The sequence below is a fragment of the Cryobacterium cryoconiti genome (genome assembly GCF_004403065.1).
GTDB lineage: Bacteria > Actinomycetota > Actinomycetes > Actinomycetales > Microbacteriaceae > Cryobacterium > Cryobacterium cryoconiti.
Map to the genome: position 1 here is coordinate 56,571 of NZ_SOHA01000041.1, position 113,789 is coordinate 170,359.

A 113,789-nucleotide genomic window follows, 5' to 3' on the forward strand; every position below is an offset into this window, starting at 1 on the left:
GGCAGCTCCTCCACGGGGAGTCCGCCCTCGGCCTCCAGCCGCCGCACGAGTCGCTCGGAGTTCCGGCCGAATCGGAGTTCGGCGACCAGAGCCCACACTCCGATCAGTGGCAGCACGAGCAGCGCCACACCGATGAGGATGCCCGCGGCTTCCCCGCTCTGCAGGAACAACACCGCCCGCCACCCCACGAGAACCAGGTAGAAGACGAGGAGCAGCGCCATCAGGCCGGCGGCGACGCGGCCCTTCATTTGGAAGCCTCACTCGTCTGGGACGTGCGCAGGCTGAGGTCGACGATCTGATCGAGCCCGACCGTGACGCCGACCGCGGTGCGAGCGGCGGCCAGGGCGAGCAGGATGCCCCGCTCGTAGGACGCCGCCGACAGGGTGTTGTGGCTGATGGTGAGGGTCTCCCCCGCTCCGCCGAAGATCACGTCCTGGCGTGCCAGCAGGCCGTCGAGGCGCAGGCTGTGCACCGGGATGCTCGACACCTGCTGCCCGCGGGCGCGCTGGTCGATGTGCGGCGCCGACACCGGCCCGATCTCGGCCCTGGCCCGCCCGATCAGTTCGGCGGTGCGCACGGCAGTGCCCGACGGGGAGTCGACCTTGCCGGCCTGGTGCGCCTCGACGATCTCGATGGAGTCGAAGAAGCGGGCCACCTGCACCGCGAGGCCGGTCGCGATGACCGACCCGATCGAGAAGTTGGGGATGATGACGACGCCCAGGTCGTCCCGGCCGGCAAGACGGCTTGCGAGGGCGTCGATGCGGACCTGCGACCAGCCGGAGGTGCCCACCAGCACCCGCAGTCCGTGATCGACCGCGAAATCGACCACACTCTGGCTGACCCCGGGCAGGGTCAGGTCGATGACGACCTCCGCGCCGAGCATCTCGGACAGCTCGCTCCGCGAGTTCAAACCGGCAACGAGGTCGTAGTCGCCGGACTCCTCGACCAGCCGCGAGACCAGGCGACCCATCGTTCCCGTAACGCCGACGATGGCCACCCGTGTTTTCATGAGTCCAATCTACCAATCACGGCCGGGACTCTGCAGCGGCCGGTCATCGAGTTAGCCTTGGGCCATGTCTGACTCTCCCACCCTGGCCTTCAGCGACGTGTCGGTGACGGATGCCGGTTCCATCGCGCTCCTCACGCAGTACTTCAGCGACCGGGAGTCGAGCTTCCCCGCCGCCCAGGGTGAGTACCGCACCACCTTCCCGACGCCGGAACACTTCCTGCCGCCGCGCGGCGTTTTTCTCTTGGTCAGCGATCATAAGGGTCCAGCCGAGCGCGCCTTCGTGGGGTGTGGGGGCATCCGTCGGCTGGAGGATTCCCCGACCGGCGACGTTCGATTCGAGATCAAGCACCTCTGGCTGCAGCCGCAGGTGCGGGGGCGGGGCTGGGGCCGCGCCCTGCTCGGCGAGCTCGAGCGACGCGCCCGGGCGTTCGGTGCCGGCGTGGTGGTGCTCGACACGAACGCGAGCCTCACCGCCGCCGGCGCGCTCTACGCGCAATCGGGCTACGAGCCGTGCGCGCCGTACAACGACAACCCGAACGCCACGAACTGGTACCGCAAGCGCCTGGGCTAGTCACCGTGCCGAGAGCGGTGGAGCGCACCGAGGAACGCGGCTAGAACAGGAGCGGATCAGGCAGTCCGGTGCGCAGTTCGACCGGAAGGTGGCCGGTGTCGTTGTGGGTGAGCAGGGTCCACGGGCGCCCCGGCTTCTGGTGCAGCACGGTGAGGCCGCAGTTGGCCTGATTGATGCTGATCCAACGCCAGTCGGGAGCGCCGAGCACCTCGCGCACGAACCAGGCGATGACGAAGTTATGGGTGATCAGCAGATCGTGGCGTTCGCCTCGGCGCGGCTGCAGGAACTCGGCGACGGCGTCGCCCATCTGTGCGCTGCCGGCCTCGATGTCAGCCTCCGTCACTCCGCCGAAGAACGGCGCGTACGCGGACGGCGTCTCCGGCGCCTTGCCGGACGGAATGCAGTCGAAGAGCAGGGGGCTGGGCACCGGGGTCAGCGCGGGCAGGCGCTGAGCGATGATCTTCGCCGTTTCGGCGGCGCGCTGCAGCGGGGAATGCCAGGCGTCCGTGAACGGGACACCACCGAGACGCTCGGCGATCAGCTGCGCCTGCCGGGTGCCGCGGGCGGACAGCGGACCGTCGGGCAGACCGTGTTCGGCATCCTGCTGCTCACCGTGGCGAACGAGGTAAATGTAGTGGTGCAACGTTGTCTCTCTCATTCGGGCTCGGCACACCATCGTGCGGCCCGGCTCGTCTCGGTGGAAAGGTCAGGAAGGGACGGCGGCCGGCAGGATGGCATCGAAGACGTCGTCGTCGAGGGCGCCGACCGCGGAAATGGACAGCGGCCCGGCCGCCAGTTCGGCGGCGAGGCTTTGCACGTCGTCGGCGGTGACGAGCGCGAGCCGACCGAGTGCCTCGTCGAGGTCGATGAACTCGCCCAGGGTGATCTCGGACCGGCCGAGCCGGGACATCCGGGTGTCGGAGTCTTCGAGAGCGAGGGCGGATGCGCCGGACAGCTGCCCCGCAGCCCGCTTCATCTCGTCGGGCGTGACCCCGTGCTCGGCGAGGCGGTGCAGCTCGCCGAGCATCAGCTCGGCCACCTGGCCGGCCTTCGCGGGCGTGCAACCCGCATACATGCCGAACAGGCCCGCATCGGAGTAGCCGGGAGCGAAGGAGTAGACCGAGTAGGCCAGGCCGCGCTTCTCGCGCACCTCCTGGAACAGCCTCGAGGACATTCCGCCGCCGAAGACCGAATTGAGCACACTCATGGTCACCCGGCGGTCGTCGGTGGCCAGCAGGCCGGGGAAGCCCATCAGGATGTTCGCCTGCTCCAGCGGGCGGCGCACGATGCTGACCGGAGCACCCTGGGCCAGCGTGGCCGGCACCCCGGAACGGCGACCGACCGGCGGGGCCAAGACGCTGAGGTCCCACCCGGAGAGCGCCAGCGACCGGGTGACGGCCGCGACGAGCACGTCGTGGTCGACCGCGCCGGCAACCGTGACGACGAGGTCCTGCGGGCGGTAGTTCGCTCGGTAGTGCTCCTGAACGGCCACGTGGGTGGCCGCCCGGATGGTGTCGGGACTGCCGCCGATCGGCCGCCCAAGCGGGTGGTGGCCCATGACCGCTTCGAAGAACCGTTCGTTGGCCACGTCGGACGGGTCATCGTCGGCCATCGCCAGCTCTTCGAGGATGACGCCGCGCTCGTTCTCGAACTCGTCCGGGTCGAGCAGGGACGAGGTGAGCATGTCGGTGAGTACCTCGACCGCCATCGGCAGGTCCCGGTCCTGCACCTTGGCGTAGTAGCAGGTGTATTCCTTGGCGGTCATCGCGTTGTGCTCGCCGCCGACGGAGTCGAAGGCGATCGCGATGTCGAGGGCGGTGCGCTTGGCGGTGCCCTTGAACAGAAGGTGTTCCAGAAAGTGGGTGGAGCCGAAGTGGCCGGGCTCCTCATCGCGGGACCCGACGGCGACCCAATAACCGATGGTCAGACTGCGACTGCCGGGGACGTGTTCCGACACGATGCGCACGCCGCTCGGCAGCACGCTGCGGCGCACAAGGGAGTCACCCGCCGCTCGGAACGAGAGCTCGGGCAAATCCAGGGGAAATTCGACAGCACCGTTCATGACACCCCCACCTTACGGCACCGCCCGGTGAAGGCCAGGTGGCGCAGGGCCAGGTCGCGGCCGGTTCAGGGCCGGTTCACGGCGGGCCGTTTCGTCAGGCCGACACGCGGTCGAGGTCCACCATGTCGCCGCGGGTCAGACGGATGCCGGCGGCCGCGACGAGGGCGTCCACGTGCTCGGGGCGGCTGGCGCCGGCCACCGGGGCCACGACCGGGCCGCGGGCCAGCAGCCACGCGATCGCGATCGCGGCCGGAGCGGCCTCGTGTTCCTCCCCGATCCGGTCCAGAACGCTGAGCACGCGCAGCCCGTTGCGGTTGAGGTATTTGGCGCCGCGGGAGCTGCGGGTGGTCTTCTCCAGATCAGCTTTGGACCGGTACCGGCCGGCCAGAAAGCCGTGCGCGAGTGCGAAGTACGGCAGCACCCCCATGCCCTGAGCCCGGGTGACGACGCCGAGGGAGGATTCGAAGGCGGTGCGGTGCAGGAGGCTGTACTGCGTTTGCAGGGCCACGAAGCGCGGCAGCCCGTTGGCCGCGAGCACCCGCGCCTCCATCAGTCGTTCGGCGGAGAAGTTGGACGCGGCGAGATAGCGCACGAGCCCACCGCGCATGAGCACGTCGACGGCGCCGAGGCTCTCTTCCAGTGGCACGGTCGGGTCGTCGAAGTGGAAGTGCAGCAGGTCGATGTAATCGGTTCCGAGCCGGTCCAGGGACGCGTGCACGGCGCCGATGATGCTGCGGGAGGAGAGCCCGGGGTTGTCGAGGTTCTTGCCGATCTTGGTGGCGATCACGGTGCTGTCACGGGTTCGGCGCGAGCGCAGCCAGGAACCGATGATCACCTCGCTGCGGCCCGAGGTGTAGCTGTCCGCCGTGTCGAGGAAGTTGCCGGCGAGGTCGCGGTGGCGGTCCAGGATGCGGTGGCTCGTGGCATTGTCGGCGGTCCACCCGAACACGCTCGTGCCCAGGGCCAGCGGGTGCACCGTGAGTTCGGTGTCCGCGATGGTGCGGCGGAGGGCGAGCGGGGCGGACAGGTGCGGAAGCGTGGGGTCCGGGAGCGGCAGGGGCCCCGCCGCCGGGGCCGTGGGGATGGGCTGGGACAGAGGGGACGGGCCCTGTTCGATCGGCTGGGTGGTCTGGGTGGAGGTGCGGGTGGTCGCGCGGTGGGCACCGTGCATGCTCGAACGCGGCATCCGTTGTCTCCCTCCGACTGAGCCGAGAGTAACCCCGGTGCCGAACGATGCAAAGGACATGCCCGGACCGTTACCAAACCGTGCGCCTGGGCGCCCGAAACCCCGTTGATAGCCTTGCGCCATGCCCTTTCTGAGCCCTCTGACCCTGACGGGGAACCTCGTCACCCTGGAGCCGCTGACCGCTCTGCACCACGACGACCTGGTGGCCGCCAGCCGCGACGGCGAGCTCTGGAACCTCTGGTACACCTCGGTTCCCCGGCCCGAGGAGATGCGCGCCGAGATCGAGCGCCGGCTTCGGCTGCAGACCGAGCAGAGCATGCTTCCGTTCACGGTGCGCCGCTCCGCCACGGGCGTGATCTGCGGCATGACCACGTTCATGGCAGCGGATGCCGTCAATCGCCGCGTCGAGATCGGCTCCACGTGGACCGCTGCCGGCGTGCACCGGACGGGCATCAACACCGAAAGCAAGCTGCTGCTCCTCACTCATGCCTTTGAATCGCTGAACTGCATCGCCGTGGAATTCCGCACCCACTGGATGAACCGGCAGTCCCGGGCCGCCATCGCCGGCCTCGGCGCCAAACAGGACGGTGTGCTGCGGAACCACGCGCAGTCCGCGGACGGGGCACTGCGGGACACCGTCGTGTTCTCGGTGATCCAATCGGAATGGCCGACCGTGAGGAAGGACCTCCGGCACAAGCTGGAGCAGGGGCTGCGCCACCGGACGGACGCGAACCGCGCTCCCAGCGTCTGAAGTTACAATTGAGGCGAAACGATTCTTGTGTAGCGGTCGCCCAGGCTTTTCCCCGCGCCTGCCCGAATCATCCGCGAAAGAAGGATCCATGACGCAGCTCGCCGGCGTGTCCACGCCCGAGGTACTGACCGAAGCCCTCCGGCGGCGCACGTTCGCCGTGATCTCGCACCCCGACGCGGGCAAGTCGACGCTCACCGAAGCACTGCTGCTGCACGCCCGCGCCATCACCACGGCCGGTGCGACGCACGGCAAGGCCGGCCGGCGTGGCACCGTGTCCGACTGGATGGCGATGGAGCAGGCTCGCGGGATCTCCGTGACCAGCGCGGCGATCCAGTTCGAGTACCGCGACGCCGTGATCAACCTGGTGGACACCCCCGGTCACGCCGACTTCTCCGAGGACACCTTCCGCGTGCTCTCCGCCGTCGACGCCGCGGTGATGCTCGTGGACGCCAGCAAGGGTCTCGAAGTGCAGACCATGAAGCTCTTCGAAGTCTGCAAGCAGCGTGGCCTCCCCGTGATCACCGTGATCAACAAGTGGGACCGTCCGGGCGCCGAGGCACTGGACCTGATGGACGAGATCCGGGAGCGCACCGGCCTCCTGCCCACCCCCCTGACCTGGCCCGTCGGGATCGCCGGCGACTTCCGTGGTGTGATCGACCGTGCCTCGCACGAATTCATCCGTTTCCACCGCACCGCCGGCGGGGCGAAGACCGCGGAGCCCGAGCGCCTGAGCGCGGCCGTCAAGGCCGCCGAAGAGGGTGCCGCCTGGGTCACCGCCACCGAGGAATCGGAACTGCTGGCGGAGGAGAGCCAGGACCACGACGAGGCCCGTTTCCTCGCGAACGAGACCACCCCGGTGCTCTTCGCCGCCGCCGTGCTCAACTTCGGTGTGCAGCACATTCTGGACACCCTCGTGGACTTCGCGCCGGCCGCGGAGGCCCGGGAGGACGCATCCGGTGGTCACCGCCCCGTGGACAGCGCCTTCTCCGGCTTCGTGTTCAAGGTGCAGTCCGGGATGAACGCCTCGCACCGCGACCATGTCGCCTTCGTGCGGGTCTGCTCGGGCCAGTTCAAACGGGGCATGATCGTCACCCACGCGGCCAGTGGCCGCCCGTTCGCCACCAAGTACGCCCAGCATCTGTTCGGGCGCGAGCGCGAGGTGGCCGACGAGGCCTGGCCCGGCGACATCGTCGGACTGGTCAACGCCTCCGCCCTCCGCGTGGGTGACACCATCTTCGAGACCGAAGCGGTCGAGTACCCGCCGCTGCCGATGTTCGCCCCGGAGCATTTCCGGGTGGTGCGTTCAGCGGACTCCAGCAAGCACAAGCAGTTCCGGCGCGGAATCGACCAGCTCGACCACGAGGGTGTCATCCAGGTGCTGCGCTCGGAGCTGCGCGGCGACCAGGCACCGGTGCTCGGCGCCGTCGGACCGATGCAGTTCGAGGTCGTGGAGGAACGAATGACGCACGACTTCGGCGCGGCCATCCGCACCGAGGCGCTGCCCTACCAGCTGGCGCGCCGCACCGACCGGGCCAGCGCCGAGATCCTCGGGCACGACCGCCAGGTCGAGGTGCTGATGCGCTCGGACGGCACGTTGCTCGCCCTGTTCAGCACCCCGTGGCGACTGCGGAACACCGTGCGCGACCACCCCGAGCTGATGCTCGAAGACCTGGCCACGGGCAGCAACGCGGTTCCGGCCGCGTACTAGGTGTACCGAGCCCGGTAACTGTTGCCCATCCGGACAACTGTCACCGGTGTGCGGGCAACAGTTGTCCGGTTCGGCAACATATGCGGGTAGCCGGACGTGCGGGGGGCCGGGAGGCTGCGGCCGGTCAGCGGACCAGGTCGCGGGGCGGCTCGGTGAACTCGTCGCCGCCGAATTTGGCGTTGGCGACGCTCATCATGTCGGGCCACATCCGGTGCCGGGCTTTGGCTGCCTGCCCACTCTCGAAGTACGTCTCCCGCTGGTCCTCACCGGCCCCGGACACGTTCACGACCCCCGCGATGGTGGCGACCTTGGTGCTGGCGCCGGCCATCCAGGTGTCCTTGTTCTCGTCGGTGGTGCCGGTCTTGCCGATCATCGGCACCTCCGGCTCGGTGTCGTAGTAGGAGGGAGTCCCGGATCCGCGGGTCATCACGCGCTGCATCGCGTAGGTCATCGCCGCCGCAACCTCCGAGGAGACGGACTGCGCGCACGTGGACTGCGGGGCCGGGAGCTCGGCTCCGCCGGGGCCGGTGATGCGGTCGATCACGATCGGCGAGCAGGTGACGCCGTTGTTGGCGATCCCCGCGTAGGCGGCCGCCATCGTCAGGGGCGCGATCTCGTTGGTGCCCAGAACCGCGGACGCGCCCTGCTCCAGCGCGGCACCGTCGGCCCGGTGCACCCCGAAGGCCTCGGCCGTCTTCCGGATGTTGCACAGGTCCAGTTCCTTGGCCATGCCGATGTAACCCGTGTTGATCGAGTCGATGGTCGATTCCAGCGCGGAGTAGTAGGAGTCATCGTCGGAGGATGAGTCGTTGCTGGGTGCGAAGTCGGTGCCGTAGTCCTGGGGTCCGTTGCAGCTGTCCTCGAACTCGCCCCAGTCCGAGCGTTCCCAGGAACTGGCCGTGTCGCCCAGGGAATTGCCCTGGTTCAGCCATTCGGCGAGGGTGAAGACCTTGTAGGTCGACCCGGTCTGGAACCCGTTGGAGCCGCCCTGGCCCAGATCGGTGTTGTAGTTGATCCCGGTGTAGTTCGCCCCGGTGGCCTGCACGGCCGGATCCTGGCTGTAATCCTTGTTCTGCGCCATGGCCAGCACCCGCCCGCTGCCCACGCCCACACTCGTGACGACTCCGCCGACGTCCCAGTCGTCATACGTTGTGGGAACGTTCTCGGCGAGGGTGTCCAGGGCCGCCGTCTGCAGGTCCAGGTCGAGGGTCGTGTACACGTTGTAACCGCCGAGACGGAAGTTCGCCAGCCGGGTGTCGGCGTCCGCGCCGAACGCCGGGTCGTTGCGGAGCGTCTGCAGGACCAGGTCGCAGAAGAAGGCGCTGCCGCCCGCGGTCTGGCAGCCCGTGCTCGGTTCGGTGATCGTGGGCTCGATCGGCGCGGCGATCGCGGCCTCGTGATCGGCCGCGCTGATCTTCTTCAGCCTCAGCATCTCGTCGAGGATGTAGTCGCGGCGGTCCTTGTTGGCCGCGTACCCGTTGGCGGCCCCGTTCTCCGGGTTCTCCGGCACGTCGAGCTGGAACTTGACCGGGTTGTTGACGATGGCGACGAGGCTCGCTGCCTGCGGCAGGGTGAGGGCCGCCGCCGTGGTGTTGTAGTAGTAGTTGGCGGCCGCTTCGATGCCGTAAACAGACCCGCCGAAACCGGTGATGTTCAGGTACTGGCGCAGAATGTCGTCTTTGGAGTATTTCTTCTCCAGGCCGACCGCGAGGCTCATCTCCTTGAGTTTGCGATCGGGACTGGTCTCGGTGGCCGTGTCGTAGCAGCTCATCCGTTCGTCGTCGTCGGAGAGCGCCTCACACTCCTGCACGAGCACGTTCTTCACGTACTGCTGCGTGATGGAGGAGCCGCCGCGCACCTCCCCCGTGAACAGCGTGGTCGCGGCGCCGGTGAGGGTGCCCATGATGTTGATGCCGCCGTGGTCGTAGAAGCCGGGGTCCTCGCCGGAGGTCGCGGCATCCTTCACGTACTGGCTGATCGCATCCGAGCTCACTTCGACCCGGTTCTGGTCGTAGAACGAGGCCAGCAGGGTGGGCGTGCCGTCGCCGGCGGTGGCGTAGATGTTGCTCTTCTGCGACAGGCGGCCGATCGTGAGATCGTCCGGCAGACTCACGACGACGACGACGACCGCCGTCGCCAGCAGGGCGATGACGATTCCGAGCGCGATCAGAACCCGTGACCGACGACGGGAACGACGAGCGGTCTTTCTACCGGACAATTCTTGGGTCATGGGCGCGCCGAGTCGTTTCTGGTTGCGGGGAAAGCGGGAGGGCCGCCGGGCCGGGATGGCCCGGCGGCCCGGCGGCATTCGATCAGGCGTCGACGACGACCGAGGTGATCACCGGGATGCGACGGTACTTGCGCTGCATCCAGCGGGTCAGGCTCTGGGTGAAGATGTCTTCGAGCTCTGCGCCGTTGACGATCTTGACCTTGTTCGCGGCGCGCAGGGCGTCATCGATGGACTTCGTCGCACCCTGGATCCACTCGTTGTCCTGCACGAAGCCGCGGGCGATGAACTCGACCGGCTCGGTGAGCAGGCCGGTGCGGGTGTCGAGGATGCCGAGGATGGTGACGGCACCGTCGTTGGAGAGCTGCACGCGGTCGGCGAGAGCCTCTTCCGAGCCGCCGCCGCCCACGGTCATGCCGTGCACGAACACGAGCTCGGCAGCGACTCGGCCGGTGACCTTCGCGACGCCGTCGACGAGGTCGACGACCACGCCGTCCTCGACGACGAGAACCTGCTCCTCGGGGACACCCGTGCGGATGGCGAGGTCGGCGTTCGACTTGAGGTGGCGCCATTCACCGTGGTACGGCAGGACGTTCTTGGGCTTGACGATGTTGTAGACGTAGACGAGCTCGCCGGCCGACGCGTGGCCGGAGACGTGCACCTTGGCGTTGCCCTTGTGCACGACGTTGGCACCCCAGCGGGTGAGGCCGTTGATGACCCGGTAGATCGAGTTCTCGTTGCCGGGGATCAGCGAGCTGGCCAGCAGCACGGTGTCGCCCTCGCCGATCTTGATGGTGTGCTCGCGGTTGGCCATCCGGGCCAGCGCCGCCATCGGCTCACCCTGCGAACCGGTGCAGATGAGCACGACCTTGTCGTCCTTCATGCGATCGAAGGCCTTGACGTCGACCAGGAGGCCCTTGGGCACCTGGAGGAAGCCAAGCTTCTCGGCGATGCCCATGTTGCGCACCATCGACCGGCCGACGAAGGCGACCTTGCGGTTGTGGCGGGCGGCAGCGTCGATGACCTGCTGGATGCGGTGCACGTGGCTCGCGAAGCTGGAGACGATGATGCGGCGCGGCGCGGTGCGGAAGACGGCGTCGATGGCCGGGCGGATGTCCTCTTCGGTCACCGTGAATCCGGGCACCTCGGCGTTGGTGGAGTCGGTCAGGAAGAGGTCGACACCCTCTTCGCCGAGCCGGGCGAAGCCGGGGAGGTCGGTGAGGCGCTTGTCGAGGGGGAACTGGTCCATCTTGAAGTCGCCGGTGACGAGGACCAGGCCGGCCTCGGTGCGAATCGCGACGGCAACCCCGTCGGGGATCGAGTGGTTCACGGCGAGGAACTCCAGGTCGAACGGGCCGGCCTTGCGGCGCTGGCCTTCCTCGATCTCGATCAGGCGGGGCGTGATGCGGTGCTCTTCGAGCTTGGCGCTGATGAAGGCCAGGGTCAGTTCCGTCCCGATGATCGGGATGTCCTTGCGCTCGCGCAGCAGGTACGGAACCCCGCCGATGTGGTCCTCGTGGCCGTGGGTGAGCACGATGGCCTCGATGTCCTGGAGGCGGTCGCGAATGGAAGAGAAGTCGGGCAGGATCACGTTGATGCCGGGCTGGGTCTCTTCCGGGAAGAGAACGCCGCAGTCCACGATCAGGAGCTTGCCCTTGTGTTCGAAGACGGTCATGTTGCGGCCGATTTCGCCGAGACCGCCGAGCGGGGTGACGCGGAGGCCGCGGCTGGGCAGTTTCGGCGGTGTGGACAGGTCGAGCGGGTGCTTGGTCAAAGAAACTCATTTCTCAATGTGAAACCGCGCGCGTCGCGGGCGTGTCTCGCGTAGTGGACCGTTGTCTGGTCCGGGTGAACGGATGTCTGGTGATCAGATCGTGCAAAGTTTGGTTTCGGGCTTCCTCGCCCGCAGCGAACACGAGTGTCCGATCGGGTCGGAGTCGAGGCTGAGTCCGAAGGCGATGGCGTCAGGACCGTGGAGTCGTCGACACGGTGGTCGAGAGGGCACGGATGATGCTCATGACTCCCCATTCTACCGCAGGCCGGTCGGCCGCTGGGCCGCATCCGCTGCCCAGCCTTCTTGAAGCCGGTTCCGCTACTCTCAACCCCATGTCAGCCTCAGTGCTCCCCTCAACCCCGCTCACCCTCATCGACGGCACGGAAACGACCTTCGACCACTTCGCCGGCAAGGCGGTCCTGGTCGTGAACGTCGCCTCCAAATGCGGGTTCACCCCGCAGTACGCCGGCCTCGAAGCCCTGTACGCGAAGTACAAGGACGAGGGCCTCGTGGTGCTCGGTCTGCCCTGCAACCAGTTCATGGGCCAGGAGCCGGGCGCCGAGGCGGACATCGAGTCGTTCTGCCAGATGAACTACGGCGTCACCTTCCCGCTGACCGTGAAGGCCGACGTGCGCGGCAAGCACCAGCACCCCCTGTACGCCCAGCTGACCAAGTTCAAGAGCGGACTGCTGCCGGGCCTGGTGAAATGGAACTTCGAGAAGTTCCTGGTGAATCCGCAGGGCGAGATCGTCGACCGTTTCGCGTCGACCGTCGAACCGGAATCCGACGAGATCGTGCGCGCGATCGAAAAGACCCTCGCGGCCGACGCCGCTTAGTAGTCGACCGCGTCGGTCGGAGCCGGGCCGGGGGCAGCCCCGGGTTCCGGACGGCTCGCCTCCGCGCGCCGCAGCACGGCCTCGGCATGGCGGAGCAGGGGCGCGTCGATCATGCGTCCCTGATAGGCGAACACACCCTCCTCCCCCGCGGCCGCCTCCAGGATCTGCCACGCCGCCGAAACCTCGGCCGGCGCGGGCCGGAAGGCCGCCCGGATGACGGGCACCTGGCTGGGGTGGATGCAGGCGGTGGCGCGGAACCCGCTCGCGACGGCATCCGTCACCTCGGCATCGAGCCCCTCGAGGTCGGGGATGGCCAGAAACACGCCGTCCACGGCCGCCTTGCCGTGGGCACCGGCCGCCAGCAGCACCGCGGACCGGGCGTGGCGGGCGATGGCCCGGTAGCTGCCGTCGGGGAACCGGCTCGAGCTGCCGCCGAGCGACGCCACCAGATCATCGGCCCCCCACATCAGTGCGATCACGTTGGGTTCGGCCGCGATCGACGGGGCGGCGAGCACGCCCGCGGCGGTCTCGCAGAGCGCGATCACCTCGAACCGGCCCAGGGACGCGAGGTGCGCGGCGTTCACGGCCTTCGGCAGCATCACGTAGCGGTACAGGGTGTCGTCGAGGGCGGCGAGGTCGAGCTCGAAGTCGGGCGTGCCGACCGGGTTGACCCGCACGATGGTGCGTTCGGGGTCGAGCGGATGGCTGACCAGCATGCCGCGCGCCCGGGCCCGGTTGCCGGGCAGGAGCGCGTCTTCCAGGTCGAGGATCACCGCGTCCGCCCGCTCGGCCGCCTTACGGTAGCGGTCGGCGCGGTCGGCCGGGCAGAACAGCAGGGCAGGTCCGAGGTCGAAGCTCATCGCATGGCCTCCCGGCACCAGACCAGCACGGTGCGCTGGGCCGTGGCCACCACGTCACCCTGCTGGTTCCGCCCGGTGTGCAGCAACGTGACCAGACCCTGGCCCGGCCGGGACCCCGACAGCCGGCGGGCGGTGACGATCGTGTCGGAGTAGAGGGTGTCGCCGTGGAAGAGCGGATGCGGAAACGTCACCTGCCCGAAGCCGAGGTTCGCCACGATCGTGCCCTGGGTCAGTTGCGCCACCGAGCTGCCCACAAGGGTCGACAGGGTGAACATCGAGTTGACCAGGCGCTGCCCGAACGGCTGCGTCGCCGCCCACGCCGCGTCGAGGTGCAGCGCCTGCGAGTTCATGGTCAGGGTGCTGAAGAGCACGTTGTCGGCCTCGGTGACCGTGCGGCCGGGGCTGTGCCGGTAGCGGGCGCCCTCGTCGAACTCCTCGTAGTACAGGCCGCGCTGATCGATGGTGCGTCGCTCGTCGTTCATGCTCCTCCTGCCTAACCGGTGAATCCGAGCGCCCGCGAGATGACCATCAGCTGCACCTCGGTGGTGCCCTCGCCCAGCTCGAGCACCTTCGAGTCGCGGTAGTGCCTGGCCACCGGGTTCTCGTTCAGGAAGCCGTAGCCGCCGAAGATCTGGGTGGCGTCGCGGGCGTTGTCCATGGCGGCTTCGCTCCCCACCATTTTGGCAATCGAGGCCTCCATTTTGAAGGGCCGTCCGTGCACCATCTTCTGGGCCGCGTCGTAGTAGGCGAGACGGGCGGTGTGCACGCGCGCCTGCATCCGTGCGATCTTGAACGCGATGTGCTGGTTGGAGCCGATCGACCGGCCGAACACATTGCGGCTGTTGGCGTAACGGATGGCCTCCTCGAGGCAGCCCTGCGCCGCGCCGGTGCAGAGCGCGGCGAAGGCGATACGCCCCTCGTCGAGGGTCTGCACGAAGTTGGCGAAGCCGCGGCCGCGGTCGCCGAGCAGGTTGGCCTCCGGCACGCGCACATTCTCGAAGCGCAGCGGATGCGTGTCGGAGGTGTGCCAGCCCACCTTGTCGTAGGCCGGCAGCGCCGTGAACCCGGGGGTCGGGGTGGGCACGAGGATGGCGGTGAGCTCCTTCTTGACCGAGCCGTCGGGTCGGCGCGATTCGCCCGTGACCGCGGTCACGGTGACCAGCCGGGTGATCTCGGATCCGGAGTTGGTGATGAACTGCTTGGTGCCGTTGATCACCCACTCGCCCGCGGAGAGTTCGGCGGTGGTCTTCGTGCCCGCCGCGTCGGAACCGGCGTCGGCCTCGGTCAGCCCGAAGGCGGCGAGCGCGCGCCCACTGGCCAGAAGCGGCACCCACTCCTGCTTCTGCGCCTCGGTGCCGCGCCGGTAGACGGGCATGATGCCCAGGCCCACGCCGGCCTCGAGCGTGACGGCGATGGACTGGTCGACACGGGCGAGCTGCTCGACGGCGAGACAGAGCGCGAAGTAGTCCTGGCCCTGGCCGCCGTACTCCTGGGGGAAGGGCAGGCCGAACAGGCCCAGCTCCCCCATCTGGGCGATGATGTCGTACGGCAGACTCCGCTTGGTGTCGTACTCGTAGGCGGCCGGCGCGACGACCGTGTCGGCGAAGTCGCGCACGGTGTCGCTGAGGCGGCGCTGGTAGTCGGTCAGGTCCTGGTTCACGTTGGGTCTCCCTTGACTGGCGTGGCGGGTGCTGCTGATGTTTCGGGTGGCGGGGTGGCCGGTGTGGTGGCCGGCGGGGTGGCGTCCACCACGGTGGCGACCGTGGCGACGATCTGGTCGAGGCGCACGAGGTCGCCCGGGCGCACGCTGACGGTGAGCCGGCCATCCGTTTCGGCCAGCAGATGGTGCTCCATCTTCATGGCCTCCACCGTGATGATGCGCTGTCCGGCACGGACCAGGTCGCCCGTGGCGAGGTGCACGGCCACCACCGTGCCGGGCATCGGCGAGCGCACCTCGGGCCGGGCGCCCGCGGCCTCTCCGCCGGCCGGGTCTCGGCCGGCGAGGCGGTCGGCGAGCTGCTCGGCCCGGGAGCGGTGCACCAGGTCGACCGTGAAACCGGTCTGGCCGAGCCAGAGGCGCGGGCCGTCGGCCACGAGGTGCAGCACCTCGATCCGGCCGCCCAGTTCGCAGGCAAAGGTACCCGGGCGATCGGTGACGGGCGCGAGCCGGGCGGGAACGGGCATCCGGTCGTCGATGGCGACGCGGAGGCCGTCCGGCCCGGTCAGCACGGCGACGTCGACCGTGTCGGTGGCGCTCAGCCGCAGGCTGTACCGCACCGGCCGGTCGGGGCCGAGCCGCCAGCCGCCGGCACGGTCCCAGAGGCCGGTGGCGCCCGCGGTGGCCCGGTCGTGCAGGAACAGGGCGGCGGCGGCCGGAAAGTGGTCGGGCAGCGGTTGCCCGGGTGTGCCGCGCAGCCCGAGGCCCGGCAGGCTGCGCTCGATCAGGCCGGTGTCGAGGCGGCCGGCGACCACCTCGGGGGTGCGCAGCAGCAGCCGGAGGAACTCCAGGTTGGTGTGCACCCCGAGCACCACGGTGTCGGCGAGCGCCCGGTCGAGGCGGGCGAGGGCCTCGGCGCGGTCGGCACCCCAGGCGATCACCTTGGCGAGCATCGGATCGTAGACACCCGAGACGGGCAGGCCCGGCCTCAGCGAACTGTCCACCCGGATGCCCGCGCCCGCCGGTTCGGACAGGCTGCGCACGGTGCCCTGGCCGGGCAGGAAACCGCGGGCCGGGTTCTCCGCGTACAGGCGCGCCTCGATCGCGTGCCCGGTGAGCACCACCTCGGCCTGGGTCAGCGGCAGCGGCTCCCCCGCGGCGATCCGCAGCTGCCACTCGACCAGGTCGAGACCGGTGACCAGCTCGGTCACCGGGTGCTCCACCTGCAGCCGGGTGTTCATCTCCATGAAGAAGAACTCGTCCGGGGCCGCGTCCGAGACCAGGAACTCCACCGTGCCGGCGCCGGTGTAGCCGACGCTCCGGGCCGCCTGGCAGGCGGCCTCGCCGATGCGGGCGCGGGTCGCCGGGTCGAGCAGCGGCGAGGGAGCCTCCTCGATCACCTTCTGGTGGCGGCGCTGCAGGGAGCACTCGCGCTCGCCGAGGTGGATGACGGCGCCCGTACTGTCGGCGAGCACCTGCACCTCGATGTGGCGGGGACGGTCGATGAAACGTTCGAGCAGCAGCGTGTCGTCGCCGAACGCGCTCAGCGCCACGCGCCGGGCGGTGACGAGTGCCGCGGCGAGCTCGCCCGGGGCGTCCACCCGCAGCATCCCCTTGCCGCCGCCGCCCGCGGACGGTTTGATCAGCAGCGGGTAGCCCACCGTCTCGGCGGCGGCCACGAGCTGCTCGTCGCTCTGGCCGGGCAGGGAGAAGCCGGGGATGACGGGCACCCCGCTGTCGGCGACGTGGTTCTTGCCGCGGATCTTGTCGCCCATCACGGCGAGGGCGGTGAGGCCCGGCCCGACGAAGACCAGGCCGGCGGCGGCAGAGGCGCGGGCGAAGGCCTCGTTCTCGCTGAGGAACCCATAGCCGGGATGCACGGCGTCCGCGCCCGTGGCCGCCGCGGCAGCCAGGATCGCGGCGATGTTCAGGTAGCTCTCCCGGGGCGCGGCCGGGCCGAGGCGCACCGCGGCATCCGCGAGGCTCACATGCAGCGCGTCCCGGTCGGCGTCGCTGTACACGGCCACCGAACGGATGCCCATGGCGCGCAGGGTGCGGATGATGCGGCAGGCGATCTCGCCGCGGTTGGCGACCAGCACGGTCGTGAAGGGTGTCGGTGCGTTCGGGGTCATGGTGCGCCTCACATCCGGAAGAGGCCGAAGGCGGTCTCGGGCAGGGGTGGCAGGGCGACGACGTCGAGGGCCAGGCCCAGCACGGTGCGGGTGTCGGCCGGGTCGATCACCCCGTCGTCCCAGAGCCTCGCGGTCGAATAGTAGGGGCTGCCCTGCCGCTCGTACTGGGCGGTGACGGGCGCGGTGACCTGGCTCTCGGCATCCGTCGGAAAGGGCAGGCCCGCCTTCTCCTGCTGCTCGCGTTTGACGGTGGCGAGCACGGAGGCGGCCTGCGGCCCGCCCATCACGGAGATGCGGCTGTTCGGCCACATCCAGAGGAAGCGGGGCGAGTAGGCGCGGCCGCACATGGAGTAGTTGCCGGCGCCGAAGGACCCGCCGATCACGACCGTGAGCTTGGGCACGCGCGCGGTGGCGACGGCCGTGACCATCTTCGCGCCGTGCTTGGCGATGCCGCCGGCCTCGGAGTCGCGGCCGACCATGAAGCCGGAGATGTTCTGCAGGAAGATCAGCGGCACGCCGCGCTGATCGCACAGCTCGATGAAATGCGCCCCCTTGAGCGCGGATTCGGAGAAGAGCACGCCGTTGTTGGCGACGATGCCGACGGGGTGGCCGTGCAGGTGCGCGAAGCCCGTGACCAGGGTGGTGCCGTACTCCCTCTTGAACTCGTGGAACTCGCTGCCGTCGACCAGCCGGCCGATCACCTCGCGCACGTCGTAGCGGCCCTGCGGGTCGGTGGGCACCGCGCCGTAGAGCTCGGCCGGGTCGGCGACCGGGGAGACGGCAGGTTGCCGCGGCCAGGCCGGTGGCGGGGGTGCGGGCAGGTAGCGCACGATGTCGCGCACGATCTGGAGGGCGTGCTCGTCGTCCTCGGCGAGATGGTCGGTCACCCCGGACGTCCGGGCGTGCAGTTCGCCGCCGCCGAGCTCCTCGGCCGTGACGATCTCGCCGATCGCGGCCTTCACCAGCGGTGGACCGCCGAGGAAGATAGTGCCCTGGCCGCGCACGATCACGGTCTCGTCGCTCATCGCCGGAACGTAGGCGCCACCGGCGGTGCAGGAGCCGAGCACGGCGGCGATCTGCGGGATCTTGGCCGCCGACATCCGGGCCTGGTTGAAGAAGATGCGGCCGAAATGGTCACGGTCGGGGAAGACCTCGTCCTGCAACGGCAGGAAGGCCCCGCCGGAGTCGACCAGGTACACGCACGGGAGCCGGTTCTCGAACGCGATCTCCTGCGCCCGGAGGTGCTTCTTGACCGTCATCGGGTAGTAGGTGCCGCCCTTGACGGTGGCGTCGTTGGAGATGACGAGCACGTGGCGGCCGTGGATCAGCCCGATCCCGGCGATCAGGCCGGCGCCGGGGCTCTCGTCGCCGTAGAGGCCGGTGGCGGCGAGGGGTGCGATCTCGAGGAAGGGGCTGCCGGCATCCAGCAGCCGGTCGATGCGTTCGCGCGGCAGCAGTTTGCCGCGGGCGAGATGACGCTGGCGGGAGGCCTCGGGACCGCCGAGGGCGACGACGGCGAGGCGGCGGCGCAGATCGGCGACGAGTTCGCGGTGGGCGGCGTCGTTCGCGGTGAAGGCCGGATTGGTCGAGTCGATCAGACTCGCGAGTGTCTCCATCGACAACGTCCCGCTTTCCGCTTGAGTGCTCAGCCGGTACAGTTAGCGTGTACTAACCGAAATTCAGGTTAGCGGTTCATAACTGAGTTGTCCAGAGTTTCGGACGGGACGGGGTGTCGATGGGTGTCCTGCCTTCCTCACCGACGGCCCGGAGCCAGGCCAAGGCCGACCGTCGGCAGGCATTGCTGGGCGCCGCCGCGACACTGTTTGCCCGGTCGGGCTACAACGGAGTGTCGATCGAGGACCTCGGGGCTGCTGTGGGCGTGAGCGGTCCGGCCGTCTACCGGCACTTCAGCGGCAAGCCGGCGGTGCTCGCCGCGCTGCTGGTGGAGGTCAGCGAGACGCTCGTGGCAGGCGGCCAGGCCGTGGTCGAGGGCGCTCCGGATGCCGCGGGCGCCCTGCGCGCGCTGGTGCGCTTCCACACCGACTTCGCCCTGTCGCATCCGAACGTCATCCGAGTGCAGGACCGGGACCTGGACAGCCTCGCCCCCGCGGACCGGCACCAGGTGCGCACCCTGCAGCGCACCTACGTGGAACTGTGGGTGCGCGTTCTCGGGCAGGTGCACCCCGGGGTGGATGCGCAGCTTCTGCGCATCCGTGCCCAGGCGACGTTCGGGCTGCTCAACTCGACCCCGCACACCCTGCCGGCGTCACCGACCGTCGCCGTGCGGCCGCTGCTCGAGGAGATGGCGCTCGCGGCGCTCGGGATGCTCGGGGCCGCAGGCGTCGCGCCGGCGTGAGCCGGGAGGACAGGTCAGTACGCCGTGGTGCAGACGCAGAGTTCGTTGCCCTCGGGGTCGGCCAGCACCCACCAGTCCGGGGCGTGCTCGTCGGTGAGGAGGTCACCGCCGGCGGCGATCACGTCCTGCACCCGGGACTCGGCGTCATCGGTGGGCACGTACACATCGAGGTGGATGCGGTTGCGCTCGGTGCGGGCGATGTCCATGGTCTGGAACCACAGCCGCGGTCCCTGACCGGAGGGATCGACGAGTTCGACCTCTTCGTCGCTGACGACCTCCACATAGCCGAGGCCCACCCGCCAGAACGGGCGGATCGCCGCAGCGTCGGTGCAGTCGATCGCCACGTCGTAGCGGGCCGGCTGTGTCGGGGCGCGGTCGGCTCCCTGCGCATCCGCCAGCTCCTGGATGCGCAGGGCGAGCCGCAGGTCTCGATCGGTCACCCCGCCGGCGTCGTGGGATGACAGGCGGAAGCCGACCCGGCCGTAACCGAGCCGCACCTCCGGGTGGTGATTCATTGCATCCGCCGCCGCGGCCACCTGGTCGACCAGCCGCACGGCCGACGCGAAATCCCGGGTCGTGAACGAGCCGTGCAGGGTGCCGTCGAGGTGCACGAAGGCGCCGCCGGAGAGCACGGGTTCGGTGTCGACGGGGGTGAGGAGGGTGCCCGGTGGTTTCATGCCCTCACTCTGCTGCGCGGTCCGAACCCCGTCAAGGCGCGCCCGGCGGCATCCGGTGCGACCCGGCTCCCGCGCGGACTAGAGGAGGGCCAGGGCGCGCGCCGGGTTGGCGAGGAGACCGGCGACGTCGGTCAGGAAGCGGGCGGCCTGCTCCCCGTCCACGAGCCGGTGGTCGAAGGCGACGCTCAGGGTGACCACCTGCCGCAGCGCGATCTCGCCCCGGTACACCCACGGTCGCGGGGCGATCGCCCCGAGGGCCAGGATGACCGCCTCCCCCGGAGGCAGGATCGGCGTGCCCGCATCAATGCCGAACGAACCGATGTTGGTGATCGAGATCGTGCCGCCGCGCAGGGCCGCGGGGCGGGTCGCGCCTGCCCGGGCGGCGCTGGTCAGCTCGGCGAGCGCCGCGGCAAGGTCGACCAGGCTGAGCCGGTCGGCATCCGGGATGCTGGGCACGATGAGTCCCCGCGGGGTGGCTGCGGCGATGCCGAGGTTCACGTAGTGGAACTGCACGATCTCACCGGCTGCCTCGTCCCAGTGCGTGTTCACCTCGGGCGTGCGGGCGACCGCGAGGCAGAGCGCCTTCGCGACGACGGCCAGGATGCCGATGCGCGCCTCCGCGAAGACCCGGTCGCCGCGGAGCGCCTCGATCAGCTCGATCGCCGGGGTCACGTCCACGGTCAGGAATTCCGTGGCGTGCGGCGCGGTGAACGCGCTCTGCACCATGGCCGCCGCGGTGTGCTTGCGCACGCTCCGGATCGGGCTGCGGGTTTCCCGCACGCCGGCCACGGGTACCGCGGGCCCGGCCAACGCCTCCACGTCCTGCCGGGTGATGAGTCCGGTCGGACCGGTCCCGGTCACCTCGGCGAGGTCCACGCCCAGGGTGCGGGCCAGGGCACGCACCGGCGGCGTGGACCGCGGGCGCTCGGTCGCCACCGGCGGCTCCTCCCCCGCGATCGGCGGCGCAGGCACGGTGTCCGTGGCGACCTGACCTCCCGCATCCGTCGCCCCGATGCGAGCCCGGCGCTGCGGCCGCCCCCCGCGCTCGACGGCGGCGCCGTATCCCACCAGCACCGCCTCCCGTTCGGTCTCGCGAGAGCGCACTTTCTGCCCACTCGAAGCCGCTGAGGGGGCAGAAAGTGCGCTCTCGCGACCAGACGGGGAGTCGACCTCGAAGGAGACGATCGGGTCACCGACGCGCACGGTGGTGCCGGGCTGCTGGTGGAGCTCGGCGACCACCCCGGCGAACGGCGACGGCAGTTCCACCACGGCTTTGGCCGTCTCGACCTCGGCGATGAGCTGGTTGAGGGTCACGGTGTCGCCCGGCGCGACGCGCCAGGCCACGATCTCCGATTCGGTCAGTCCCTCGCCGAGGTCGGGCAGTGTGAAGACCTTGATCATCGTCGTCTCCCTAGTACGCGGTCGACGCCGTCGAGCATGCGGTCGAGGTCGGGCAGGTGGTGGCTCTCCAGCTTCGCCGGCGGGTAGGGGATGTCGAACCCGGTGACCCGCACCGGCGCGGCCTCGAGGTGGTCGAAGCAGCGCTCGGTGATCTCGGCGATGATCTCCCCGCCCAGCCCGCCCGAGCGGGCGGCCTCATGCGTCACCACGAGCCGGCCGGTCTTCCGAACGGATGCCTCGACGGTGTCGTAGTCGACGGGCGAGAGCGAGCGCAGGTCGATGACCTCGATCGACACGCCCTCGTCGGCGGCGGCGAGCGCGGCATCCGTCGCCGTGGATACCAGCGCGCCGTAGGCGAGCAGTGTGACGTCGGTGCCGGCGGCCACGACCCGGGCGCTCTCCAGCGGGGCGCCGAGCTCCGGGGACACCGGGCCGGCGACGTGGTAGCGGCGTTTGGGTTCGAAGTACAGCACCGGGTCGTCGGAGGCGATCGCCTGGCGGATCAGGCCGTAGGCGTCCTGCGGGTTCGAGACCGCGACCACCCGGAGTCCCGAGGTGTGAGTGAAGTAGGCCTCGGGCGATTCGGAATGGTGCTCGGCGGCGCCGATGCCACCGCCGAACGGGACCCGGATGGTGATGGGCATGCGCACGGCCCCCTGGGTGCGGTAGTGGAACCGGGCCACCTGGCTGACGATCTGGTCGAAGCCCGGGAAGATGAAACCGTCGAACTGGATCTCGCAGACCGGGCGGTAGCCCCGGTAGGCCAGCCCCACCGCCGTGCCGATGATGGCGGACTCGGCCAGCGGGGTGTCGATCACCCGGTTCGGCCCGAATTCGGCGAGCAGGTCGCTGGTCACCCGGAACACACCGCCCAGCGTGCCGATGTCCTCGCCCAGCAGCACCACCTTCGGGTCGTCGAGCATGGCGCGCCGCAGCCCGGCGTTGATCGCCTTGGCCAGGGTCAGGGTCTTCGTCTCGGTCAGCGGCACCGGCGCCTGGCCGTTCGCTGCGCCCGCCGAGGAGTTCTGCTCGGTGATCATGGTCATGCGTCCGTCCCTCCGGTCGGATCGAAGCTCGCCAGGTAGGCCGCGTATTCCGCCCTCTGGCGGTCGAGGCCGGCGTGCGGGGTGGCATAGACGTTCGCCAGCACGGTCAACGGTTCCGGGTCCGGCAGGCCGATGCAGCCGGCTCGCAGTTCGGCCGCGGTGGAGTCGGCCAGGGTCTGGGTTTCGGCCTCCAGCTCGGGCGTGAACAGGCCGAGGGAGTCGAGCAACCGCCGCAGGCGCAGGATCGGGTCTTTCTCCGCCCACTCCTCGAGTTCGTTCGCCGGCCGGTACCGGGTCGGGTCGTCAGCGGTCGTGTGCGGGCCCATCCGGTAGGTGACGGCCTCGATGAAGGTGGGGCCGCCCCCGGTGCGAGCCCGGTGCAGGGCCAGCCGGGTCACCGCCAGCACGGCCAGAACGTCGTTGCCGTCGACCCGGAGGCTGGGGATGCCGAACCCGGGTGCGCGGCCGGCGATGCCCGCCGGGGCCTGCAGGCCGACCGGTTCGGAGATGGCCCACTGGTTGTTCTGGCAGAAGAAGACCACCGGGGCCTGGAAACTGGCGGCGAACACCAGCGCCTCACTGACGTCGCCCTCGCTGGTCGCCCCGTCGCCGAAGTAGGCCACAGCCGCGGAGTCGGCACCGTCGAAGCGGGCTCCCATCGCCCAGCCCGTGGCGTGCAGGGTCTGCGCGCCGATGATGATGCTCGGCGTCGCCATGCCGTGGGAGTAGGGATCCCAGCCGGATTGCGCCGTGCCGCGCCAGACCCGGAGGATGTCGGTGGGCGACACCCCCCGGCAGTACGCGACCGCGTTCTCGCGGTAGCTGGAGAAGACGAAGTCATCGGTGCGGAGGGCGCGTGCCGAGCCGATCTGCGCGGCCTCCTGGCCGAGCAGCGGCGGCCAGAGCCCCAGCTCGCCCTGACGCTGCAGGGCCGTGGCCTCGGCGTCGATGCGGCGCACGACCACCATGTCCCGGTAGAGGGCGGCGAGGTCCTCGGCCTCGATATCGGCCACCCACGGATCGAGTTCGGCGCTTCGCATGCGCATCCCGTCGGGGCTCAGCAGCTGCAGGGAAACGGCGGGGGTCTCCCCGGTATGGACAGTGTGCACAATGCGCTCCCAGCGTCGTTGCCGAAGTTGTTGAGAGCGTACGATTCCGCGACACACAGCACAACCATGTTGCATAATTTTGAGCATTTTGCCCTATTCATGGGGCACCCAGCCTGCTAACGTCGAGCATTATGCACAGTCTCGACAAAGTCGACTTACAACTGCTCCGTGCCCTGTGCGCCGACCCGCGCAGCACGTTCGTCGCGCTCGCCCAGCAGCTGCACCTCTCCCGCAACACGGTGCAGGCGCGCATGTCGAGGCTCGAGGAGTCGAGTGCGTTCCTCGCCTTCGACCGTCGCATCAACCCGGTCGCTCTCGGCTATCCGCTGACGGCCTTCATCGAGGTGCATGTGCAGCAGAAACGGCTCGCGCAGATCGTGGCCGAGCTGGCCCGCATTCCCGAGATCGTGCAGGCGCACGGCATGAGCGGGTCGACCGACATCCTGGTGCGCGTGGTGTGCGCGGATGCCGACGACCTGTTCCGCATCGATGGCACCATCCTCGCCTGCGAGGGTGTCGAGCGCACCGAGACGTCACTGGCCATGGGCGAGCTGATCCCCTACCGGATCACTCCTCTGTTGGAGCGCAGCGGGCGCCAGGGCGGCGCCGGCCCCGTCGCCTCCGGATCGGGCCCGTCCCTGTTCCCCGATGCGATGATCCCCTGATGCGGCCGGCCCGACGATGACGACCCCGCCGCAGTCCGTGCTCCCGATGTTCCCGCTCGGGTCGGTCCTGTTCCCGTATATGCCATTGCAGCTGCGCGTGTTCGAGGATCGGTACCTGGTCATGCTCTCCCGGATCCTCAAGGAGGAACCGGCCGAGTTCGGCGTGGTGCTGATCGAACGCGGCCAGGAGGTCGGCGGCGGCGAGCGGCGCTTCCAGTACGGCACGGTGGCCCAGATCACCGAGCTCGAGGCCTCCGAGGGATTCGTGGGTGTGACCGCCCAGGGCGAACGCCGGATCGAGATCATGGACTGGCTGAGCGAGGACCCGCACCCCCAGGCCACGGTGCGCAGCCTCGACGCCCTCGACTGGGACGACGACCTGCTGCCGCTGCGGGAACGGGCCGAGCAGGCCGTTCGCCGTGCCCTCGCCCTGGCCAGCGAATTCGCCGACCAGCTCTGGCCGTCCACGGTGGAACTGTCCCGCGACCCGACTGCGGCGGCCTGGCAGATCGCCGGAATCGCCCCCCTGGGCCCGCTGGATCAGATCACCCTGCTGCGGTCGACCTCGATGGAGCAGCTGCTCAACGGCGTGATCGAGCACACCCAGGAGGCCGTGGACTCCCTGAGCGCACCCTGGCCCGATGAATAAGCCGAATCTATTTGATAAAAACATCATATAGGTATATAAAGAAGTAATGATGTATCGTGCCTCCTGGAGCCTGAGTTGAGCGTCAAACGACTCACGAATCTCATCCGCACCAGTGGGCGCATCGCCGAAGCGGCTCCGCCGGCCCCGGCCCTGCTCCCCGGAGCCGAGGTCTTCGGAGGCAGCGTGCAGGTGCGCTTCATCAACGCGGGCAGCTGCAACGACTGCGCGATGGAGGTGCAGAGCGCATTCGGCCCGGTCTATGACGTGGAGCGCTACGGCATCCGCCTGGTCGCGTCCCCGCGTCACGCCGACGTGCTCGTCATCACGGGTGCAGTCACCCGCAACCTGATCGAGCCGCTGCTGCGCACGATCGACGCCACTCCCACTCCCCGCTTCGTGATCGCCGTCGGCGACTGCGCCATCACCGGCGGGATTTTCGCCGAGGGCTACGGGGTGGCCGGGCCGGTCTCCGATTTCGTGCAGGTCGACCTGACCGTGCCGGGCAATCCGCCCGAACCGGCCGTCATCGTCGAAGCGCTCCGACGGATGACCGGACGATGACCGCCCTCGAAGCAGGCCTGCTCGGCCAGCTCCTGCTGCTCGTGCTCGCCGTGGCCGCGGCCCTGCTCACCCCCACCCGCTGGCGCTCCCGGGTCAGCGGAACCGTCTGCACGCTGCTCGCCACGGCCGGCGTCGTCACCGGCGCGATCGCCCTCTCCGGCGGAACCGGGTCACTGACCATCCCCACCGCCCTGCCGCTGGACCCGCTCGTGCTCTCCCCCGACAAACTGGGCGGCCTCGTCATGATCGTCGTCTCCGCGGTCGGAGCCCTGGCCGCCCTGTTCGGGATCGGCTCGGCCCGCGTGGCCTCGGCATCCCGCACCGCCTGGCTGTCGATGGCCGTATTCCTCTTCGGCATGCAGCTGGTGCCGGCCGCCACCGACGTGGTGTCGTTCCTGCTGCTCTGGGAGATCATGACGCTCGGCTCCACGGCGCTGCTGCTGGCCCACCACGCCACCCGCGGCACGGTCGCCTCCGCCCTGGTCTGGTATTCGGCGATGTCGCAGCTGAGCTTCTTCTTCGTACTGGCCGGGTTCGCGATGCTCGCCGGCCTGGCCGGCGGGACCGGGTTCGACCTGCTCGCCACGGTCGACCCGTTCTCCTGGCAGGCGAGCGTGGCCTTCCTGCTGCTGCTGCTCGGCTTCGGCGGCAAGGCGGAACTCGTCCCCCTGCACGTCTGGGTTCCCCGGGTGCTGCCCGAGGCGCCCGGTCACGTCGCCGCCGCGATGAGCGGCGCGATGGTGAACATCGGCGTCTACGGCGCCCTTCTCGTCTTCGTTCGGATGCTGCCGAACGGCCCAGCCTGGTGGGGGGTTCTGATCATGGCGCTCGGCGGGGTCTCCGCGCTCTACGGGATCCTGCAGGCCTCCGTGGCGAGCAACCTCAAGGTGCTGCTGGCCTACTCCACGACCGAGAACATGGGTCTGGTGTTCCTGGGGCTCGGGGCATCCGTTCTGCTCCGCGCCGACAACGCGACGGCCGCGGCCGACGCCGCCCTCGTCGCCGCCCTGCTGCTCATGCTCAGCCACGCCGCGTTCAAGTCGACCCTGTTCCTCGGCGCCGGGGCCGTGGCCCGCGCGGCCGGTGAGATGAACCTCGACCGGCTCGGTGGCCTCGGCAGTCGCATGCCCTGGACCGCCGGTGCGTTCGGCGCGGCCGCCATGGGGGCCGCGGCCCTCCCGGTGACCAGCGGTTTCGTTGCCGAGTGGATGCTGCTGCAAGCACTGATCCACGGATCCCGGGTCGACGGGGAGGTCGTCTCCGTCGCGGCATCCGTCGCCATGCCGCTCGCCGTCGCCGTGATCGCCCTGACCGCCGGGCTGGCCCTGCTCACCTTCGTCAAGGCCTACGGGATCGCCTTCCTGGCCCGCCCCCGCTCCCCGCAGGCCGAACAGGCTCGCGAGGTTCCCGTCATCATGCGCATCCCGCTCGTGATCGGCGCCCTGCTCGTCGTCGGGCTCGGCCTGCTGCCCGGACCCCTCGCCGTGGCCATCGGCGGGGCCGTGGGCCCGGAGTTCACTCCCGACGTGCGCATCATCGGCCTTGCCGGCGTCGACGCCCGAGGCATCGACGCCGTGCTCGACCCCACCACCTTCGTGGTGCTGGCCGGGCTGCTGCTGGCGCCCGTGCTGATCGCCGTGTTCGTCTCCGCCCGGCGCCACCCCACCCGCATCTCACCGCTCCCCTGGGCCGGCGGCGGCTCACGGCTGCGGCCCAGGATGCAGTACACCGCCACCTCCTATGCCGAGCCTCTGGTGCGCGTCTTCGACGACGTGCTCCGGCCGTCCCGCGACGTGGAGGTCACCCATGTCGGTGAATCCCGCTACCTGGTGGAACGAGTGCATGTGGAACAGACGGTGTCCGACGTGGTCGAAACCCGGCTTTACCGCCCGGTGCTGAATCTGCTGCAGCGGTTCGGAATTCTGGCCCGGCGAGCGCAGAACGGCAGCATCCACCGCTACCTGTCCTACTCCTTCGTCGCCCTACTGTCCGTTCTGATCGTGGTGTCCCTGTGACCGGCGCCGCGGCGATCGTGATCGCCCTCGTTCAGCTGACGCTGTTCGTGTTCCTCGCCCCCGTGCTGATCGGCGTGATCCGCCAGGTGCGCGCCCGCCTTGAGGGCCGGGCCGGTTCCGGCATCTGGCAGCCGTGGCGCGATGTGCGCAAGCTGCTCACGAAGAACCCGGTGCGCGCCGCCGACAGCAGCTGGATGCTCGCCGCCGGCCCGGTCACCCTCCTGGTCTCCAGCCTGCTGCTCTGCGCCCTGCTGCCCCTGGTGGGCACCCTGCCGCTGCCGCTGATCCCCAGCGACCTGTTCGTGATCGTCTCCGTCATGCTGATCGGCGTGGTGGCCCTGGCCCTGGTCGGCCTCGACGCCGGCACCGCGTTCGGCGGGATGGGGTCCAGCCGGCACATGACCGTCGCCGCCCTGGTCGAGCCGACCCTGCTGCTCGCGGTCTACGCACTCTCCATCCCGGCCGGCACCTCCACGCTGTCACTGATCGTGGAAACGCGGCTCGCGACTCCCGCCGTGATCATCTCCCCGGTCAGCCTGCTGGCGATGGTCGCGCTGGCGATCGCCATCATGGCCGAGACCAGCCGCCTGCCGGTCGACAACCCGTCGACCCACCTCGAGCTGACCATGCTGCACGAGGCCATGGTACTGGAGGCCTCCGGCCGCGACCTGGCCTGGCTCGAGCTCGGCTCCTGGCTCAAGCTCGCGGCTTTGCTCGGCCTGCTCAGCAACCTGATCGTGCCGTGGGGCATCGCGACCGAGTTCTCGGCGCTCGGCGTGATCGTCGGCGCGGGCACCGTCACCGTGAAGATCCTGCTGTTGGGCGTCCTGCTCAGCGTGGGTGAGGTCTTCCTGGCCAAAGCGCGGCTGTTCCGCGTGCCCGAGCTGCTGGCGGGGTCGTTCGCCCTGGCCCTGCTGGCCGTCACCGCTTCCTACCTGGTCGCTTAGGAGCATCCGTGTTCACCACCATTTACCCGCAGCTGATCGGCCTCTGCACCGGCGCCTTGCTGCTCACCAGCGCCCTGATGGTCTGGCGGCACTCGCTGCTGGCGTCGATCCGGCTGCTCAGTGTGCAGGGCGTCGCGCTGGCCGCGCTGGTCGCCGTGATCGGCGTGGAGGAGGGCGAAGTCGAGGTGATCCTCGTCTCGGTGCTCGTCCTGCTGGTCAAGGGCGTGGCCCTGCCCTGGGTGCTCGCCCGGGAGACGCACGCCACCACGCGAACGGATGAGGCGCCGCGCCTCAACCCCACGGCGGCGCTGTTGACCGTGGCGCTGCTGACCATCCTCAGCTACGTCGTGGCCAGCCGGCTGTTGGCCGGGGATACCAGCGTCTCGGCCCACGCGGCCCCGATCGGCCTCGCGATGGTGCTGATCGGCTTCCTGCTGCTGATCACCCGCCGGCAGGCGGGATCGCAGCTGATCGGCTTCCTGGTGCTCGACAACGGCATCGCCACGGTCGCCTTCCTCACGTCGGGCGGCGTGCCGTTGTTCCTCGAGCTCGGCATCTCCCTCGACGTGCTGCTGGTCGTCGTCATCCTGTACGTCTTCGCCGGCCGCATGCGCACCAAGTTCGGCAACACCGAGATCGATCAGCTCAGAAAGTTGCACGACTGATGTCATTCGCCCTCTGGACGCCTCTGGCCATCCCGGCCCTGCTCGCCGTGCTCAGCCTCGCCGTTCCCTCCCCCGTGCTGCGCCGGCTCAGCCCCGTGGCCGCCAGCGTCGCCGTGCTCGGGTCGGGCCTGCTGCTGGTGAGCGCCGCACTCGCCGACCAGGTACCCACGCTCGGCGACGGACTGCTCCGCGCGGACGCGCTGAGCGCCTACATGCTCACGGTCGTCGGCGCCGTCGGACTCGTCTCCACCTGGGGCGGGCTGGGCCACGCCAGCGCCGTGCCCGTCCGCTTCGCCGGCTCCTACGACGCCCTGATCTCGGTGTTCCTGGCCGCCATGAGCCTCGCGGTGCTCGCCGACAACATCGGCCTGATGTGGGCCGCCATCGAGGCCACCACCATCGCCACAGCCTTCCTGGTCGGCCATCACCGCACCCCCCGCTCGCTGGAAGCAGCCTGGAAGTACGTCATCCTCGGCTCCGTGGGCGTGGCCATCGCACTGCTCGGCATCGTGCTGATCTACGCCGCTTCGCGCGGCACGGGTGAGGCCACCCTGTCCTGGCTGGTGCTCAGCCAGGCCGACCTGCCGCTCGACCCCGCGCTGATCCGCGCCGGCGGCGCCCTCGCCGTGCTCGGCTTCGCCACCAAGGCCGGGCTCGCGCCCATGCACAGCTGGCTGCCCGACGCGCACAGCCAGGCCCCCGCGCCCGTCTCGGGGCTCATGTCGGGCGTGCTGCTCGCCGTGGCCCTCTACGCGATCCTGCGGATCCAGACCATCACCGACGCCGTGATCGGCCCGGACTTCCTGCGCGTGATGCTCAGCATCGGCGGGCTGCTCTCTCTCTTCGTGGCGGCGGCACTGTTGATCCGCCAGCGTGACTTCAAACGGATGCTGGCCTACTCCAGCATCGAGCACATGGGCATGATGGCCGTGGGCGCGGCCATCGGCGCAGCGGCCCTGCCGGCCGTGCTGCTGTATGTGCTCGGCCACGGGTTGACCAAAGCCACGCTGTTCGTGATCTCGGGGCGCATCCTCGAGGTCGAGGGCACGCCGAAGATCGACGATGTGCGCGCCCTGCTCGTACGCCGGCCCGGCCTGGCCGTGCCGTGGCTGATCGCCATGGCCGCCCTGATCGGGTTCCCGCCGTTCAGCATCTTCTTCTCCGAGGTCGGCATCATCATGGCCGGCTTTTCGACCGGCATGGGCGTCACGGTCGGCATCGCGCTGGTGCTGCTGCTCGTCATCTTCGCCAGCCTGACCCGGCTGACGGTGGCCATGACCATCGGAGCGCCGACGTCCGCGGTTGCCGCGGCCGCCGCCGCTGCGGCCGCCGAGGCCGCGGTTCCGGTCGTACCCGCGGCGGCCCTCACCGGATTGATCCCCACGGTCGGCGCCGGCGCATCCGTCATCGTCGCCGACATCGAGCCGAACCCCGTCGAGCCGGTCGTGCCCGTCGAGCCGGTCGTGCCGGTCGTGCCGGACCGGTCGGGGCATGGGCCCATGCTTCCGCTGATCCTGGCGCTGGTTACCACCGCGGTGGTGGCCTTCATCGCCGATCCGGTCGGCACGCTCCTCACGCGTGCGGCCGAGGTACTGGGAGGTATCCAATGACGAACCCGAGCCCGCTGCCGGCCGCCACCCCCGAGGTACGCACGCTCGACCGCGATGACCTGCGGGACGGAGCGGCCGCACTGCTCACCGAGGGCAACCGGCTCGCGCTCATGGCCTGCCACGACGACGGCGACCGGCTGCGCGTGGTCTACTCCTTCGTGGCCGTCTACCCGCGGCGCCAGATCGATCTCGTCGTGCCGGTTCCCTACGACGACGCCTGGATTCCGAGCCTGGCCGATCTCTCGTACCCGGCCGGCAACTTCGAGCGCGGCACGCGGGACCTGTTCGGTGTGCGCCCGGCGAACCACCCCCAGCCCTACCGGCTCGTGCGGCACGGGCACTGGCCCCGCGGCTGGTATCCGATGCGGAAGGACGCCCGGGTCACCCCCGAGTTCGAACCCGACGTCGAGTCGTTCCCGTTCGTGGAGGTCGAGGGCCCCGGGGTCTACGAGATCGCGGTCGGCCCCATCCACGCCGGCATCATCGACCCCGGCCACTTCCGCTTCTCCGTGGTCGGCGAAACCATCGTGCGGATGGAAGCCCGCCAGTGGTACATGCACCGCGGCGTCGAGCGTTTGTTCGAGGGCCGCCTGTCCGGTGACGGCATCGCGTTGGCCGAGCAGATCGCCGGCGACACCGTGATCGGCCACACGCTGGCCTACCTGATGGCAATCGAAGCGGCCTCCGGCATCGAGGTCTCCGAACCGGACCGGCTGTTGCGCGCCCTCCTGCTGGAACTCGAGCGCCTCTACAACCACGTCTCCGACCTCGGCTCGCTGGCCAACGACGTGGGATTCAGCGTCGTCAATTCACACGCCCAGCGGCTGCGTGAGACGCTGCTGCGCATCAACAAGACCGTCACCGGACACCGCTTCCTGCGCGGGGCGCTGATGGTGGGCACTGTGAGCGTGCTCGCCCTGCCCGATCCCGACGACCTCCGCGCCGTGGCCGTGGACGTGCAGGAGATCATCGCCATCACCCTCGGCCACGCCATCGTGCGCGACCGGTTCACCGGCACGGCACCGCTTCCCACCGGACTGGCCGAGGCCATGGGCACGCTGGGCTTTGTGGCGCGGGCATCCGGTGTCGACGCCGACGCCCGCCGCGACCACCCCTTCATCGACCTCGGCGAGCACTTCCATGTGGTCACCGACACCGGCGGCGACGTGCTCAGCCGCTACCGGGTGCGAGCCGGTGAGTTCGAGGTGTCCATCGCGGTGGCGATCGACCTGATCGGCCGGCTCGGTGCCCACCGCGGCGGCACGGTTGCCGCAACGGTTGCCCCGTCCACGGCTGCCCGCAGCGGCCTCGCCCTCGTCGAGGGCTGGCGCGGCACCATCTGCCACCGCGTCGAGCTGGGGGCCGACGGCACCATCAGCCGGCTCAAGGTCGTCGACCCGTCGTACTTCAACTGGCCGGCGCTGCCGGTGGCCCTGGCCGAGACGATCGTGCCGGACTTCCCACTCGTGAACAAGAGTTTCAACCAGTCCTACGCGGGCAACGACCTGTAGCTGCCGGCGGGGTTACTCCGTGTCCTGCTCGATGGTGCGGAGCAGGGCGTGGGAGTCCTCGAGACTGGTCACCAGCATCCGTTTGGCGATGGCCAGCAGATCGGCGACGTCCGGGTCGCGCAGGGCGTAGAAGATGGTGTTGCCGTCGCGCCGGGTGACGACCACCCCGGCACGGCGCAGGACCCCCAGCTGCTGGGACAGGTTCGACAGTTCGGCGCCGAGCACCTCGGCGAGGCTGCCGACCGAGCGTTCTCCGTCGACCAGCTGCTCCAGAACCTGGACCCGCAACGGATGCCCGAGAGCCTTGAAGAGGTCGGACTTCAATTGGGCCATGGGTAGTCCGGTCGTTGACACAGTGTGATCATATCGCTAACTTGTAATACTTTCAAATAGCCGATCTCTGGCGGTGCCGGTCTTGCTCGGGATGGCGTGGATCGTGCGCCCCACACGCAGGAAGCGCTCGCGGCCGCGTGGCCGCGAGCGCTTCCTGCCCGTCAGCGGCGCAGCAGGCCGTCGTTGGCCAGCGCCCGGTAGTAGCCGCCGGTGTTGCCGAGCACGTTCGGGTGGAAGTTGCTCGGTGCCATCAGGTTCGACGGGTCGAAGGCGATGTAGGGCACGCGGGACCCGATACCGTGCCCGGCGAACTCGTCCGTCACGTCGACGAAGCGGATCCGGTCGACGCCGACCGGCTCGGGGGTGACCCCGACGGCCGTCTGGATCACCCCGTTCAACGCGCCGGTTCCCTGGTTGACCAAGTCACCCAGGGGGGAGGCCCCGGGCTGGAACAACAGCGGGTAGCCCAGCACGGCGACGCGGGCATTCGGCAGGGTTGCCGCGATCTGGCCGTAGGTCGTGGCCAGGGCGGCCACGAAGGCCGGGTCTTGCAGGGTCGCCACGCTTGCCGCCACGGCCGCACCGCAGGCCCCACTCAGCGGATCCGGATTCGGAGCGCAAGCCCGAAGGATCTCGGTCGACCCGGCGTCGATGCCGCCGACCGTGAGGGTGACCAGCTTCGTCGACCCGCCGACGCCGACCAGCTGGGACGGGATATCGGCCAGGCGAGCCCCGGAGCACGCCTTGTTCGCGGTCAGGCGATAGGGGCTGACCAGCGAGATGATGACCGGGTAGCTCTTGTACCGGCTGCGCAGGCAGGTCAGGTCGGAGTACGGCGGAGCGCCCTGGCCGGAGGTGAAGGAGTCGCCGAGGGCGACGTAGTCCAGCCGCCCGTAGGAGGTGTGGCTGGGCCGGGGCACATTCGAGCTCGCAACTACGACGGAGGTGACCGGGGCGGCGGCCGGGAGGGCGGCCGGGACGGCGGTGGCCGGGGCTGAAACAGCGCCGACGGCCAGGGCGACACTCAGGAGGGAGACGGCCCCGAGGCGCGACAGGAAACGCATGCGGTTCTCAGAATTCATCATGTGCGCACGCTAGCCCCGCGCCGACGGCGCCGCTAGCTGTACCCGGCGCCGACAACGTCACCCTCGAACCGGTGGTGATCCCGGTGTGCGGACGGCACGCCGGAGGCGCAAAAAACCCGCCCTGCCGTAGCAGGACGGGTTTTCCGTCTAGCCGACTAACCTGGCGAGAGGTTGTCGGTAGATCTAGCGGACTACGCCTCGGTCGAAACCGGTGCGTCCTCGGTGCCGGCCTCAGCCGACTCGTCGAGGACCGGGGCGAGCGACAGCTTGCCACGGTCGTCAATCTTGGTGATCTCCACGAGGACCTTCTGGCCCACGCCGAGCACGTCTTCGACGTTCTCGACCCGCTTGCCACCGGCGAGCTTGCGCACCTCGCTGATGTGCAGCAGTCCGTCCTTGCCCGGGAGCAGGGAGACGAAGGCGCCGAACGCGGCGATCTTGACGACGGTTCCGAGGAACTGCTCGCCGATCTCCGGGTTGGTCGGGTTCGCGATGGCGTTGACCTGGGCGCGAGCGGCCTCGGCCGACGGTCCGTCGACAGCGCCGATGTAGACCGTGCCGTCCTCCTCGATGGAGATGTCGGCGCCGGTCGTGTCCTGGATCGCGTTGATCGTCTTGCCCTTCGGGCCGATCAGCTCGCCGATCTTGTCGACGGGGATCTGCACGCTGATCACGCGGGGCGCGGTCGGTGCCATCTCGTCGGGACGGTCGATGGCGGCGTTCAACACGGCCAGGATGGTCGCGCGAGCGTCCTTGGCCTGGGTGAGCGCGCCGGCGAGGACGGATGCCGGGATGCCGTCGAGCTTCGTGTCGAGCTGGATCGCGGTGACGAACTCGCTCGTGCCAGCGACCTTGAAGTCCATGTCGCCGAGGGCGTCTTCGGCACCGAGGATGTCGGTGAGAGCCGCGTAGCGGGTCTTGCCGTCAACGGTGTCGGAGATGAGGCCCATGGCGATGCCGGCAACGGGTGCGCGCAGCGGCACACCGGCGTTGAGCAGCGACAGGGTCGAGGCGCAAACGGAACCCATCGAGGTGGATCCGTTGGAGCTGAGCGCCTCGGAGACCTGACGGATGGCGTAGGGGAACTCCTCGCGCGTCGGCAGCACGGGGACCAGGGCACGCTCAGCGAGCGCTCCGTGGCCGATCTCGCGGCGCTTGGGCGTTCCGACGCGGCCGGTTTCACCGGTCGAGTAGGGCGGGAAGTTGTAGTTGTGCATGTAGCGCTTCTTGGTGACCGGGCTCAGGGAGTCGATCGTCTGCTCGAGCTTGAGCATGTTCAGCGTGGTGACACCCAGGATCTGGGTCTCGCCGCGCTGGAAGATCGCCGAACCGTGCACGCGCGGGATGATGGCAACCTCGGCGTCGAGCGGGCGGATGTCCGCGAGCCCACGGCCGTCGATGCGGATGCCCTCGTTGAGAACGCGTGAGCGCACGACGAGCTTGGTGACCGACTTGTACGCGGCGGAAACCTGGTTGTTCGCGCTCGCGTCGAGCTCGCCGGCGGCGACCTTGGCAGCGATGGCTTCCTTGACGGATGCCTTCAGCGCGTCATCCGCATTCTGGCGCTCGATCTTGTCGGCGATCTGGTAGACGCCCTTGAGCTGGTCGTACGCGAGAGCGGCGACGGCGTCGTAGGTGGCCGGCTGGTAGGACGGGAACACCTGGTAGGCGCCGGTCGGCTTGGCCGCCGAGGCGGCAACCTTCTGCTGCGCTTCGATGAGCTGCTTGATGAAGGGCTTCGAGGCTTCGATGCCCTCGGCGATGACCTCTTCGTTCGGCTTGATGGCGCCGCCCTTGATGAGGTCCCAGGCGTTGTCGGTGGCTTCGGCCTCGATCATCATGATCGCGACATCCTGCACGCCGTTGGCGTCGGTCACCACGCGGCCGGCGACGACCATGCTGAACACGGCGTCAACCATCTGCGAGTGCTTCGGGAAGGCAACCCACTGGCCGGAGCCGTTCGCGTCGGGGATGAGGGCGACGCGAACGCCACCGATCGGGCCCGAGAAGGGAAGGCCGGCGAGCTGGGTCGACATCGACGCCGCGTTGATCGCGAGCACGTCGTAGTACTCATCGGGCGCGATGGCCAGGACGGTGACGACAACCTGGATCTCGTTGCGGAGTCCGTCGACGAACGACGGGCGCAGCGGCCGGTCGATCAGACGGCAGGTGAGGATCGCCTCGGTCGACGGGCGACCCTCGCGACGGAAGAAGCTGCCCGGGATGCGACCGGCGGCGTACATGCGCTCTTCGACGTCAATGGTGAGGGGGAAGAAGTCGAAGTTTTCCTTCGGCTGCTTGCTGGCGCTCGTGGCGGAGAGCAGCATGGTCTCTTCGTCAATGTAGGCGGCGGCAGAGCCCTGCGCCTGCTGGGCGAGGCGCCCGGTTTCGAAACGGATGGTGCGCGTGCCGTACTTGCCGTTATCGATAACGGTTTCGGCGAACGTGATTTCTGGACCCTCCATATGGGGGTTCTCTCCTTTGGTTTTTTTGCTTCTCGCCATTCTGGCGACGAAGACTCGGTTGCCCGTATGGCGCGCGAGCTGGACGCGGAGGAGACGGCGCGAGTGCTGGCCACCAGTAGAAATTCACCAACTGCGGACGCGTTGTTCGAGTTGGGAAACCACCACCGAGGACCAGCGCGCTGCCGGTCTGCTCCGTATTGAGCGTGTTTCTGCGTGGCCGTTCGTAAGATTGACCTCCTCAAGCCTAACAGAAGACGTTCAGCCTGCCGCGTTGGCGCCCCCGGCGGCGGCGGTAAGCGGCAGCACGGCGTCGAACACCGGGCCGTCGACACAGACCAGCGGCCCCTCGACGGCGGGATCCGTGGCGACGGGCGCGGCGCAGCCGTGGCAGTAGCCGAGGCCGCAGGCCATGTGGGCCTCCAGCGAGACCTGCACCGGCACATCCCACTCGGAGCCGAGCTCGGCGGCGAGGCGGGCCAGCACGCCGGCGCCGCAGACCAGGATCACATCGGGCGGGGTGGCCGCGAAGCGCGCACGCAGGCGTTCGCCCAGCGCCGGCAGCGCGCTCGAGCCGTCGTCGTCGGTGACCGGGATGACGGTGGCGCCGAGTTCGGCGCAGTCGGCGAGGCCGATCAGGTTGGCCCGCGACCGGCCGCTGAGCACGACCGTGGCGCTGATGCCCTGGTCGGCGGCGTCTTCGACCGAGCCCATGATGGCGCAGACGCCGACGCCGCGGCCGATCATCAGCGCCGTGCGGGCCGGTTGCGGGCCGGGACCGGCCGACGGGGTCGCGGTCGGGAGGGCGGCATCCGGGAACTCGAAGCCGCGGCCCAGCGGCCCGGTGACCAGGAGGCTCTCGCCCACGACGACGTCGGCGAGGGCGGTGGTGCCGCGGCCGGCCACACCGTAGATGACCTCCACGGTGCCCTGCTCCGGGTGCCGGCGGTGAATGGCCATCGGGCGCGGAAGCAGGATGCGCTCCCCACCCTTCGGCGGCACCGTGATCATCAGGAACTGTCCGGCAAGGGCGGTCGTCGCAATGGTGGCGGTTCTCAGCACGAGCCGGCGGTACCGCTCCCCCACCACCTCGTGCACGAGAACGGGGGCGTCGTCCCAGACCGGGTCGGGCCGGGGCGTCCGGGCCGGCGGGCGCACCGCGATGAGGCCGTCGAGCGCGGCCTCGTCGGCGGCGGCGAACGCCTGCTGGCGGCGCAGGGCGGCGAGGGCGTCGCGGGCGGCGAGAACCGCGGGTGTCTCGGCGGGGGTTCCGGGCATCAGGCTCTCCAGATTTCGATCAGCCGGCCGATATCGGCGACCTCGGCGGCCAGACAGCGTTCCTGCAGGGCGCGGGCGATTTCGACCATGGCGTACGGGCGTCCGAAGCTGGCCGTGCCCACCTGCACGGCGCGGGCGCCGACCGAGAAGTAGTCGAGGGCGTCGTCGGTGGTTTCGATGCCGCCGCAGGCGATCACCGGGATCTGCACCGCGCGGGAGGCCAGCCAGACCAGCCGCAGCACGATCGGGCGGATGTTCGGGCCCGACAGCCCGCCGATCACGTTGCCGAGCACAGGGCTGCGGGTGTCGGCCGTGAGCGGCAGGGCCGGGACGGAGTTGGCCACGCAGACCGCGTCGGCGCCGGCCGCCTCGGCGGCCCGGGCGCAGTCCGCGATCGAGGAGACGAGCACGGGCAGCTTGACGATCAGGGGTTTGTCGGTCTCCTGCCGCACCAGGCGCACGACCTTCTCGATGGCGTCGGGGTCGGAGCCGATGTCGGTGCCGTGGCGGTCGAGGTTCGGGCAGGACACGTTGAGTTCGTAGGCGTCGCCCGCGCCCCGCAGGTCCCGAACGACGGGGGCGTACTCACTGGACCGGTGGCCGCCGACGCTGACGATCACGGGCACGCCGAGCGTGAGGTAGAGCGGATGCTGTCCGGCCAGGTAGCCGTCCGCGCCGCGGCTCGGGATGCCGACGCTGTTGACCATGCCGGCCCGGATCTCGGTCAGCCGGTGCGCCGCGTTGCCGCCGCGCGGGGTGCCGAACACGGTCTTGGTGACCACGGCGCCGAGTTCGGTGACCGGGATCAGCCGGCCGAGCGAGGGACCGAAGCAGCCCGAGGCCGGCATCACCGGGTTGGCGAGGGTGAGGCTGCCGATTCGCACCGAGAGGTCGACCGCCGCGGAATCGGCGGGGCGGGCGTCGAAGAAGGCGCTGCGCGCATCCGTCGGTGTCCGAGGGGGTGCGATGGTCATGGTGTCTGCTTCCACGGGACAGGTCAGGGCCGGGCGACGGATGCCGCAAGCCGTCCGGTCACGGCGGCGGCCTTCAGGGAGGCGTGCGTTGGCGCGTCGGGAACGTGGGCGGGCCGGTTCGCGGCCAGTTCGCGGCGGAGCACGGGCACCACCTCGCCGCCGAGGATGTCGAGCTGCTCGAGCACGGTCTTCAGCGGCAGTCCGGCGTGGTCCATCAGGAACAGCTGGCGCTGGTAGTCGCCGAAGTAGTCGCGCATGCCGGCGTAGCGGTCGATGATCTGCTGCGGGCTGCCGACGGTCAGCGGGGTCTGCTCGGTGAACTCCTCGAGACTCGGGCCGTGGCCGTAGACCGGGGCATTGTCGAAGTAGGGCCGGAATTCGTCCACGGCGTCCTGCGAATTCGTGCGCATGAACACCTGTCCGCCCAGACCCACGATCGCCTGGTCGGCGCGGCCGTGTCCGTAGTGCTCGAACCGGGCCCGGTAGAGGCTGATCAGCTTGAGGTAATGCTCCCGGGGCCAGAAGATGTTGTTGGCGAAGAACCCGTCTCCGTAGAAGGCGGCCTGCTCGGCGATTTCCGGGCTGCGGATGCTGCCGTGCCAGACGAAGGGCGGCACGCCGTCGAGCGGGCGCGGCGTCGACTGGAACCCCTGCAGCGGAGTGCGGAACTGGCCCTCCCAGTCCACGACGTCCTCGCGCCACAGCCGGCGCAACAGGGCGTAGTTCTCCAGCGCCAGCGGGATGCCCTGGCGGAGATCCTGGCCGAACCACGGGTAGACCGGGCCGGTGTTGCCGCGGCCGAGCATCAGGTCGACCCGGCCGCCGGAGAGATGCTGCAGCATGGCGAAGTCTTCGGCGATCTTCACCGGGTCGTTGGTCGTGATCAGCGTCGTCGCCGTGGAGAGGATGATCCGCTCGGTCTTCGCCGCGATATAGCCGAGCAGCGTCGTGGGCGAGGAGGGCACGAAAGGCGGATTGTGGTGCTCGCCGGCGGCGAAGACGTCGAGGCCGACCTCTTCCGCCTTCCGGGCGATGGCGACCATGGCCGTGATGCGCTCATGCTCGGTGGGGGTGTGACCGGTCGTGGGGTTGGCCGTGAGGTCACCCACGGTGAAGATCCCGAATTGCATGTGCAGCCTCCCACTCGCGCGGCGCGCACAGACGATTCTATTCGCTGGCAGGGGCAGGCAGACGGCCGAACGAGTGCTGGATGGCCACGGCCGCTGCCCCGCGGGCCCATGAGGAGACCCCACCGTCGTCGACGACGATGGTCAGCGCCGTCGCGGCCGGGTCGCGGTCGGCTCGGGCGGCGGCGATGACGTCGTCGGATGCCAGAGCCCACAGGCCGATCCCCTCGCCGGAGAGCACGATCGTGTCGAGCATCCCGAGGTTGGCGATCACCGCGATCAACCGGCCCAGGGCGCGTCCGGTGGCGGTGACGACGGATGCCGCAGCCCGGTTCCCCGCCGCCGCGAGCCGAAGCACCTCGTCGTAGTCGACCTCGCGGCCGAGGGCGACGCTGACCTGGGCGGACACGCTCTGACTCGTCAGCATGGCCCGCGAGCAGCCGCGGTGCCCTTCGGGGCAGAGCGGCCCGTTCGGGTCGAGCGGGATGTGCCCGGCGAGACCCAGGCCGCTGTCGACCGTCACGATCACCCGGTCGTCGACCACCAGCCCGTAGCCGACGCCGACACCGATGGTCAGAACCGCGAAGGTCGGCGTACCCCGGACCATCCCGAACCACTGTTCGGCGGAGGTGAGCGCGACGACGTCGTTCTCGATCGTGACCGGGATCCCGAGCAGCCGTTCGAGCGTGGACGCCAGGTCGACGTCGTGCCAACCCAGAAAGGGCGCCTGGGTCACGACCCGAGCGTCGGCGACGTGCCCGCCCACGCAGACGCCGAGCGCAGACAGCCCGTCCGGTCCGCCGAGCTCGCGCACGACCTCCTCGATCCTGGCCACGACATGTTCGATCGTGTGGTCGGCGAGCCGTCGCCGCGCCGAGTGCAGCTCGTTGGCGCGCAGGTCGGTGAGCACTCCGAAGACGTCGTCACCGGTGAGCTTCACGCCGACGAACCGCCTGGCATCCACCCGCACGTCCAGCGGCCGGGCCGGGCGCCCGACGGTTCCGTCATGGTCTTCGCTGCCCTCGACGAACAGCCCCCGGTCGAGGAACGGCTTGCTCAGCCGGGTGAGGCTGGCCGGCGACAGACCCAGGCGACGACCGAGGTCGCCGCGGGAGATCGGGCCGTGGATGAGAACCGCGCGCGCGAGTTCCCGGGCGGTCTCACTCGCCGTCGACGGTGCATCCGTGGTCATATCCACTCCTGAGGTGCCATTTGTTCCATGATGGCATGAATATGCTGCCTCCCACGGAATTTCCACCCCACAACGTCACCGATTCCAGAAGTTGACGTCCTATTCTTTTTGCCGTAGAAAGATTCGGTAGTGATTTGACGGCCTAAGGAGCCCCGCAATGACGGATACGACGACGTACCAGGCACCCTCCCGGCGACGGCATCGGCCGAGGAGGCCGCGGACGCTGCGGCGATCCATGGCACTCGTCCTGGTCGGCGCACTCGGCCTCGGCGCGCTCAGCGGCTGCGCCCCGAGCGAGAGCGACGTCGTCACCCTCGATTTTTTCCAGTTCAAGTCCGAGGCCATTGCTGACTTCGACGGCATCATCGCCGATTTCGAGGCCGAGAACCCCGGCATCCGGGTGACGCAGAACGCCGTCCCCGACGCGGACACCGCCATCCGCACCCTGCTGGTCAAGAACAAGGTGCCCGATGTGATCAGCCTGAACGGATCGGGCAACTTCGGCCAGCTCGCCCGGGCCGGCGTCTTCCACGATTTCACCGGCGACCCCGTTCTCGACCAGATCAACCCGGCCGTGCAGGACATCGTCGGCGCCCTCGGCACCTACGAGAACGAGGTGAACGCCCTCGGCTTCGTGAACAACGGCAACGGCGTGCTCTACAACCGCGAGATCTTCGCCGCGCAGGGCATCGCGATCCCCACCACCTGGGACGAGCTGATCGCCGCCTGCGACACCCTCCAGGCGGCCGGAATCGCCCCGTTCTACGGCACCGCGGCCGACGCGTGGACGATCCAGTCCTCCCTGAACGGTATCGGCGCCCAACTCGGCGGCGACGATTTCTTCCCCGACCTCCGTGCGGAGGGTGCGGAGGTCGGTCCCGACTCCGCCGTCTCGTTCGCGAAGAACTACGACGAAACGCTGCAGAAGCTGCAGACGCTGTATTCCTACGCGCAGGACGGCTACCTCGGCCGCACCTACGAAGACGGCAACCTGGCCTTCGCGAATGGTGAATCGGCGATGCTGATGCAGGGGATCTGGGCCCTCAGCCCGATCCTGGCCAACAACCCCGACATCAGCGTCGGCGGTTTCCCGTACCCGGTGACGGATGACCCGGCCGACATCAAGCTCGTCTCCGGCGTCGACGTGGCCATCGCCATCGGCCGCGACACTCCGCACCTCGCCGAGGCCCGGCTGTTCGTGGACTTCCTCTTCCAGAAGGAGGTGCTCAACTCCTTCGCAGCCTCCCAGAACATGTTCTCGACGGCCCGGGACGCCGCAGAGAACACCAACCCGGCCCTGGCGGAACTGCAGCCGTACTTCCAGGCCGGCCGGATCACCGGCTTCATCGATCACCAGATCCCGGCGAGCATCCCGCTCGGGCCGATCGTTCAGCAGTACCTGACCGACCAGAACAGCGCGAAAGCGCTGGCCACCCTCGACAACGAGTGGCGCAAGGTCGCATCACGCACCACCTCGACACGAAGCGGAGACTAACGATGGCTACTCCCGTCCTGACCCGGCCCCGGCCGGAGCGCGCACCCCGAACGACTGGGTCGAGCCGCGTGCGGCGACGCGTCGGAGCCACCCCGCGCGCCTTCTACTGGATGGTCGTCCCCGCGGTCGCCGTCTTCGCGCTGCTGCACACCGTTCCGGTGCTCATCGGCATCTTCTTCTCCTTCACCAACTACGCCGGCTTCGGTTCCTGGGACTTCGTCGGGTTCGGCAATTTCATCGCTCTGTTCCAGGACGACCGGGTGCTGAAGGCCTACGGCTTCACCTTCGGCTTCGCCATCGTCGCCACCATCCTCACCAATGTGATCTCGCTGGCGATCGCGGTCGGGCTCAATGCCAAGATCGCGTTCCAGTCCACCTTCCGCGGCGTCTTCTTCATCCCCTACGTGCTGGCGATCCTGGTCGTCGGCTACGTCTTCCAGTATTTCTTCGCCAACTCGCTCCCCCGGATCCTGTCCGGCATCCCGGTGTTCCGTGACAACATCCTGACCAACCCGGACTGGGCGTGGACAGCCATCGTCGCCCTGGCGGTCTGGCAGGCCTGCGCGTTCGCGATCATCCTCTACCTGGCCGGGCTGCAGACGATCCCTCAGGAGCTCTACGAGGCATCCGCGATCGACGGCGCCACGCCGAGAAGGCAGTTCCGGTCGATCACCTTCCCCATGATCAGCGCCTTCTTCACCATCAACATGGTGCTGAGCCTGAAGGGATTCCTGCAAACCTTCGACCACATCGTCGCCCTCACCGCCGGCGGGCCGGGAACCTCGACCGAATCGATCACCCTGCTCATCTTCCGGGGCGGCTTCCAGGGCGGCGAGTTCGCCTATCAGTCCGCCAACGCGGTGCTCTTCGTCGTCGTCATCATGCTCGTCTCGTTTCTGCAGTTCCGAGTTCTTCAGCGCAAGGAGGCCGACTTCTAATGGCTATCACCATCGACGCCCCCGCGACGCTCGAACCTGCGTCCCCCAGACCCGCCCGGGACCCGCGCGCGATCCGGCGCATCAACGGCAACCGTGCCCGGATCAACTGGTGGGCCACCGCGCTGATCGCGGTCTGCGCGATCACCGTTCTGGTGCCGCTCTACTTCGCCGTGGTCACCGCGCTGAAGACCCCCGACCAGCTCGGCGGCACCGGATTCGAGCTGCCTACCAGTTTCCACTGGCAGAACTTCGTCGACGCCTGGACGCTGACCAGGTTCCCGCAGGCCTTGGTGAACACGGCCCTGATCACCGTCGGCGCCGTCGTGCTCACCCTGCTGACGAACTCGCTGGTGGCCTATGCCATCGCCCGCAATTTACACAAGCCGTTCTTCAAGGGTGTCTACTTCTACCTGCTGTCCGCCATCTTCATTCCGTTCCCGATCATCATGCTCCCGGTCGTGAAAGAGACGGCTCTGTTCGGCCTCGACAACCAGGTCGGACTGATCCTGCTCTACGCCGTGTTCGGGCTCTCGCTCAACGTTTTCATCTACGTCGCGTTCATCAAGTCGATCCCGATCGAGCTCGAGGAGGCGGCCTACACCGACGGGGCGACGACGTGGCGGGTGTACTGGCAGATCATCTTCCCGCTGCTGACCCCGATGAACGCGACCGTCGGCATCCTCACCTGTGTCTGGGCGTGGAACGACTTCATCCTGCCGCTCGTCGTGCTCTCGGACCCGGCGGCGCGCACCCTGCAGCTCTCCCAGTTCGTGTTCCAGGGCCAGTTCAACACCAACTACTCGGCTGCGTTCGCGTCGTACCTGATGGCCATGGCCCCGCTTCTGATTGTGTACATTTTTGCCCAGCGCTGGGTCATCTCCGGCGTGATGAGAGGATCGATCAAATGACAACCACCGCACCGACGGCCGGCCCGAACGCCCCCGAGTCCACCCCCGAGACCGGAGCCCCCTGGTGGACCAGCGCCGTCGTCTACCAGGTGTACCCGCGCAGCTTCGCGGACTCCGACGGCGACGGGATCGGCGACCTCGGCGGCATCCGTTCGAAGCTCGACTACCTCGCCGAGCTGGGCGTCGACGCGGTCTGGCTCTCCCCCGTCTACCCGTCGCCGCAGCATGACAACGGCTATGACATCAGCGACTACCAGGACATCGAACCCGTCTTCGGCAGCCTGGCGGAATTCGACCTGCTGCTGGCCGAGGCCCACGAGCGCGGAATCAAGATCGTGATGGACCTGGTGGTCAACCACACCAGCGACGAGCACGCCTGGTTCCAGGAGTCACGCTCGTCGCTGACGAACCCGAAGCGCGACTGGTACTGGTGGCGGAAGCCGCAGGCCGACGGCGGACCGCCGAACGGCTGGGGCAGCGCCTTCAGCGGCCCGGCCTGGACCCTCGATCCGGCCACCGACGAGTACTACCTGCACCTGTTCGCGAAGCAGCAGCCCGACCTCAACTGGGAGAACCCCGAGGTGCGCCAGGCCGTCTACTCGATGATGAACTGGTGGCTGGACCGCGGCGTCGACGGCTTCCGGATGGACGTGATCAACTTCATCGCCAAGCAGGTCGAGCTGATCGACGGACCGGCCCCGGCCACCGGCGGCGGCTCGCCGATGGGGGCGCAGATCCACGATTTCCTGCAGGAGATGCACCGGGAGGTGTTCGACGGGCGCACGGGCCGGCACCTCACCGTCGGCGAGATGCCCGGCGTGAGCACCGATGACGCCCTGCTGTTCACCAACCCGGCCCGGCGTGAAGTCGACATGATATTCCAGTTCGAGCATGTCGGCCTCGACCAGGGCGAGCACAAGTTCGACGTGCTCCCGCGCAGCCTGCCGGCGCTGAAGAAGAGCCTGTCCCGTTGGCAGGAGGGCCTCGCCGCCACCGGCTGGAACAGCCTCTACCTGAACAACCACGACCAGCCCCGGCTGGTGTCGCGTTTCGGGAACGACACCTCGTGGCGCTACGAGTCGGCGACGCTCTGGGCGCTGGTGCTGCACCTGCACCGCGGCACGCCCTACATCTATCAGGGCGAGGAGATCGGCATGACCAACGTGCGGTACGACTCCATCGACGACTACCGCGACCTCGAGTCCCTCAACCATTACCGTGAGGCGGTGGACGAGTTCGACCTCGACCCGGGCACCGTGCTCGCCGGCGTGCAGACCATGGGCCGTGACAACGCGCGCACACCCATGCAGTGGGACGCCTCCCCGCAGGCCGGTTTCACCACCGGCACACCGTGGCTGGCCGTGAACCCCAACAGCGACACGGTCAACGTGGCCGCCGACCGCGACAGCGAGCGGAGCGTGTTCCGCTTCTACCAGCGACTGATCGCACTGCGTCACGACAGCGCGGTGGTCGCGCTCGGTGACTTCGCCCTGCTCGAACCCGACCATGAGGCGCTGTACGCCTTCACACGCACCCGGGGCGAGGAAACACTCCTCGTGGTCGCCAACGCGTCGGATCTCCCGTTCACCGACCCGCTGCCGCTGGACGTCTCGGGTGCGGAACTGGTTCTGGCGAACTACCCGGCGCGGGCGGATGCCGCCGCATCCGCCACCCAGACGACCCTGCGCCCGTGGGAGGCGCGCCTCTACCGGCTGTAGGTCGGAGCGGCTCGCCTCGTCCGGGGGTCCTCACGGCGCACCAGCTTGAACGCCGTGAGGACCAGACCGGCGACGACCCCGAGCACGGCGCCGCTCCCGTTCGCGACCAGATCGCGCACTTCCGGGAACCGGGTCGGCAGGAACTGCTGGGTGAACTCGATCGTGCCGGTGAGCAGGAGACCCAGGGCGATGGCCAACCACCAGAACCGGCGCCCGAACAGAAGCAGCAGGAACACCCCGATCGGGATGAACATGGCGATGTTGGCGGCGAATTCGACCCGCCCGTAGGTGATCCAGTCGGTGGAGTCGTGCCGGGCGAAGAACCCGAGCGCCCGCAGCAGCAGCCCGTTGTTGCTGCTGTCGAGCGGCTGCGGCCCCAGCGTCACCCAGCCCACGAACGCCAGATAGGCGAGCGTGATCAGGGACAGGAGCGGGTGACGGTGCAGCATGGCTCCATCCTCCCCGATCCCTGCTGGGGGTCTACCCCGTGCGCTCTCCGCGCGCAGGGGCCGTTCACCGAACGCGAAAGCGCACAATCTGCCCCTTCCCGAACACTGAGGGGGCAGATTGTGCGCTTTCGCGGGTCATGCAGGGGCTCTACTTGCTCAGCGCGGCCCGTTCCTCGGCGATGAGCTCCTCGCGGAGGGTGTCGTCGAAGACGCGCTTGGCTTCGATGCCGACCACGGAGTGGCGGCGGCCGTAGAGGAAGTACACCGCGATGCCGATCGCGAGCCAGACCGCGAAGCGCACCCAGGTCAGCGTCGTGAGGTTGAGCATGAGCCAGAAGCAGAGCACCGCCGACAGGATGGGCAGGTACGGCGAGAACGGAACTTTGAAGGCCCGGGGCAGGTCGGGGCGCTTCTTGCGGAGCACGACCACGGCGATGCTGACCAGCACGAAGGCGGACAGCGTGCCGATGTTGATCATTTCCTCGAGCACGCCCACGTCGGTGAACCCGGCGATCAGGGCCACGGCGGCACCGGAGATGATCTGCACCCGTGCGGGGGTGCCGCGCTTGGATGAGGTGACGCTCAGCCCACGCGGCAGCAGGCCGTCGCGGCTCATCGCGAAGAGCACGCGGGACAGGCCGAGGAGCAGCACCATGATCACGGTGGTGAGCCCCACCAGGATGCCGACCGAGATCACCTGAGCAGCCCAGCCGGCGCCGACCGAGATGAACGCCGTGGCGAGCGAGGCGTTGGGGTCGTCGGCAAGAACCGTGTACGGCACCATTCCGGTGAGCACGAGGCTGACACCGAGGTAGAGCACCGTGACGATGGCCAGACCGGCGAAGATTCCGCGCGGCAGCGTCTTCTGCGGGTTCTTGACCTCTTCGGCGCTGGTGGCGACCACGTCGAACCCGATGAACGCGAAGAAGACCAGTGAGGCACCGGCGAGCAGGCCGAACAGTCCGTACTGGGCCGGCTGGGCGCCGGTCATGAACGAGAAGAGCGACTGCATCCAGACGTCGCCGTCGCCGCCCGTGGACGGCACGGCCTCGGGGATGAACGGCGTGTAGTTCTTCGGGTTGATGAAGAAGGCGCCGACCACGATCACGAACAGCACGATCGCGACCTTGAGGATGGTGAAGATGCTGGCGACCCGCGCGGAGAGCTTGGTGCCGAGCACCAGAAGGGTGGTGAAGATGGCGACGATCACGAAGGCGCCCCAGCTGACCTGCAGGCCGAAGACCGAGATCGTGGCCGGGACATCCCAGTTCCAGAGCTCGAACACCTCACTGAGGTAGATTCCCCAATACTTGGCGATCACGGCGGCGGCGGTGAGCATCTCGAGGATCAGGTCCCAGCCGATGATCCAGGCGAGCAGTTCACCGAGCGTCGCGTAGGTGAAGGTGTACGCCGAGCCGGCCACGGGCACCGCCGACGCGAACTCCGCGTAACACATGATGGCGAGGGCGCAGGTGATCGCGGCGAGCAGGAACGCCAGGGTGACGGATGGCCCGGCGTAGCTGCCGGCCGCCTTCGCACCGACCGAGAAGATACCGGCGCCCACGGCGACCGCCACCCCCATGATCATGAGGTCCCAGGTGCCCAGCGTGCGCTTGAGGCTGTGGCCCTTCTCGAGGGAGTCAGCCAGGGAGGCTTCGATGCTCTTGGTGCGCCAGACGCTCATAACTGGGTGTTTTCCGTTCCGTTGGGTACCGCTCAATATTAGGCCCCCGCCGGGGACCCCCCGCCGGTCAGGCGCTACGCAGCGGCCGCCCGCCGACCCGCGACCGGCGCCCACCCCCTAGCATTGAGCGGTGCCTGCCGACCTTCGCCACTCCCCCGGAGTCAGGGTCGGCCTGTCGGTCGCGGTGGCCACCGGGCTCTACGGAATCTCGTTCGGCGCCCTGGCGGTGGCCTCGGGCCTCGACGTCTGGCAGACCGCGGTTCTGAGCCTGCTCCTGTTCTCGGGGGGCTCCCAGTTCGCGTTCATCGGGGTGATCGCCGGCGGCGGCGGCGGGGCCGCGGCTGCCGGCGCGGCGGCGCTTCTCGGCATCCGTAATGCCGTCTATGGCATGCAATTGAACGCCCTGCTGCATCCGCAGGGCTGGCGCCGCTTCGCCGCGGCCCAGGTCACCATCGACGAATCGCTGGCCACCAGCACCGGACAGACCGACCCTGTCGAGCAGAAGCGGGGTTTCTGGGTGGCGGGCGTGGGCATCTTCGTGCTCTGGAACGCCTTCACGCTGATCGGGGCGTTCGCCGGCGACGCCCTCGGTGACCCGAAACGGTGGGGTCTGGACGGGGCGGCCGTCGCGGCGTTCCTCGGATTGCTCTGGCCGCGGCTGCGATCCCGGGAGGCGGCGGCGATCGCCGTGGTGTGCGCCATGGCCACCGTGCTGGCCGTGCCGTTCGTGCCGCCGGGCGTACCCATCCTGGTGGCGGCCGTCGCCGCCGCCGGCATCGGCTGGTTCGGCTTCCGGCACGGGCCGGACGGTGAGGGTCTCGAGCCCGACGTCGACCCCTATCCCGATCCTCGGGACCGGCCCGGCCACCGGCCCGGTCCACCGGATGCGGAGGCTCCCCGGTGAGCGTCTGGTTCTGGATCCTCGTGGCCTGTGCTGCCGGGTTTCTCACGAAGCTGCTCGGCTACCTCGTGCCGCGCAAGTGGCTCACCAACGCGCGCATCGCCCGGGTCGCCGGCACGCTCACGATCGGCCTGCTCGCCTCCCTGACGGTCGCGAACACCCTCTCCACCGGGCAGACGCTGGTCCTGGACGCCCGACTCGGCGCCCTCGCCGCCGCGGCGATCGCCCTCTGGCTGAGGGCCCCGTTCCTGGTGGTGGTCGTCGCGGGAGCGGCCGCGGCGGCCGGACTGCGCCTGCTCGGCGCCGCCTAGCACCGTGCCCCGGCCGCCCCGACCGTCGCCGCCCTGCCACTCATCTGTTCCCCGTGCGGACAACTGTTGCCGGCACGCGGGCAACAGTTGTCCGCACGGGCGACAGTTGCCGGTCGCGGTGCCGGGAGCGGTAGGGTTTTTCCAACGGCTAGCTGCCGACCATGTTTTTCAATGTTGAAGAAATGAGTGTGCCATGAGTGGAAAATACGAGCTCTACGCAGAACGATCCGGCGGATTCCAGTTTCGGCTGAAGGCCAACAACGGCGAAGTGATCGCAACCTCCGAGAGCTACCACTCCAAGGCGGAGGCCCTCAAGGGCATCGAGGCGCTGAAGACCCACGTCAAGTCGCACGTGGTCGACATGACGGAACCGGAAGACTGAGCCCGGAAACAGCCGGCTACCAGGGCGTGACCGCCCACCCGCACGCGCGCCGTTAGGCGGCGAGCTGCTCCCCGGTCAGCAATTCCGCGGCGAGCAGTTCGAGGGTGCGCTCCCGGGCCGGTGAGGCGAACGGGTCCGCATCCGTGTGAGCGGACGCGATCGGCTGCAGCATGACCTCGTCGACCCCGAACTGCGCCGCGAGGGCACGGATGCGCGTTGCAGCACCGACGGGCTCGTCGATGATCCAGGCGGCGGCCATCCGTTCGACCATGCCGAGCAGTGCCGGCGTCATCGGTGCGGCGGCGGCCTCCTCGACCGTGGCGAGGGGTCCGAGCGGCAGGCCTGAGCGCAGGCGCGCCATCTGCTGCATCTGCGGCAGCGCGAGGGCGAGGGCCTCTGCTTTCGTGTCGGCGACCGCCACGTTCAGGGTGAGGATCGTGCGGGGTGCGTCGAGGGTCTCACTGGGCGTGAACCCGCGGCGGTACAGGTCGAGGGCCTGGGTGGTGCCGTCGCCGGCGAAGTGGTTGGCGAAGACGTAGGGCATGCCCTGCCGGGCCGCGAGCCGGGCCGAGTACTCGCTCGAGCCCAGCAGCCAGATGTCGGGCATCCCGGTGGCGGCGGGCGTCGCGTGCAGGGTGTACTCCTGGCCGGAGGTGAGGCTGAGCGAAGCCCCGTCGGGGTGCAGCAGCGCGGCGATGTCGGCGATGTTGCGCGGGAACGCGTCGACCTCGCTCACGGCGCCGCTCGAGCGGAGCAGCGCGGTGATCATCGGGTCGCTGCCGGGCGCACGGCCCAGCCCCAGGTCGATGCGACCGGGGAAGGCCGCCTCGAGGATGCCGAACTGCTCGGCGATGACGAGCGGCGAGTGGTTGGGCAGCATCACTCCCCCGGAGCCGACCCGGATGCGTTCGGTCCGCGCGGCGAGGATGCCGATCAGCACGGGCGGGTTCGTCGACGCCACCGCCTGCATATTGTGGTGCTCCGCGACCCAGTACCGGGTGTAGCCGAGGCGGTCGGCGCTCTGGGCGAGACGCACGGCTGCCGCGATCGCCTGAGCGGAGCTCTGGGGGGTGCGGACGGGAATCAGATCGAGCACGGACAGGCTCAGCGCGGAGGTAGACATCGCTGGGGAAAACCGCGCCGGGCCCGGGGATATTCCCGTTCCCCACTCCCGGACATACGAAACGGGCCGCCACCTTGAAGGTGACGGCCCGTTTGTAAGAAGATCGCGGTGTCTTCGAAAAGTGCCTTAGCGGCGCAGTCCGAGGCTGCCGATCAGCGTGCGGTACCGAGTGATGTCGACATCCGACAGGTAACCGAGCAGACGACGGCGCTGACCAACCATGAGAAGCAGGCCACGACGTGAGTGGTGGTCGTGCTTGTGCTCTTTCAGGTGCTCCGTGAGGTCCAGGATGCGCTGCGTGAGCATGGCAATCTGCACTTCGGGGGACCCGGTGTCGCCTGGGTGGGTAGCGTACTTTTCGATGATCGCCTTCTTTGCATTAGCTTCGAGTGCCATAGATGGGATCCCCTTTCTCTCACTGCGCGGTGCCCGGGGCCGAATGCCTGGGCTCTCTTGATCCGCGGCCGTCAAACGGCAACCCACCGAGTTTAGCAGAGTCGGGGCGGCCGGCAGCTCCGCGCGGCGATCCCGGGCGGGACGGCGAGCAGCTGGGGGGGGGGGGGGTTCGTGCAGGGGCGCCGAGGATGTCCGGGCCCTAGGCAGGCACCGGCCGGTGCCGGAGTGAGAACTTGGCCCGCTTCGTGATCGACTCGTCGGGGCCGTCCCAGACCTTGATCATCGCCCAGCCCACGGCCACGAACGGCACCGCGAGCACGGCCCCGGCGATGCCGCCGAGGATGGTGCCCACGGTCAGGGCGATGAGGATCACCAGCGGATGCAGCTTCAACGAGCCCGCCATCACCACCGGGTTGAGCAGGTCGCCCTCGATCTGGTTGACCACGACCACGATGGCCACCACGATCAACGCCACGAGGGGACCGTTGGCCACCAGGGCCACCAGGGCGGCCAGGATGCCTGCGACGGTGGCCCCGATCAGCGGGATGAACGCCGTCAGGAACACGATCACGGCCAGTGGCAGGGCCAGCGGCACCTGCAGGATGGCCAGCCCGATGCCGATCAGTACGGCGTCGAAAAGGGCGATGATCGCAGTCCCTCGCACATACTGACCGAGCACCGTCGGGGTGACGTCACCGATCCGGTGTGCCCGCTCGAGCGGCCCGCCGTGCAGGAACCGGAGGAAGAACCCCCAGATCTGGCCGCCGTCCTTGAGGAAGAAGAACAGGATCACCAGCACCAGCAGGGCCCCGGTGACCAGTTCCACCGCGGCGGACACGCCCGCGAGGGCGCCGGTGCCGAATTGCGCGCTGGTCACGAAGCCCACGATCGCGTTCCGCACCGCGTTGAACTGCTCGGAGTCCAGCTCCAGCGGCCCGTCCACCAGAAGCCCTTGCAGCTCGTCGAGCCCGTCGCTGGCGGCCACCACCAGCGCACCCCACTGGTTGCGCACCGCGAAGACGATGAGCGTGACGATGCCGCCGAGGATGAGCGCCCCCGCCAGCAGGGTGATCCACGTCGCGAGGATCCTCGGCAGGCCGCGCTTCCGCAGCCAGCCGACCAGCGGCGCCAGCGCCGAGGCCAGGATCAGCGCCACCAGCACGGGGATGACCACGAGTTTCACCTGGACCAGGGCGTAGACGGCGCCGCCCGCCAGAACGATGACGACGATGATCTGGGCAGAGCGCACGGCTATCCGGCCGAGTCGGTCGGTCAGCAGGGTCTGCAGAGGCTGGTGTGAGGTGTCGGCGGCGCGCATGCCTCCACCATAGGCACGTGTCCGGCGCCGGGATACGGCCCTGGAATCAGGGGCTCCTGAGCAGCGGCCGACCGCGCCTCAAACGTGGTTCCCGCATCGACGTCTGAGGCCCGCGCGTCGAAGGTCTACCGCGTCGCCGGCTCGACCTGCTCGACCTGTTCAACCTGCTCGACCGGCTCCGACTCGGTCAGGTTCGCCTGCTCGGCGACGTCCGATTCCGCGCGGGCGTGCTCCACCGGATGCTTGCGACGCCAGAGCTTCCACCGGCGCTGTTCCCCATCGGAGAGGGCCGCGGTGATCCGGTCGTCCATCTGGTCGCCGAAGTGGTCGTCGAAGTTCTGCTCCAGGTGGTCGGTGACCTTCTTGCTGATCCGTCCGGCCAGCTCTTCCCGGCGCTGGCGCCGTTCGAGGCGCACCAGCACCTGATGCTCTTCCTGGAAGGCCTTGTAGGTGGCGAAGCACATGCCGATCATCACCACGCTGACCGGGATGGCCGTCAGGATGGCCCCCGTCTGCAGTGCCGCGAGGCCACCCGCCAGCAGGAGCGCGATGGCGACGAGCCCGCCGAGGCCGGCCCAGAGGATGCGGCTCCACTTGGGTGGGTTCGTGTCGCCGCCGGAGGCGAGCATGTCGATGACCAGCGATCCGGAGTCGGCCGAGGTGATGAAGAAGATCGCGACCACGATCACGGCGAGCACCGAGAGCACTGCGCCGAACGGCAGGCCGGAGAGGAAGTCGAAGAGCACGTTCTCGGGGATGATTCCGACCTCCGGGTCGAACAGGCCACCGCCGCTGCCGTCCCAGGCCTGCTTGATGGCGCTGCCGCCCATCACCGCGAACCACGCGAACGTCACCAGGGTGGGCACCAGCAGCACGCCGGCCACGAACTCGCGCACCGTGCGGCCGCGCGAGATCCGGGCGATGAAGACGCCGACGAACGGCGCCCACGAGATCCACCAGCCCCAGTAGAAGACGGTCCAGGCACCCTGCCAGTCGAGGCCGGTCTGGCCGGTGAAGGAGCCGGCGTCGAACGTGAGCCCGACGACACCCTGCAGGTAGCCGCCGATGGATTCGACGAATACGCGCAGCAGGTAGAGCGTGGGGCCGAGGAGCAGCACGGCCACGAGCAGCAGCCCGGCCATGCCGAGGTTGATGTTCGAGAGCCACTTGATGCCCTTGCCCACACCGCTGACGACGGATGCCGTGGCGATCAGGGTGATCACGACGATGAGCCCCACGAGCAGGGTGTTGTCGACCTCGCCCACGACGCCCAGGTGGTGCAGGCCGGCGGCGATCTGCTTGACACCCAGCCCGAGGGAGGTGGCCACGCCGAAGAGGGTTCCGACGATCGCGATCACGTCGATGGAGTCGCCGAGGCGCCCACGCACCCGGTCTCCGAGAAGAGGTTCCAGGGCCCAGCGGATCGAGACGGGACGTCCCTTGCGGTGGATGGCGTAGGCCAGCGACAGGCCGACCACGGCGTAGATGGCCCAGGCGTGGAAGCCCCAGTGCAGGAACGTCTGTGACATGGCTGCCGCGGCCAGCTCCTGGCTGCTGCCCGTGACGCCGGGCTTCGGGTCGGTGAAGTGGGTGAGCGGCTCGGCCGTGCCCCAGAACACCAGGCCGATGCCCATGCCGGCGGCGAAGAGCATCGAGAACCAGGACATGAGCCCGAATTCGGGCACATCGTCGTCCTGGCCGAGTTTGATGTCACCGAACCGGCTCATCCCCATCCAGACCGCGAAGACCACGAACCCGGCGACGATGATCAGGTAGTACGGTCCCAGGCCGGCCACGACCCAGCCCTGTAGCAGGCTAAGGGTGTCGCCCGTGCGGGTGGGGAAGACGATGGCGATGACAACGATGGCCAGGATGATGATCAGGGCCGGGAAGAAGACCCGGGGCGCCGGCACGATCTTGCCGCGGTGGCGGGACCGGTCCGGGCGACGCTCATCGGGACGGTTGGGTACGGGGTTTGGTGCGGTCACGTCGTGCTTTCTGGATCGGGAGCATGGTCCGCGACCGGCAGGGAGAGGCCGGTGCGGAACGGAGAGCGTGTCAGCGCCTCGTCCACGAGGCCTGCAGCGAAAACGGGACCCGGGTCCAGAAGTGGAGGCGGGCGCCGGAGGGCGAATCCTCCAGACTACAGCCCGTGGGGCTTCGAGCTGACGGCCGCTCAGCATCTCCCGTGCTTCCGCTCAGGTCCTCAGCCGCCGCATCACGGCCGGCATCTGCTCCAGAACGGCCTCCGATCCGGTGTAGACGCCGCTGCTGCGCGGCCAGTGGCAGATCACATCCGTGAAGCCGAGGGAAGCGGCGCGGCCGACGGCATCCTCGAAGGCGGCCATGCTCCGCAGTGAGTAGCTGCCGCCACTGTCGAGCGACAGGTACCGGTCGATTCCGGCCGGGTCACGGCCCAGGGCGAGCGCCGTATCGTCGAGCCGGTGCGCCAGGGCGGCGACCGAGGCCCACCAGGCGTCGCCCTCCGCCCCGTCGGCTCCCGTCGTCACCCAGCCGGAGCCGTGCGTCGCCGCGAGGCGCAGCCCCGTGGGCCCGTTCGCGGCGATCACGAACGGAACCCGCGGCTGCTGGGCCGGCACGCCGACCATGCGGGCGGCGACCGCGCTCGCCCATTCGCCGCTGAAACTGATGCCGCCGCCACCCGGTTCTTCGTGGCGCAGTAACACGTCGAGGTGCGTGACGAACTCCCTGAAGCGCTCCGAGCGCTGCTTCGGGGTGTACTCGGGCTGGCCGAGCACGGTGGCGTCGAACCCGGTCCCGCCCGATCCGACACCGAGCAGGAATCGCCCGCCCGCGATGTCATCGAGCGTGGCGATTTCCTTGGCGAAGGTCACCGGATGCCGGAAGTTCGGTGACGAGACAAAGGTGCCCAGCCGGATCCGGGAGGTGACGACCGCCGCCGCAGTCAGGGTCGGAATCGTCGCGTGCCACGGCTGGTCGGCCAGGGACCGCCAGGACAGATGGTCGTAGGTCCAGGCGTGATCGAAACCGAGGCGCTCCGCCTCCTCCCAGCGGCGACGGGCAACGGGCCACGAGTCCTGCGGGAGAATGACGATTCCGAAGCGCATGCTGTGAGTCTACGGAGCGCCTTCGCACACGCCTTCTCGGCCGCAGGCGGTGGTGCTATTAATGATGCGCGACCGGCATTCTTTCCTCCTCAGGCAGCCGGTCCGCCAGCTGAGGACAGCAGACCCCCGCGGCGGCAAGCGGCCCACGTTCCGGATGCCGCCGCGGGCCTTCCCAGGCCGGGTCGACCGCTCGCCGGGTCCAATCGGCCTATTCCTGTGGTGCGCGTCACCGGCAGGTGCCACACTCGAGCCATGACAGGCTCAACGCACAAGGCCACCCGGTGCGCGATCGTGCCGCCCTACCTCTTGGTGCGGCTGGCCCGGGTCGACGATCCCCGGCTCGCAGCAGCAGCCGAGGCAGCGAGGCGGTCGCTGATGCGGGACACGCCGATCCGCGACCTGCGCGCGGCGAAGCATCCGTCGCCGCCCCGCCCCGGCGTGAGCGGCGCCGCGCCGGTGCGCGGCCGTCTCGACCGGGCCGTGTCGGATGCCGGCAGCCTGGAGCGCCTGCCGGGCCGGCTGGTACGCCGCGAGGGGCAGCCGCCCGGGGCAGACCCGGCGGTGACCGAGGCCTGGGAGGGTCTCGGCGACACCCATTCCCTCTTCTGGAACGTGTTCGAGCGTGACTCGATCGATGACCGCGGTCTGACGCTGGAAGCGACCGTGCACTACGGCCGCAACTACGACAACGCGTTCTGGGACGGCGAACGCATGGTGTTCGGCGACGGCGACGGCCAGGTCTTCAACCGGTTCACGTCCTCGGTGACGGTGATCGGGCACGAACTCACGCACGGAGTCACCCAGTTCACGGCCGACCTTGCCTATGAGGGGCAATCCGGCGCGATCAACGAATCCCTGTCGGACGTTTTCGGGTCCCTGGTGGAGCAGCACGCGCGGGGCCAGTCCGCTGCCGAGGCCGGGTGGCTGATCGGGGAGGGGCTCTTCACCGATCAGGTGCAGGGGGTCGCGTTGCGGTCGCTCAAGGCGCCCGGAACCGCCTACAACGACGATGTACTCGGTAAAGATCCGCAGCCGGCGCATCTGTCCGGCTACATCGAGACCGAAGACGACAACGGCGGGGTGCATCTGAACTCCGGCATCCCGAACCGGGCGTTCTACCTCGTGGCCACCGCGCTCGGCGGCAACGCGTGGGACACGGCCGGCCGAATCTGGTTCGACACGCTCACCTCCGGCACGCTCCCCCGCACAGTGGACTTCGCCGGGTTCGCCCGGGCAACCTCGCGGGCTGCAGTCACGCGCTACGGCGCCGGTTCCCGCGAGCACGACGCGGTCATCGCCGGGTGGAGCGAGGTCGGCCTGGGCGGCGGGCTCGGTGCCGGCTGGGGCACCCGATCCGCGTCCCGACCGGGGAGTTCGCCGGTCGCCGGCCGCGCCTTCGTCGATCCCGGCATCCGACCGGAGTAACATCGGCCCCATGAAGGTCGTCGTCTCCAGAAGCGGTGGCTTCGCCGGCATCCGCACCACCTGGGAGGTCCAGGTGGACGAGCAACCCGACCGGTCCGCCTGGGCGGAACTTCTCGGCGGGCTGCCGTGGGACGCGGTCTCCGAGACCGCGCCGCAACCCGACCGGTATGTCTACCGCATCCGCTGCGCCCCGCACGAAGTCGTGCTCGGCGAGCAGCAGGTCTGCGGGCCCTGGAAAGAACTCATTGACCGGGTCAGAGGCGTGAATGACGCCTCCTGAACCATCCGTCGTCGCATCAGCCTGAGGATCCCCTGTTAGAGTGGCACTGATAAAGGGGGCTCGCCATCGCTAATCTGCCGGCTGTAAAATCTTCACGTTCTTTCTTCCGTCCTTCGGCATTGAACCACTCGATTGCGTTGGCACTGGGCCTCCTCCTCGCGGCGTTCGTCCTGAGCGCGTCGCCCCTGATGGCCGCCTCAGCTGCGCCGTCGTCACCGGACGTCAACCAGTGCAACGGCACCGACAACGTCGGAGGCCAGGCTGTGGTGTGTGATATCACCATCACCAACAACTACGACCTGGACGCCAACACGACCAGTTCGACCGTGACCACGAGAGAATGCCACGGCTTCGCCGGCGCTCCGCCATCGATCACCTGCGAGACCCTGACCGAGTCCTATCCGCAGCTCACGCTGACGGCCACGCAATGCAACGGCTCCGGCAACAACGGTGGCTCGAACGTCATCTGCAATGTCTCGATCATCAACAACATCACAGGCTCCTTCACCACCACCGCCGCGACCGTCAACCAGTGCCTCGAATCAGGTACCGGCGGCGGCACCCAGCCGACGGTGGACTGCGACCCGCTGCAGAACACCAACCTGGCCACCGCCACCATCGTCCAGTGCAACGGCTCCGGTAATGGCGGCGGCGGCACCGACCGGGTGAACTGCACCGTCGGCGCGTCAACCCAGACGTCCGCTCTTCCGCTGATCAAGGTCAATCAGTGTGTCGGTTCAGGCACCGGCGGCGGCGCGACCGTGGACTGCTCCACGCGCCTGACCAACAACGTCGTTCCTGCGGCCGAGATCCCCCCGGTCGACACTGAGACCGACACGCCAACCGAGTCCGAGACCGAAACAGATACCGTGATCGAGACGGAGACGGCGTCCCCGATGGTGGCTCCCATCGTCGCGGCCGCTCCCGAACTCGCCGCGACCGGCGTCGACTCGGCTCCACTGCTCATCTCCGTCGGCACAGGCTTCCTGCTCCTCGGAGTCGGTGCGCTCCTGGCCATGCGGCGCACCGTCGCGCGCCCGGTCCGACAGGACTGACCGGTTCGCTGAACAGCGCAAAACGCGCCCACCTTCCCGTCGGGAAGGTGGGCGCGTTTTTTTGGTGCCCGGCACCTGCTCGCGCCGGCCCGGACCGCGTGGGACTATGAGTCATGGAAACCAACGACCTGTATCCGGTTCAGAATCTCACCGAGGACGACTGCTGGGATCTCCTGATCTCGTCCAGTTTCGGGCGACTGGCGCTGAGCATCTCCGGTGAACCGGACATCTACCCGGTGAACTTCGTTGCCGTGGACAAGCGTCTGCTGTTCCGCACCGCCGAGGGCACGAAACTCCTCGAGCTCACGGTGAACAATCGGGTCGCCTTCGAGACGGACGGCGTCGGCCGGAGCGAGGCGTGGAGCGTCGTGGTGCGCGGCGAGGCCCGTGTTCTCGAGAAGGAAACCGAGATCGAGGCCGCAGATCAGCTGCCGCTGCGCCCGTTGATCCCGACCCTGAAGTACATCTACGTTGAGATCGTCCCGACAACGGTCACGGGCCGCCGGTTCCAACTCGGCCCGGAACCCGACCGATACTAGGCGCAGGTGTTTCGAGCCCAGGCTCGGTGTCGTCCTGATCAGCGTGCCGAGCTGGGCGGAGCCATCGGCCAGCCGTTCAACGTGCACCCCCGCCTCGGCGCAGGTTGTGGAAGGTGGCGCACGGTAGAACGTGCGCCGGCTTCCACAGGGTGCGCCGCGGCGCACCGGGGCCGGTCAGGCCGGAGAGTCGGCGGTGAGGCTGAGCAGGCGCAGGAGGGCGTCTGCGTAGGCATCCGCGGGGTCAGCGGCGTCGAACGCTTCCGGTGAGCCGGCCAGGTCGACCGTGACCCGGTAGCGGTCCTCGCCCAGACGGGCCAGGGAGCGGAAGCTGGTGCTCAGCAGGTCGCGCAGCTGGTCCTCGCGGGGAAGCCACAGCGCATCCTCGAGGGCCAGGGAGTCCAGAGCCCACTCGGTCGTGCCGTTGAAGCCGAGGATGGTGCCCGTGTCGAACTCGTGCGGCTCGATCGTCATGTCACTGACCGTGAACACATCGCTCTCGAAACCGGTGCGTTCGATTCGAAAGGCGTCTCCGGACAGGGGCCGCCAGCGCAGCCCGGCGTCGGCCAGGGCCCGAGCACTATCGATTGAGATCATGAGGCCGACTCCGCCCAGTAGCGTTTTGTGGAGAACGATGTTCCCGGGGCGCTGTCAGCAGCGGATGCGCGCAGTCGCCCCGAATAACGCACGCGCGAATCGACCACGATTCGGGACGATTCGCACGTGCGTGCATCAGCGTGAGGCCTAGCGGGTGCCGAGCAGGTCGATCACGAAGATCAGGGTCTGGCCGGAGAGACGGTGTCCTCCGCCGGCGGGACCGTAGGCCAGGTGCGGCGGGACGACGAGCTTGCGACGTCCGCCGACCTTCATTCCGGGGATACCCTGCTGCCAGCCGGCGATGAGCTGGCCAAGCGGGAAGTTGATCGACTGGCCGCGGCTCCAGGAGGAGTCGAACTCGTCGCCGGTGTCGTATTCGACACCCAGGTAGTGCACGTTGACGGTGGCGCCGGGGGTTGCCTCGGCTCCCTCGCCCACCACGATGTCGGTAATGGTCAGTTCCACGGGGGCCGGGCCCTCGGGAGCGTCGAGTTCGGGCTTGGTATTCAGATCAGTCATCCCCCTATCCAATCGGATTCGGCGCCCGCACGCACGTCGAGAATTCCCCCTTGCGCGAACGCCTGTACAAGGCGCACCATGTCAGTAGAACTCGCTGCACCGGGAGAGTTGTCGGCAGTGCCACACCACCGGGGCGGCGAGTCCTTTTGCCCTCACACCGGCCCGATCACACCGGCCCGATCACACCGGCCCGATCACACCGGCCCGATCCCGCTGGATCAGGCCCAGCAGCTCGGACTCGTCGGCCCGGTCGACGTTGACGAAGGTTCCGTTCAGCATCCGTTGCCGGGCGAAGGCGAGGCGGGTGGAATTCTGGATGAAATCACGCATCGCCTGTTTGCGGGCCGGTGGCTGCCGGGCTGCCCAGGCACGGGCCTGCCGACGGCCGCCGCGGGTGGCCAGCATGCCCACCTCGGCGAGGCTGAACCAGCCTGCCGCCGCGTACTCCCGGAGCCGGAGCGAGGTGACGCGTTCCTCCTGGCGTCGGAGCACGATCACGACGGCGATCGCGGCCAGGAACAGGGGCACCTGCACGACCAGGTAGTAGACCACGAGCGACTCGCCGGCCACGAGGTAGAAGGCGCCGTTCCATACGAAGTGCAGGAACATCGCCGAGACGAACCCCAGCACGATCGTTCCGACGGCCGCCGCCGGGCGCATCCGGGACGCCAGTCCGCAGGCGATCCCGATGCAGGCGGTGAACATGACGTGCGCGAACGGGGACAGCACACCGCGCACCAGGAACGTGAAGCCCAGGTTCGCGGCGCCGCCCTCGATCATCGCCACCCCGAAGTACTGGATGTTCTCGGAGAAGGCAAATCCGGCGGCGATTGTCGCGGCGTAGACGACTCCGTCGACGGGCCCGTCGAAACGGTGACGGAACACCCAGAAGATCAGCAGCACCCCGGCGCCCTTGGCTGCCTCCTCGACGAGGGGCGCCTGAACGACGGCCGCGGCGAAACCGCCATCCGTTTCGCTGATCCCGGTGCCGGCCCGGGCCAGTTGCACGCCCAGGTCGAAAAGCAGGGCGGTCACGACGGACACCCCGGCACCCCAGAGGAAGGCGAACCAGAGGGCCGGTCGCGGTTCCGGTTCCCAGCGGTCGATCCAACGCACCGCGAGCAGGATGCCCAGCAGCGGGATGAGCGCCAGAATCAGGCCGACCAGCAGCGTGCCGGCACCCAGGAAGGTGGCCAGGTACACGAAGACCAGGAACAGCGCGGCCGCCGCGATGACGATGCCGACGATCGCCAGCGCGACGAGGCCGGGACGGGTGCGGCGCACCGGGGCGGTCCAGACCGGACGCACCGGCTGGGCGGCCGGCTGCACGGCCGCCGGCGCGGGGCCGGCCGGATGCTCGTGCGGGGCGGCGGAGTGCGCCGCAGGAGGCTCGTGGGTCATGCCCACCAGACTATCGGCGCGCTCAGACCTCGAACATCGTGCCGGGGTTGAGGATCCCGAGCGGGTCGAATACGGCCTTGATCTGGCGTTGCAGTGCAAAGCTCTGGTCGCCGAGCTCCTCGGCCAGCCAGCGGCGCTTCAGCTGCCCGACCCCGTGCTCGCCCGTGAGGGTGCCACCCAGTTCGAGGGCGGCACGGAAGAGCTCACCGGCCGCGGCCCACACCGCCTCGGGCACGACCGGCTCCGCGTTGCCCCGGTGCGGGTCGACGGGAATCACGAAGTTGGGGTGCAGGTTACCGTCGCCGGCATGAGCCACGGTGGGGATCGGGATGCCCGTGCGGGCGCTGATCTCGGCGATCCGCCCGAACATGTCGGCGAGCCGGGATCTGGGCACGCAGACATCCTCGATCAGAACCTCGCCGTGGGCGGCGAGCGCCGGGTGCGCTGCCCGGCGCACCGCCAACAGACGATCGGCGGATGCGGCATCACTGGACACGCGCACCTCCCCGCCCGCACCGCGCAGCACGGCCACGGCCTGCTGCGCCTCGGCCTGGCTCGCCGGGCCATCCGTCTGCACCAGCAGGAACGCACCTCCCGTCGGGACTCCGTCCGTGAGCTCGGGGCCGAGGTAGGCCACGATCAGGGCCAGGGCCACCGGATCGATCAGTTCCATCACGGCCGGGCGAAGCCGGGCCGCCGTGACGAGAGCGGATGCCGCGGCCGCCTGCGCCACGTCGGGGAACACGGCGCCGATCGTGACGGTCTCGCCCGCGGGCACGGCCCGTGCCCGCACGGTGGCCTCGACGATCACGCCGAGAGTGCCCTCCGAGCCGGTCAGCAGGGCGGTCAGGTCGTAGCCCGTGACGCCCTTGACGGTGGCTCGCCCGGTCTTCAGCAGGCTGCCGTCGGCGAGCACCACCGTGAGCGCCAGCACCGCCTCCCGGGTCACGCCGTATTTGGCGCAGAGCAACCCGCCCGCGTTCGTGGCGATGTTGCCGCCCACCGTGGAGATCGCCCGGCTCGCCGGGTCGGGCGCGAACCACAGTCCGTGGGCGGCGAGGGCGGCGTTGAGGTCGCCGTTCAGCACGCCCGGTTCGACCACGGCCAACTCGTCCTCCGGCCGGATCAGGACGATCCGGTTCATTCGCGCGAGGCTCAGCACGATGCTTCCGTTCGTGCCGCACGCTCCCCCGGCCAAACCCGTACCCGCACCGCGGGTGATCACCGGGATGCGGTCTTCGGCTGCGATGCGCAGCGTGGCCTGCACGTGCCGGGCGGATGCCGCGTGCACGATCGCGAGCGGCATCCCCGGGGCCACCCATCCCGACTTGTCGGTGCGCGTGGCGGCGAGCTCAGCCGGATCGACGCTGACGTGGGTGCCGAGCTCGGCCTGTAGGCGCTCCAGTGCGGTCATGGGCCCACAGTACCGGCAGCGACACCGGCACCGCGCCGAGGGTCGGCCGTGGCCGATTCCCGCTGGTGCGCGTCCGTCGACGGTGTCAGGCTGGACCGGTGACCAGCACCCGCCCCGCCGTGCCCGACCCGGCCTTCGCCGAACGGTACCGTGCCATGTCCTCCCGGGACTCCCGCTTCGACGGGCAGTTCATCACGGGCGTGCACTCCACCGGGATCTACTGCCGGCCCAGCTGCCCGGCCGCCACGCCGAAGCCGTCGAATGTGTCGTTCTACCTGACCAGCGCGGCCGCGCACGAGGCCGGCCTGCGGGCTTGCAAACGCTGCCTGCCCGACGCCGTCCCCGGGTCGCCGGAATGGGACATCCGTGACGACCTGGCGGCCCGGGCCATGCGGCTGATCGGAGACGGCCTGGTCGAACGGGAGGGCGTACCCGGGCTCGCCCGTCGCCTCGGCTACAGCGAGCGCCACCTCACCCGGGTGCTCGTCTCCGAACTCGGCGCCGGGCCGCTCGCACTCGCCCGGGCGCACCGCGCGCAGACCGCCCGGATGCTGTTGGTCGGCACGGATGTCCCGATCACCGACGTGGCCTTCGCCGCCGGGTTCGGCAGCGTGCGCCAGTTCAACGACACCATCGCCGCCGTCTACGAGCGCACCCCGACCGAGTTGCGCCGCGCCTATTCCCCCGCGAAGCCCCCCGGCTGCGAGAGCGCACTATCTGCCCCCTCAGCGTCCCCGAAGGGGCAGATAGTGCGCTCTCGCGAGGTGGTGGACGGCGGGGGCGGGACGGGGGGCGGGACGGGGATCAGTTTGCAGCTGGTGGCCCGGGCTCCGTTCGACGGGGTGGGGGTGCTGCGCTTTTTGGCCGCACGGGCGCTCGCCGGGGTGGAGCAGGCGACGGATGCCCGCTACGCGCGCACGCTGCGCCTGCCGGCCGGCCCCGCGACGGTGGAGCTGACCCTGACGGGGCCGCCGTCCGCACCGGGCGTCACCTGCCGTGCCCGTCTGACCAGCCTCGCCGACCTGGCCCCGCTCGTCAGCCGGGTGCGCCGGCTCCTGGACCTGGACGCGGATTCGCAGGCGATCGACCGGGCGCTGTCCGGGGACCCGCACCTCGCGGCCGGGGTCGCGGCCACGCCCGGGATGCGCGTGCCCGGCAGCCTCGACCCGGAGGAAACGCTGTTTCGCGCACTGATCGGCCAGCAGGTGTCCGTGGCCGCCGCCCGCACGGTGCTGACCCGGCTGGCCGAGGCGCTCGGCGAGCCGCTCCCCGGCGCGGATTCGGCCGACAGCGCGGCCGACAGCGCAGCCGACCGTGACGCGCACACCGCCGGCAGCGCCCAGGCCGGGCACTCCGCACCTCTCACCCGGTTGTTCCCGACCGCCGAGCGGATCGCGGCCGAGGGACGCACCGTGCTGCGCGGCCCGGCCAGCCGGGTCGACGCGATCATCCGGGTGGCGGAGGCGCTCCGCACGGGGGACCTGGTGCTCTCGTTCGGTCAGAGCCGGGAAGACCTCGAGAGCCGGCTGATGGCTCTGGCCGGGATCGGGCCGTGGACGGCCGGCTACGTGGCCCTGCGCGTGCTGGGGACCCCGGACATCCTGCTGACCAGCGACCTGGCCCTGCGGCAGGGGGCCGGGCGGCTCGGCCTGCCCGCGGATGCCCGCCACCTCGCCCGTCACGGGGCCGCCTGGGCACCGTGGCGCAGCTATGCCGGCATGCACCTGTGGCGCGCGGCGGGCGCCACGACGGGCGCCACGACGAGCGCCGCGAACCGGGACCTCTCCCCGGCCAGCTAGCCTGAAGAGGTGAAATTCGCCCACCTCAGAGTTGAAGGTCAATCCACTCCGCGTCTCGCCGCCGTTTTCGACGAGGCTGCCCTGTTCCTCGACGAGATCATGGACGAGGCCCCCCGCGACCTGCAGGACCTGATCGAAAAGGGCTCCGACGAGTACGACCGGGTGCGTGCCCTGAGCCAGAACGCCGCAGCGCAGGGAGCCACCCTCACCCCGCTCAGCGAACTGCGCTACTCGTCCGCCGTGCTGCGCCCGCCGCAGATCATCGCGATCGGCGCGAACTACGCCGCCCACTCCTCCGAGCTGAAACTGCGCGTCGAGACGGCCGCGACCGTGTTCTCGCTCTGGCCCAACTCCCTCACCGGGCATGAAGCCACGATCACGTGGCCGACCGATCTGACCGGCCAGGTCGACTACGAGGCCGAACTCGGCGTGATCATCGGCACGGCCGCCCACCACGTGTCGGTGGCGGACGCACTCGATCACGTCTTCGGCTACACGGTCGTCAACGACATCACGGCGCGCGACCTGCAGTTCTCCGAAGCGCAGTGGTCACGGTGCAAGTCATTCGACGGCTTCACTCCCACCGGGCCGGTCGTCATCACGGCCGACCAGATCGCCGACCCGCAGGACCTGTGGCTCACCACCCACGTCGACGGCCGCGTCCTGCAGGATGCCTCGAGCGGTGACATGGTGCGCTCGGTCGCCGAGATCATCTCCTACCTCTCCAGCACCGCCACCCTGCTGCCGGGCACGCTGATCTCCACCGGCAGCCCGGGTGGCGCCGGCTACAGCCGCAAGCCGCCGGTCTTCCTGCGCGACGGCTCGACCGTGACGATCACGATCGACAAGATCGGATTCCTGACCACGCACTGCCGCGCGATCTGACCGGGCGCACAATGTCCGAACAGCACGACAGCTGCGCTCCCACGCGAAGGAAGGCAGGCCGGATGACGATATCCGTTGTGATCCCCTGCTACAACGACGCGGTTTTCCTGGAGAAGTGCCTCGAGGCTCTGGCTCTGCAGGACCGCTCGCCCGACGAGGTGATCGTCGTCGACAATGCGAGCACGGATGCCTCGGCGGAGATCGCACTCTCCGCCGGCGCCCGGGTCGTGCGTCTGCCGCAGCGGGGCATCTGGCCGGCGGCGGCGGCCGGCTACGACGCGGCAACGGGTGACGTGATCGCCCGGCTCGACGCCGACTCCGTGCCGCCGGCTGACTGGCTGGCACGGATCGAGTCTGCCCTGGTGGACTCCCCCCGGACGGATCTGGTCACCGGACCCGGTGATTTCTACGATTGCAGCCCGCTCGTGGCCTGGCTGGGCGGCACCTTCTATATCGGCGGCTACTTCTTCTGGACGCTGTTCTGGCTGGGCCACCGCCCGGTTTTCGGCTCGAATTTCGCCATGCGCCGGGCGGTCTGGCTGGAGGCCCGCCTGCGGGTCCACCGCGACCGTGACGACATCCACGACGACCTCGACCTGAGCCTGAACCTGAGTCCGATGGTGAAGGTGCGGTACGACCCCACGCTGCGGGTCGCCATCTCCGGCCGCCCCTTCGACACCTGGAGCGGCTTCGCCCGCCGGGCACGATGGGGCGGCCGCACGTTCCTGCAGGACTGGCCGGCGGACAACCCGTGGCGCCGGCACGCAACCCGGTCCGCGATGCGGCTGCACCGGGCGGGGCTCAACCGGGTCCAGCGCCCCCGGGTCGGCCGCTGACCGTTCCCCGTCTGGTCAGCCCGGCGATCTGCCGCGGCGGGAGCACCCGGGGTGCCCGGGTCGCCGAGCGACCATCACCCCGGGTTACGGCGCGGTCGAGTCGTCCCGGCCGTCGAGAGCCAGTAGTTGCTCCTCCACTGTGCCGCCGTACCCTTCCTTCTGCGGGTCGCCGTGCAGGCCGCCGGACACCGCGTACTCCTCCTCCGGAGAGAGCACGAGGCGCTTGCGCCCGTAGAGCGCGAAGATCAGCAGCATGACCACGTAGACCACGGCCACCGCCGCGATCGCCGGGCGGGCCGGCTCATTGATGAAGAACCCGAAGAAGATGGCCAGGGAGAGGATGCCGGCGATCACGGCCCCGGGAACACCCCACGGGCTGCGGTACGGCCGGTTCGCGTTCGGGTACTTCTTGCGCAGCACGACGAACGAGATCATCTGCAGGATGTAGGCGATCACGGCCCCCCAGACGGCGATGTTCAGCACGATCGCCCCGGCGACGCCGCCGGTGCCGCCGAGCGCGTCGACGAGGATCAGGGCCACGAAGCCGATCAGGGCCCCCACGAGCAGCGCCACGGCGGGGGTCTGGCGGCGGCCGGTCAGGGAGAGGAACTTCGGGTAGTAGCCGGCCCGCGAGAGGGAGTACATGTTGCGTCCGTAGGCGAACATGATTCCCTGCAGGGAGGCCAGCAGTCCGACCAGGGCGAACAGGGCGAGCACGGCGGCGGCCTCGTCGCCGACCATCGCCCGGAAGCCGTCGAGCAGAGGCTCCCCGGCGGTGGCGATGTTCGACGCCCCGACGATTCCGGTGTTGAGCACCAGCACGAGGATGCCGGTGACGATGAGGGTCGAACGGGCGATGAGACCAGCTCGCGGGATGTCCCGCACCGGGTCGTGCGCCTCCTCCGCGGCCAGCGGGAGCTCCTCGATGCCGAGGAAGAACCACATGGCGTAGGGCAGCGCGAACAGGATCGGCACCACACCGAACGGCAGGAATTCGGACTGGCCGGCCTCCGGGGCGATATCGAACAGGTTGTCGACGCTGAACAGGCCGGAGAAGGCCGCCATCACGGAGAACACCAGCAGGATGCCGATGGAGACGATCGAGACCACGATCGCGAACCGGAACGAGATCGCGGCGCCGGCCGCGTTCAGGCCGATGAACACGGCGTAGAGGATGGCCCACCACGCCCAGGCAGGCAACGACACTCCGAGCAACTCACTCGTGATGCCGTCGGCGTAGGACGCCGAGAAGTACACGATCACGGCGGTGGTCGCGACATATTCGATGGTCTCGGCCAGCCCGGTGACGAAGCCGCCCCACGGCCCGAGTGCCGCCCGGGCGAAGGAGTAGGCCCCGCCCGTGTGCGGCATCGCCGACGCCATCTCACCGATCGCGAAGATCATGCCGTAGTACATGACGATCAACAGGGCGAAGGCGATCAGCATCCCGCCGAAGCCGGCGAAGTCGATGCCGAAGTTCCAGCCCGAGAAGTCTCCGGAGATGACCGCGGCGACAGCCAGGCCCCACAATCCCCAGATGCCGGCGGTGCGCTTGAGCTTGCGTTTCTCGAAGTAGCCTGCCTCAGCCGTCGTGTAGGTCACGCCCGAGACGTTCAAGGTGTCTTTGGACATCCTGGTTTCCTTTGCGCTCTGGTTGCGCGCCTCGGCAGACGAGCGGCAACGCCGTGAGTTTTCTTGGCATGACTATAGGGCTCCAATGGTGGTGTGTACATACCTTTATGGTCCCGTTTCCGGCGGGATCGTACGGATAAATTGGCCGTGGCCGCGTGCGCGATGTGTGGTCTAATGGTCGGAAGTTCTCGATTTGACCGCCTCGATGAGGAGAAGTTGATGACACTCAGTTCCGGAAATCTCACGCTCGAAGACCTCACGGCACTGGTGCGGGTCGGTGAAATCGACACGATCGTCGTTGCCTTCACCGACATGCAGGGGCGGCTGGTGGGCAAGCGGGTCTCGGCGCGGCTCTTCCTGGAAGACGTGGCGAGCCACGGCGCGGAATGCTGCAACTACCTGCTCGCGGTCGACGTGGAGATGAACACGGTGGACGGCTATGAGATGTCGAGCTGGCGGCGCGGCTACGGCGACATGGCCATGATCCCCGACCTCGGCACGTTGCGCCGGGCGCCGTGGCTGCCCGGTGCCGCCCTCGTCACGGCCGACCTGCAGTGGCTCGACAAGACCCCGGTCGTGGCGTCCCCGCGCCAGATCCTGAAGGCGCAGCTGGCGCGCCTGGCGGATCGCGGGCTCGTTCCCTACGTGGGCACCGAGCTGGAGTTCATCGTCTTCGACGACGGTTACCGCGAGGCCTGGAAGAAGGGTTACCGCGACCTGACCCCGGCCAGCGACTACAACATCGACTACGCCCTGCTCGGCTCCACCCGGATGGAGCCGTTGCTGCGGGACATCCGCAACGCCATGGACGGCGCCGGCATGTACTGCGAGGGCGTCAAAGGCGAATGCAACCTGGGCCAGCAGGAGATCGCGTTCCGGTACACCGACGCCCTGGCCACCTGCGACAACCACTCGATCTACAAGAACGGGGCCAAGGAGATCGCGGACGCCCACGGCAAGAGCCTGACCTTCATGGCCAAGTTCAACGAGCGGGAGGGCAACAGCTGCCACATCCACATCAGCCTGCGCGGCACCGACGGGTCCGCCGTCTTCGCCGAGAAGGATGCCGATTACGGCATGTCTCCGTTGTTCCGCCACTTCCTCGCCGGTCAGCTCGCGGTGATGCGTGAGCTGACCCTCTTCTCAGCACCGAACATCAACTCGTACAAGCGCTACGTCAGCGGCAGCTTCGCACCGACCGCCATCGCCTGGGGAATCGACAACCGCACCTGTGCCCTGCGCGTGGTCGGTGCCGGCCTCGGCCTGCGGGTGGAGAACCGGGTTCCGGGCGGCGACGTGAACCAGTACCTGGCCGTGGCCGCCCTCATCGCGGCCGGCCTCTACGGCATCGAGAACGAACTCGAACTGGACGACGTCTTCGTCGGAAACGCCTACGAGAGCGACGCGGAACGCGTGCCGGCCTCACTGCGGGAGGCCGCCGCCCTGTTCGCAACCTCGGTGGTCGCCCGGGAGGCGTTCGGCGATGAGGTCGTCGACCACTATCTCAACAACGCCCGGATCGAGCTGGAGGCCTACGACGCGGCGGTCACCGACTGGGAGCGGGTGCGCGGTTTTGAACGCCTCTGATCCCGGGAACGTCTCTGAACCCCGCTCATCTCGCCCCATCATCGGCCTGACCACCTATCTGGAGCAGTCCCGGACCGGTGTCTGGGACGTGCCCGCCGCCTTCCTGCCTCAGGTCTACTTCGACTCCGTCATCCAGGCGGGCGGCATCGCTGTGCTGCTGCCGCCGCAACCCGTGGACGCGGCCATCGCCGACCGGGTGCTCGACGGCCTTGACGGGCTGGTGATCACCGGCGGCAAGGATGTCGACCCGGCCCGCTACGGCCAGGCGGCGCACGTGGCCACGGATGAGCCCCGGCCGGACCGTGACGCGTGGGAACACGAGCTGATCCACCGGGCCATCGCCCGGGAGCTGCCGCTGCTCGGCATCTGCCGCGGCGCCCAGATGCTCAACATCGCGCAGGGCGGCACCCTGCACCAGCACCTGCCCGACGTCATCGGCCATGGTGGCTACCAGACCGGCAACGGCGTGTTCACGATTGTGGACGTGCACGTTGAACCGCACTCGAAGCTGCACGGGCTGCTGGATGCCGTCGATGTGCCGCTGCCCGTTCCCGTCTACCACCACCAGTCCATCGACCGGGTCGGCGCCGGCCTCTCCGTGACCGCACGCACCGGGGACGGAGTGGTGCAGGCCGTGGAACTCACCGACGTTCCGTTCGGGGTGGCCGTGCAGTGGCATCCGGAGCAGCACGAGGACCTGCGCATCTTCGCGGGCCTCGTCGACGCGGCGGCCCGCTACCGGACCGACCGGGAACAGTCGAACCGCCAGGAAAGGGACCACCCGTGAGCAGCTACACCGTCATCAATCCGGCCGACGAGACACCGGGAGCCGTGGTCGAACACCTCGACACGGATGCGACCGACGAGGCGGTCGCGCGGGCGGTGGCCGCGCAACGGCTCTGGGCCCGGGTGGCCCCCGCCGACAAGGCCGCCGTGCTGCGCCGCTTCGCGGAGGCCGTGGACGGGGACCGGGAGAACCTGGCCCGCATCGAAATGGCCAACTCGGGGCATCCGATCAGCCAGGCCCGCTGGGAGGCCGGCCATGTGCGCGACGTGCTCACCTACTACTCCGCCGCCCCCGAGCGCCTGTTCGGCCGCCAGATCCCGGTGTCCGGCGGGCTTGACCTCACCTTCCAGGAGCCGTTGGGTGTGGTCGGCATCATCACCCCGTGGAACTTCCCGATGACCATCGCGGCCTGGGGATTCGCCCCCGCCCTCGCGGCCGGCAACGCCGTGCTGCTGAAGCCGGCGGAATGGACGCCGCTCTCCAGCATCCGTCTGGGCGAACTGGCCCGGGAGGCCGGCCTGCCGGAGGGTTTGTTCCAGGTGCTGCCCGGCCGCGGTTCGGTGGTCGGCGAACGGTTCGTGACCCACCCCCAGGTGCGGAAGGTCGTGTTCACCGGGTCGACCGCTGTGGGCAAGCGGATCATGGCCGGCTGCGCCGCCCAGGTCAAACGGGTCACCCTGGAACTCGGCGGCAAGAGCGCCAACATCGTCTTCGCCGACTCCGACCTGGAGAAGGCCGCCGCCGCGGCGCCGTCCGGGGTGTTCGAGAACGCCGGCCAGGACTGCTGCGCCCGCAGCCGCATCCTGGTGGAACGACGCGTCTATGACCGGTTCCTGGAACTGCTCGAACCGGCCGTCGCCGCCGTGCGCGTGGGCGATCCCGCCGACGAGGGCACCGAGATGGGGCCGCTCGTCTCGGCCGCGCACCACGCTGCGGTCTCGGCCTATGTTCCGGAGGGCTCTCCCGTCGCGTTCCGCGGCAGCGCTCCGACCGGCCCGGGCTTCTGGTTCCCGCCGACCGTGCTCACGCCGGACTCCCGTACCGACCGCTCGGTCACCGACGAGATCTTCGGACCCGTCGTCACCGTGCTGCCCTTCGACGGGGAAGAGGATGCCGTGAGTCTCGCCAATGACACCGACTACGGTCTCTCCGGCTCGATCTGGACGCGGGACGTGGGCCGGGCGATCCGGGTGGCCCGGGCCGTGGAGTCCGGGAACCTGTCGGTCAACTCGCACTCCTCGGTGCGCTACTCCACCCCGTTCGGCGGATTCAAGCAGTCGGGCCTCGGCCGGGAACTGGGCCCGGACGCCCCGCTCTCGTTCACCGAGACCAAGAACGTCTTCATCGCCGTCGACTGAGCCCGCATCCCCGTCACCCCCCCCGATCCCCGATTTCATTCAAGGAGTCAGCATGAGCAGCCTCACCCCCATCGACCTCACCCAGCGGCTCGCGGGCCGCGTCGCCGTGATCACCGGCGGCGCCAGCGGCATCGGCCTGGCCACCGCGAAGCGGTTCGCCGCGGAAGGAGCGACGGTCGTGATCGGCGACCTCGACGAGACAGCCGGGCTCGCGGCCGCCGACCTGCTCGACTGCCTCTTCGTGAAGGTGGACGTGACCGACGAGGACGAGGTCAACGCACTCTTCGACACCGCGTACCTCACCTACGGCGCCGTTGACGTGGCATTCAACAATGCCGGCATCTCCCCACCCGACGACGACTCGATCGAGACGACCGAGCTGCCTGCCTGGCAGCGGGTGCAGGACGTCAACCTGAAGTCGGTGTACCTGTGCTGCCGGTCCGCCCTGCGCTACATGGTGAAGCAGGGGCGAGGGTCGATCATCAACACCGCCTCGTTCGTGGCCGTGCTCGGCTCCGCCACCAGCCAGATCTCGTACACCGCCTCGAAGGGCGGAGTGCTCGCGCTCAGCCGCGAGCTGGGTGTGCAATTCGCGCGCCAGGGCATCCGGGTCAACGCCCTCTGCCCCGGCCCGGTGAACACCCCGCTGCTGCAGGAACTGTTCGCGAAAGACCCGGAACGCGCGGCCCGCCGCCTGGTGCACATCCCGGTCGGGCGATTCGCGGAACCCGAGGAGCTCGCGGCCGCGGTGGCCTTCCTGGCCAGCGACGACTCGTCATTCATCACAGGCTCCACGTTCCTGGTCGACGGCGGCATCAGCTCGGCCTACGTGACGCCGATGTAGCGGTCCGGGAGGGCAGGCAAACCGTGATGGGATGGGAGACCGACCAGAAGCCAGGACCAGGACAGTGACCGACGACGAACAGCCCGGACTCGACAGCGGACTGCTGCTGCGCCCCGTGCACAGCGGCAACGCCTTCGAGGAGACGGTGCAGCGGCTGTTGCAGACCGTTCGTCTCGGCCTGATCGCACCCGGTGAGCGGCTTCCCGCCGAACGTGAACTCTCGACCATGCTCGCCGTGAGCCGGGACACGTTGCGGGATGCGATCGCGTCCCTGGCCGAGGCCGGCTACCTGGTCTCCCGGCGCGGGCGCTACGGCGGCACTTTCGTGAGCGAGTCCCTCCCCCGGCAGACCCCCGGCCCGGGCGCCGAGGGCGGCCTGGCGGCACGCCGGGACATCCCCGTGGCCGAGATCGAGGATGCGCTCGCCCTGCGGGAGATCCTTGAGGAGGGCGCCGCCCGGCACGCCGCCGCACGCACCCTGTCCCCCGCCGAGCGCGAGGTGCTGTGGAACAGCCTGGCCGATTCGATCGGCGCCACCGGCGAGGACTATCGCCGCCTGGACTCGAGGCTGCATCTCACGATCGGCGAGCTGGCCGGCGCCCCGTCGCTGGTGCCGCTGCTGGCCGAGGTCCGGATGCGGGTGAACGAGCTGCTCGACAGCATCCCGTCGCTCGGCCCGAACATCGCGCACTCGGACCGGCAGCACGAGCAGATCGTGACCGCGATCCTGACCGGCCGGCCCGATGCCGCCGCGCAGGCGATGGCCGAGCATCTGGCCGGCACCGCCCTGCTGCTGCGGGGCTTCCTGGAGTAGGAGTGCAGCGTTGGGCTGCCGTACGTCAGATCAGGAACGCGAACGGCAGGGCCAGCAGTCCGAGCGCCAGTGCCAGCAGCACCAGCAGCAGCGAGCCGGCCAGCAGCACCGCGTTGAGCACGATGCCCCAGATCGCGAGGGTGCGCGCCTGCGGTTCCCGGCCGAGGGCGAGGATGCCGGCGACGAGGCCCGCGATGGGCACGAGGAAGGTCCAGCCGGCGAGGATCGACACGAGGCCGAGCACGAGGCTGGACACGGCCAGGGGGCTGCTCGCCGCGGGGAGGGGTTCGGCGGTGTAGGCCGGCGCCTGGTCGGGAGCGATGCGTGACATGGGTGGTTCTCCGTTCGATGGTTCGGTGGGGAGCAGCGGATGCCACTCTCCCACCGACACTACGGAGCATCCGTGCCGGCGCCCATGGGGTTAGCCCCCGAATCGAACCGGGGGGAACACGAGCGCCGCAGGGTGCGTCCCGGCCGACCGGGTTACGCGCCGAACCAGACCTCGATCGGGCCGCGCACGAAGAAGACCAGGAAGCCGACCGCGACCGCCCAGAGCAGCGGGCTGATCTCGCGGGCCTTGCCGGAGAACGAGCGCACCAGCACCCAGGCGATGAAGCCCGCGCCGATGCCGTTGGCGATGGAGTAGGTCAGCGGCATCACGATGATCGTGAGGAACACCGGGAGCACGATGGAGAACTCGGAGAAGTCGATGAACCGGATCTGGGACACCATCATGGCCCCGACGATGACGAGGGCGGCAGCAGCCACCTCGAGCGGCACGATCTGGGTGAGCGGGGTGAAGAACATGGCGGCGAGGAAGAGGAGGCCGGTGACGATGTTGGCCAGCCCGGTGCGCGCACCCTCGCCGATACCGGCGCCGGACTCGATGAAGACCGTGTTCGAGGAGGCGGAGCTGGCTCCGCCGACGACGGCTCCCACTCCCTCCACGATCAGGGCCGACTTCAACCGGGGGAAATTACCCTTCTCGTTGGCGACGCCGGCCTCATTGGCCAGGCCGGTCATGGTGCCCATGGCGTCGAAGAAGTTCGTGAACACGAGCGTGAACACGAGCATCGAGGCCGCCAGCACGCCGATCCGGTCGAAGGCGCCGAAGGAGACCTGGCCGACGAGGCTCAGGTCGGGCAGCGAGACGATGGAGGTCGGCAGCACCGGGGCGTTCAGGTTCCAGCCGTCTGGGTTCTGCCCGAACGACGGCCCCACTTTGAAGATGGCTTCGAGGACAACGGCGATCAGCGTGGTGGCGACGATTCCGATCAGCAGCGCTGCCTTCACCTTGCGGGCGACCAGGATGCCGAGGATGATCAGGCCGAGCACGAACACGGCCGTCGGCAGGCTCACGACGGAGCCGTTCTCGCCCAGCTGCACGGGCGGCGACGCCACACCGCTCGAGCGCACGAATCCGGAGTCGACCAGGCCGATGAAGGCGATGAACAGGCCGATGCCGACCGTGATGGCGATCTTCAACTGACGTGGCACGGCGTTGAAGATGAGCTCCCGCATGCCGGTCGAGGCCAGCAGCACGATGATGAGCCCGTTGATGACGACGAGCCCCATGGCCTCAGGCCAGGTCACCTGGCCGACGACGCTCACGGCCAGGAATGAGTTGATCCCGAGACCGGCGGCGAAACCGAACGGCAGCCGGGCGATGGCGCCGAACAGGATCGTCATGACGCCGGCGGTGAGAGCGGTGACAGCAGCGACCTGACCGTTCGGCAGCCAGCCGCCGACCACGTCGACCGCCGCCTGGTCGGCGCTGAAACCGCCGAGGATGAGCGGGTTGAGGATGACGATGTAGGCCATCGTGACGAACGTCACCAGGCCGCCGCGGATCTCACGGCCGTAGGTCGAACCGCGCATCGTGATTTCGAAGTAACGGTCGATGCGGGCCTTGAGCCCGGGGTTGGGCGTGCCGACCGGGGTGTCCGGCTTCGGGGCAGGCGTGGATGACGTGTGGGTCTCTGTTTCAGAAATGGGGTGCTCCTGGTGTCCGACTCAGCTAATTCTCAGTTGTCCAGTTTACGGCCCCGGAGAACGCGCCGAGAACGCCGGGAGTGTCGGACGGTCGGCGGAGCCGGCGCATGCGGGTCAGATATGCGGCACGAAGGCGTCCCAGGCCCGTCGCCGCTCACGGTGCGGGTCGGCTTCCACGGTGTCGACGGCGTCGATGACCAGGGTCAGTCGTTCGGCCTCGTCGTAGAGCGGCCACGCGTCATCCGGAACCCCGGTGGTTGCGAAACCGAGCCACCAACCCTGCATGCGGGCGCCGATCCGCTGCAGGTCGCGGCGCCCGCCGAGCACGGTCATGCCGCGGCCGAACCAGCCGTCGAGCCGGTCGAACAGCGGGAACAGCTCGAGGCCGTGGGTGGCGTCGAGCCCCATCAGGCGCACCAGGCGCGGCGCAGCGTCGAATCGGTAGAACCGTACAGGCGCATACCGGGAGTGCCGTTCGCCCACGCGCACACTCGGATACCAGAACGAGAAGTCACCGCCGAAATCGAGTGCCGGCCGCAGGGCGGGGATGCCGGGGTACTGCGCGTTCAGCCGCGAGCGGGCCTTCTTCGTGGTGTTCGCGAAGACGGCACGGATGCGTCGGGGCGTCGTGGCGAGGATGTCGATGCGCCCGCTGAACAGCGAGCCCTCCCGGGCGTTCGTGCCGATGATCAGGGGAATCCGGTGGGCGCGTCCGTCGCGGAAGGCGTCAAGGGGGCGTTCGGGCAGGAAAACGCCGTCGATCACTGGTGAGAGCGGGATGGTTCCCGGGTAGCGGTCCGGCGCACGTCGGGTGAGGTCGCCGGTGGCCTCCGCCAGCCGGGCCGGGTCGGCCTGACAGAGCAGAGCCGCGGCATCCGTCACCGCGTGCGCCGGGGCCGGACCGGTAGGGGTCGGGCCGACGGTCCGGCCGGCGGCGGGCAGGTCGGCCTGTCGTGTGCGTTTGGCCAGGAGCCGCACGAAATGCGCCGCCCACTCCGCGGTCACCTCGGGCGCGTAGACGGCGTTCGGCGGGGCGCTCTGCGCGATCGCGCGCTGGAACAGGCCGGCCGCGGCCGGCACGGTCATCAGGGTGGTCACGGCGTTGGCGCCGGCGGATTCACCGAACACGGTGACGGCGTCCGGGTCGCCGCCGAACGCCCGGATGTTGCGCCGCACCCATGCGAGCGCCGCCACCTGGTCGCGCAGCCCCAGGTTGCTCTCGATCGGCCGCTCCGCGGTGGAGTAGCGACTGAAGTCGAGGTAGCCGAGCGCCCCCAGCCGGTAGTTGAAGCTGACGTAGACGATGCCGCCGCGCCGCACGAGCCCCTCCCCCTGCCGGGGCACCTCCCGCGAGGACCCGACGCTGTAGGCGCCGCCGTGGATGAAGACCATGACGGGCCGCAGCATCCGGGGGTCGACCGGTTCGTCGGGAGCGATCACGTTGAGGTTGAGGCAGTCCTCGCCCTGCGGGATCGTGGGCTTCGCTCCGATGAACTGGCCGCGGTGGCTCTGCGGGGCGACCAGGCCGAAGTCGCGCGCGTCGCGCTCGCCCGACCAGGGCTCGGCCGGCTGGGGGGCCCGGAATCGAAGGTCACCCACCGGCGCCAACGCGTACGGGATTCCCCGCCACGCACGCACCCCGCGTACCCGGATCCCACGCAGCGAACCGGTCTCAATCTGCACCGAGAGGGGTTCTGTGTGGGCAGGCTGAACGGATGGTTTCACCGTCCGAGCCTAATTGTTCACTACCATCGGGAATACGTACGACACGGAAACGAGAATCACATGGCACTGCCCTGGACCCTGCACGGTGACGGAAAAACGGTCGGAGCCACGGATGTCGTCGGTCCCGGCGAGCGCCTCAACTGGCCGCTGACCATCGGGATCGGCACCCAGCATGTCGTCGCCATGTTCGGCGCCACGTTCCTGGTGCCGCTGATCACCGGCTTCCCGCCCAGCACGACGCTGCTCTTCTCCGGTATCGGCACTTTGCTGTTCCTGCTCATCACCCAGAACAGACTGCCCAGCTACCTGGGCTCCTCGTTCGCCTTCATCGCGCCGATCACCGCCGCGACCGCCACGGCCGGTATGGGCAGCGCCCTGTTCGGCATCATCGTCGTCGGTCTGCTCCTGGCCCTGATCGGCCTGATCGTCCAGCTCACCGGCACCGGCTGGATCGACGCCCTGATGCCTCCCGTGGTTTCCGGGGCCATCGTCGCCCTGATCGGGTTCAACCTGGCGCCCGTCGCGAAGTCGAACTTCACGGAGGCTCCGCTCACCGCGATCATCACCCTTCTCGCCGTGGTCCTTTCCACCGTGCTGTTCCGCGGCATCCTCGGCCGGCTGTCGATCTTCATCGGTGTGATCGTCGGTTACGTGGCTGCCGTCGTGGCCGGCGAGGTCGATTTCAGCGGTGTTGGCGAAGCAGCCTGGATCGGCCTGCCCCCGTTCACCGCCGCGATGAACCCGTTCGCGGATCCGTCCGCCGCCTTCGGCGTGCTGCCGGCCTTCCTGCCGGTCGTGCTGGTGCTGGTGGCCGAGAACGTGGGCCACATCAAGGGCGTCGCCCAGATGACGGATGCGAAGGTGAACCGCTTCACGGGTCGCGCCCTGATGGCCGACGGCCTGGCCACCATGCTCGCCGGCTTCAGCGGCGGATCGGGCACCACCACCTACGGCGAGAACATCGGTGTCATGGCCGCCACCCGCATCTACTCCACGGCCGCCTACTGGGTCGCCGGCATCACCGCGGTGCTGCTCGGGCTCTCCCCCAAGATCGGCGCGGTCATCAACACCATCCCGGCCGGCGTGCTCGGCGGCGTCACAACGGCCCTGTACGGCCTGATCGGCATCATCGGGGTCAAGATCTGGCTCGACAACAAGGTCGACTTCAGCAAGCCGGTGAACCAGTTCACGGCGGCCACCGCGCTGATCATCGGCATAGCCGACTACACCTTCTCCGCCGGCACCCTCAGCTTCAACGGCATCGCGCTGGGCACGGTCGCCGCCATCGTGATCTACCACCTGATGACGTGGGTGGCCCGGGTGCGCGGCACCGCGCGGTAGCCGCCGCGGACAGCCACCGAGAGTGCCCGTTCCGGTCGACAGTGACCGGCGTAACGGGCACTCTCGACCGGAACGGGCACGCTAGCAGGCCCGACGGCTGCCGAGGTTCACCCCTCCACCCCGTGCTCAGCGTTGCGCGCGTGCTGCGCCGCTGTACGCACGGCGTGCCACCCGCGCCCCGGCGCAGCCCCGGCGCACCGCCGAGTCGGCGCACGACCGGAACGGTGCGGACGGCGCAGCGCCGGTCAGCGGTGCAGAGCCGGCACGATCAGGTAGACGCCGTAGAGCACGGCCGCGCTGCAGAGCACGAAGCACGCGTACGCGCCCATCAAGGCGATCTGCTTCTGCTGGGGACTCAGCGGGCTGGCGGACGCCGCTTTGCGCGCACGCTTGGCTTCCTTGGCCGCACGTTTGGGGGTCAGCACGGTGATGGCCCCGGTGAACTCGGCCGGCTCGACCACGGGAACGCGGCCGGCGGTGGTGAGTAGTCGCAGCCCGAGCGAATACAGGCTGACCACGATCGCGGAGGACAGGAGCGACGCGAACGCGACGACGAGGTATGCAGACCAATCGATCACAGCGCGATCTTCTTTCGATCCGAGTGGGACGCTTTGCGGGGGGTCTTCCTGATTTTCACGACCCGTCCGGCATCGTCGATGTCATGCAGGTTGTCGTGCGTGACCCGGGTCGCGAGGGACCTGCGGAACAAGAGCGCAACGACCAGGGAGCCGGCCACCAGGTCGAGCACGATGCCGATCGGGCCGATCAGGGCCAGTCCGGCCGCGAAGGCACCCATGATGGCGGACGCCGGCAGGGTGAGCACCCAGCCGAGGGCGATCTGGCCGGCCATCCCCCAGCGCACGGTCGAACCGCGTCGGCCGAGGCCGGAGCCGATCACCGAACTGGATGCGACCTGCGTGGTGGACAACGCGAAACCGAGGTGGCTGGACGCGAGGATGGTGGCCGCGGTGCTGGTCTCCGCCGCGAAGCCCTGGGCCGGCTTGATCGCGGTGAGTCCACGACCCATGGTGAGGATGATGCGCCAGCCGCCGGTGTAGGTGCCGATCGCGATCGCGAGGGCGCAGGTGGTGATGACCCACAGCTGCGGGCCCGTGCCGACGTCCTGCATCCCGCTGGCGATCAGGGTGAGGGTGATCACGCCCATGGTCTTCTGGGCATCGTTGGTGCCGTGCGCGAGGGCGACCAGCGATGACGAGAAGATCTGCGCGTAGCGGAAGCCGCCGCGGCCATCCGCTTTGCCGGCGTCGCGGCGGGTGATGGAGTAGGCGAGCTTGGTGGCGAGGAAGGCCACGATGCCCACCGTGAGGGGGGCGATCAGCGCGGGCAGGATGACCTTGGCCAGCACGACGTCGTAAGCGACGGCTTGCGAGCCCACGCCGATCACCGTGGCGCCGATGAGCCCGCCGAACAGGGCGTGGCTCGAGCTGGACGGCAGACCGCGCAGCCAGGTGATCAGGTTCCAGACGATGGCGCCGATCAGCCCGGCGAAGATGATCTCGGGGGTGATCTGCACTCCCGATCCACCCTCCTTGATGATGCCGCCGGAAATGGTCCTGGCCACCTCGGTGGAGAGGAAGGCCCCGACCAGGTTCAGGATGGCGGCGAGTCCGACCGCGACCTTCGGGCGCATGGCGCCGGTCGCGATGGGCGTGGCCATCGCGTTCGCGGTGTCCTGGAAACCGTTGGTGAAGTCAAAAATCAGTGCGAGCGCGATCACGAGCGCCACGATCAGGGTGAAATCCACCGTTGTCATCCTCTGGGTGTGCGACAGCCGGGATTATCTCAAGCTGCAAAGAGTCAAGCCTGACACTCCCGGGCAGGCAGGTCAATTCAGAGCCGGTCGACCACCGTGGCGAGGTCCTCGCCGAACGTGAAGGTGGCGCGCACCGGCACGCCGGCCAGCACGCCCGGCAGCCAGTGGCGGGCGTCGTCCCACATCTCGTCGACCGGCAACGCGGCCACGTCGAACCAGACCGGGTTCAGTTCGTCGGACTCGCGCGGCGTACCCGTCCATTCGGTTGCGACGAACACGCTCGACTCCTGGCTCCACGCCTCCCGATGCGGGAACAGGTAGGTCAGCAGCCCCAGCGGCGTGAGCGCGGATGCCGCCACGACCAGGCCGGACTCCTCCTCGATTTCGCGCACCATCGCCTGCTCAGCGCTCTCCCCCGGCTCGAGCTTGCCGCCCAGCCCGACGATGTTGCCGAGACCCAGGCCCTTCTTCTTACGGCCGAGAAGAACCTGCAGCTCCCCCGACGGGGAACGGCGGGTGAGATAACACACGCAGACCTGGGGAAGCGACATTCCTCCATGGTAGCGACGGTGAACCGGCACTCCGTCAGTGGGACTTGTTAGGCTGCGCACATGAACTTTGTGCCTGAATCCGGAACCATCACCATGTTCACGACGACCTGGTGCGGCTACTGCACGCGCCTGAAGACCCAGTTGGTCAAAGCAGGCATCGCCTACACCGAGGTCAACGTGGAAGAGGTCGAGGGAACCTCGGAACTCGTGATGAGCCTGAACAACGGCAATCGTACGGTTCCGACCATCCTGTATCCGGACGGCTCGAGTGCCACGAACCCGTCGCTGGCCCAGGTTCAGGCCAAGCTCGCCTGAGCCGCACCCGAACATCCGAACGAACAGAAACGAACAGAGGGGTCCCGGTCTGGTTCGCCGAGCGGCGGAATCGGACCGGGACCCCTCTGGGTCGCGTGCGGGCTTAGCCGAACAGCACCGCAGCCTCGTCGTAGCGCGCCTGCGTCACGGTCTTGAGACCGATGGTCGCGTCGGCGATGCTGACGATTTCCATGTCGGTGCCGCGCAGGGAGACCATGGAGCCCCACTGGCCGGCGTAGACGGCGTCGACGGCTGCCATGCCGAGGCGGGTGGCGAGCACCCGGTCGTAAGCCGACGGGGATCCGCCGCGCTGGGTGTGGCCGAGGACGGTGGCGCGGGTTTCGATGCCCGTGCGCTCCTCGATCATCGGGGCGATCATTTCGCTGATGCCGCCGAGGCGGGGGCGGTTGAACGCGTCGAGGCCCTTGGTGGAGAGCGCCTCGTCCATCCCGGCGAGCTTGAAGCCCTCGGAGACGACGATCACCGGCGCGCGGCCACGGTCGCGAACGTGCATGACCCACTCGCAGATCTGCTCAATGGTCTGCGGCTGCTCGGGGATCAGGATGGCGTGGGCGCCGCCGGCCATGCCGGAGTGCAGGGCGATCCAGCCCACGTGGCGACCCATGACCTCGACGATCATGCAGCGGCCGTGCGACTCGGCGGTGGTGCGCAGACGGTCGATGGCCTCGGTGGCGATCTCGACGGCGGTGTTGAAGCCGAACGAGTAGTCGGTGGCCTCGAGGTCGTTGTCGATGGTCTTGGGAACGCCGACGATCTGCAGGCCGGCATCCGTCAGACGGCGTGCCGCGGTGAGGGTGCCCTCGCCGCCGATCGCGATGATCGCGTCGATTCCTTCCGCGTCCATCGTCTTCTGAATGTTAATGGGGCCGCCGTTTTCGCCCTCGAACGGGTTCGTTCGGGAGCTGCCGAGGATGGTTCCACCCTGACGGGAAAGACCGCGCACGCTGTGCCGGTCCAGTGTCATGAAGTCGCCCTCGACCAGGCCTTTCCAGCCGTTGCGAATGCCGACGAATTCGGCATCGAGGACGCGGATGCCTTTAAGGACGGAGCCGCGAATAACAGCGTTCAGTCCGGGGCAGTCTCCGCCGCTGGTGAGGATACCAATTTTCATTTGTCGTTGCTCCTTGTTGCGCAATTAATGTAATTGGCGCCCACACCGCCGCCACTCAATCATGGACCCCAAGCGGGGCCCGGTTCAAATCCACGCCGGTGAGGGGCGCGTTCTACAACTCCCCGTCGAGTGCGAGGGTGAGCAGGTAGATCAGGGCGCTGGCCTGCACGGAATCGGCGGACGAGACTTCTTCCGCGACGCCGTCGAGGGCCCGGGCCGCGAGGCCCTGCTTGCTTCCGATGAGTTCGGCGATGCGCGCGTCAATGGTGTGCGCGGCGATGATCCGCCATGCGGTGACGGGCTCGTCCTGGCCGATGCGGTGCACCCGGTCGATGGCCTGCGTCTGTTCCGCGGCGGTCCAGCTCAGCTCGGCCAGCACGACGTTGGAGGCGGCCTGCAGGTTGACGCCGACTCCGGCGGCCGACAGGGAGCAGACCACGACGGCCACCCCCGGGTCGTCGTTGAAGGAGTCGATCGCGGCCTGGCGGGCCAGAGCGCTCTGGTCGCCGCGCAGGGAGACCGTGCGCAGCCCGCGCCTGGCGAAGATGTCCTCCGCGGCATCCATCACGTCGATGTGCTTGGCGAAGAAGACGACCTTGCCCACCGAGTGCGCCAGCTGCACGGCGTAGTCCGCCGCGAGGGCGGCCTTCGCCTGGCCGATTTTGCGCACCATGGTGAAGACGTTCTCGCCGGTGGTCTGCCCCTTCGATTCCTCGAGTTCGGCGTGCGCGACCGCTCGGATGAAGGCGGCGCGCTGCTCGCCGTCGAGCACGGGCGGGGTCTGGCCCGGATGGCGGGCGGCGACAAGAGAGTGGTACCGGGTGACGAGGCGGGCGGCGAGTTCCCGCTCCGCCTGGCGGATGGAGCGTCCGAGGTCGTCGTCCAGCTCCACCGGGATGTCGGCGATGCGCTTGGCCGGCAGGTCGGCGGCGACGTCGACCTTGCGCCGGCGCACGATGCCGAGGTCGATCACGGCGGCGCGCGCCTCGGCGTAGAAGCCGGGGTCGGCAGGTGTCAACCCGATCTCCTCGAGCTTCTGCATCAGCCGGGGTGTCGGCTTGTCACCGTCGATCCAGCCGAGGAACTGCCAGATCGCGCGGAAGTCGTCGACGTCATTGATCAGCGGGGTGCCGGTCAGGGCCATCAGCAGCGGGTTGCCCCCCGGCGTGCGACGCCGGATCTGCTCGGCGAGGGCCAGCACATGCTTGGACCGCTGTGACTGCAGGTTCTTGATGAAATGCGCCTCATCGACGACCATGCCCTTGAATCCGAGAGTTCCCAGCCAGGCGCGGTGCCGGTCGAGCACGTCGTAGTTGACGATGACGACGTCGGCGAAGGCGTCGAGGGTGTCGCCGTCGCCGTGGATGACGGTGGCCCGGCGGTTCGGAGTCCACAGTTCGACCTCCCGCACCCAGTTCATCTTGACGACGTTGGGAACGATGGCCAGCAGCGGGTAGGACCCGCTGACGGATGCCGCGAGCAGGCTCTGCGCCGTCTTTCCGAGGCCCGGCTCGTCGGCGAGCAGGTAACTGCGATGGCCCAGTCGCGCGCTTTCGACGAAGCGGGCCTGGTGACGCATCAGCTCCATGCCGCGAGGAGAGAGCCGGTCGACGCGGGGTGCCTCGGGCAGGTCCATGCTGGCGGCCTGGCCGCCGGAGCCGTACTCGAAGGACTTGAACAGCGGGCCGATGAGTTCCCAGTTGGCGAGCCGGCGACCGGAGACGACCGGCTGGGCGGCCGCGGCGCTGAAGTCGGGCGCCAGGAACGGGTTGGCGAGCTGCCGGGCCTTGACCGACTGCGGGATGACCTGGTTGACCGGGACCTCGGCCTTGGCCTCCGGTTCGCGGGTGATGATGAGTTCGTCGGGGGTGAGTTCGGCGCCGGACTCGATCAGCCAGTCGCGGCGGAAACGCTGCGCGACCGTGGACACGCCAGCATCCGGTTCCAGAAGGGTGATCAGGCTGGTGTCGCGGGCCGCGGTCTTCGCCAGGATCTGGGCGATGCCGTCGAGGCGCTTGAGCAGTTCCGCGCGGTTCGCGTCGGTGAGTTCCTTGTCGCCCTTGACCCGGGCGCGCTCCTCACGCATGAGCAGCGCGATGACCTGGTACTTGGTGCGGTTGGTCGGGCCCAGCTTGGCACCGGTCTGCGCTTTGGCCTCCACCTCGCGCACCTTGCGGGCGAGGATGGGGATGATGGGCGCGTCATCGTCGCGGGAGCGCGGTCGTTGACGTGCGCGACCTCCGGAGGCAACTCGGTTGTTCGAACCGGCGGCCTGGTGGCGGGTGTAAGCCATTCTTCTCCAACTTCACAGCAGCACAGCGGTCAAGGGCCATGCTCGACGTGGTACGGCATCCGTGGATGCCGGTGCGATCGATACGTCGAAGCCTGAATCGAGCAACGTGCCAACCATATTTGCGCCACCGGCATTTGGGATGCAGCGGCACGGTCAAGACGGTAATCGGGCTATTTCAACGTGAATCCAGTCTACGCCCGCGCGTCAATCCCGGTGCACAGGCACCTTCGTGACGACGCCGACGAGAATGAAGACCAGCGCGGCGATGAACTGGGCGGACACCCAGCCCTGGCCGGACAGGTCGGTGACCACGATCGGATTCCAGAGCACCGCGATCGGCACCAGACCGATCAGCCACAGCCAGGCCTTCGCCTGGATGGCGAAGACACAGAGGATCAGCGCGAGAATGCTGACCGCGTAGCGGATGATGATGAAGCTCTCGGAGTCCAGCAGCGCCAGCCCGCCGAGCAGGATGATTGCTCCGAGCAGGCCGGGGGCCAATGCGGAACGCGTGAATGTGGGTTCGACCGGGGTGCCCATCAGACGCCTCCTCCTCCGCCGCCGCCGCCACCGCCGCCGACGGAGCCTCCCCCACCCGAACCGGAACTGGAGGAACTCGACGCGCTTCCCGACCAGGAGGCCGAGGTGGAGCTCGTGAACGAGCTCAGCCCGGCGGCGAACCAGACCGGGTTGAACGGAGCGGAGCCAGCGTACCAGTCCGGCTGTGCGTTGCTCCGGTCGTAGTATTCGCCGAGCACCCGCGACCATTCCTTCTCCTGGCCGAAGAGCACCGCGAACGGCAGCAGGCGTTCGTAGAGCTTGAGCACCTGCCCCGGCTGGCCCGGATCGGGCACACCGGAATCGGGCAGTCCGAGAACGGATGCCGCATCCGGCCGGTAGGGCGACCGCAGCGCGCCCGCGGGGCTCTGCAGTACCCGCAGCCGGTCGGCCTCGGCTATGTCGATGTACAGCTTCACGCCGGCCAGATAGTCGCGCAACTCGGCGCCGGCGGCGGTGAGCGGGCGCACGCTCGCGGCGACGCTGAGGGTCGTGACCGAGGCGCCGATGCCGAGCACCAGCACGAGGACCGGCCACCCCCCGCCGACCTCCGTGATGAACGCCCCCAGGCAGCCGACCACAGTCATCATGCCGGTGAGCACGGCGGCGGCGAGGAGCCACCGGCGCAGCCGACCGCCCTTCTTCTCCCGCAGGCCGTCGGTCAGCACCTGGGTGGTGACGGCCTGGAGTTGCTTGGTCAGCCCGGTGCCGAGCGTGGTGTCCTTGTTCTTGAGGTCCCGGGTCGTGCCCTCGTGCAACCCCGGGAAGAGCAGCCGAAGCACCGTGCGCTCGGCCGGTTCGAGGCCTCGCGTGTGCCGCAGCTCGAGCAGGTAGTGCTTCTTGCCCTCCCCCTCGAGCACCCGTACGTTTCCGCGCACCGCGAAGCTGAGGAACAGGGCGGTCATGGCCTTGGCACTGGTGCGCGTCACGTTGCCGGCCTCGAGCAGGGTCACGCCCTTCGGCGGCAGGTACTCGGCGATGATGGTCGGCCGGCCGGGGGCGTTCCGCCACCGGGTGACCCGGGCCAGGATCGCCAGCCCGGCGCCGATCAGGCCGAGCAGGGCCGCGGCGAGGCCGAGGATCGGGAACGGGTTCGCCGTGAAGGACTGGTCGCGGGGCACGAAGGTGCCCGGTTCGAACCCGACCGCCAGGGTCAGACCCTCGGCGGGGGCGAGCGCGCCGGCGGCGACGTCGATCGTGACGGCCGAGCCCGCGGCATCCGTTGAAAGTGACGCGCAGGGCTCCGAGGAATCGCTGCCGCCCTGGTAGCAGGCAGCGTCCCCGGTGAGGCGGGGAGCGATCTCCGGGTCGACGGTGAGGGTGGCCGAGACGTCGCCGAACGGCTGCGCCCAGCCGGTGCCGTTGACCTCCCGGTAGAACTCCTGGATCGGGGCATCCGTGGGAGCCAGCGTGATGTCGACCTGCCGGTACGTGATCACGTAGGTCTGCGCACCGTGCACGTAGTCGTCGGCGGCGATCGTCACCTCGAGGAACTCGTCATCGCCGTCGTCGCTGGTCGTTTCGGTGTCGGTGTCGCGCTGCTGCCCGTTCTCGTCGGTCACGCTGACGAGTTCGAGGTCGGTCGGATGCCCGTCGTAGTGAGTCGGGATGGCGCGCCGGATGCCGCGGTTCTGGTCGGTCTCCGGGAAGCGGGCCACGATCGTCTCCGTGGTGGTGAGCGCCGAGTGGCCGTCCTCGGTGAGCCCGAGCCGGAATTCGGAGTGGAACGAGTCGAAGGTGAAGTCGGCGGTGTCGGCCGCCACGACGGACGATGGCCCGACCGGTGCTGCGGCGGCAGGGCCGGGGATGGTCAGCCCAGGCAGGGCGAGTCCCCCGAGTATGGCTGTGAACAGGAAGATTACTGCACGACGCATGCCTTCACTCTACTCAGCACCCGCCGGGCGCGGCCTGCTACCGGAAGCTGTTCAGGCGCAGGCTGTTCAGCACCACGAACAGGCTGGAGAACGCCATCGCGGCTCCGGCGATCATCGGGTTGAGCAGCCCGAACGCGGCCAGCGGCAGGGCCGCCAGGTTGTACGCGAAGGCCCAGAACAGGTTGCCCTTGATCACGCGCAGCGTGCGGCGGGAGAGCCGGATCGCATCGGGCACCGTGCCGAGGTGGTCGCGCACGATGGTGACATCGCTGGCCTCGATGGCCACGTCGGTGCCGGTGGCCAGGGCGATGCCCAGGTCGGCCTGCGCGAGTGCGGCCGCGTCGTTCACGCCGTCACCGACCATGGCGACGACGCGACCCTCGGACTGCAGGCGCCGGATGGTGGCGACCTTGTCCTCGGGGAGCATGGCGGAGAAGACCTGCTCGATGCCCACCGCCGCGGCGACCTGGCCGGCGGTGCGGGCGTTGTCGCCGGTGAGCAGGATCGGGGTCAGCCCGAGGGAGACGAGTTCGGCGAGCGCGGCCGGGGCCTCGGGCCGCACGGTGTCGGCGATGTCGAGCACGGCCCGGGCCTCATCGCCCCAGCCGACCACGACGGCGGTGCCGGTGGAGGCGTCGATCGCCGCGATCAAACGCGGGTCGAGCGGGCCGGGGAAGAGCGAGGGACGGCCCACGATCACCGCATGGCCCTCGACCGTGCCGGAGACCCCGAGGCCGGCCGTCGCCCGGAAGCCGCTCACGTCGGGCAGAGCCGTGCCGTGGGCGCCGGGTGCGGCGGCCGCGGCGGCGACGATGGCGCGGGCGATCGGGTGCTCGGAGGCGCTCTCCAGGGCGGCGGCGTAGCGCAGGGCCGTATCGGCGTCACCGGTGGCGGTGACCTGGCCGAGCGACATCCGCCCGGAGGTCAGGGTGCCGGTCTTGTCGAGCAGGATGGTGTCGACCCGGCGGGTCTGCTCGAGAGCTTCCGGGCCCTTGATCAGGATGCCGAGCTGGGCGCCCCGGCCGGTTCCCACCAGCAGGGCGACGGGCGTGGCCAGGCCGAGCGCGCAGGGGCAGGCGATGATCAGCACGGCCACCATGGCGGTGAAACCGGCCTCCACGGGGCTCCCGGTCGCGATCCACACCACGAAGGTGGCCAGGGCCAGCACGATGACGGCCGGCACGAAGACGGCGGCGACCCGGTCGGCGAGGCGTTGGATGTCTGATTTGCCGAGCTGGGCATCCTCGACGAGTTTCGCCATCTGGGCGAGGCGTGTTCCCTCGCCCACCTGGGTGGCGCGCACCAGGAGGCGGCCGCCGTGCGCGACCGTGGCGCCGACGACCTCGTCGCCCGGCCCCACTTCGATCGGCACGGACTCCCCCGTGATCATGCTCAGGTCGACCGCGGCCTGGCCGTCGACCACGATGCCGTCGGTCGCGACCTTCTCGCCCGGACGCACCACGAACAGGTCGCCGACGGTGAGGTCTTCGATCGGGATGCTCTGCTCGGTGCGGGTGGCGGCCATCAGGTTGCCGGGGTTGGTCGGGCTCTCCCGAACGACCGTGACGTCTTTCGCGCCGAGGTCGAGCAGGGCGTGCAGTGCGGAACCGGCCCGTTTCTTCGACTTCTCCTCCAGGTAACGCCCGAGCAGCAGGAAGGTGACCACGCCGGCGGAGACCTCGAGGTAGATGTTGCCCGAGGCGTCCCCGCGGCTGATCGTGAATTCGAAGGAGTGCTGCATGCCGGTCATGCCGGCCATGCCGAAGAACAGGGCGTAGAGCGACCAGCCGAACGAGGACAGTGTGCCCACCGTGATCAGGGTGTCCATGGTGGCGGCGCCGTGGCGGAGGTTGATGAAGGTGGCGCGGTGGAACGGGTACCCACCCCAGACCACGACCGGCGCGGCCAGCACCAGCGACAGCCACTGCCAGTAGGTGAATTGCAGGGCGGGCACCATCGCGAGCAGGATGACGGGTGCCGAGAGCGCCGCACTCACCAGGAGGCGGGTGCGCAGCGGGGTCGTCGGGGCCGTGGCCGGTGCGGGTTCCGAACGGCGAACGGATGCCGCTTCGACCACGGACGCCTGGTAGCCGGCCTTGCCGATCTCGGCTACGAGCTCGGCGGGGGTGACACCGTCCGGGTACGTCACCCGCGCCCGTTCCGTGGCGAGGTTGACCTGGGCGGTGACGCCGTCCACGCCGTTGAGGCGCCCCTCGACGCGGCCGACGCAGCTGGCGCAGGTCATGCCCTCGATGGAGAGGTCGACGGTATTCGGCACGGTGGTCCCTTCGTTCGGTCTCGACGGCACGAGCCGGTTCGATGTCTACAACAGGATACCCCTCGGGGGTATTCCGAATCACGGTACTGTGATCCCATGATCGAAGACATCAAACGGCGTGCCCTGCACCGTGCCCGCATCCTGGAGGGTCAGATGCGCGGCCTCGAGAAGATGATCGAGAACGAGGACTACTGCATCGACATCCTCACTCAGTCGCTCTCCATTCAGAAGTCGCTGGGTTCCCTCAACAAGCTCCTCGTCGACAACCACCTGCAGACGCACGTGACCGACATGTTCGAGGCCGGCGGTGAGGAACGACAGACCGCGATCGCGGAACTCCTCAAGGTCTTCGAGCTCAATAACAACCGCGGCTGAACCGGCGGCACGCCTTCGCGTTGACATCATCCGTGGATTCAATTAGCGTCATGCGAATGCTCGCAACCCGGGCATCGGTCGTTTCCCTGAACGTGCCGGTCGTTACCCCGAGACGGATTGGGTCCCCCGTGAATTCAGATTCTTCAGCCCTGCCGAACAACGCAGGCCACACCGATCACCACGACATCACCAACCTGGTCGGCGAATACCGCCAGCGCCAGCTCAACCTCTTCCGTGAGCGCCAGCCGGAACTCGAGCCCGACGAACAGGTCACGGCCCACCTGCCCACGCACTAGCGAGCGCCTGCAGGACCTCTGGTCCGCGAGGTACGGCAGCGTCGGCCCGCCGGCGTCAGATCTGCTGGATCGGGATCGCGGTGCTCGACGGCGGACGCTGGAACAGTGACTCCAGTGCGGGTTTGAGCTCGCTCACCCAGACCGCGTAGGCCGCGTCATTCAGGTGCAGCCGGTCCTCCGAGTAGGCCGCGTCGATCTCGCCGTCTGGTCCGGCCAGGCGCGCCCACAGATCCAGGTACTGCGCGTGCTGGGTCGGCGCGAATTGGCGCAGGTGGCGGTTGATCGAGCGCACAGTGTCGGCGAGTTCGCGTTCGCGCGGCGGCACCGATACGACCAGGATGCGCACGGCCGGCAGGCGCTTGCGCAGCGTGCAGAGCAGCGTTTCCATGTTGCGCACGACATACTCGTCCGACCGATGCCAGCCCAAATCGTTCGTGCCGACCTCGACCACGACGGCGGCCGGCTGCCGGTCGACGACCTGGTCGAGTTCGGCGACGACCTCGTCCGTCGTCTTCCCGTTCGCGCCGAGGTTGTGCACGTCGTAGTCGGGAAGCCAGACCGACCAGAGGCCGTTCGCGGTCAGTCCATCCCCGATGAACAGCACAGATTCCGACATCACAGCCTCCCTCGCACCTCCTCCATCATGCCTCGCGGGCGCCGGAGCTGCTAGGTGATCGAGGCCGATCCGGTGACGGTCAGGCGGCGCGGCCCGCGACGGGCACGTCCGACTTGGATGCCTCCCCGCCGGCCTCCGTCACGGCGGCCTCCGTCACGGCGGCTTCGCCGACGGCGGCCGCCGTGATCCGGTTGGCCATGCCGTTGAAGATGACGCCGTGGAACGGCAGGATCGCGAACCAGTAGAGCCGGCCGCCGAGACCCCGGGGGAAGAAGACCGCGCGCTGGCGGTAGACCGAGCCGCCGCCCTCCGCCGGATCCGCGGTCATTTCCAGCCAGGCCCGGCCGGGAACCCGCATTTCGGCGCGCAGGCGCAGGAACCGGCCGGTGTCGATGCGCTCGACCCGCCAGAAGTCCAACACGTCGCCGGTGTGCAGATGGTCGGGGTTGCGGCGGCCGCGGCGCAGGCCCACGCCGCCGACGAGCTTGTCCATCCACCCGCGGATGGCCCAGGCCAGCGGGAAGGAATACCAGCCGTTGTCGCCGCCGATGCTCTCGATCACGCGCCAGAGGTCCTCGGGCTTCGCAGCGGTGTGCTTCTCCTTGAGGTCGGTGTAGACGAGATGTCCGGCCCATTCCGGGTCGCTGGGCAGCGGGTTGCTCGACGCGCCCGCGATCGACGCGTTGCGCCAGCTGGTCTCCACATCGCCGTCGCGCATGCGGCCGAGGGCCAGGCGGACGGCGGTGCGGTACCCGGTCAGGCCCTCTTTCGGCTGAGGGATGTACTGGTCGATGTCCCGTTCGTGCACCACGCAGTCGTTTTGGAGGCTCGCGATGATCGGAACGGCCAGACTGCGCGGGATGGGGGTGACCAGGTTGACCCACTGCGATGCGAGCCAGGGGGTGAAGACGGGCAGGGAGGCGATGGGCCGCTGGCGCAGACCGGCCTCGAGCGCGTATCCGTTCATCATCTGGCCATAGCGCAGCACGTCGGGTCCGCCGATATCGAAGGTGCGGTTGACCTCGCCGGGAAGCTCCGCCGCCGCGACGAGGTAGTAGAGCACGTCGCGCACCGCGATGGGCTGGATCTTGTTGCGCACCCACTGCGGAGCCGGCATATACGGCAGCACATCGGTCAGGTGCCGGATCATCTCGAACGATGTGGAGCCGGATCCGATCACGACCCCGGCCTGCAGGGCGGCCGTGGGCACGCCGGACTCGAGCAGGATGCGGCCGACCTCGGCCCGGGAACGCAGGTGCTGGGAGAGCTCCTCGGTGTCGGGGTGCAGCCCGCCCAGGTAGACCATTCGGGAGACACCGGCCTCGGCGGCGGCCGTGGCCACGTTCGTCGCCGCCAGGCGTTCCGTGCTCTCGAAATCACCGCGCGTGCCCATCGAGTGCACGAGGTAGTAGAGAACGTCGATGCCGGCCACGGCGGACCGCACACTGGCCAGGTCGCCGAGGTCCCCCTCGGCCACCTCCACCTGCTCAACCCACGGGACATCCTTGAGCTTCTGCGGCGTGCGCACGAGCACGCGCACGTCGTAGCCGGCTTCCAGGAGCAGGGGAACCAGCCGGCCGCCGATATAGCCGGTGGCGCCGGTCACAAGTACACGTCGTTGCGTCGTCATAGCGAAAGCCTAGGGGCGGAGGCTGGACTGACGCCGAGGATCCGGCCGATCCGGCACCCTTCACGGCAGGAGGCTGTGGATGACTCGCGCGGGCCGGCGGGCGGGTGCGGCATCATCGCCGCATGACTCTTCGACTTGACCCGCGGCATCCGGTGGTCTGGCGTTCTCCCCGCAGCATCCAGATCGGCATCGACCACCCGCTCGTCGTGATCACAGCGATGAGCGACGGGCTCGAACGTGTGCTCGCCGCGCTGTCGGTCGGTGTGCCCCGCTCCGGCGCTCTCATGATCGGGCGGGAGGGCGGGGCCTCCGACGAGTCGATCCTGGGGCTGCTCCGCGCCCTGCGGCCCGCCCTGCTGGTGACCGGGGAGACCCTGCCGAGCCCGGCCCCGCTGCCGACGGAGCCAACCGAACCGGATGCCCCGCCCGCGGTCTGCGTGGACGGGACAGGGCCGACCGGAGCGCTGATCGGGTCGCTGCTCGGCACCCTGGGGCTGCGGTTGACCGGCGCCGACGACCCCGGCGCCGGTCTGGCCGTGATCGTGGGGCACTACGCGCTCGAACCGGAGCGGCACGGGCACTGGCTGCGCCGGGACGTGCCACACCTGCCCGTGGTCTTCAGCGACAGCGAGGTGCGCATCGGCCCTCTGGTCGAGCCGGGAGCGGGGCCGTGCCTCTCCTGCCTGGAGCTGGCCCACCTGGATTCCGACCCGTCCTGGGCGGCCATCGCCTGCCAGCTGCTCAGCCGGCAGGCCCCCACGGAGACCCCGCGAACCGCCCTCGATGTGGCCGCCCTCGTAGCCGGGATCGCCCAGGACCGGCTGCTGTTCGGACGCTCGACCCTGACCGAATCGGCGCTCGTCTTCGAGGGCGGCTCCGGGGTGCCCGCACGCCGGGACTACCGGCCGCACGAGCGGTGCGGCTGCCGCAGCGTGCCCGGCAACGTGACCGCGCTGCCCGGGGCCCGGCGCCCCGACCCGGTCAGCTGAGCCGGATCACGTGGTCGGCCAGCCCGCGGGTGCGTTCGATCAGCCGCGCGTTGGCCTCATCGGGGCCGAGCGCCCAGGCCTGAGCCTCGCCGGGCGTCTTGCCGTAGCGCTCGTGCCGGGCCACCAGCCGGCTGAGACGGATGCCCTGCTCCAGCCCCACGAACAGGGTCAGGTCGAGCAGCGGCCGGGCCGCGGCCCAGCCGCCCTCGTCGTGCAGCAGGTAGTTGCCCTCCACCACCACGAGGCCCCGCTCCCGGCCGATCCGAATGGCGCCGGGGGTCGCTTCTTCGATCCGCCGGTCGAACCCGGGTGCCGTGACGGTGCCCCGGGCCGCCCGGAGCCGCCGCAGCAGCGCCACGAACCCGTCGACGTCGAAGGTGTCGGGAGCTCCCATCCGATCGCGCCGGCCCAGCTCCACTAGGCGGGCCTGAGGCAGGTGGAAACCGTCCATCGAGACCAGCTGTGCGCGGTCGCCCAACCGGGCGACGAGGGCCTCCCCCACGGTCGACTTTCCCGATCCCGGGGCGCCGGCCAGGCCGACGAGGGTGCGCGGGCCGGCATCCGTCGCCCGCACGCGGTGTTCGACCGCCCGGACGACGGCGACGACCTCGTCGAGGGTGCGGAGCACGGCCATCGGGGCCGACCTCAGCCGGCCTGGCGGCGGAGGTCCAGTCCCGGCGCCGAGTCGAAGACGAACTCGGCCCAGAGCCGGTAGCCGAGCGCGCTCGGGTGGAACTCGTCGCTGGCGAAGAAACCGTCGACGTAGGGCGGCGGGGTCGGGATCGCGACGACCCCGTCGAGGCCGCCCACGGCCAGACGGGCACCGGTGTCGAGGCTCGCGGCGTGGCGGGCCAGGGTGGCGCGCAGCGGTTCCGGCAGCAGCGCGAAGCGGTCGAAGCGCGGCATCAGCGAAACGAGCACGGCCGCCTGCGGTTCCGCGGCCCGCAGGGCGAGCACGATCCGGCGCACATCCCGGGTGAAAGCGGTGCGCGAGCGCAATCCCAGGGCGTCGTTGGCACCGATGGTCAGCAGGGCCAGGTCGAAGGGGACGGCCGCGGCATCCGTCAGGAAACGCTCGCGCACGTCCCGGGCCGTGGCGCCGTTCTCTCCGATCGCGCGCCAGGTGCTGCCGCGTCCCCAGCGCTCGGCCACCTCGTGCGCGATCCAGCCCGGCAGCGCCTCGGCCTGGGTCTCGGCGCCCACGCCGGCCGCGGTCGAGTCGCCGAGGACGAGAATGCGGAGCGGGTCGGGGCCGGGCCGGGCACCGCTCCACGGCAGGGCCGCGTCGGGCAGCCGGGGCGTGTCACGCCGCAGCCGCCGCGCCTGCGTCACGAGCAGCGGCGCGAACGGCACCGCGGCCAGACGCGTGAACGGAAAAGTGGGCACGCCCCGAGGCTACCCCGCGCCCGGGGTCAGGCGCCGCGGGCACCGGGGGCGCGCACGCCGCGCGCGCCGATCTCGGTCAGGAAGCGGGAGCGCTCGCGGGGGCTGCGCTGCTGGTGCCCGGCCGCCGACCAGCTCAGGGACAGCCGCTTGCGCGCGCGGGTCACACCCACGTAGAGCAGGCGACGTTCCTCGTCGATCTGCTCGAAAGTGCCCGCGTAGCTGATCGGCACGAGCCCCTCGGACAGCCCGATCAGGAAGACGGCATCCCATTCGAGGCCCTTCGCCGAGTGCAGGGTGGCCAGCGTCACGGCGGACACCGTCGGCTCGTGCTGGCCCGCCTGACGCTCCATCAGCTCGTCGGTGAACTGGCGGAACGTGGTCTCCGGCGGGGCCTGGTCGACCAGGCCCATGATCGCGTTGAGCGACTCCCAGCGGTCACGCACCGCGCCCTGGGCCTCCGGTGCGCTCTGACTCCAGCCGAGCGAGCGCAGCACGTCGCTGACCGATTTGAACAGCGGTTCGCCGATGATCGACACGGATGCCGCGCGCAGCTGCATCACCGCCTGCTTGACCTCGGCCAGGTCGAAGAAGCGCTTGGACCCGCGGATCTGGTAGCTCACGCCCACATCGCCGAGGGCGGTCTCGAGGAAAGCGGCCTGCACGTTCACGCGGAACAGCACGGCGATGTCCTCCGGGCGGGTGCCGGCCTCGATCAGTTCGACGATGTTCTGGGCGACGCCGCGGGCCTCCGCCATGTCGTTGGGGTACTCGCGCACGCCCGGTTCGGTGCCCGCTTCGCTGGCGTGGGCGCGCAGGGTGAGGGCGCCGGCGCGTCCGCGCATGAGCTGGTTGGCGGTCGCCACGATGGCCCCGGTCGACCGGTAGTTCTGCTCGAGGCGCACGACCGTGGCGTCCTCCCAGCGTTTGGGGAAGTCGAGCAGGTAGTCGCTGCGGGCGCCGGCGAAGGAGTAGATGGTCTGGCTGGCGTCGCCGACGACGCAGAGGTCGCGGCGCTCCCCCAGCCAGAGCGACAGCAGGTCGTGCTGCAGCGGGGAGACGTCCTGGTATTCGTCGACGACGAAGAAGCGGTACTGCTCGCGCACCTGCAGGGCGACCGACGGCTCGGCCTCGATCATGCCGGCCATGGCCAGCAGCACGTCCTCGAAGTCGATCTGCTTGCGGTCGTCCTTGAGGCGTTCGTAGGACTCCATCATGGCCAGCACCTGGTCCACCGTGAGCCGGCCGGGCAGGCTGCGCTTGGCGATGCCGGCCCCGTACGCCTCGATCCCGATTCCGGATGTCTTGCGCCACTCGATCTCCGCGGCCAGGTCCCGCAGGGTGGCCGTATCGAGCTTGAGCTTGAGGGTCTCGGCGGCGTGGCCGAGCAGACGGCCCTTGCCGTCGAGGATGCGGGGCGCCTGACCGCCGACCACGTGCGGCCAGAAGTAGTTCAGCTGGGACAGCGCCGCCGAGTGGAACGTGCGGGCGGCGACGCCGCCGGCCCCGAGCTGGCGCAGCCGGCCGCGCAGCTCCGCGGCGGCGCGCGCCGTGAAGGTGAGCGCCATCACCCGGTTCGGCGAGTACGCGCCGGTCATCACGCCGTAGGCGATGCGGTGCGTGATGGCGCGGGTCTTGCCGGTGCCGGCGCCGGCGAGCATGCACACCGGGCCCACGAGCGCCTCGGCCGCCACCCGCTGCTGGTCGTCGAGGCCGGCCAGCAGGGAACCGGCGGTCAACGCCATCCGTGCACCTCGTCGGGACCGAAGTCGAGCGGTTCGCCGAGCCAGTGCTCGATGATCGCCCGGGCGATCGAGGAGCGGCCGGGCAGGATGATGGCGTCGCCCGAGGCGCGCAGCTCGTCGCGGCTGAACCAGCGCAGGTCGAGGATCTCCTCCCCGTCGGGGAGCTTGGCGGCCGGGGCCTGCCCGTCGGCGAGCCGGGCCGTGAAACCGAACATGATCGAGGCCGGGAACGGCCAGGGCTGGGAACCCAGGTAGACCGGGTCGGTCACGCGGAGACCGGATTCCTCGAGCATCTCCCGGATCACGGCGGCCTCGAGGGACTCCCCCGGTTCGACGAAGCCGGCCAGGAGCGAGTAGCGGTTGCCCTCCCAGAGCGCGTTCGAGCCGAGCAGGATACGGTCGTCGGCATCGGTGATCAGTACGATCACGGCCGGGTCGGTGCGGGGGAAGACCTGGCCGCCGCAGTCGGGGCAGCGCCTCGTCCAGCCGGCGTTCTCCACCACGGTGGCGGCGCCGCAGCGGGGGCAGTGGGCGTGGGAGGCGTGCCAGTTCACCACGCCGAGCGTCTCGGTGAACAGTCCCGCGTCGCGGTCCGACAGGGTGGTCGCCACGTGGCGGAGGGACGCCCAGCGGGACTCGTCCGGTTCGAGCTCCGCGGCCTGCTCGTCGCTCAGGACGGCCGCGATCAGCGCAGTGCCCACGGGTTCGGGAGCGCCGTCGGCCAGGGACCGGCCGAGGTAGAGGTGGAAGTCGGCGGCGGGGACCTGGTCGGGTGCGAGGAGGCAGAGGCGGGCGGGAGTGGCGGCCTCGATCAGGGCTGAGCCCTGCCGGAGTACCAGAACGCGAGTGCCGGCATCCGCCAGCAGGGAATCGAGCAGACCGGGTGTTGACCGGGCCTCTCCGTCGCGGTCGACCGCGTGGCGGGACAGCGGCAGACGGGAAGTGAAGGTGAACGACATGGTGCTCCTCGGGCTCAGGCAGACTGCCGAAGTTGTGTCGAGGCGTGGCGAACAACCGCGCCGAGGGGAAGTCGACCTAACCTAGAAGGTATGGTCAGATCCCCTCTCACTCTAGCCGCGCTGGCCACTGCCGCCGTTCCGGACCTCGACGTCGTGCAGGTGCGCCTGCACGGCTCCGCCGCACGCAGTCCCGGAGCCGTCGGGGCGTTCGATTCCGCCCTCCTGATCGACCGCGACGACCGTGCCCTGATCATCCGGGTTCCCACCTCGCAGGCCGCGGAGACGGAGCAGTCCGCCGATCTCGTGGCCCTGCGGGCCCTCACGGTCGGCAACCGCAGCCGGCTCCCCTTCGATGTGCCGCAGTTCGTGGGCCAGGCTCCCCTCAGCGGAACCCGGGCCGTCGTCTACGAGTTCCTGTCGGGTGATTCGTTCGATGTGGATGCCCTCACCGGCCACGCGGGCGTCTCCGGCTCGATCGGGCGCGCCATCGCCGCGGTGCACGGCCTGCCCACCGCCTTCGTCGGCACCGCCGGGCTGCCCCAGCAGAGCGCCCAGGAATGCCGCACCGGCACCATCGCCCTGATCGACCGGGCGGCCGCCACCGGTTACCTGCCCGCCGCGCTGCTGCGCCGCTGGGAACAGGCCACCGACGACGACGCCCTCTGGCAGTTCGCGCCCTGCGTGGTGCACGGTTCGCTGTCGGCCGACTCGTTCCTGATCACCGAGGACTCCGTCTCGGCGGTACTCGGCTGGTCGGCGCTCAGCGTGGGCGATCCGGCCCGCGACCTGCACTGGCTGCTCGCCTCCCGCGGTGCGGCCGGCGAAGCCGCCGTCGCCGCCTACGCGTCCGCCCGCCAGGGCAACGACCCGCGGATCACCCAGCGCGCCATGCTGTACGCGGAGCTGGAGCTGGCCCGGTGGTTGCTGCACGGCACGGACACCCGCAACCAGGGCATCGTCGACGACGCCGTGGCGATGCTCGACGGCCTGGTCGACACCGTGCACCGGAGCGCCTCGCATCCTCTGTCACCGCCCACCGGCCCCATCCTCGACGTCGCCGGGGTGGAGAGCATGCTCGCGGCCACCCCGCGCGGCATCCCCCGCCGGGACACGGGCGGGGCCATGCACACCGACGCCTACAACCTGTCGGAGTTCGGCGGCGAGTTCGAGGACGACGACGCGACTGGTTCGGGCCCGGCTTCGTCTTCGTCTTCGTCTTCGTCTGACGATGTCAGCACCGGCGCGATCGGTACCGTCTTCGACGATTCCGCCGTCGATCGGACCGACGACCAGGCCCGCACCAGGTCGTCTTCGGAGTAGAGCCGGTCCGGGGCGACGATGGTGTCGTCCGCGACGAAGTAGAACACGGCGTCGACGATCTCCGGGTCGATGCCTCTCCAGCGTGCATAGGCGAGCCGGTACAGGGCGAGCTGGGTCTGCTTGAGCTCGAGGTCGGCGGAGTCCTTGGGTGCCCGGCCCGTCTTCCAGTCGACCACCTGGTAGCCCGTCTCGGTGCGGTAGACCGCGTCGAGCTTGCAGACGAAGACCTGCCCGGCCAGAACGTGGTGGATCTCGATCTCGACCTCCTCGGGCTGCAGGGATCCCCACGGCGACTGTTCGAAGGTGTGTTGCAGCCGTTCGAGCTGCGCCTGCTCCAGCGGCTGATTCTGGTCGAGGTCCAGGTAGAACGCGTCGGCGTCCTGGTCGCCGAGGTCGAGCTCGTTCGCGCCCGCGTCGATCAGGTCACCGCCCGACGCCCCGCCGGCCCGCTGCTCCACCCAGGAATGGAACAGGGTGCCCAGCCGGGTGGCCCGGTACGGCCGTTCGGGCATGGGGCGGCGCAGCGCCGCCGCGACCCCGGCCGGGTCGTCGATGTAGTCCTTGAAGCGGGAGGCGGGGATGCGCGTGGGCAGCGGGGCGCTGCCCGCGCCCGCCAGGCGCAGCATCCGTTCCTTGAGCAGAAGCGTGACCGCGTGGGACCAGCGGGTGTCGCGCTCGGTCACCGCCTCGGCCTCGGCGCGCACCCGTTCGGCGGCGGCCTCCACGAGCGGGCGCCGGGCGCCGAGCGGGTCGAAGGGCCAGTGCTCGTCGACGCCCTCCCCGGCGTCCGGTTTCTCGTCGTGCTCGCTGCCGTCCGGCAGCGGGGTGATCAGCCCGGCCTCGGCGAGCTCGGCCAGATACCGGCTCGGGGTGCGCACCGTGCTGCCGCCGCCCCAGTACGAGCCGGTGAGCAGCAATTCCTGCTTCGCCCGGGTCGTGGCCACGTAGATCAGGCGGCGCTCCTCGTCGTCGTGGCGGGCGGCGAGCTGCTCCTTGTAGGCCTGGAACTCGGCGTCATAGGACAACTGGGTCTCATGCTCCTGCCAGACCAGCTCGGGCAGCTCGGCCCGGTCGCCGCGGAACGGATAGGGCAACTCGCCGAACTTCACCCAGCCGGCGCCTTCCCGGGTCTGCGCCGGCAGGCTCTTCTCGGTGAGGTTGGGGATGGCCACGTAGTCCCATTCGAGCCCCTTGGCCCCGTGGATGGTGAGCAGCTGCACGGTGCCCGTCTCCCCCATCTCGACCCGCGGACCCATGTCGTCGGCGCGTTCGGCCCGGCCCAACCAGCGCAGGAAGCTCGTCAGGCTGCCCACCTCGTCGCTGGAAAGGAAGGCGGAAACGGTGTCGTGGAAGGCGTAGAGGTTGGCCAGGCCCAGCGTGTTGGCCTCGTTGGCGACGAGCTCCACGTCGAGCAGGAGCTCCTGCTCGATCAGGCGCACGAAGTCGAGCAGCGGCAGGCCGGCTCGTGCGCGCAGCCACGCCAGCTGGCGCCCGGCGGAACGCACCCGGTCGCGACCGGCGTCGCTGAAGCCCGCGAGCTGCCCGTGCGTCTCGGGGGCCGCGGCCACGAAATCGAGCGCGTCGACGAGCGATGCGCTCTCGTCGACGGCGACGGATGCCCGCATCTTCTCCTTGAGTTCCTGCGTCACCGCCTGCTGGGCCCAGTCGTGTGCCGCCAGCCAGCGCGCCACCGAGGCCAGGTGGGCCAGGTCGCGCGGTCCCACCCGGTAGCGCCCGCTGCCGAGCAGCCGCACGAGTTCGCTGCCGGCGGCCGGGTCGTGCACGACCCGGAGCACGCAGACCACGTCGGTGACCTCCGGGGTGGACAGAAGCCCGCCGAGGCCGAGAACATGGGCGCGCACGCCGCGTTCCCGCAGCACCTCGGCGAAGAACTCCATCTCGCGCCTGGCCCGGAAGAGCATCGCGCCGGATTTCTCACTTCCGGCGGTGAGGCGTTCGGCGAACCAGTCGGCCACAGCCCGGGCCTCCTCGGCACTGGTCTCGTGCATCGACGCCTCGACCTGCCCGGCGGCCTTGCCGGCCGGAACCTTGAGAGTGTCGACCTGGATGCCGTCGGGCCGGGCCCGGAGCGCGTCGCTCAGCGGTGCCACCAGCGCGTTCGCGGCGTCGAGCACGGCGACCGGGTTGCGCCAGGTGTAGGAGAGGCTCATCGTCGGCGACTGCCGGTTGGAGAGGCCGGCAAAGCTCTGCGAGAAGCCCAGAAGGTTGGCCGAGCTGGCACCGCGCCAGCCGTAGATGGACTGGTGCGGGTCACCGACGGCCATCACGGGGTGCCGGTTGAAGAGGGTGTGCAGCAGTTCCGTCTGCAGCACGGAGGTGTCCTGGTATTCATCGAGCAGCACCACCCGGTACTGGTCGCGGTAGCGGGCGACGACCTGCTCCACCTTCTGGCAGACCTGCAGGGCCAGGGCCACCTGGTCGGAGAACTCGATCAGTCCGAGGCGGCGCTTCTCGCTGCTGTAGCGCTCGGCGAGTTCGAACAGCACGGGCAGCGGCGCGACCGCCGCGAGCGACTCGACGACGGAGGCATACGGGATCTTCTTGCGCGGGTTGCCGTAGGGCAGGTCCTGCAGATACGCGAAACCGGCGGCGAGGCCGGTCAGGTCGTGCGGCGCACTCGGAACGCCCGGGATGAAACGCGGGGGGTTCTCGGCGAGGGAACGGCTGAAGGCGAGCACGGCATCCGTCACCGCGTCGAGGTTCTTGCCGAACGGCACGAGGCGGCTGTCGCCGTGCTCGATGACCACCCGACGGGCGAGCAGCCAGGCGCTGGTCTCGCTGAGCAGCACCGATTCGGGCTCCCGCCCGAGCAGCAGGGCGTTGTCGGTGAACAGGCGGCTGGCGAACGAGTTGTACGTCGACACCGTCGGCGCGTTGAAGAGGTCGGACGAGTCGATCGTGACCGCGCCGGCCGCGGGCGCCGGGGGCCTGGGCAGCAGCCCCTTCGCGTCGAGCTGGTCGATGCGGTCACGGATGCGCTCGGCCAGTTCACCGGCGGCCTTGCGCGTGAAGGTGAGGCCGAGGATCTGGTCGGGCCGGGCGTGCCCGTTGGCGAGCAGCCAGAGCACCCTGTTCGCCATGGTCTCGGTCTTGCCGCTGCCGGCGCCGGCCACCACGAGGGTGGGGGCCAGCGGCGCCTCGATCACGGCCTGCTGTTCGTCGGTGGGCGGGAACATGCCGAGCGCCGCGGCGATCTGCAGGGCCGAGATCGGCGGGATCGCCGGGGCAGGGTCGAGCGCGGGAGTGACGGGCTGATTCATGAGCTGACCTGCTTGATGACGTGGATTCGGCAGGACCCGTGCGAGCGCGGGTCGAGGCAGTGGGAACTGATCTCGGCGAGGAAGGTGGCGCCGCCCATGCCGACGGCGTCGGTGCCGACCCGGGTTCGGAAGGCCGCGAGCTCCTCGGGTGTGAAGGTGGGCTGGGTGGGGTTGCGGTAGTTCTGCCTGACGGTGCCGCTGGACACGATCAGGAGCCGCGCGCCCGCGAGCGGAGTGCCGGCGGGGATGCCCTCGATCGCCCCCTCACTGAACGCGAGTTGGTAGGCGCCGAGCTGCGGATGTTCGACCACGCCGGCGTCGCTGATCGGGTCGCCGCGGCCGGTCTTCAGGTCGACGATGACCGCCCGCCCGTCACCGAGACGCTCGACCCGGTCGACCGTGCCGGAGAGCACGGCGCCGTCGACGTCGAGCTGGAAGGTACCTTCGGCACTGAGCAGGCTGCCGCCGCTGCGGTCGAAGTCGAGCAGGTAGGACGCGAGCCGGTCGGTGAGCGCGCGCGCCTCGACCTTCTGCACCCGGGACTGCCAGTCGGCATCGAATTGCAGCTCGTTCCAGCGCGCCTCGACTCCCTGCCAGAGTGCTTCGGGGTTGTGCGTGGTGGCGTCCTCCATCACCTTGTGGATGATCGTGCCGAGGTTCGCCGCCGTGTTGGAGGTGCCGCCGCCGACCTGTCCGATCACCCAGTGCAGCGGGCAGGTTTCGAACGCCGCCATGCGGGACGGCGAGACCCGCACCGGGGCGTCGCCGGCCTCCGGGTCGTTGAGCGGGCGCACGGTGCTGGGTTCGTTCAGGCCGTACCACTGCTCGGGGGCGGCGCCGGCCACGTTCTCCCGGGCCAGGCGGGCCAGGGTCGCTGCGGCATCGGTCGCCCGGCTCGCGGTCTCGTCGCCGCCGCGGGTCGTCGCGGTGCCCCGGGTCAGGTCGCGCCGGAGCCGTCCCACCAGCCCGCGCAGGGACAGCGGATAGCGGCTGGTGTCTCCGGGCTCGTGAACGGTGGCCGGAAGGGGCGCCGGCAGCAGCCGGAAGAAGACCGACGGCTGGTTCTCCTCGTTGTCGATGGCCGTCACGAGCAGTTCGGTGCGGGCCCGGCTGGCCGCCTGGGCGAACATCCGCAGCTCGTCGTGCAGCACGGCCGTGCGGGCACCGGCCTCCTCGGGGCGCCGGCCGGCGGCGAGCGCCGCCAGGTCGCCGGCCCCGAGCAACGAGCCACGGATGCGCAGGTCGGGCCACACGTTCTCCTGCACCCCGGCGATGACGACCACGTCGAACTCGCGGCCGATCAGGCCGCTCGGGGTGGACACGACGACCGCATCGCCGAGCGCCCGCGGCGCCAGGGTGTCTTCGGGCACATCGGTGTCGACCAGGTGCTCGAGGAACAGCACCGGCGGTGCGGCCGGGGTGCGCTCGACGTAGCGCTGCGCGGCGGAGAAGAGGGCCACCACGGCGTCGAGATTATGGTTGGCCTCGTCGGCGACGATGCCCGTGCCACTGGACTGCTCCTTCCATTCCCGGGCGAGGCCGCTGCGCTGCCAGAGACCCCAGAGCAGTTCCTCGATGGTGGCGCCGGCCGCGTATTCCACGGCGGCGCTCTTCAGGCTCTCCCCACAGCTGGCGGCCCGGCGGGCCGTGCGGTTGTCGATGGACGCCAGCAGACCCGGGTTGACGAGAGCCTCCACCAGGAGCTCATCGGCTGTGCGGCTGCGCACGGAGCTGTTCAGCTCGTGCTGGCTCAGCTCCTGCTGGCTCAGCTCCTGCTGGCTCAGCTCCTGCTGGCTCAGCTCCTGTTGGCTGAGCTCCTGTTGGCGCAGAGCGGCCCGCAGACGACGCAGGGTGATCGGGTCGAGGCCGCCGAGCGGACCGCGGAGCAGTTCGATCGCTTCCTCCGGGCCGAGCGGCTTGCGGCCCAGGGTCACCTCGAGCGCGAGGATGAACGCGCGCACCGCGTATTCCTCGCGCAGCGCGGTCTGTGCCGAGGACACCTGGGTGGGCACCTCGAGGGCGGCCAGGCCCTTGGACAGCGCGGGCACGAGCGAGCCGCTGCGCACGACGACGGCCATCTGGCCCCAGGGCACGCCGCCGATCACGTGCCGTTCGCGCAACCGGCGCGCGACCTGCGCGAGCTGGTCGGCCGGGCTGTCCGCCAGCACCGCCTGCACGGCACTCGACTCGGGCTCCTCGGACTCGGGCTCCTCGGACCGGCCAGGCTCGGCGGCCACGCCGGCGGCGAAGCGCTGGGTGCCGGCCGATGCCGCTCCGATCCGGTGCGTGATCTCGCGCACCACCCCACGGATGGCCGCCTCGTGCCGGTACACCGTGCCGAGCACGAGGGTGGGCAGCACGCCGCCGGACAGGTAGGAACCCAGCCGGCCGAGGGCATCCGGGTGGGCGCCGTGGAAGGATCCGGTGCTGATGTCGGGGTCGCCGAAGGCGATGACACTCACCCCGCGCGCGGCGAACTGCGCGAGCAGGGTGAGGTTGGCCTGGGTGAGTTCCTGCGCGTCATCGAGCACGATCAGGCGGAGGCCGCCGAGGGAGCCGAGCGCCGCGGTGCCGGCCGGGGCCCCGGCCACGATGGCCGCGGCGAACTGGGCCAGCTCGGTGGAATCGTACTGCCCGGGACGGGACTGGTCTTTCACGTCTTCGTAGCCGCGGATGAACTCGGCCGCGGCCACCCACTCCGGGCGCTGTTCGCGGTGTCCGAGGGCGGCCAGCGCGTCCGGGGTGACACCGTATTCCACGGCGCGCATCATCAGGTCCCGCAGCTGGGTGCGGAAGCCGCGCAGTCCCCGCACGTCGGCGCCCAGCGTGTCGGGCCAGTTCGGCGTCGTTGCCGGCACCCCGCCCTGCCGCGGGTCGGCCTGGTCCAGCCGATGCCCCTCGAGCAGCTCGGCGATGATCTGGTCCTGCTCGCCGCCGGTGAGCAGGGTGGGGGCAGCACCTCCCGAGCGGGCCACGCCATCCCGCACGATCTGAAAGGCGACGGAGTTCGCGGTGCGGGCCAGCGCGCCGTTGGTGGGAACGCCCAGGCGCAGCGCCAGCCGGTCGCGCAGGGCCGTTGCTCCCGTACGGGTGGGTACCAGGACCAGCACCTCGCTGGGCGAATACCCCTGGTTCAGCACGCACTCGGCCACGAGCTCGACCAGGGTGGTGGTCTTGCCGGTGCCTGGTGCGCCGATCACGGCGGCGCTGGCGGCGGTCCGGTTCGGGCTCGGTTCGTCGGGCGTGCCCGGCCCGGCAACCAGGTGCAGAACGGCGCGCTGGGAGTCGTCGAGGACGACCGAAGCGGGGTCTGTACGGAGCGGGATTCCCAGGAGTGTCACGTTTTCAAAGCTAGCGGGTTGCGCCGACAGTGAACGGTGTCCGGCCCGTGGGCGGTTCTGTCGTAATCTGGGCGCTTAGGCAACGAAAGGCGCATCTGGTGGATATCCGCATTGGCATCTTCAATTCTCCCCGTGAGATTGGTTTCGAGACCTCACAGCCCGCGAACGAAGTCGAGGAGACGGTCGCTGCCGCCCTCGCCGGACAGACCGGGTACCTGAAGCTCTCCGACAGCAAGGGCAAGGTCTACATCGTCCCGACCATCGGGCTCGCGTACGTGGAGCTGGGCTCCGAGGAGTCCCGCCGCGTCGGCTTCGTCGCCTGACCCACCATGGAACTCCTCTTCATCGCCCTGGGCGGTGCGGTTCTGGGGCTCGCCGCGCGGTATTCCCTGCCCGGGCGTCAGACCCACGGCGCGATCCTGATGCCGGCCATCGGCACCATGGTCGCCTCCGTCGTCTGGGTGACGTTGACCTGGTTCGGCCTGGCCTGGAACGACGGCTGGATCTGGTGGGTCACCCTCGGGGCGACCGCACTGGTATCCGTCGCCGCAGACCTCTACCTCGGTCGCACGCGTGCCGCGGGTGACGAGCGGATGCTGCACGTCCTGATGCGCGACGGGCACCCGACCCGCGCTGCCTGACCTGAGCCGATCGAGGCGGCCGGTGCCTCGGCACCGGCCGCCGAGCTGCGGTCAGGCGGTCAGGCGGTCAGCCCGAGGCCGTCCATGCGTCGCGTGTGTGCGGCGATGATTTCGGTGAAGACCGGTTCGATGCGGGATTGATCGCTCGTGTGACCGTCCATCGGCAGTGCCGAGCGGGCCACCAGCAGGGTGTCTCCGACCAGGCGGCGTCCCCACAGGGCGAGGTGCGAGCCGAGGGCGGCGTCGGAACGGATGGCCGCTTTCAAATGGGTGATGAGCACGTCGGTGCCGGCATCCTGCCCCAGCAGGTGTGCGACCCGCGGGCCCACGTCGCCGGGCAGTCCGTCGGACAGCCGGATGAAGAAGTCGTCGAGCAGTCCGCCGGCGAGGTAGCAGCTGAGCAGCAGCTCATTCCAGTCGGCGCCGGTCGTCTGGTGCCGGAACGCGTCGAGCCGGGGGGCGAACGGAGCCATCACCTCGGACGGCTCACCGCCGCGCCGACGTATTTCGGCGACCAGGCCCTGGTGTTTGGCGAGGGCCCGGCCGGCGGCGGCGCTCAGCCCCTCCTTGGCGGCCAGGTCGGGCGCGATGGAGGTCGCCCGGGCGATGTTCTCGAACATGCCGAGTTCGAAGTACGCCGCCTGGCCGAGATAGGTGAGTAGCTCCGGGACGAACCCGGAGATGTCGACTTTGGTGGTCGACTGGCGTTCCCCCCGGGTCGATAGCCGGGGGGTTTCCACGCGCTGTGTGCGCCGCTCGGTCCACTTGATCACGGGCCTAGCTTAGGACAGGGCCGCGTCCACACCCCGGGTTCCGGGTCCGCGGGGGCGAATCCGCCGTCTCAGGTGCGGTATAAGCCACTTCACAGGGCTGCCCGATAAGGTGGGACCGCGCCATCGGCATGGATCGGTGGCCAGGTGCCCGAAGCCAAGACGGGCGCATCCCGCTTCCAGCTAATGACAAGGCAATAATTCGTGACTTTCTCCGAACTCAATATCGACCAGGACATGGTTCAGGCCCTCGCTGATAAAGGCATCATCGAGCCCTTCCCGATCCAGGTGCAGACCATCCCCCTCGCCCTCTCCGGCCAGGACATCATCGGCCAGGCCAAGACCGGCACCGGCAAGACCCTCGGCTTCGGTCTCCCGATCATCCAGCGCCTGGGCCTCGACCCCGCGCCTGGCGTGCAGGTTCTCGTTGTCGTTCCGACCCGCGAGCTGTGCGTGCAGGTCTCCGAAGACCTCGAGATGGCATCCTCCAACCGCAACACCAAAGTCGTCTCCATTTATGGCGGCAAGGCTTATGAGGGCCAGATCGAAGCCCTCAAGGCCGGCGCGCAGATCGTCGTCGGCACCCCCGGGCGCCTGCTTGACCTGGCCAGCCAGCGTCTGCTCAGCCTCGCCAACGTGAGCGAGATGGTGCTCGACGAGGCCGACAAGATGCTCGACCTCGGCTTCCTCGCCGACATCGAGAAGCTGTTCTCGCAGACTCCGTCCACCCGCCACACCATGCTGTTCTCGGCCACCATGCCGGGCCCGATCGTCGCCCTGGCGCGCCGGTTCATGAACCGGCCCATCCACATCCGTGCGACCGATCCCGATGAGGGCCTGATGCAGGCCAACATCGAACACCTCGTGTACCGCGCGCACAACATGGACAAGGACGAGGTGATCGGCCGCATCCTGATGGCCGAGGGCCGCGGCAAGACCGTGATCTTCACCCGCACGAAGCGGGCCGCCGCCAAGCTGGTCGAGGAACTCGGCGACCGTGGCTTCAACGCCACGGCCGTGCACGGAGACCTCAACCAGGAACAGCGTGAACGCGCCATGGCCTCCTTCAAGGCCGGCAAGAAAGACATCCTCATCGCGACGGATGTCGCCGCGCGAGGCATCGACGTCGACGACGTCACCCACGTGATCAACCACACCATCCCCGAAGACGAGAAGGCGTACCTGCACCGCGTCGGACGCACCGGCCGCGCGGGCAAGACCGGTATCGCTGTCACGTTCGTCGACTGGGACGACATGCACAAGTGGACGCTGATCAACACCGCGCTCGACTTCGGAACCCCGGTTCCGATGGAGACGTACTCGTCCTCGCCGCATCTCTACACCGACCTGAACATCCCGGCCGGGTCGAAGGGGCGCCTCCGTGCGTCGCCGATCCGTGAAACCGCGGCCTCCGCGGCACGCTCGGGCGGCGCAGGACGCACCGGTGGAGCCGGGCGCTCAGACTCCGGCCGTTCCGGCGGGGGCCGCACAGGTGGCGACTCCGCTCGCTCCGGCTCGGGTCGCTCCGCTTCCGGTCACTCCGACACCGCCCGCTCGGGCGCCGGCCACTCCGGCGATCAGGCCGGCAGCCGCCCGCCGCGGTCGCGCACCCGCGTCAGCCCGGCCACCACCTCGGATGCCCCGATCGTCGCCCCGGCCGCCGGCACGCACGACGGCGGCGGCGCCGAACACCACGATGGCAACAGCGCCCCGCGCCGTCGCAGCCGCACGCGCCGCCACGCCCCGCAGGCCGGCACCCCCAGCTAGTCAGTCCCGGGTCAGTCCCGGCTCGAAAAGCGCCCCCGCTCCGGCGGGGGCGCTTTTCGTTTGCCCACGGGAACACCGGCAGCACCCCCGTAAAGTATGATTTTTTTTCGGACGTGGACAATAACCGTTATCGTTGCTAACGATCATTGAATATCGACACGATCCTCTCAGCCGGCCCCTCGGTTCGCGCTGACCTGCACCGAGCGGGAATGACATATTAAGCGTGAACACCATAAGGAGATCCAGGTGGCATCAAAACCTGCTGCAGACATAATTAAAAGTATTGGAGGGGCCGATAACATCGTCGGCCTCACCCACTGTGCCACCCGGCTGCGTTTCACCCTCAAGGACGCATCGGGAATCGATCAGGCGGCCGTCGAGGCCCTGCCGGTCGTGCTCGGCGCAGTTCCCCAGAGCGGAAACCGCTACCAGGTTGTCATCGGCGGAGCCGTTGAGACCGTATACAACGACATTATGGCGCTTCCCGCAATGAAGAAGCACGCCGGCGACCACCACACGGGGGATTCGGCCGCGGACATCAAGGCCGCGGAGCGTGCGAAGGGACCACGCGGAAAGTTCTCCGGACTGGACACCTTCTTCGAGATCCTGTCCGACTCCTTCCGACCGATCCTCGGCGCCCTGCTCGGCGCCTCCCTGTTCATCACGTTCATGGCTCTGATGGCCACGCTCGGGGTCATCCCGTCCTGGAACGCACCGGGCGTCACGCTTGACCCGTCCTGGCAGTTCATCAACCTGATGTGGCAGGGCGTGTTCGTCTTCCTGCCGCTGATGGTCGCCTACAACGCGTCCAAGCGGCTCGGCGCCGACCCCTGGGTCGGTTTCGGCATCATGGCCGTCGTCATGCTTCCCGGCTTCAACGCTCTGGGTCTCACCGACGGCGCCGAGACCGTCTTCGGCGGCAAGGCAGCCGTTGTGCAGATCTTCGGGTTCCCGCTGACCGTGACCGACTACAGCTCGCAGGTGTTCCCGCCGCTGCTGATGGCGGTCGTGCTCGGCCTGCTGACCAAGTACCTGAAGAAGATCATCCCCTCCAGCGTTCAGCTGATCTTCGTGCCGTTCCTCAGCATGTTGATCATGATCCCGCTGACCGCCTTCCTGATCGGCCCGATCGGCGTGTACGGAGGAGCCGGACTCGGCAACTTCCTCAAGTCGATCAACGATTTCTCGCCGTTCATCTTCGCTGTCGTCATCCCGCTGGCCTACCCGTTCATGGTTCCGCTCGGACTGCACTGGCCGCTCAACGCGATCATGCTGCTCAACATCCAGTCCCTCGGCTATGACTTCATCCAGGGCCCCATGGGCGCCTGGAACTTCGCGTGCTTCGGAGCCACCGCCGGTGTTCTGTTCCTGTCGATCCGCGAAAAGGACCGCCTGATGAAGCAGACGGCAACCGGTGCTCTCGCGGCCGGCCTCCTGGGTGGTATTTCGGAACCCTCGCTCTACGGCATCCACCTGCGGTTCAAGCGCATCTACCCGCGGATGCTCGTGGGTTGCCTCGTCGGTGGTGTCATCATCGGCCTCGGCGGCGGCGTGAAGACCAGCGCGTTCGTCTTCACCTCGCTGCTGACCATCCCCGCGTTCGACAACATCCCGCTCTACGCGGGTGCCGTCGGCGCATCCTTCTTCACCGCGATGATCCTCGTGATCCTCTCCGGCTACAAGACGCCCGAGCAGAAGGCGGAATTCGCTGCTGCTCAGGCCACGGAAGCCGTCGCGGCCGACGAGGCAGCACCTGTCTCGACCCTTGCCGCCCCGGTTGCCGCTGGTGCAGCCGGCACCGGCACCGCGACCACCGTCGCCACGGTTCTGGCGACGATCGGTTCGCCCATCGCCGGCATCGTCGTTCCGCTCGCCGATGTTCCGGACCCCGTGTTCAGCAAGGGGATCGTCGGACTCGGCGTCGGGATCGACCCGACCGAGGACACCGTGTACGCACCTGGTGCGGGCAAGGTCCTCGTTGCCCAGCCGACCGGCCATGCCTTCGGGTTGCGTCTCGACAACGGGGTTGAACTGCTCATTCACGTGGGCATCGACACCGTGAACCTGGCCGGCAAGGGCTTCTCCGTCAAGGTCGCCGCCGGCGACCGTGTCGAGGCAGGCACCCCGCTGGTGACCTTCGACCGCTCGGTGATCGAGGCGGCCGGCTACTCGCTGATCACCCCGGTGCTCGTGACGAACCCGAAGAAGTTCGGTTCGGTCGACCAGGCAGCGTCAGGACAGGTGACGGTCGGAAGCCCGCTCATCACGGTCGACGCCAAGTAAGACACACCGCATAGAGAAGGTGGGCAGAGAATCCTCTGCCCACCTTCTTTGTGTGTCGGGAGGCTTTCCTAGCCGAAGACGGGCGGTGAGCCCGTGCCCTGCTCGATGATGCGGTCGAGCACCTCCGGTGCCGTGGTGTTCTCCCCCAGGCGGTTGGGCTTGCCTTCGCCGTGGTAGTCGCTGGAACCGGTGACGAAGAGCCCGTACTTCGCGGCGAGGGAACGCAGTCGGGCCGTCGCCTCCGGCTTGTTCTCCCGATGCTCGAGTTCGAGGCCGAACAGCCCGGCCTCGGCCAACTGCGCCAGGTGCGCCTCGGCGATCACGTCGCTGACCCCGCGCGTCGCGGGGTGGGCGATCACCGGCACGCCCCCGGCCGCCCGCACGAGGGAGATGGCCCGGAGCGGTTCCGGCGCGTAGTGCGGCTGGTAGTAGCCGGCCTCCCAGTGCAGGATCCCGGCGAACGCCTCACTCCGGGTGAGCGCGAACCCCCGTGCCACCAGGGCGTCGGCGATATGCGGCCGGCCGACGGTCGCATCCGGCGTGGTCTGAGCGAGCACGTCGTCCCAGGTGAGGGCGTAATCCACGCCGATGCGTTCCACCATCTGCTCGGCCCGCACCAGTCGGGCCTGGCGCACCCGGGCGGTCTCGGCCACGATGCCGGCGTTGGACGGGTCGAACAGGTACGCCAGCAGGTGCACGCTGGCGAAACCGACGCGGGTGCTGAATTCCATGCCCGGGATGAGGGTGATGCCCGCGGTGCGCGCTGCGGCGCTGGCCTCGGCCCAACCCGCGGTGGAGTCGTGATCGGTGAGCGCGACCGTGCCCAGGCCCGCGGCCACGGCGGCCCGCACGAGCTGAGACGGGGTTTCCGTGCCGTCCGACACGCTCGAATGGGTGTGCAGGTCGATCGGACCTCTGAATCGGCGTGCACCTGACATTCCCCCATGCTAGTTGCGCGGCAGGTCCGGCCCGTTCGAAGGCTTCCCAGCCAGGTCGTCTAGCGTGGTCGGACATGCTCAATCGACTCCTCAGCACCCTGTTCCTCGGCGCGTCCGCCGCCGTGCTGCTCGCGCTGGGCTGGCCGCAGCTTGTCGGCCTGCAGAACACCTGGGTGGCCGCGCACGCCGTTTCCCTGCGCGGCGTCGCCGTGGTGGTCGCGATCGCGCTGATCGCCGTGCTCCTTCTGCTCGTCGCCCTGTTCCGTCCGCTGCGCCCGGTGGCCGGGGGGCTGGTCGTGCTCCTCCTGCTCTTCGGCGCCGGAAACGCGGCCGTCCTGATGGTCCGGGGCGTCGGCGAGCCGGTCGGCACCCCTGCCGCCGCCGAGACGACGGATGCCGTCACGGTGCTCAGTTGGAACACCCTCGGCGACGAGCCGGGCGCCGACGCCATCGCCCGGCTCGCCCTCGACCAGAACGCCGACGTGATCACCCTGCCCGAGACCACGGAAGCCACCGGGGAAGCCGTGGCCGAGGCCATGCGCGAGGGCGGACGCCCGATGTGGGTGCACACCCTCGCCTTCGACCAGATCTCCAAGGCGCGCTCCACGACCCTGCTGATCAGCCCCGAACTCGGCGACTACACGGTCAGCAACGAGGCCGGCTCCGGCCCTCCCGGCAACACCAATGTGCTGCCGACCGTTGTCGCGACCCCCGTCGACGGCACGGGCCCGACCATCATCGCCGTGCACGCCGTGGCGCCCATCCGCTTCGAGATGTCCAACTGGCGCTCCGACCTGGACTGGCTCGCCGAACAGTGCACGGGCGACGACGTGATCATGGCCGGCGATTTCAACGCGACCCTCGACCATTTGAGCGGGCGTGAGACATCCGCCGGCGCCGTTCTCGGAGACTGCCGGGATGCCGCTTTGGCGACCGGTTCGGGGGCCGTCGGCACCTGGCCGACCTTCGCCCCGGCCCTGCTCGGCTCGCCCATCGACCACGTGCTGGCCACGCCGAACTGGCAGGTGCAGAGCATGAACGTGCTGGACTCGGAGGACGACGCCGGCAGCGACCATCGCCCGATCGTCGCCACCCTCACCCCGACCTCGTAAAGTGCCCGTTCCGGCCCGGAGTGCCCGCTCCAACGGGCACTCCGGGCCGGAACGGGCACTGTGGGGCGAGGAATGGGACAATGGGCCATGGCCAATTCCAGCGAAACCGCGATCACCCCTGCTCCCCGATCGAACGAGAACCGCTCGACGACACCCGGCTCAGCCGGATTCAAGGCGTACATCTCCAGTGAATGGGCCGAGCGCGCCGAGACGCTGCCGCCCGCCCGTGAGCAGGCGCCGTTCGCGAGCGCACGCCGCGACCGCCTCTCCGCGATGCACCCCGGACAGCGGTTGATCGTGCCGGCAGGTCGCCTCAAGCAGCGTTCCAACGACACCGACTACGCCTTCCGCGCCCACTCCGCATTCGCCCACCTCACCGGCTGGGGCAGCGACACCGAACCCGGTGCCGTGCTGGTGCTCGAGCCCACCGCGACCGGGCACGACGCCACAATCTACTTCCGCGAGCGTGCCGGCCGCGACTCGGACGAGTTCTACGCCAACCCCGAGATCGGTGAGTTCTGGATCGGCCCTCGCCCCTCGATCGCCCAGGTTGCCGGCGACCTCGGCGTGCAGGTGCGCGGCATCGCCGATCTGGCCCTGGTCCTGAACACCATCGACACCGAGACGGTCGTGCTGCGGGAGGCCGACCCGGACTTCACCACCCAGGTCGACGAGGGCCGCCTGCGGTTCGCCGCCGAGAAGGTGCTCACGACGGATGCGTCCGACTCCCCCTTCAGCCTCGAGGTCAACGGCGACCACGCCGCCGACGAGCAGTTCGCCCGCGGGCTGTCGGAGCTGCGCCTGGTCAAGGACGCCTATGAGATCGCCCAGATGCGCCTTGCCGTCGCGGCCACCGGGCGCGGTTTCGAAGACGTCATCAGGGACCTGCCCCGCTCGAGCACCCACCACCGCGGCGAACGCCTGGTCGAGGGTGTGTTCAACACGCGCGCCCGCACGGATGGAAATGCCGTCGGCTACGACACGATCGCGGCATCCGGCCCCCACGCCTGCATCCTGCACTGGACCCGCAACGACGGCGCCGTCGTGCCCGGCGACCTGATCCTGATCGACGCCGGCGTTGAGGTCGACAGCTACTACACCGCCGACATCACCCGCACCCTCCCGGTCGACGGCACCTTCACCGCCGTGCAGCGCCGCGTGTACGACGCGGTGCGTGAGGCAGCGGATGCCGCGTTCGCCGTGGCCGTGCCCGGTGCCGTGTTCCGCGACGTGCACGCCGCGGCGATGGCGGTCATTGCGCGGCACACGGCCGCGTGGGGCATGCTGCCCGTCACCGCCGAGGAGGCGCTCCTGCCCGACAACGGCCACCACCGCCGCTACATGGTGCACGGCACCAGCCACCACCTCGGGCTCGACGTGCACGACTGCGCTCAGGCCCGCCGCGAGATGTACATGGACGGCGTGATCGAGCCCGGCATGGTGTTCACCATCGAGCCCGGCCTCTACTTCCAGCCCGACGACCTGACCGTGCCGGCGGAATACCGCGGCATCGGCGTGCGGATCGAAGACGACATCCTGATCACCGTCGACGGCCCCGAGAACCTGTCGGCCGGCATCCCCCGCACCTCCGAG

99 protein-coding genes and 1 pseudogene (2 of these 100 cut by a window edge) are annotated in these 113,789 nt (G+C 69.3%); 44 read left to right on the forward strand and 56 right to left on the reverse strand.

Going from position 1 to position 113,789, the window contains the following annotated elements; translation table 11 throughout:
• A protein-coding gene (locus E3T49_RS14605) for a hypothetical protein (protein ID WP_134425636.1) crosses the window boundary here: on the reverse strand, window positions 1–248 show its 5' portion. It extends 190 nt beyond the left edge of the window; only the first 248 of its 438 coding nucleotides appear in the window; it begins with the start codon at window positions 246–248; its stop codon lies off the left edge, out of view.
• Window positions 245–1,009, reverse strand: a complete 765-nt coding sequence (dapB, locus tag E3T49_RS14610; protein ID WP_134425637.1) for a 4-hydroxy-tetrahydrodipicolinate reductase — start codon at window positions 1,007–1,009, stop codon at window positions 245–247. The genes E3T49_RS14605 and dapB overlap by 4 nt, the downstream gene beginning before the upstream one ends.
• A 64-nt stretch (window positions 1,010–1,073) precedes the next feature.
• On the opposite strand from dapB, the gene E3T49_RS14615 reads away from it, so the two are divergent.
• The gene (locus tag E3T49_RS14615; RefSeq protein WP_134425638.1) at window positions 1,074–1,580 is read left to right on the forward strand and encodes a GNAT family N-acetyltransferase; all 507 of its coding nucleotides are present in this window, start codon (window positions 1,074–1,076) and stop codon (window positions 1,578–1,580) included.
• Window positions 1,581–1,620: 40 nt separating this feature from the next.
• Here E3T49_RS14615 and E3T49_RS14620 read toward each other — a convergent pair whose 3' ends face one another.
• The 3 genes from E3T49_RS14620 to E3T49_RS14630 form a co-directional block, all read right to left on the reverse strand.
• The gene (locus E3T49_RS14620; protein ID WP_134425757.1) at window positions 1,621–2,223 is read right to left on the reverse strand and encodes a histidine phosphatase family protein; all 603 of its coding nucleotides are present in this window, start codon (window positions 2,221–2,223) and stop codon (window positions 1,621–1,623) included.
• Between the two features lie 63 nt (window positions 2,224–2,286).
• Window positions 2,287–3,642 carry a M16 family metallopeptidase gene (locus E3T49_RS14625; protein ID WP_134425639.1) on the reverse strand — a complete coding sequence of 452 codons (1,356 nt, stop codon included), beginning with the start codon at window positions 3,640–3,642 and terminating at the stop codon, window positions 2,287–2,289.
• Between the two features lie 94 nt (window positions 3,643–3,736).
• On the reverse strand, window positions 3,737–4,828 hold the full coding sequence (locus tag E3T49_RS14630) for an aldo/keto reductase (RefSeq protein WP_241972844.1): 1,092 nt from the start codon (window positions 4,826–4,828) through the stop codon (window positions 3,737–3,739).
• A 121-nt stretch (window positions 4,829–4,949) separates the two neighbouring features.
• On the opposite strand from E3T49_RS14630, the gene E3T49_RS14635 reads away from it, so the two are divergent.
• Window positions 4,950–5,579: a GNAT family N-acetyltransferase gene (locus E3T49_RS14635; protein WP_134425640.1), complete on the forward strand. Its 630-nt coding sequence runs from the start codon at window positions 4,950–4,952 to the stop codon at window positions 5,577–5,579.
• Between the two features lie 88 nt (window positions 5,580–5,667).
• Window positions 5,668–7,287 carry a peptide chain release factor 3 gene (locus tag E3T49_RS14640; protein WP_134425641.1) on the forward strand — a complete coding sequence of 540 codons (1,620 nt, stop codon included), beginning with the start codon at window positions 5,668–5,670 and terminating at the stop codon, window positions 7,285–7,287.
• Window positions 7,288–7,411: 124 nt separating this feature from the next.
• Here E3T49_RS14640 and E3T49_RS14645 read toward each other — a convergent pair whose 3' ends face one another.
• Window positions 7,412–9,517, reverse strand: coding sequence for a transglycosylase domain-containing protein (locus E3T49_RS14645; protein WP_166785574.1), 2,106 nt, complete (start codon window positions 9,515–9,517; stop codon window positions 7,412–7,414).
• 82 nt (window positions 9,518–9,599) lie between these two features.
• The gene (locus tag E3T49_RS14650; protein ID WP_241972845.1) at window positions 9,600–11,288 is read right to left on the reverse strand and encodes a ribonuclease J; all 1,689 of its coding nucleotides are present in this window, start codon (window positions 11,286–11,288) and stop codon (window positions 9,600–9,602) included.
• 332 nt (window positions 11,289–11,620) lie between these two features.
• On the opposite strand from E3T49_RS14650, the gene E3T49_RS14655 reads away from it, so the two are divergent.
• Window positions 11,621–12,124: a glutathione peroxidase gene (locus E3T49_RS14655; RefSeq protein WP_134425643.1), complete on the forward strand. Its 504-nt coding sequence runs from the start codon at window positions 11,621–11,623 to the stop codon at window positions 12,122–12,124.
• Here E3T49_RS14655 and E3T49_RS14660 read toward each other — a convergent pair.
• From E3T49_RS14660 to E3T49_RS14680, 5 genes are read right to left on the reverse strand one after another with little or no spacing between them, the layout of a single operon-like run.
• The gene (locus tag E3T49_RS14660; protein ID WP_134425644.1) at window positions 12,121–12,984 is read right to left on the reverse strand and encodes an HpcH/HpaI aldolase/citrate lyase family protein; all 864 of its coding nucleotides are present in this window, start codon (window positions 12,982–12,984) and stop codon (window positions 12,121–12,123) included. The genes E3T49_RS14655 and E3T49_RS14660 overlap by 4 nt on opposite strands.
• Complete coding sequence (locus E3T49_RS14665; protein WP_134425645.1) at window positions 12,981–13,466, reverse strand: MaoC family dehydratase; 486 nt, start codon at window positions 13,464–13,466, stop codon at window positions 12,981–12,983. The genes E3T49_RS14660 and E3T49_RS14665 overlap by 4 nt, the downstream gene beginning before the upstream one ends.
• A gap of 11 nt (window positions 13,467–13,477) precedes the next feature.
• A complete protein-coding gene (locus E3T49_RS14670) occupies window positions 13,478–14,644 on the reverse strand; it encodes an acyl-CoA dehydrogenase family protein (RefSeq protein ID WP_134425646.1) in 1,167 nt (388 codons plus the stop codon).
• Window positions 14,641–16,773 (reverse strand): acetyl/propionyl/methylcrotonyl-CoA carboxylase subunit alpha, encoded by a 2,133-nt coding sequence (locus tag E3T49_RS14675; RefSeq protein WP_134425647.1) that lies wholly within the window; start codon window positions 16,771–16,773, stop codon window positions 14,641–14,643. The genes E3T49_RS14670 and E3T49_RS14675 overlap by 4 nt, the downstream gene beginning before the upstream one ends.
• Before the next feature lie 8 nt (window positions 16,774–16,781).
• Complete coding sequence (locus E3T49_RS14680) at window positions 16,782–18,389, reverse strand: carboxyl transferase domain-containing protein (RefSeq protein WP_134425648.1); 1,608 nt, start codon at window positions 18,387–18,389, stop codon at window positions 16,782–16,784.
• Window positions 18,390–18,508: 119 nt separating this feature from the next.
• Here E3T49_RS14680 and E3T49_RS14685 point away from each other — a divergent pair, with 119 nt between their 5' ends.
• The gene (locus E3T49_RS14685; protein WP_134425649.1) at window positions 18,509–19,129 is read left to right on the forward strand and encodes an SACE_7040 family transcriptional regulator; all 621 of its coding nucleotides are present in this window, start codon (window positions 18,509–18,511) and stop codon (window positions 19,127–19,129) included.
• 14 nt (window positions 19,130–19,143) lie between these two features.
• Here the strand turns inward: E3T49_RS14685 and E3T49_RS14690 are convergent, their stop codons facing one another.
• The 4 genes from E3T49_RS14690 to pdhA form a co-directional block, all read right to left on the reverse strand.
• Window positions 19,144–19,806 carry a VOC family protein gene (locus E3T49_RS14690; RefSeq protein WP_134425650.1) on the reverse strand — a complete coding sequence of 221 codons (663 nt, stop codon included), beginning with the start codon at window positions 19,804–19,806 and terminating at the stop codon, window positions 19,144–19,146.
• Between the two features lie 78 nt (window positions 19,807–19,884).
• Window positions 19,885–21,207: a dihydrolipoamide acetyltransferase family protein gene (locus E3T49_RS16770; RefSeq protein WP_134425651.1), complete on the reverse strand. Its 1,323-nt coding sequence runs from the start codon at window positions 21,205–21,207 to the stop codon at window positions 19,885–19,887.
• Window positions 21,204–22,253: an alpha-ketoacid dehydrogenase subunit beta gene (locus tag E3T49_RS14700; RefSeq protein ID WP_420898562.1), complete on the reverse strand. Its 1,050-nt coding sequence runs from the start codon at window positions 22,251–22,253 to the stop codon at window positions 21,204–21,206. Before E3T49_RS14700 ends, E3T49_RS16770 begins: the two co-directional genes overlap by 4 nt.
• The gene (gene pdhA, locus E3T49_RS14705; RefSeq protein WP_241972846.1) at window positions 22,250–23,362 is read right to left on the reverse strand and encodes a pyruvate dehydrogenase (acetyl-transferring) E1 component subunit alpha; all 1,113 of its coding nucleotides are present in this window, start codon (window positions 23,360–23,362) and stop codon (window positions 22,250–22,252) included. The genes E3T49_RS14700 and pdhA overlap by 4 nt, the downstream gene beginning before the upstream one ends.
• Window positions 23,363–23,493: 131 nt before the next feature.
• On the opposite strand from pdhA, the gene E3T49_RS14710 reads away from it, so the two are divergent.
• The 8 genes from E3T49_RS14710 to E3T49_RS14745 all read left to right on the forward strand — a co-directional run bounded on the left by E3T49_RS14710 (window position 23,494) and on the right by E3T49_RS14745 (window position 31,985).
• Window positions 23,494–24,027, forward strand: coding sequence for an Lrp/AsnC family transcriptional regulator (locus tag E3T49_RS14710; RefSeq protein ID WP_134425653.1), 534 nt, complete (start codon window positions 23,494–23,496; stop codon window positions 24,025–24,027).
• Between the two features lie 16 nt (window positions 24,028–24,043).
• Window positions 24,044–24,676, forward strand: a complete 633-nt coding sequence (locus tag E3T49_RS14715; RefSeq protein ID WP_241972847.1) for an LON peptidase substrate-binding domain-containing protein — start codon at window positions 24,044–24,046, stop codon at window positions 24,674–24,676.
• 75 nt (window positions 24,677–24,751) lie between these two features.
• Complete coding sequence (locus tag E3T49_RS14720) at window positions 24,752–25,237, forward strand: NADH-quinone oxidoreductase subunit B family protein (protein WP_134425654.1); 486 nt, start codon at window positions 24,752–24,754, stop codon at window positions 25,235–25,237.
• Window positions 25,234–27,252, forward strand: coding sequence for a proton-conducting transporter transmembrane domain-containing protein (locus E3T49_RS14725; RefSeq protein ID WP_134425655.1), 2,019 nt, complete (start codon window positions 25,234–25,236; stop codon window positions 27,250–27,252). Before E3T49_RS14720 ends, E3T49_RS14725 begins: the two co-directional genes overlap by 4 nt.
• Window positions 27,249–28,199 (forward strand): respiratory chain complex I subunit 1 family protein, encoded by a 951-nt coding sequence (locus E3T49_RS14730; protein ID WP_134425656.1) that lies wholly within the window; start codon window positions 27,249–27,251, stop codon window positions 28,197–28,199. Before E3T49_RS14725 ends, E3T49_RS14730 begins: the two co-directional genes overlap by 4 nt.
• Before the next feature lie 8 nt (window positions 28,200–28,207).
• Window positions 28,208–28,864 (forward strand): hypothetical protein, encoded by a 657-nt coding sequence (locus E3T49_RS14735; RefSeq protein ID WP_134425657.1) that lies wholly within the window; start codon window positions 28,208–28,210, stop codon window positions 28,862–28,864.
• Complete coding sequence (locus tag E3T49_RS14740) at window positions 28,864–30,474, forward strand: proton-conducting transporter transmembrane domain-containing protein (protein ID WP_134425658.1); 1,611 nt, start codon at window positions 28,864–28,866, stop codon at window positions 30,472–30,474. Before E3T49_RS14735 ends, E3T49_RS14740 begins: the two co-directional genes overlap by 1 nt.
• Window positions 30,471–31,985: a hydrogenase large subunit gene (locus E3T49_RS14745; protein ID WP_134425659.1), complete on the forward strand. Its 1,515-nt coding sequence runs from the start codon at window positions 30,471–30,473 to the stop codon at window positions 31,983–31,985. The genes E3T49_RS14740 and E3T49_RS14745 overlap by 4 nt, the downstream gene beginning before the upstream one ends.
• A gap of 12 nt (window positions 31,986–31,997) precedes the next feature.
• On the opposite strand, the gene E3T49_RS14750 is transcribed toward E3T49_RS14745, so the two are convergent.
• From E3T49_RS14750 to E3T49_RS14780, 7 genes are all read right to left on the reverse strand, one after another.
• Complete coding sequence (locus E3T49_RS14750) at window positions 31,998–32,339, reverse strand: ArsR/SmtB family transcription factor (RefSeq protein WP_241972848.1); 342 nt, start codon at window positions 32,337–32,339, stop codon at window positions 31,998–32,000.
• 140 nt (window positions 32,340–32,479) lie between these two features.
• Window positions 32,480–33,403: an SGNH/GDSL hydrolase family protein gene (locus tag E3T49_RS14755; RefSeq protein ID WP_134425660.1), complete on the reverse strand. Its 924-nt coding sequence runs from the start codon at window positions 33,401–33,403 to the stop codon at window positions 32,480–32,482.
• Between the two features lie 191 nt (window positions 33,404–33,594).
• Entirely contained in the window at window positions 33,595–35,868 is a 2,274-nt protein-coding gene (locus tag E3T49_RS14760) for a polyribonucleotide nucleotidyltransferase (RefSeq protein WP_134425661.1), read from the reverse strand.
• Between the two features lie 258 nt (window positions 35,869–36,126).
• Window positions 36,127–37,143 carry an iron-sulfur cluster-binding protein gene (locus tag E3T49_RS14765; protein ID WP_134425662.1) on the reverse strand — a complete coding sequence of 339 codons (1,017 nt, stop codon included), beginning with the start codon at window positions 37,141–37,143 and terminating at the stop codon, window positions 36,127–36,129.
• Window positions 37,143–38,117: a dihydroorotate dehydrogenase gene (locus tag E3T49_RS14770; RefSeq protein ID WP_134425663.1), complete on the reverse strand. Its 975-nt coding sequence runs from the start codon at window positions 38,115–38,117 to the stop codon at window positions 37,143–37,145. The genes E3T49_RS14765 and E3T49_RS14770 overlap by 1 nt, the downstream gene beginning before the upstream one ends.
• Window positions 38,118–38,140: 23 nt before the next feature.
• Complete coding sequence (locus E3T49_RS14775; protein WP_134425664.1) at window positions 38,141–39,247, reverse strand: LLM class flavin-dependent oxidoreductase; 1,107 nt, start codon at window positions 39,245–39,247, stop codon at window positions 38,141–38,143.
• Between the two features lie 37 nt (window positions 39,248–39,284).
• Window positions 39,285–40,436, reverse strand: coding sequence for an ROK family transcriptional regulator (locus E3T49_RS14780; RefSeq protein WP_134425665.1), 1,152 nt, complete (start codon window positions 40,434–40,436; stop codon window positions 39,285–39,287).
• Between the two features lie 235 nt (window positions 40,437–40,671).
• On the opposite strand from E3T49_RS14780, the gene E3T49_RS14785 reads away from it, so the two are divergent.
• From E3T49_RS14785 to E3T49_RS14800, 4 genes are read left to right on the forward strand one after another with little or no spacing between them, the layout of a single operon-like run.
• Complete coding sequence (locus tag E3T49_RS14785) at window positions 40,672–41,931, forward strand: ABC transporter substrate-binding protein (RefSeq protein ID WP_134425666.1); 1,260 nt, start codon at window positions 40,672–40,674, stop codon at window positions 41,929–41,931.
• A gap of 2 nt (window positions 41,932–41,933) precedes the next feature.
• Window positions 41,934–42,869 (forward strand): carbohydrate ABC transporter permease, encoded by a 936-nt coding sequence (locus E3T49_RS14790; RefSeq protein WP_134425667.1) that lies wholly within the window; start codon window positions 41,934–41,936, stop codon window positions 42,867–42,869.
• Window positions 42,869–43,777 (forward strand): carbohydrate ABC transporter permease, encoded by a 909-nt coding sequence (locus E3T49_RS14795; RefSeq protein WP_134425668.1) that lies wholly within the window; start codon window positions 42,869–42,871, stop codon window positions 43,775–43,777. The genes E3T49_RS14790 and E3T49_RS14795 overlap by 1 nt, the downstream gene beginning before the upstream one ends.
• On the forward strand, window positions 43,774–45,495 hold the full coding sequence (locus E3T49_RS14800; protein ID WP_134425669.1) for a glycoside hydrolase family 13 protein: 1,722 nt from the start codon (window positions 43,774–43,776) through the stop codon (window positions 45,493–45,495). The genes E3T49_RS14795 and E3T49_RS14800 overlap by 4 nt, the downstream gene beginning before the upstream one ends.
• Here the strand turns inward: E3T49_RS14800 and E3T49_RS14805 are convergent.
• Together E3T49_RS14805 and E3T49_RS14810 are read right to left on the reverse strand one after the other, a co-directional pair.
• Window positions 45,483–45,944 (reverse strand): VanZ family protein, encoded by a 462-nt coding sequence (locus E3T49_RS14805; RefSeq protein WP_134425670.1) that lies wholly within the window; start codon window positions 45,942–45,944, stop codon window positions 45,483–45,485. The genes E3T49_RS14800 and E3T49_RS14805 overlap by 13 nt on opposite strands.
• A 148-nt stretch (window positions 45,945–46,092) precedes the next feature.
• The gene (locus E3T49_RS14810) at window positions 46,093–47,628 is read right to left on the reverse strand and encodes an amino acid permease (protein ID WP_134425671.1); all 1,536 of its coding nucleotides are present in this window, start codon (window positions 47,626–47,628) and stop codon (window positions 46,093–46,095) included.
• A 130-nt stretch (window positions 47,629–47,758) separates the two neighbouring features.
• Between E3T49_RS14810 and E3T49_RS14815 the strand changes: the two genes are divergently transcribed.
• The 3 genes from E3T49_RS14815 to E3T49_RS14825 all read left to right on the forward strand — a co-directional run bounded on the left by E3T49_RS14815 (window position 47,759) and on the right by E3T49_RS14825 (window position 49,222).
• The gene (locus tag E3T49_RS14815; RefSeq protein ID WP_134425672.1) at window positions 47,759–48,532 is read left to right on the forward strand and encodes an AzlC family ABC transporter permease; all 774 of its coding nucleotides are present in this window, start codon (window positions 47,759–47,761) and stop codon (window positions 48,530–48,532) included.
• Window positions 48,529–48,840, forward strand: a complete 312-nt coding sequence (locus E3T49_RS14820) for an AzlD domain-containing protein (protein ID WP_134425673.1) — start codon at window positions 48,529–48,531, stop codon at window positions 48,838–48,840. The genes E3T49_RS14815 and E3T49_RS14820 overlap by 4 nt, the downstream gene beginning before the upstream one ends.
• Window positions 48,841–49,033: 193 nt before the next feature.
• A complete protein-coding gene (locus tag E3T49_RS14825) occupies window positions 49,034–49,222 on the forward strand; it encodes a YegP family protein (protein ID WP_134425674.1) in 189 nt (62 codons plus the stop codon).
• A 52-nt stretch (window positions 49,223–49,274) separates the two neighbouring features.
• Here the strand turns inward: E3T49_RS14825 and E3T49_RS14830 are convergent, their stop codons facing one another.
• From E3T49_RS14830 to E3T49_RS14850, 5 genes are all read right to left on the reverse strand, one after another.
• Window positions 49,275–50,345, reverse strand: coding sequence for an LLM class flavin-dependent oxidoreductase (locus E3T49_RS14830; protein ID WP_134425675.1), 1,071 nt, complete (start codon window positions 50,343–50,345; stop codon window positions 49,275–49,277).
• 126 nt (window positions 50,346–50,471) lie between these two features.
• Entirely contained in the window at window positions 50,472–50,741 is a 270-nt protein-coding gene (rpsO, locus tag E3T49_RS14835) for a 30S ribosomal protein S15 (protein ID WP_104101100.1), read from the reverse strand.
• A 199-nt stretch (window positions 50,742–50,940) separates the two neighbouring features.
• Complete coding sequence (locus tag E3T49_RS14840) at window positions 50,941–52,059, reverse strand: AI-2E family transporter (RefSeq protein WP_134425676.1); 1,119 nt, start codon at window positions 52,057–52,059, stop codon at window positions 50,941–50,943.
• A gap of 125 nt (window positions 52,060–52,184) precedes the next feature.
• Window positions 52,185–54,047, reverse strand: a complete 1,863-nt coding sequence (locus tag E3T49_RS14845) for a BCCT family transporter (protein ID WP_241972849.1) — start codon at window positions 54,045–54,047, stop codon at window positions 52,185–52,187.
• A 210-nt stretch (window positions 54,048–54,257) separates the two neighbouring features.
• Window positions 54,258–55,148: an LLM class flavin-dependent oxidoreductase gene (locus tag E3T49_RS14850; RefSeq protein WP_134425678.1), complete on the reverse strand. Its 891-nt coding sequence runs from the start codon at window positions 55,146–55,148 to the stop codon at window positions 54,258–54,260.
• Window positions 55,149–55,400: 252 nt separating this feature from the next.
• Between E3T49_RS14850 and E3T49_RS14855 the strand changes: the two genes are divergently transcribed.
• From E3T49_RS14855 to E3T49_RS14870, 4 genes are all read left to right on the forward strand, one after another.
• Window positions 55,401–56,573 carry a M4 family metallopeptidase gene (locus E3T49_RS14855; RefSeq protein WP_134425679.1) on the forward strand — a complete coding sequence of 391 codons (1,173 nt, stop codon included), beginning with the start codon at window positions 55,401–55,403 and terminating at the stop codon, window positions 56,571–56,573.
• 10 nt (window positions 56,574–56,583) lie between these two features.
• Window positions 56,584–56,853, forward strand: a complete 270-nt coding sequence (locus tag E3T49_RS14860) for a protealysin inhibitor emfourin (RefSeq protein ID WP_134425680.1) — start codon at window positions 56,584–56,586, stop codon at window positions 56,851–56,853.
• A gap of 119 nt (window positions 56,854–56,972) precedes the next feature.
• Window positions 56,973–57,908, forward strand: coding sequence for a hypothetical protein (locus E3T49_RS14865; RefSeq protein ID WP_134425681.1), 936 nt, complete (start codon window positions 56,973–56,975; stop codon window positions 57,906–57,908).
• A gap of 113 nt (window positions 57,909–58,021) precedes the next feature.
• Complete coding sequence (locus tag E3T49_RS14870) at window positions 58,022–58,447, forward strand: pyridoxamine 5'-phosphate oxidase family protein (protein ID WP_134425682.1); 426 nt, start codon at window positions 58,022–58,024, stop codon at window positions 58,445–58,447.
• Window positions 58,448–58,621: 174 nt separating this feature from the next.
• On the opposite strand, the gene E3T49_RS14875 is transcribed toward E3T49_RS14870, so the two are convergent.
• The 4 genes from E3T49_RS14875 to E3T49_RS14890 all read right to left on the reverse strand — a co-directional run bounded on the left by E3T49_RS14875 (window position 58,622) and on the right by E3T49_RS14890 (window position 62,375).
• On the reverse strand, window positions 58,622–59,041 hold the full coding sequence (locus E3T49_RS14875; protein ID WP_134425683.1) for a hypothetical protein: 420 nt from the start codon (window positions 59,039–59,041) through the stop codon (window positions 58,622–58,624).
• Window positions 59,042–59,188: 147 nt separating this feature from the next.
• Window positions 59,189–59,560, reverse strand: coding sequence for an FKBP-type peptidyl-prolyl cis-trans isomerase (locus tag E3T49_RS14880; protein WP_198414267.1), 372 nt, complete (start codon window positions 59,558–59,560; stop codon window positions 59,189–59,191).
• Between the two features lie 180 nt (window positions 59,561–59,740).
• Window positions 59,741–60,961, reverse strand: coding sequence for a PrsW family intramembrane metalloprotease (locus tag E3T49_RS14885; RefSeq protein WP_134425684.1), 1,221 nt, complete (start codon window positions 60,959–60,961; stop codon window positions 59,741–59,743).
• 22 nt (window positions 60,962–60,983) lie between these two features.
• Window positions 60,984–62,375, reverse strand: a complete 1,392-nt coding sequence (locus E3T49_RS14890) for an FAD-binding oxidoreductase (protein WP_134425685.1) — start codon at window positions 62,373–62,375, stop codon at window positions 60,984–60,986.
• Window positions 62,376–62,530: 155 nt separating this feature from the next.
• Between E3T49_RS14890 and E3T49_RS14895 the strand changes: the two genes are divergently transcribed.
• From E3T49_RS14895 to E3T49_RS14905, 3 genes are all read left to right on the forward strand, one after another.
• Window positions 62,531–64,174: a DNA-3-methyladenine glycosylase 2 family protein gene (locus tag E3T49_RS14895; RefSeq protein WP_134425770.1), complete on the forward strand. Its 1,644-nt coding sequence runs from the start codon at window positions 62,531–62,533 to the stop codon at window positions 64,172–64,174.
• 9 nt (window positions 64,175–64,183) lie between these two features.
• A complete protein-coding gene (locus E3T49_RS14900) occupies window positions 64,184–65,059 on the forward strand; it encodes a fumarylacetoacetate hydrolase family protein (RefSeq protein WP_241972850.1) in 876 nt (291 codons plus the stop codon).
• Between the two features lie 62 nt (window positions 65,060–65,121).
• Window positions 65,122–65,895: a glycosyltransferase family A protein gene (locus E3T49_RS14905; RefSeq protein WP_134425686.1), complete on the forward strand. Its 774-nt coding sequence runs from the start codon at window positions 65,122–65,124 to the stop codon at window positions 65,893–65,895.
• A gap of 84 nt (window positions 65,896–65,979) precedes the next feature.
• Here the strand turns inward: E3T49_RS14905 and E3T49_RS14910 are convergent, their stop codons facing one another.
• Window positions 65,980–67,527 carry an amino acid permease gene (locus tag E3T49_RS14910; protein WP_134425687.1) on the reverse strand — a complete coding sequence of 516 codons (1,548 nt, stop codon included), beginning with the start codon at window positions 67,525–67,527 and terminating at the stop codon, window positions 65,980–65,982.
• Window positions 67,528–67,746: 219 nt separating this feature from the next.
• Between E3T49_RS14910 and E3T49_RS14915 the strand changes: the two genes are divergently transcribed.
• From E3T49_RS14915 to E3T49_RS14935, 5 genes are all read left to right on the forward strand, one after another.
• The gene (locus E3T49_RS14915; protein ID WP_134425688.1) at window positions 67,747–69,114 is read left to right on the forward strand and encodes a glutamine synthetase family protein; all 1,368 of its coding nucleotides are present in this window, start codon (window positions 67,747–67,749) and stop codon (window positions 69,112–69,114) included.
• Window positions 69,101–69,901, forward strand: coding sequence for a gamma-glutamyl-gamma-aminobutyrate hydrolase family protein (locus E3T49_RS14920; protein WP_241972851.1), 801 nt, complete (start codon window positions 69,101–69,103; stop codon window positions 69,899–69,901). The genes E3T49_RS14915 and E3T49_RS14920 overlap by 14 nt, the downstream gene beginning before the upstream one ends.
• Entirely contained in the window at window positions 69,898–71,259 is a 1,362-nt protein-coding gene (locus E3T49_RS14925) for an aldehyde dehydrogenase family protein (protein ID WP_134425690.1), read from the forward strand. Before E3T49_RS14920 ends, E3T49_RS14925 begins: the two co-directional genes overlap by 4 nt.
• A 52-nt stretch (window positions 71,260–71,311) precedes the next feature.
• Complete coding sequence (locus E3T49_RS14930; RefSeq protein ID WP_166785575.1) at window positions 71,312–72,103, forward strand: 3-oxoacyl-ACP reductase; 792 nt, start codon at window positions 71,312–71,314, stop codon at window positions 72,101–72,103.
• Between the two features lie 64 nt (window positions 72,104–72,167).
• Window positions 72,168–72,917 (forward strand): FadR/GntR family transcriptional regulator, encoded by a 750-nt coding sequence (locus tag E3T49_RS14935; RefSeq protein WP_241972852.1) that lies wholly within the window; start codon window positions 72,168–72,170, stop codon window positions 72,915–72,917.
• 25 nt (window positions 72,918–72,942) lie between these two features.
• Here E3T49_RS14935 and E3T49_RS14940 read toward each other — a convergent pair whose 3' ends face one another.
• From E3T49_RS14940 to E3T49_RS14950, 3 genes are all read right to left on the reverse strand, one after another.
• Complete coding sequence (locus E3T49_RS14940; protein ID WP_241972853.1) at window positions 72,943–73,248, reverse strand: hypothetical protein; 306 nt, start codon at window positions 73,246–73,248, stop codon at window positions 72,943–72,945.
• A 152-nt stretch (window positions 73,249–73,400) separates the two neighbouring features.
• The gene (locus tag E3T49_RS14945) at window positions 73,401–74,795 is read right to left on the reverse strand and encodes an NCS2 family permease (protein WP_166785576.1); all 1,395 of its coding nucleotides are present in this window, start codon (window positions 74,793–74,795) and stop codon (window positions 73,401–73,403) included.
• 228 nt (window positions 74,796–75,023) lie between these two features.
• Complete coding sequence (locus E3T49_RS14950; protein WP_134425693.1) at window positions 75,024–76,634, reverse strand: carboxylesterase/lipase family protein; 1,611 nt, start codon at window positions 76,632–76,634, stop codon at window positions 75,024–75,026.
• Window positions 76,635–76,694: 60 nt separating this feature from the next.
• On the opposite strand from E3T49_RS14950, the gene E3T49_RS14955 reads away from it, so the two are divergent.
• Window positions 76,695–77,975, forward strand: coding sequence for a uracil-xanthine permease family protein (locus E3T49_RS14955; RefSeq protein ID WP_134425694.1), 1,281 nt, complete (start codon window positions 76,695–76,697; stop codon window positions 77,973–77,975).
• A 245-nt stretch (window positions 77,976–78,220) separates the two neighbouring features.
• On the opposite strand, the gene E3T49_RS14960 is transcribed toward E3T49_RS14955, so the two are convergent.
• The 3 genes from E3T49_RS14960 to E3T49_RS14970 form a co-directional block, all read right to left on the reverse strand.
• Window positions 78,221–78,553 (reverse strand): peptidase, encoded by a 333-nt coding sequence (locus tag E3T49_RS14960; RefSeq protein WP_134425695.1) that lies wholly within the window; start codon window positions 78,551–78,553, stop codon window positions 78,221–78,223.
• Complete coding sequence (locus tag E3T49_RS14965; protein WP_134425774.1) at window positions 78,550–79,740, reverse strand: inorganic phosphate transporter; 1,191 nt, start codon at window positions 79,738–79,740, stop codon at window positions 78,550–78,552. Before E3T49_RS14965 ends, E3T49_RS14960 begins: the two co-directional genes overlap by 4 nt.
• Window positions 79,741–79,826: 86 nt before the next feature.
• A complete protein-coding gene (locus tag E3T49_RS14970) occupies window positions 79,827–80,300 on the reverse strand; it encodes an 8-oxo-dGTP diphosphatase (protein WP_134425696.1) in 474 nt (157 codons plus the stop codon).
• Window positions 80,301–80,360: 60 nt separating this feature from the next.
• Here E3T49_RS14970 and E3T49_RS14975 point away from each other — a divergent pair, with 60 nt between their 5' ends.
• Entirely contained in the window at window positions 80,361–80,615 is a 255-nt protein-coding gene (locus E3T49_RS14975; protein WP_134425697.1) for a mycoredoxin, read from the forward strand.
• A 103-nt stretch (window positions 80,616–80,718) separates the two neighbouring features.
• Here E3T49_RS14975 and E3T49_RS14980 read toward each other — a convergent pair whose 3' ends face one another.
• The 5 genes from E3T49_RS14980 to E3T49_RS15000 form a co-directional block, all read right to left on the reverse strand.
• Complete coding sequence (locus E3T49_RS14980) at window positions 80,719–81,747, reverse strand: 6-phosphofructokinase (protein ID WP_134425698.1); 1,029 nt, start codon at window positions 81,745–81,747, stop codon at window positions 80,719–80,721.
• Between the two features lie 112 nt (window positions 81,748–81,859).
• The gene (locus E3T49_RS14985) at window positions 81,860–84,040 is read right to left on the reverse strand and encodes a DEAD/DEAH box helicase (protein ID WP_134425699.1); all 2,181 of its coding nucleotides are present in this window, start codon (window positions 84,038–84,040) and stop codon (window positions 81,860–81,862) included.
• A gap of 204 nt (window positions 84,041–84,244) precedes the next feature.
• The gene (locus tag E3T49_RS14990) at window positions 84,245–84,580 is read right to left on the reverse strand and encodes a DUF6804 family protein (RefSeq protein ID WP_134425700.1); all 336 of its coding nucleotides are present in this window, start codon (window positions 84,578–84,580) and stop codon (window positions 84,245–84,247) included.
• Window positions 84,580–86,472: a DUF2207 family protein gene (locus tag E3T49_RS14995; RefSeq protein WP_134425701.1), complete on the reverse strand. Its 1,893-nt coding sequence runs from the start codon at window positions 86,470–86,472 to the stop codon at window positions 84,580–84,582. The genes E3T49_RS14990 and E3T49_RS14995 overlap by 1 nt, the downstream gene beginning before the upstream one ends.
• Before the next feature lie 37 nt (window positions 86,473–86,509).
• Window positions 86,510–88,750, reverse strand: coding sequence for a heavy metal translocating P-type ATPase (locus E3T49_RS15000; RefSeq protein WP_277613108.1), 2,241 nt, complete (start codon window positions 88,748–88,750; stop codon window positions 86,510–86,512).
• A gap of 96 nt (window positions 88,751–88,846) precedes the next feature.
• Here E3T49_RS15000 and E3T49_RS15005 point away from each other — a divergent pair, with 96 nt between their 5' ends.
• Together E3T49_RS15005 and E3T49_RS16280 are read left to right on the forward strand one after the other, a co-directional pair.
• Window positions 88,847–89,125, forward strand: coding sequence for a metal-sensitive transcriptional regulator (locus tag E3T49_RS15005; RefSeq protein WP_134362981.1), 279 nt, complete (start codon window positions 88,847–88,849; stop codon window positions 89,123–89,125).
• 128 nt (window positions 89,126–89,253) lie between these two features.
• Entirely contained in the window at window positions 89,254–89,421 is a 168-nt protein-coding gene (locus tag E3T49_RS16280) for a hypothetical protein (protein WP_166785577.1), read from the forward strand.
• Between the two features lie 55 nt (window positions 89,422–89,476).
• Here E3T49_RS16280 and E3T49_RS15010 read toward each other — a convergent pair whose 3' ends face one another.
• Window positions 89,477–90,037: a GDSL-type esterase/lipase family protein gene (locus E3T49_RS15010; RefSeq protein WP_134425702.1), complete on the reverse strand. Its 561-nt coding sequence runs from the start codon at window positions 90,035–90,037 to the stop codon at window positions 89,477–89,479.
• Between the two features lie 79 nt (window positions 90,038–90,116).
• Window positions 90,117–91,667 carry an SDR family oxidoreductase gene (locus E3T49_RS15015; RefSeq protein ID WP_134425703.1) on the reverse strand — a complete coding sequence of 517 codons (1,551 nt, stop codon included), beginning with the start codon at window positions 91,665–91,667 and terminating at the stop codon, window positions 90,117–90,119.
• Window positions 91,668–91,789: 122 nt separating this feature from the next.
• On the opposite strand from E3T49_RS15015, the gene E3T49_RS15020 reads away from it, so the two are divergent.
• Window positions 91,790–92,656: a hypothetical protein gene (locus tag E3T49_RS15020; protein ID WP_134425704.1), complete on the forward strand. Its 867-nt coding sequence runs from the start codon at window positions 91,790–91,792 to the stop codon at window positions 92,654–92,656.
• Here the strand turns inward: E3T49_RS15020 and E3T49_RS15025 are convergent.
• Genes E3T49_RS15025 through nudC form a run of 4 tightly spaced genes read right to left on the reverse strand, consistent with a single transcriptional unit; the run spans window position 92,649 to window position 96,743 of the window.
• On the reverse strand, window positions 92,649–93,290 hold the full coding sequence (locus tag E3T49_RS15025) for a nucleoside/nucleotide kinase family protein (protein WP_134425705.1): 642 nt from the start codon (window positions 93,288–93,290) through the stop codon (window positions 92,649–92,651). The genes E3T49_RS15020 and E3T49_RS15025 overlap by 8 nt on opposite strands.
• A gap of 11 nt (window positions 93,291–93,301) precedes the next feature.
• The gene (locus tag E3T49_RS15030; protein ID WP_134425706.1) at window positions 93,302–94,042 is read right to left on the reverse strand and encodes an SGNH/GDSL hydrolase family protein; all 741 of its coding nucleotides are present in this window, start codon (window positions 94,040–94,042) and stop codon (window positions 93,302–93,304) included.
• A gap of 26 nt (window positions 94,043–94,068) precedes the next feature.
• Window positions 94,069–95,784: an ATP-dependent helicase gene (locus tag E3T49_RS15035; RefSeq protein WP_134425707.1), complete on the reverse strand. Its 1,716-nt coding sequence runs from the start codon at window positions 95,782–95,784 to the stop codon at window positions 94,069–94,071.
• Entirely contained in the window at window positions 95,775–96,743 is a 969-nt protein-coding gene (nudC, locus tag E3T49_RS15040; protein ID WP_134425708.1) for an NAD(+) diphosphatase, read from the reverse strand. The genes E3T49_RS15035 and nudC overlap by 10 nt, the downstream gene beginning before the upstream one ends.
• Window positions 96,744–96,833: 90 nt before the next feature.
• On the opposite strand from nudC, the pseudogene E3T49_RS16810 reads away from it, so the two are divergent.
• Window positions 96,834–97,598, forward strand: a pseudogene (locus E3T49_RS16810) (phosphotransferase); the annotation flags it as partial.
• 281 nt (window positions 97,599–97,879) lie between these two features.
• Here the strand turns inward: E3T49_RS16810 and E3T49_RS15050 are convergent.
• Entirely contained in the window at window positions 97,880–101,344 is a 3,465-nt protein-coding gene (locus tag E3T49_RS15050) for an ATP-dependent DNA helicase (protein ID WP_134425710.1), read from the reverse strand.
• A complete protein-coding gene (locus tag E3T49_RS15055) occupies window positions 101,341–104,685 on the reverse strand; it encodes an ATP-dependent helicase (RefSeq protein ID WP_134425711.1) in 3,345 nt (1,114 codons plus the stop codon). The genes E3T49_RS15050 and E3T49_RS15055 overlap by 4 nt, the downstream gene beginning before the upstream one ends.
• Window positions 104,686–104,783: 98 nt before the next feature.
• Here E3T49_RS15055 and E3T49_RS15060 point away from each other — a divergent pair, with 98 nt between their 5' ends.
• Complete coding sequence (locus E3T49_RS15060; protein ID WP_134362971.1) at window positions 104,784–105,008, forward strand: DUF3107 domain-containing protein; 225 nt, start codon at window positions 104,784–104,786, stop codon at window positions 105,006–105,008.
• Between the two features lie 6 nt (window positions 105,009–105,014).
• Window positions 105,015–105,326 carry a hypothetical protein gene (locus E3T49_RS15065; RefSeq protein ID WP_134425712.1) on the forward strand — a complete coding sequence of 104 codons (312 nt, stop codon included), beginning with the start codon at window positions 105,015–105,017 and terminating at the stop codon, window positions 105,324–105,326.
• Between the two features lie 59 nt (window positions 105,327–105,385).
• Here E3T49_RS15065 and E3T49_RS15070 read toward each other — a convergent pair whose 3' ends face one another.
• A complete protein-coding gene (locus E3T49_RS15070) occupies window positions 105,386–106,099 on the reverse strand; it encodes a ferritin-like fold-containing protein (protein ID WP_134425713.1) in 714 nt (237 codons plus the stop codon).
• Between the two features lie 201 nt (window positions 106,100–106,300).
• Here E3T49_RS15070 and E3T49_RS15075 point away from each other — a divergent pair, with 201 nt between their 5' ends.
• On the forward strand, window positions 106,301–107,863 hold the full coding sequence (locus E3T49_RS15075; RefSeq protein ID WP_134425714.1) for a DEAD/DEAH box helicase: 1,563 nt from the start codon (window positions 106,301–106,303) through the stop codon (window positions 107,861–107,863).
• 246 nt (window positions 107,864–108,109) lie between these two features.
• Complete coding sequence (locus E3T49_RS15080; protein WP_134425715.1) at window positions 108,110–110,146, forward strand: glucose PTS transporter subunit IIA; 2,037 nt, start codon at window positions 108,110–108,112, stop codon at window positions 110,144–110,146.
• 68 nt (window positions 110,147–110,214) lie between these two features.
• Here E3T49_RS15080 and E3T49_RS15085 read toward each other — a convergent pair whose 3' ends face one another.
• Window positions 110,215–111,084: a PHP domain-containing protein gene (locus tag E3T49_RS15085; protein WP_134425716.1), complete on the reverse strand. Its 870-nt coding sequence runs from the start codon at window positions 111,082–111,084 to the stop codon at window positions 110,215–110,217.
• A gap of 74 nt (window positions 111,085–111,158) precedes the next feature.
• Here E3T49_RS15085 and E3T49_RS15090 point away from each other — a divergent pair, with 74 nt between their 5' ends.
• Both E3T49_RS15090 and E3T49_RS15095 read left to right on the forward strand, forming a co-directional pair.
• Window positions 111,159–112,196, forward strand: a complete 1,038-nt coding sequence (locus E3T49_RS15090; RefSeq protein WP_134425717.1) for an endonuclease/exonuclease/phosphatase family protein — start codon at window positions 111,159–111,161, stop codon at window positions 112,194–112,196.
• A 72-nt stretch (window positions 112,197–112,268) separates the two neighbouring features.
• Window positions 112,269–113,789, forward strand: partial view of an aminopeptidase P family protein gene (locus E3T49_RS15095; protein WP_420898563.1) — the 5' portion only. The gene runs 36 nt beyond the window's last position; the window shows 1,521 of its 1,557 coding nt (coding positions 1–1,521); the start codon lies at window positions 112,269–112,271; its stop codon lies off the right edge, out of view.

Bases quoted from the DNA above. Each gene is read 5' to 3' on its own strand.
- E3T49_RS14890 (WP_134425685.1), bottom strand. From the start codon at position 62,375: ATGACCGCACTGGAGCGCCTACAGGCCGAGCTCGGCACCCACGTCAGC.
- E3T49_RS14825 (WP_134425674.1), top strand. From the start codon at position 49,034: ATGAGTGGAAAATACGAGCTCTACGCAGAACGATCCGGCGGATTCCAG.
- E3T49_RS14995 (WP_134425701.1), bottom strand. From the start codon at position 86,472: ATGCGTCGTGCAGTAATCTTCCTGTTCACAGCCATACTCGGGGGACTC.
- E3T49_RS15085 (WP_134425716.1), bottom strand. From the start codon at position 111,084: ATGTCAGGTGCACGCCGATTCAGAGGTCCGATCGACCTGCACACCCAT.
- E3T49_RS14710 (WP_134425653.1), top strand. From the start codon at position 23,494: ATGCACAGTCTCGACAAAGTCGACTTACAACTGCTCCGTGCCCTGTGC.
- E3T49_RS15065 (WP_134425712.1), top strand. From the start codon at position 105,015: ATGGAACTCCTCTTCATCGCCCTGGGCGGTGCGGTTCTGGGGCTCGCC.
- E3T49_RS14805 (WP_134425670.1), bottom strand. From the start codon at position 45,944: ATGCTGCACCGTCACCCGCTCCTGTCCCTGATCACGCTCGCCTATCTG.
- E3T49_RS15005 (WP_134362981.1), top strand. From the start codon at position 88,847: ATGATCGAAGACATCAAACGGCGTGCCCTGCACCGTGCCCGCATCCTG.
- E3T49_RS14985 (WP_134425699.1), bottom strand. From the start codon at position 84,040: ATGGCTTACACCCGCCACCAGGCCGCCGGTTCGAACAACCGAGTTGCC.
- E3T49_RS14765 (WP_134425662.1), bottom strand. From the start codon at position 37,143: ATGCCCGGAACCCCCGCCGAGACACCCGCGGTTCTCGCCGCCCGCGAC.
- E3T49_RS14680 (WP_134425648.1), bottom strand. From the start codon at position 18,389: ATGGAGACACTCGCGAGTCTGATCGACTCGACCAATCCGGCCTTCACC.
- E3T49_RS14715 (WP_241972847.1), top strand. From the start codon at position 24,044: ATGACGACCCCGCCGCAGTCCGTGCTCCCGATGTTCCCGCTCGGGTCG.
- E3T49_RS14640 (WP_134425641.1), top strand. From the start codon at position 5,668: ATGACGCAGCTCGCCGGCGTGTCCACGCCCGAGGTACTGACCGAAGCC.
- E3T49_RS14795 (WP_134425668.1), top strand. From the start codon at position 42,869: ATGGCTATCACCATCGACGCCCCCGCGACGCTCGAACCTGCGTCCCCC.
- E3T49_RS15025 (WP_134425705.1), bottom strand. From the start codon at position 93,290: ATGGCCGTGCTCCGCACCCTCGACGAGGTCGTCGCCGTCGTCCGGGCG.
- E3T49_RS14880 (WP_198414267.1), bottom strand. From the start codon at position 59,560: ATGACTGATCTGAATACCAAGCCCGAACTCGACGCTCCCGAGGGCCCG.
- E3T49_RS14910 (WP_134425687.1), bottom strand. From the start codon at position 67,527: ATGTCCAAAGACACCTTGAACGTCTCGGGCGTGACCTACACGACGGCT.
- E3T49_RS14725 (WP_134425655.1), top strand. From the start codon at position 25,234: ATGACCGCCCTCGAAGCAGGCCTGCTCGGCCAGCTCCTGCTGCTCGTG.
- E3T49_RS14755 (WP_134425660.1), bottom strand. From the start codon at position 33,403: ATGATGAATTCTGAGAACCGCATGCGTTTCCTGTCGCGCCTCGGGGCC.
- E3T49_RS14625 (WP_134425639.1), bottom strand. From the start codon at position 3,642: ATGAACGGTGCTGTCGAATTTCCCCTGGATTTGCCCGAGCTCTCGTTC.
- E3T49_RS14860 (WP_134425680.1), top strand. From the start codon at position 56,584: ATGAAGGTCGTCGTCTCCAGAAGCGGTGGCTTCGCCGGCATCCGCACC.
- E3T49_RS14690 (WP_134425650.1), bottom strand. From the start codon at position 19,806: ATGAAACCACCGGGCACCCTCCTCACCCCCGTCGACACCGAACCCGTG.
- E3T49_RS14885 (WP_134425684.1), bottom strand. From the start codon at position 60,961: ATGACCCACGAGCCTCCTGCGGCGCACTCCGCCGCCCCGCACGAGCAT.
- E3T49_RS14980 (WP_134425698.1), bottom strand. From the start codon at position 81,747: ATGAAAATTGGTATCCTCACCAGCGGCGGAGACTGCCCCGGACTGAAC.
- E3T49_RS14970 (WP_134425696.1), bottom strand. From the start codon at position 80,300: ATGTCGCTTCCCCAGGTCTGCGTGTGTTATCTCACCCGCCGTTCCCCG.
- E3T49_RS15020 (WP_134425704.1), top strand. From the start codon at position 91,790: ATGACTCTTCGACTTGACCCGCGGCATCCGGTGGTCTGGCGTTCTCCC.
- E3T49_RS14930 (WP_166785575.1), top strand. From the start codon at position 71,312: ATGAGCAGCCTCACCCCCATCGACCTCACCCAGCGGCTCGCGGGCCGC.
- E3T49_RS14630 (WP_241972844.1), bottom strand. From the start codon at position 4,828: ATGCCGCGTTCGAGCATGCACGGTGCCCACCGCGCGACCACCCGCACC.
- E3T49_RS14800 (WP_134425669.1), top strand. From the start codon at position 43,774: ATGACAACCACCGCACCGACGGCCGGCCCGAACGCCCCCGAGTCCACC.
- E3T49_RS16770 (WP_134425651.1), bottom strand. From the start codon at position 21,207: ATGATCAAGGTCTTCACACTGCCCGACCTCGGCGAGGGACTGACCGAA.
- E3T49_RS15015 (WP_134425703.1), bottom strand. From the start codon at position 91,667: ATGACGACGCAACGACGTGTACTTGTGACCGGCGCCACCGGCTATATC.
- E3T49_RS14615 (WP_134425638.1), top strand. From the start codon at position 1,074: ATGTCTGACTCTCCCACCCTGGCCTTCAGCGACGTGTCGGTGACGGAT.
- E3T49_RS14955 (WP_134425694.1), top strand. From the start codon at position 76,695: ATGGCACTGCCCTGGACCCTGCACGGTGACGGAAAAACGGTCGGAGCC.
- E3T49_RS14760 (WP_134425661.1), bottom strand. From the start codon at position 35,868: ATGGAGGGTCCAGAAATCACGTTCGCCGAAACCGTTATCGATAACGGC.
- nudC (WP_134425708.1), bottom strand. From the start codon at position 96,743: ATGTCGTTCACCTTCACTTCCCGTCTGCCGCTGTCCCGCCACGCGGTC.
- E3T49_RS14685 (WP_134425649.1), top strand. From the start codon at position 18,509: ATGGGTGTCCTGCCTTCCTCACCGACGGCCCGGAGCCAGGCCAAGGCC.
- E3T49_RS14770 (WP_134425663.1), bottom strand. From the start codon at position 38,117: ATGACCATCGCACCCCCTCGGACACCGACGGATGCGCGCAGCGCCTTC.
- E3T49_RS14895 (WP_134425770.1), top strand. From the start codon at position 62,531: ATGTCCTCCCGGGACTCCCGCTTCGACGGGCAGTTCATCACGGGCGTG.
- E3T49_RS14915 (WP_134425688.1), top strand. From the start codon at position 67,747: ATGACACTCAGTTCCGGAAATCTCACGCTCGAAGACCTCACGGCACTG.
- E3T49_RS14655 (WP_134425643.1), top strand. From the start codon at position 11,621: ATGTCAGCCTCAGTGCTCCCCTCAACCCCGCTCACCCTCATCGACGGC.
- E3T49_RS14940 (WP_241972853.1), bottom strand. From the start codon at position 73,248: ATGTCACGCATCGCTCCCGACCAGGCGCCGGCCTACACCGCCGAACCC.
- E3T49_RS14875 (WP_134425683.1), bottom strand. From the start codon at position 59,041: ATGATCTCAATCGATAGTGCTCGGGCCCTGGCCGACGCCGGGCTGCGC.
- E3T49_RS15090 (WP_134425717.1), top strand. From the start codon at position 111,159: ATGCTCAATCGACTCCTCAGCACCCTGTTCCTCGGCGCGTCCGCCGCC.
- E3T49_RS14675 (WP_134425647.1), bottom strand. From the start codon at position 16,773: ATGACCCCGAACGCACCGACACCCTTCACGACCGTGCTGGTCGCCAAC.
- E3T49_RS14775 (WP_134425664.1), bottom strand. From the start codon at position 39,247: ATGCAATTCGGGATCTTCACCGTGGGTGACCTCACGGCCAACCCCACG.
- E3T49_RS14740 (WP_134425658.1), top strand. From the start codon at position 28,864: ATGTCATTCGCCCTCTGGACGCCTCTGGCCATCCCGGCCCTGCTCGCC.
- E3T49_RS14945 (WP_166785576.1), bottom strand. From the start codon at position 74,795: ATGCGCGGTTCGACCTACGGCCGTGAGATCCGCGGCGGCCTGGTGACG.
- E3T49_RS14785 (WP_134425666.1), top strand. From the start codon at position 40,672: ATGGCACTCGTCCTGGTCGGCGCACTCGGCCTCGGCGCGCTCAGCGGC.
- E3T49_RS14870 (WP_134425682.1), top strand. From the start codon at position 58,022: ATGGAAACCAACGACCTGTATCCGGTTCAGAATCTCACCGAGGACGAC.
- E3T49_RS14780 (WP_134425665.1), bottom strand. From the start codon at position 40,436: ATGACCACGGATGCACCGTCGACGGCGAGTGAGACCGCCCGGGAACTC.
- E3T49_RS14840 (WP_134425676.1), bottom strand. From the start codon at position 52,059: ATGCGCGCCGCCGACACCTCACACCAGCCTCTGCAGACCCTGCTGACC.
- E3T49_RS14830 (WP_134425675.1), bottom strand. From the start codon at position 50,345: ATGTCTACCTCCGCGCTGAGCCTGTCCGTGCTCGATCTGATTCCCGTC.
- E3T49_RS14745 (WP_134425659.1), top strand. From the start codon at position 30,471: ATGACGAACCCGAGCCCGCTGCCGGCCGCCACCCCCGAGGTACGCACG.
- E3T49_RS14855 (WP_134425679.1), top strand. From the start codon at position 55,401: ATGACAGGCTCAACGCACAAGGCCACCCGGTGCGCGATCGTGCCGCCC.
- E3T49_RS15050 (WP_134425710.1), bottom strand. From the start codon at position 101,344: ATGAATCAGCCCGTCACTCCCGCGCTCGACCCTGCCCCGGCGATCCCG.
- rpsO (WP_104101100.1), bottom strand. From the start codon at position 50,741: ATGGCACTCGAAGCTAATGCAAAGAAGGCGATCATCGAAAAGTACGCT.
- E3T49_RS14990 (WP_134425700.1), bottom strand. From the start codon at position 84,580: ATGGGCACCCCGGTCGAACCCACATTCACGCGTTCCGCATTGGCCCCC.
- dapB (WP_134425637.1), bottom strand. From the start codon at position 1,009: ATGAAAACACGGGTGGCCATCGTCGGCGTTACGGGAACGATGGGTCGC.
- E3T49_RS14660 (WP_134425644.1), bottom strand. From the start codon at position 12,984: ATGAGCTTCGACCTCGGACCTGCCCTGCTGTTCTGCCCGGCCGACCGC.
- E3T49_RS14645 (WP_166785574.1), bottom strand. From the start codon at position 9,517: ATGACCCAAGAATTGTCCGGTAGAAAGACCGCTCGTCGTTCCCGTCGT.
- E3T49_RS14905 (WP_134425686.1), top strand. From the start codon at position 65,122: ATGACGATATCCGTTGTGATCCCCTGCTACAACGACGCGGTTTTCCTG.
- E3T49_RS14850 (WP_134425678.1), bottom strand. From the start codon at position 55,148: ATGCGCTTCGGAATCGTCATTCTCCCGCAGGACTCGTGGCCCGTTGCC.
- E3T49_RS14665 (WP_134425645.1), bottom strand. From the start codon at position 13,466: ATGAACGACGAGCGACGCACCATCGATCAGCGCGGCCTGTACTACGAG.
- E3T49_RS14700 (WP_420898562.1), bottom strand. From the start codon at position 22,253: ATGACCATGATCACCGAGCAGAACTCCTCGGCGGGCGCAGCGAACGGC.
- E3T49_RS14975 (WP_134425697.1), top strand. From the start codon at position 80,361: ATGAACTTTGTGCCTGAATCCGGAACCATCACCATGTTCACGACGACC.
- E3T49_RS14810 (WP_134425671.1), bottom strand. From the start codon at position 47,628: ATGAGCGTCTGGCGCACCAAGAGCATCGAAGCCTCCCTGGCTGACTCC.
- E3T49_RS14635 (WP_134425640.1), top strand. From the start codon at position 4,950: ATGCCCTTTCTGAGCCCTCTGACCCTGACGGGGAACCTCGTCACCCTG.
- E3T49_RS14790 (WP_134425667.1), top strand. From the start codon at position 41,934: ATGGCTACTCCCGTCCTGACCCGGCCCCGGCCGGAGCGCGCACCCCGA.
- E3T49_RS15035 (WP_134425707.1), bottom strand. From the start codon at position 95,784: ATGGCGTTGACCGCCGGTTCCCTGCTGGCCGGCCTCGACGACCAGCAG.
- E3T49_RS15010 (WP_134425702.1), bottom strand. From the start codon at position 90,037: ATGTCGGAATCTGTGCTGTTCATCGGGGATGGACTGACCGCGAACGGC.